This is a genomic window from Arthrobacter sp. ok362, assembly GCF_900102785.1.
Taxonomy (GTDB): domain Bacteria; phylum Actinomycetota; class Actinomycetes; order Actinomycetales; family Micrococcaceae; genus Arthrobacter.
Window position 1 is genome coordinate 35916 of the sequence record NZ_FNGC01000001.1, and the last position, 115343, is coordinate 151258.

Annotated in this window: 103 protein-coding genes and 1 tRNA gene (1 of these 104 only partly in view); 61 read left to right on the plus strand and 43 right to left on the minus strand. The window is 67.4% G+C overall.

Features of this window, described 5'->3' with window-relative positions; genetic code table 11:
• Positions 1–505: 505 nt before the first annotated feature.
• Entirely contained in the window at positions 506–1507 is a 1002-nt protein-coding gene (locus tag BLQ10_RS00155; protein WP_091556942.1) for a trypsin-like serine peptidase, read from the minus strand.
• A gap of 244 nt (positions 1508–1751) precedes the next feature.
• Here BLQ10_RS00155 and BLQ10_RS00160 point away from each other — a divergent pair, with 244 nt between their 5' ends.
• A complete protein-coding gene (locus BLQ10_RS00160) occupies positions 1752–3974 on the plus strand; it encodes an NADP-dependent isocitrate dehydrogenase (protein WP_091556944.1) in 2223 nt (740 codons plus the stop codon).
• 132 nt (positions 3975–4106) lie between these two features.
• Here the strand turns inward: BLQ10_RS00160 and BLQ10_RS00165 are convergent, their stop codons facing one another.
• From BLQ10_RS00165 to BLQ10_RS00220, 11 genes are all read right to left on the minus strand, one after another.
• Positions 4107–4691 carry an SRPBCC family protein gene (locus tag BLQ10_RS00165; protein WP_091557867.1) on the minus strand — a complete coding sequence of 195 codons (585 nt, stop codon included), beginning with the start codon at positions 4689–4691 and terminating at the stop codon, positions 4107–4109.
• 213 nt (positions 4692–4904) lie between these two features.
• Positions 4905–5444: a mucin-associated surface protein gene (locus BLQ10_RS00170; RefSeq protein ID WP_254785329.1), complete on the minus strand. Its 540-nt coding sequence runs from the start codon at positions 5442–5444 to the stop codon at positions 4905–4907.
• Positions 5441–6673: a serine/threonine-protein kinase gene (locus BLQ10_RS00175; RefSeq protein ID WP_175558438.1), complete on the minus strand. Its 1233-nt coding sequence runs from the start codon at positions 6671–6673 to the stop codon at positions 5441–5443. Before BLQ10_RS00175 ends, BLQ10_RS00170 begins: the two co-directional genes overlap by 4 nt.
• Before the next feature lie 583 nt (positions 6674–7256).
• Complete coding sequence (locus BLQ10_RS00185) at positions 7257–8612, minus strand: hypothetical protein (protein WP_091556949.1); 1356 nt, start codon at positions 8610–8612, stop codon at positions 7257–7259.
• Positions 8613–8751: 139 nt separating this feature from the next.
• Positions 8752–9822, minus strand: a complete 1071-nt coding sequence (locus BLQ10_RS00190) for a Gfo/Idh/MocA family protein (RefSeq protein ID WP_091556952.1) — start codon at positions 9820–9822, stop codon at positions 8752–8754.
• 207 nt (positions 9823–10029) lie between these two features.
• On the minus strand, positions 10030–10737 hold the full coding sequence (locus BLQ10_RS00195) for an ABC transporter ATP-binding protein (protein ID WP_091556955.1): 708 nt from the start codon (positions 10735–10737) through the stop codon (positions 10030–10032).
• Between the two features lie 2 nt (positions 10738–10739).
• Complete coding sequence (locus tag BLQ10_RS00200) at positions 10740–12152, minus strand: ABC transporter permease (RefSeq protein ID WP_091556958.1); 1413 nt, start codon at positions 12150–12152, stop codon at positions 10740–10742.
• A 248-nt stretch (positions 12153–12400) separates the two neighbouring features.
• A complete protein-coding gene (locus tag BLQ10_RS00205) occupies positions 12401–13504 on the minus strand; it encodes a substrate-binding domain-containing protein (protein WP_091556960.1) in 1104 nt (367 codons plus the stop codon).
• Between the two features lie 65 nt (positions 13505–13569).
• Positions 13570–14838, minus strand: a complete 1269-nt coding sequence (mmsB, locus tag BLQ10_RS00210) for a multiple monosaccharide ABC transporter permease (protein ID WP_091556962.1) — start codon at positions 14836–14838, stop codon at positions 13570–13572.
• 53 nt (positions 14839–14891) lie between these two features.
• The gene (gene mmsA / locus BLQ10_RS00215; RefSeq protein WP_091556965.1) at positions 14892–16448 is read right to left on the minus strand and encodes a multiple monosaccharide ABC transporter ATP-binding protein; all 1557 of its coding nucleotides are present in this window, start codon (positions 16446–16448) and stop codon (positions 14892–14894) included.
• A 130-nt stretch (positions 16449–16578) separates the two neighbouring features.
• On the minus strand, positions 16579–17769 hold the full coding sequence (locus tag BLQ10_RS00220; protein ID WP_091556966.1) for an ROK family transcriptional regulator: 1191 nt from the start codon (positions 17767–17769) through the stop codon (positions 16579–16581).
• Between the two features lie 245 nt (positions 17770–18014).
• Here BLQ10_RS00220 and BLQ10_RS00225 point away from each other — a divergent pair, with 245 nt between their 5' ends.
• Positions 18015–18830, plus strand: coding sequence for a nitrilase-related carbon-nitrogen hydrolase (locus tag BLQ10_RS00225; RefSeq protein WP_091556969.1), 816 nt, complete (start codon positions 18015–18017; stop codon positions 18828–18830).
• On the opposite strand, the gene BLQ10_RS00230 is transcribed toward BLQ10_RS00225, so the two are convergent.
• Positions 18809–20560 (minus strand): PucR family transcriptional regulator, encoded by a 1752-nt coding sequence (locus tag BLQ10_RS00230; protein WP_091557871.1) that lies wholly within the window; start codon positions 20558–20560, stop codon positions 18809–18811. The two genes, BLQ10_RS00225 and BLQ10_RS00230, sit on opposite strands and share 22 nt — an antisense overlap.
• A 183-nt stretch (positions 20561–20743) precedes the next feature.
• Between BLQ10_RS00230 and BLQ10_RS00235 the strand changes: the two genes are divergently transcribed.
• Both BLQ10_RS00235 and BLQ10_RS00240 read left to right on the plus strand, forming a co-directional pair.
• On the plus strand, positions 20744–22282 hold the full coding sequence (locus BLQ10_RS00235) for an amino acid permease (protein WP_175558421.1): 1539 nt from the start codon (positions 20744–20746) through the stop codon (positions 22280–22282).
• The gene (locus BLQ10_RS00240) at positions 22279–24003 is read left to right on the plus strand and encodes a flavin monoamine oxidase family protein (RefSeq protein ID WP_175558422.1); all 1725 of its coding nucleotides are present in this window, start codon (positions 22279–22281) and stop codon (positions 24001–24003) included. Before BLQ10_RS00235 ends, BLQ10_RS00240 begins: the two co-directional genes overlap by 4 nt.
• Positions 24004–24083: 80 nt before the next feature.
• Here BLQ10_RS00240 and BLQ10_RS00245 read toward each other — a convergent pair whose 3' ends face one another.
• From BLQ10_RS00245 to purU, 3 genes are all read right to left on the minus strand, one after another.
• Entirely contained in the window at positions 24084–24605 is a 522-nt protein-coding gene (locus BLQ10_RS00245) for a gamma carbonic anhydrase family protein (RefSeq protein ID WP_091556970.1), read from the minus strand.
• A gap of 110 nt (positions 24606–24715) precedes the next feature.
• The gene (locus tag BLQ10_RS00250) at positions 24716–25141 is read right to left on the minus strand and encodes a class I SAM-dependent methyltransferase (protein ID WP_091556973.1); all 426 of its coding nucleotides are present in this window, start codon (positions 25139–25141) and stop codon (positions 24716–24718) included.
• Between the two features lie 21 nt (positions 25142–25162).
• A complete protein-coding gene (purU, locus tag BLQ10_RS00255; RefSeq protein WP_091556975.1) occupies positions 25163–26023 on the minus strand; it encodes a formyltetrahydrofolate deformylase in 861 nt (286 codons plus the stop codon).
• A gap of 313 nt (positions 26024–26336) precedes the next feature.
• Here purU and glyA point away from each other — a divergent pair, with 313 nt between their 5' ends.
• From glyA to BLQ10_RS00310, 11 genes are all read left to right on the plus strand, one after another.
• The gene (gene glyA / locus BLQ10_RS00260; protein WP_091556977.1) at positions 26337–27635 is read left to right on the plus strand and encodes a serine hydroxymethyltransferase; all 1299 of its coding nucleotides are present in this window, start codon (positions 26337–26339) and stop codon (positions 27633–27635) included.
• A 3-nt stretch (positions 27636–27638) separates the two neighbouring features.
• Complete coding sequence (locus tag BLQ10_RS00265) at positions 27639–28562, plus strand: bifunctional methylenetetrahydrofolate dehydrogenase/methenyltetrahydrofolate cyclohydrolase (RefSeq protein WP_091556980.1); 924 nt, start codon at positions 27639–27641, stop codon at positions 28560–28562.
• 183 nt (positions 28563–28745) lie between these two features.
• A complete protein-coding gene (locus tag BLQ10_RS00270) occupies positions 28746–29693 on the plus strand; it encodes an ABC transporter ATP-binding protein (RefSeq protein ID WP_091556982.1) in 948 nt (315 codons plus the stop codon).
• Positions 29686–30561 (plus strand): ABC transporter permease, encoded by an 876-nt coding sequence (locus BLQ10_RS00275; RefSeq protein ID WP_254785330.1) that lies wholly within the window; start codon positions 29686–29688, stop codon positions 30559–30561. The genes BLQ10_RS00270 and BLQ10_RS00275 overlap by 8 nt, the downstream gene beginning before the upstream one ends.
• Positions 30558–31406, plus strand: coding sequence for an ABC transporter permease (locus tag BLQ10_RS00280; protein WP_091556984.1), 849 nt, complete (start codon positions 30558–30560; stop codon positions 31404–31406). Before BLQ10_RS00275 ends, BLQ10_RS00280 begins: the two co-directional genes overlap by 4 nt.
• Before the next feature lie 45 nt (positions 31407–31451).
• A complete protein-coding gene (locus BLQ10_RS00285; RefSeq protein ID WP_091556987.1) occupies positions 31452–31808 on the plus strand; it encodes a VOC family protein in 357 nt (118 codons plus the stop codon).
• A 117-nt stretch (positions 31809–31925) separates the two neighbouring features.
• On the plus strand, positions 31926–32495 hold the full coding sequence (locus BLQ10_RS00290) for a hypothetical protein (RefSeq protein WP_091556990.1): 570 nt from the start codon (positions 31926–31928) through the stop codon (positions 32493–32495).
• 10 nt (positions 32496–32505) lie between these two features.
• Positions 32506–33339 carry an exodeoxyribonuclease III gene (locus tag BLQ10_RS00295; RefSeq protein ID WP_091557881.1) on the plus strand — a complete coding sequence of 278 codons (834 nt, stop codon included), beginning with the start codon at positions 32506–32508 and terminating at the stop codon, positions 33337–33339.
• A gap of 21 nt (positions 33340–33360) precedes the next feature.
• A complete protein-coding gene (gene trpS, locus BLQ10_RS00300) occupies positions 33361–34404 on the plus strand; it encodes a tryptophan--tRNA ligase (RefSeq protein ID WP_091556993.1) in 1044 nt (347 codons plus the stop codon).
• A gap of 4 nt (positions 34405–34408) precedes the next feature.
• Positions 34409–35017, plus strand: a complete 609-nt coding sequence (locus BLQ10_RS00305; protein WP_091556996.1) for a 2'-5' RNA ligase family protein — start codon at positions 34409–34411, stop codon at positions 35015–35017.
• On the plus strand, positions 34965–36128 hold the full coding sequence (locus BLQ10_RS00310; protein WP_175558440.1) for a YihY/virulence factor BrkB family protein: 1164 nt from the start codon (positions 34965–34967) through the stop codon (positions 36126–36128). Before BLQ10_RS00305 ends, BLQ10_RS00310 begins: the two co-directional genes overlap by 53 nt.
• On the opposite strand, the gene BLQ10_RS00315 is transcribed toward BLQ10_RS00310, so the two are convergent.
• The 5 genes from BLQ10_RS00315 to sdhC all read right to left on the minus strand — a co-directional run bounded on the left by BLQ10_RS00315 (position 36091) and on the right by sdhC (position 40597).
• Complete coding sequence (locus BLQ10_RS00315; protein ID WP_091557001.1) at positions 36091–36855, minus strand: alpha/beta hydrolase family protein; 765 nt, start codon at positions 36853–36855, stop codon at positions 36091–36093. The genes BLQ10_RS00310 and BLQ10_RS00315 overlap by 38 nt on opposite strands.
• A 100-nt stretch (positions 36856–36955) precedes the next feature.
• Complete coding sequence (locus tag BLQ10_RS00320) at positions 36956–37738, minus strand: succinate dehydrogenase iron-sulfur subunit (protein ID WP_026537821.1); 783 nt, start codon at positions 37736–37738, stop codon at positions 36956–36958.
• A 1-nt stretch (position 37739) separates the two neighbouring features.
• Positions 37740–39539, minus strand: a complete 1800-nt coding sequence (sdhA, locus tag BLQ10_RS00325) for a succinate dehydrogenase flavoprotein subunit (protein WP_091557004.1) — start codon at positions 39537–39539, stop codon at positions 37740–37742.
• Between the two features lie 179 nt (positions 39540–39718).
• A complete protein-coding gene (locus tag BLQ10_RS00330) occupies positions 39719–40213 on the minus strand; it encodes a succinate dehydrogenase hydrophobic membrane anchor subunit (RefSeq protein WP_091557007.1) in 495 nt (164 codons plus the stop codon).
• A gap of 3 nt (positions 40214–40216) precedes the next feature.
• Positions 40217–40597, minus strand: coding sequence for a succinate dehydrogenase, cytochrome b556 subunit (gene sdhC / locus BLQ10_RS00335; protein WP_091557009.1), 381 nt, complete (start codon positions 40595–40597; stop codon positions 40217–40219).
• A gap of 279 nt (positions 40598–40876) precedes the next feature.
• On the opposite strand from sdhC, the gene BLQ10_RS00340 reads away from it, so the two are divergent.
• From BLQ10_RS00340 to BLQ10_RS00460, 25 genes are all read left to right on the plus strand, one after another.
• Positions 40877–42010: a mannose-1-phosphate guanylyltransferase gene (locus tag BLQ10_RS00340; RefSeq protein WP_091557011.1), complete on the plus strand. Its 1134-nt coding sequence runs from the start codon at positions 40877–40879 to the stop codon at positions 42008–42010.
• A 96-nt stretch (positions 42011–42106) separates the two neighbouring features.
• Entirely contained in the window at positions 42107–43306 is a 1200-nt protein-coding gene (locus BLQ10_RS00345; protein WP_091557013.1) for an amidohydrolase, read from the plus strand.
• Between the two features lie 282 nt (positions 43307–43588).
• Positions 43589–44053 (plus strand): MarR family winged helix-turn-helix transcriptional regulator, encoded by a 465-nt coding sequence (locus BLQ10_RS00350; RefSeq protein ID WP_091557016.1) that lies wholly within the window; start codon positions 43589–43591, stop codon positions 44051–44053.
• A 111-nt stretch (positions 44054–44164) separates the two neighbouring features.
• Positions 44165–44596 carry an organic hydroperoxide resistance protein gene (locus BLQ10_RS00355; protein WP_091557019.1) on the plus strand — a complete coding sequence of 144 codons (432 nt, stop codon included), beginning with the start codon at positions 44165–44167 and terminating at the stop codon, positions 44594–44596.
• Positions 44593–45624 carry an NADP-dependent oxidoreductase gene (locus tag BLQ10_RS00360; RefSeq protein ID WP_091557022.1) on the plus strand — a complete coding sequence of 344 codons (1032 nt, stop codon included), beginning with the start codon at positions 44593–44595 and terminating at the stop codon, positions 45622–45624. Before BLQ10_RS00355 ends, BLQ10_RS00360 begins: the two co-directional genes overlap by 4 nt.
• A 370-nt stretch (positions 45625–45994) precedes the next feature.
• Positions 45995–47101: a BMP family lipoprotein gene (locus tag BLQ10_RS00365; protein ID WP_091557025.1), complete on the plus strand. Its 1107-nt coding sequence runs from the start codon at positions 45995–45997 to the stop codon at positions 47099–47101.
• A gap of 165 nt (positions 47102–47266) precedes the next feature.
• Positions 47267–48919 carry an ABC transporter ATP-binding protein gene (locus tag BLQ10_RS00370; RefSeq protein WP_091557028.1) on the plus strand — a complete coding sequence of 551 codons (1653 nt, stop codon included), beginning with the start codon at positions 47267–47269 and terminating at the stop codon, positions 48917–48919.
• Positions 48912–50315, plus strand: a complete 1404-nt coding sequence (locus BLQ10_RS00375; protein ID WP_091557031.1) for an ABC transporter permease — start codon at positions 48912–48914, stop codon at positions 50313–50315. The genes BLQ10_RS00370 and BLQ10_RS00375 overlap by 8 nt, the downstream gene beginning before the upstream one ends.
• Positions 50312–51649 carry an ABC transporter permease gene (locus BLQ10_RS00380; protein ID WP_091557032.1) on the plus strand — a complete coding sequence of 446 codons (1338 nt, stop codon included), beginning with the start codon at positions 50312–50314 and terminating at the stop codon, positions 51647–51649. Before BLQ10_RS00375 ends, BLQ10_RS00380 begins: the two co-directional genes overlap by 4 nt.
• A 2-nt stretch (positions 51650–51651) precedes the next feature.
• Complete coding sequence (locus BLQ10_RS00385) at positions 51652–52056, plus strand: cytidine deaminase (RefSeq protein WP_091557035.1); 405 nt, start codon at positions 51652–51654, stop codon at positions 52054–52056.
• A complete protein-coding gene (locus tag BLQ10_RS00390) occupies positions 52053–53384 on the plus strand; it encodes a thymidine phosphorylase (protein WP_091557038.1) in 1332 nt (443 codons plus the stop codon). The genes BLQ10_RS00385 and BLQ10_RS00390 overlap by 4 nt, the downstream gene beginning before the upstream one ends.
• A 181-nt stretch (positions 53385–53565) precedes the next feature.
• Entirely contained in the window at positions 53566–54201 is a 636-nt protein-coding gene (locus BLQ10_RS00395; RefSeq protein WP_091557039.1) for a DedA family protein, read from the plus strand.
• Between the two features lie 144 nt (positions 54202–54345).
• Positions 54346–55080, plus strand: a complete 735-nt coding sequence (locus BLQ10_RS00400) for a DedA family protein (RefSeq protein WP_254785331.1) — start codon at positions 54346–54348, stop codon at positions 55078–55080.
• Positions 55081–55112: 32 nt separating this feature from the next.
• Positions 55113–56264: an adenosine deaminase gene (locus tag BLQ10_RS00405; protein ID WP_091557042.1), complete on the plus strand. Its 1152-nt coding sequence runs from the start codon at positions 55113–55115 to the stop codon at positions 56262–56264.
• A gap of 124 nt (positions 56265–56388) precedes the next feature.
• Positions 56389–56982 (plus strand): MazG nucleotide pyrophosphohydrolase domain-containing protein, encoded by a 594-nt coding sequence (locus BLQ10_RS00410; protein ID WP_091557044.1) that lies wholly within the window; start codon positions 56389–56391, stop codon positions 56980–56982.
• 176 nt (positions 56983–57158) lie between these two features.
• On the plus strand, positions 57159–58439 hold the full coding sequence (gene eno / locus BLQ10_RS00415; protein WP_018774732.1) for a phosphopyruvate hydratase: 1281 nt from the start codon (positions 57159–57161) through the stop codon (positions 58437–58439).
• Between the two features lie 85 nt (positions 58440–58524).
• On the plus strand, positions 58525–59241 hold the full coding sequence (locus BLQ10_RS00420) for an FtsB family cell division protein (protein ID WP_091557046.1): 717 nt from the start codon (positions 58525–58527) through the stop codon (positions 59239–59241).
• 81 nt (positions 59242–59322) lie between these two features.
• On the plus strand, positions 59323–60045 hold the full coding sequence (locus tag BLQ10_RS00425) for a DUF501 domain-containing protein (protein WP_254785354.1): 723 nt from the start codon (positions 59323–59325) through the stop codon (positions 60043–60045).
• Positions 60042–61019, plus strand: coding sequence for a Ppx/GppA phosphatase family protein (locus BLQ10_RS00430; RefSeq protein WP_091557049.1), 978 nt, complete (start codon positions 60042–60044; stop codon positions 61017–61019). The genes BLQ10_RS00425 and BLQ10_RS00430 overlap by 4 nt, the downstream gene beginning before the upstream one ends.
• Before the next feature lie 65 nt (positions 61020–61084).
• Positions 61085–62491 carry a S8 family serine peptidase gene (locus BLQ10_RS00435; protein ID WP_091557051.1) on the plus strand — a complete coding sequence of 469 codons (1407 nt, stop codon included), beginning with the start codon at positions 61085–61087 and terminating at the stop codon, positions 62489–62491.
• Positions 62492–62529: 38 nt separating this feature from the next.
• Positions 62530–64005: an NAD(P)/FAD-dependent oxidoreductase gene (locus BLQ10_RS00440; RefSeq protein WP_091557053.1), complete on the plus strand. Its 1476-nt coding sequence runs from the start codon at positions 62530–62532 to the stop codon at positions 64003–64005.
• Positions 64006–64155: 150 nt separating this feature from the next.
• The gene (locus BLQ10_RS00445; protein ID WP_091557056.1) at positions 64156–65100 is read left to right on the plus strand and encodes an N-acetyltransferase; all 945 of its coding nucleotides are present in this window, start codon (positions 64156–64158) and stop codon (positions 65098–65100) included.
• 32 nt (positions 65101–65132) lie between these two features.
• Positions 65133–65206, plus strand: a tRNA-Leu gene (locus tag BLQ10_RS00450).
• A 91-nt stretch (positions 65207–65297) separates the two neighbouring features.
• Positions 65298–66440, plus strand: coding sequence for a hypothetical protein (locus BLQ10_RS00455; RefSeq protein ID WP_091557058.1), 1143 nt, complete (start codon positions 65298–65300; stop codon positions 66438–66440).
• Positions 66441–66729: 289 nt separating this feature from the next.
• Complete coding sequence (locus BLQ10_RS00460; protein WP_091557060.1) at positions 66730–68079, plus strand: ABC transporter substrate-binding protein; 1350 nt, start codon at positions 66730–66732, stop codon at positions 68077–68079.
• Positions 68080–68435: 356 nt separating this feature from the next.
• Here BLQ10_RS00460 and BLQ10_RS00465 read toward each other — a convergent pair whose 3' ends face one another.
• The 4 genes from BLQ10_RS00465 to BLQ10_RS00480 are packed head-to-tail and all read right to left on the minus strand — an operon-like array spanning position 68436 to position 72540.
• A complete protein-coding gene (locus BLQ10_RS00465; protein ID WP_091557062.1) occupies positions 68436–69209 on the minus strand; it encodes an ABC transporter ATP-binding protein in 774 nt (257 codons plus the stop codon).
• Complete coding sequence (locus tag BLQ10_RS00470; protein WP_091557064.1) at positions 69206–70303, minus strand: ABC transporter ATP-binding protein; 1098 nt, start codon at positions 70301–70303, stop codon at positions 69206–69208. The genes BLQ10_RS00465 and BLQ10_RS00470 overlap by 4 nt, the downstream gene beginning before the upstream one ends.
• A complete protein-coding gene (locus BLQ10_RS00475) occupies positions 70300–71268 on the minus strand; it encodes a branched-chain amino acid ABC transporter permease (RefSeq protein ID WP_091557067.1) in 969 nt (322 codons plus the stop codon). Before BLQ10_RS00475 ends, BLQ10_RS00470 begins: the two co-directional genes overlap by 4 nt.
• A 9-nt stretch (positions 71269–71277) precedes the next feature.
• Positions 71278–72540, minus strand: coding sequence for a branched-chain amino acid ABC transporter permease (locus BLQ10_RS00480; RefSeq protein ID WP_254785332.1), 1263 nt, complete (start codon positions 72538–72540; stop codon positions 71278–71280).
• Positions 72541–73101: 561 nt separating this feature from the next.
• Between BLQ10_RS00480 and BLQ10_RS00485 the strand changes: the two genes are divergently transcribed.
• Both BLQ10_RS00485 and BLQ10_RS00490 read left to right on the plus strand, forming a co-directional pair.
• A complete protein-coding gene (locus BLQ10_RS00485; RefSeq protein ID WP_139164148.1) occupies positions 73102–74025 on the plus strand; it encodes a hypothetical protein in 924 nt (307 codons plus the stop codon).
• Positions 74026–74191: 166 nt separating this feature from the next.
• The gene (locus tag BLQ10_RS00490) at positions 74192–75124 is read left to right on the plus strand and encodes a Bax inhibitor-1/YccA family protein (RefSeq protein WP_091557073.1); all 933 of its coding nucleotides are present in this window, start codon (positions 74192–74194) and stop codon (positions 75122–75124) included.
• 122 nt (positions 75125–75246) lie between these two features.
• Here BLQ10_RS00490 and BLQ10_RS00495 read toward each other — a convergent pair whose 3' ends face one another.
• Both BLQ10_RS00495 and galK read right to left on the minus strand, forming a co-directional pair.
• On the minus strand, positions 75247–76485 hold the full coding sequence (locus BLQ10_RS00495; protein WP_091557076.1) for an acetyl-CoA C-acetyltransferase: 1239 nt from the start codon (positions 76483–76485) through the stop codon (positions 75247–75249).
• Between the two features lie 20 nt (positions 76486–76505).
• Entirely contained in the window at positions 76506–77666 is a 1161-nt protein-coding gene (gene galK, locus BLQ10_RS00500) for a galactokinase (protein ID WP_091557079.1), read from the minus strand.
• A gap of 76 nt (positions 77667–77742) precedes the next feature.
• Between galK and BLQ10_RS00505 the strand changes: the two genes are divergently transcribed.
• Genes BLQ10_RS00505 through BLQ10_RS00520 form a run of 4 tightly spaced genes read left to right on the plus strand, consistent with a single transcriptional unit; the run spans position 77743 to position 81971 of the window.
• Complete coding sequence (locus BLQ10_RS00505) at positions 77743–78708, plus strand: aldose 1-epimerase family protein (RefSeq protein ID WP_091557885.1); 966 nt, start codon at positions 77743–77745, stop codon at positions 78706–78708.
• Between the two features lie 57 nt (positions 78709–78765).
• A complete protein-coding gene (locus BLQ10_RS00510; protein WP_175558424.1) occupies positions 78766–80079 on the plus strand; it encodes an AI-2E family transporter in 1314 nt (437 codons plus the stop codon).
• Between the two features lie 21 nt (positions 80080–80100).
• Positions 80101–81339 (plus strand): threonine ammonia-lyase, encoded by a 1239-nt coding sequence (gene ilvA / locus BLQ10_RS00515; protein ID WP_091557080.1) that lies wholly within the window; start codon positions 80101–80103, stop codon positions 81337–81339.
• A gap of 5 nt (positions 81340–81344) precedes the next feature.
• Positions 81345–81971: a rhomboid family intramembrane serine protease gene (locus BLQ10_RS00520; RefSeq protein ID WP_091557083.1), complete on the plus strand. Its 627-nt coding sequence runs from the start codon at positions 81345–81347 to the stop codon at positions 81969–81971.
• 145 nt (positions 81972–82116) lie between these two features.
• Here the strand turns inward: BLQ10_RS00520 and greA are convergent, their stop codons facing one another.
• Positions 82117–82611 (minus strand): transcription elongation factor GreA, encoded by a 495-nt coding sequence (gene greA, locus BLQ10_RS00525; RefSeq protein WP_018774712.1) that lies wholly within the window; start codon positions 82609–82611, stop codon positions 82117–82119.
• A gap of 218 nt (positions 82612–82829) precedes the next feature.
• Positions 82830–83276 (minus strand): DUF4307 domain-containing protein, encoded by a 447-nt coding sequence (locus BLQ10_RS00530; RefSeq protein ID WP_091557085.1) that lies wholly within the window; start codon positions 83274–83276, stop codon positions 82830–82832.
• 124 nt (positions 83277–83400) lie between these two features.
• Between BLQ10_RS00530 and mca the strand changes: the two genes are divergently transcribed.
• The 4 genes from mca to BLQ10_RS00550 all read left to right on the plus strand — a co-directional run bounded on the left by mca (position 83401) and on the right by BLQ10_RS00550 (position 87616).
• On the plus strand, positions 83401–84306 hold the full coding sequence (gene mca / locus BLQ10_RS00535; RefSeq protein WP_091557087.1) for a mycothiol conjugate amidase Mca: 906 nt from the start codon (positions 83401–83403) through the stop codon (positions 84304–84306).
• A gap of 91 nt (positions 84307–84397) precedes the next feature.
• Positions 84398–84763, plus strand: a complete 366-nt coding sequence (locus BLQ10_RS00540; protein WP_091557089.1) for a hypothetical protein — start codon at positions 84398–84400, stop codon at positions 84761–84763.
• On the plus strand, positions 84741–86954 hold the full coding sequence (locus BLQ10_RS00545) for a thioredoxin domain-containing protein (RefSeq protein ID WP_091557092.1): 2214 nt from the start codon (positions 84741–84743) through the stop codon (positions 86952–86954). Before BLQ10_RS00540 ends, BLQ10_RS00545 begins: the two co-directional genes overlap by 23 nt.
• The gene (locus BLQ10_RS00550) at positions 86951–87616 is read left to right on the plus strand and encodes an HAD family hydrolase (RefSeq protein ID WP_091557094.1); all 666 of its coding nucleotides are present in this window, start codon (positions 86951–86953) and stop codon (positions 87614–87616) included. The genes BLQ10_RS00545 and BLQ10_RS00550 overlap by 4 nt, the downstream gene beginning before the upstream one ends.
• A 426-nt stretch (positions 87617–88042) precedes the next feature.
• Here BLQ10_RS00550 and BLQ10_RS00555 read toward each other — a convergent pair whose 3' ends face one another.
• Positions 88043–88759 carry a PAQR family membrane homeostasis protein TrhA gene (locus BLQ10_RS00555; RefSeq protein WP_175558425.1) on the minus strand — a complete coding sequence of 239 codons (717 nt, stop codon included), beginning with the start codon at positions 88757–88759 and terminating at the stop codon, positions 88043–88045.
• A 154-nt stretch (positions 88760–88913) separates the two neighbouring features.
• On the opposite strand from BLQ10_RS00555, the gene BLQ10_RS00560 reads away from it, so the two are divergent.
• Both BLQ10_RS00560 and BLQ10_RS00565 read left to right on the plus strand, forming a co-directional pair.
• Positions 88914–89675, plus strand: a complete 762-nt coding sequence (locus tag BLQ10_RS00560) for an isoprenyl transferase (RefSeq protein ID WP_090577127.1) — start codon at positions 88914–88916, stop codon at positions 89673–89675.
• 233 nt (positions 89676–89908) lie between these two features.
• Positions 89909–91348 (plus strand): PhoH family protein, encoded by a 1440-nt coding sequence (locus BLQ10_RS00565; RefSeq protein WP_091557097.1) that lies wholly within the window; start codon positions 89909–89911, stop codon positions 91346–91348.
• A gap of 432 nt (positions 91349–91780) precedes the next feature.
• Here BLQ10_RS00565 and BLQ10_RS00570 read toward each other — a convergent pair whose 3' ends face one another.
• Together BLQ10_RS00570 and BLQ10_RS00575 are read right to left on the minus strand one after the other, a co-directional pair.
• Complete coding sequence (locus BLQ10_RS00570) at positions 91781–92431, minus strand: GNAT family N-acetyltransferase (RefSeq protein WP_091557100.1); 651 nt, start codon at positions 92429–92431, stop codon at positions 91781–91783.
• Between the two features lie 47 nt (positions 92432–92478).
• The gene (locus tag BLQ10_RS00575; RefSeq protein WP_091557103.1) at positions 92479–93309 is read right to left on the minus strand and encodes a hypothetical protein; all 831 of its coding nucleotides are present in this window, start codon (positions 93307–93309) and stop codon (positions 92479–92481) included.
• 58 nt (positions 93310–93367) lie between these two features.
• Here BLQ10_RS00575 and BLQ10_RS00580 point away from each other — a divergent pair, with 58 nt between their 5' ends.
• Both BLQ10_RS00580 and BLQ10_RS00585 read left to right on the plus strand, forming a co-directional pair.
• The gene (locus BLQ10_RS00580) at positions 93368–93925 is read left to right on the plus strand and encodes a prepilin peptidase (RefSeq protein WP_091557106.1); all 558 of its coding nucleotides are present in this window, start codon (positions 93368–93370) and stop codon (positions 93923–93925) included.
• 11 nt (positions 93926–93936) lie between these two features.
• Complete coding sequence (locus BLQ10_RS00585; protein WP_091557107.1) at positions 93937–94407, plus strand: NUDIX hydrolase; 471 nt, start codon at positions 93937–93939, stop codon at positions 94405–94407.
• A gap of 105 nt (positions 94408–94512) precedes the next feature.
• Here the strand turns inward: BLQ10_RS00585 and BLQ10_RS00590 are convergent, their stop codons facing one another.
• Together BLQ10_RS00590 and BLQ10_RS00595 are read right to left on the minus strand one after the other, a co-directional pair.
• Positions 94513–96141: an MDR family MFS transporter gene (locus BLQ10_RS00590; protein WP_091557110.1), complete on the minus strand. Its 1629-nt coding sequence runs from the start codon at positions 96139–96141 to the stop codon at positions 94513–94515.
• Positions 96138–96845 carry a TetR/AcrR family transcriptional regulator gene (locus BLQ10_RS00595; protein WP_091557111.1) on the minus strand — a complete coding sequence of 236 codons (708 nt, stop codon included), beginning with the start codon at positions 96843–96845 and terminating at the stop codon, positions 96138–96140. Before BLQ10_RS00595 ends, BLQ10_RS00590 begins: the two co-directional genes overlap by 4 nt.
• 167 nt (positions 96846–97012) lie before the next feature.
• On the opposite strand from BLQ10_RS00595, the gene BLQ10_RS00600 reads away from it, so the two are divergent.
• Positions 97013–97681, plus strand: a complete 669-nt coding sequence (locus tag BLQ10_RS00600; RefSeq protein WP_091557114.1) for a vWA domain-containing protein — start codon at positions 97013–97015, stop codon at positions 97679–97681.
• A 92-nt stretch (positions 97682–97773) separates the two neighbouring features.
• On the opposite strand, the gene BLQ10_RS00605 is transcribed toward BLQ10_RS00600, so the two are convergent.
• The 3 genes from BLQ10_RS00605 to BLQ10_RS00615 all read right to left on the minus strand — a co-directional run bounded on the left by BLQ10_RS00605 (position 97774) and on the right by BLQ10_RS00615 (position 100677).
• Positions 97774–99210, minus strand: a complete 1437-nt coding sequence (locus BLQ10_RS00605; RefSeq protein WP_090576918.1) for a class II fumarate hydratase — start codon at positions 99208–99210, stop codon at positions 97774–97776.
• A gap of 96 nt (positions 99211–99306) precedes the next feature.
• Positions 99307–99921, minus strand: coding sequence for a carbonic anhydrase (locus tag BLQ10_RS00610; RefSeq protein ID WP_091557116.1), 615 nt, complete (start codon positions 99919–99921; stop codon positions 99307–99309).
• A 9-nt stretch (positions 99922–99930) separates the two neighbouring features.
• Complete coding sequence (locus tag BLQ10_RS00615; protein ID WP_175558426.1) at positions 99931–100677, minus strand: DUF4245 domain-containing protein; 747 nt, start codon at positions 100675–100677, stop codon at positions 99931–99933.
• 194 nt (positions 100678–100871) lie between these two features.
• Between BLQ10_RS00615 and glpX the strand changes: the two genes are divergently transcribed.
• The gene (glpX, locus tag BLQ10_RS00620) at positions 100872–101894 is read left to right on the plus strand and encodes a class II fructose-bisphosphatase (RefSeq protein ID WP_175558441.1); all 1023 of its coding nucleotides are present in this window, start codon (positions 100872–100874) and stop codon (positions 101892–101894) included.
• Positions 101895–102188: 294 nt separating this feature from the next.
• Positions 102189–102614 (plus strand): acyl-CoA thioesterase, encoded by a 426-nt coding sequence (locus BLQ10_RS00625; protein WP_091557123.1) that lies wholly within the window; start codon positions 102189–102191, stop codon positions 102612–102614.
• Between the two features lie 127 nt (positions 102615–102741).
• Here BLQ10_RS00625 and BLQ10_RS00630 read toward each other — a convergent pair whose 3' ends face one another.
• From BLQ10_RS00630 to BLQ10_RS00650, 5 genes are all read right to left on the minus strand, one after another.
• Entirely contained in the window at positions 102742–103713 is a 972-nt protein-coding gene (locus tag BLQ10_RS00630) for a lipid II:glycine glycyltransferase FemX (RefSeq protein WP_091557126.1), read from the minus strand.
• 4 nt (positions 103714–103717) lie between these two features.
• Complete coding sequence (manA, locus tag BLQ10_RS00635; RefSeq protein ID WP_091557128.1) at positions 103718–105007, minus strand: mannose-6-phosphate isomerase, class I; 1290 nt, start codon at positions 105005–105007, stop codon at positions 103718–103720.
• 140 nt (positions 105008–105147) lie between these two features.
• Positions 105148–106776, minus strand: a complete 1629-nt coding sequence (locus BLQ10_RS00640; RefSeq protein WP_091557131.1) for an LCP family protein — start codon at positions 106774–106776, stop codon at positions 105148–105150.
• 22 nt (positions 106777–106798) lie between these two features.
• Entirely contained in the window at positions 106799–107392 is a 594-nt protein-coding gene (purE, locus tag BLQ10_RS00645) for a 5-(carboxyamino)imidazole ribonucleotide mutase (protein ID WP_091557132.1), read from the minus strand.
• Positions 107389–108537, minus strand: a complete 1149-nt coding sequence (locus BLQ10_RS00650) for a 5-(carboxyamino)imidazole ribonucleotide synthase (RefSeq protein WP_254785355.1) — start codon at positions 108535–108537, stop codon at positions 107389–107391. Before BLQ10_RS00650 ends, purE begins: the two co-directional genes overlap by 4 nt.
• Positions 108538–108805: 268 nt before the next feature.
• Between BLQ10_RS00650 and BLQ10_RS00655 the strand changes: the two genes are divergently transcribed.
• Entirely contained in the window at positions 108806–109393 is a 588-nt protein-coding gene (locus tag BLQ10_RS00655; protein ID WP_091557135.1) for a GtrA family protein, read from the plus strand.
• A 17-nt stretch (positions 109394–109410) separates the two neighbouring features.
• Here the strand turns inward: BLQ10_RS00655 and BLQ10_RS00660 are convergent, their stop codons facing one another.
• The gene (locus BLQ10_RS00660) at positions 109411–110115 is read right to left on the minus strand and encodes a TIGR03089 family protein (RefSeq protein ID WP_091557137.1); all 705 of its coding nucleotides are present in this window, start codon (positions 110113–110115) and stop codon (positions 109411–109413) included.
• A gap of 358 nt (positions 110116–110473) precedes the next feature.
• Here BLQ10_RS00660 and BLQ10_RS00665 point away from each other — a divergent pair, with 358 nt between their 5' ends.
• The 3 genes in view from BLQ10_RS00665 to BLQ10_RS00675 are tightly spaced (each overlapping or abutting the next) and all read left to right on the plus strand, a layout consistent with a single transcriptional unit that may run on beyond the window.
• A complete protein-coding gene (locus tag BLQ10_RS00665) occupies positions 110474–111016 on the plus strand; it encodes a WhiB family transcriptional regulator (RefSeq protein ID WP_091557139.1) in 543 nt (180 codons plus the stop codon).
• Positions 111016–114438, plus strand: a complete 3423-nt coding sequence (locus tag BLQ10_RS00670) for a glycosyltransferase family 2 protein (protein WP_368086486.1) — start codon at positions 111016–111018, stop codon at positions 114436–114438. The genes BLQ10_RS00665 and BLQ10_RS00670 overlap by 1 nt, the downstream gene beginning before the upstream one ends.
• Positions 114431–115343: the 5' portion of a DUF5719 family protein gene (locus tag BLQ10_RS00675; protein ID WP_254785333.1), read on the plus strand. It continues 890 nt past the right edge of the window; the window shows 913 of its 1803 coding nt (coding positions 1–913); the start codon lies at positions 114431–114433; its stop codon lies beyond the right edge, outside the window. Before BLQ10_RS00670 ends, BLQ10_RS00675 begins: the two co-directional genes overlap by 8 nt.

A 115343-nucleotide genomic window follows, 5' to 3' on the forward strand; every position in this document is an offset into this window, starting at 1 on the left:
TCGGACCGGACCGGGGGACATGCTCATTCTTCACGCCAAGGCCCGGACATAGGGGGTATATGTCCGGGCCTTGACGCGGGGGGAGGGCATGTCCAACGGTGATCCGCCGTCCCCTTTTGATGCCAGCGCGGGGCCACCGCGTCCTCCCCACTGCTGAAGAGGGGCCGCAAGGATCCCCGCGCTGGGGTAAACAAGGCTGGGGTAAACAAGGCTGGGGTAAACAAGCCTGCGGTAAACAAGGCTGGGGTGAACAAGGGTTGGGAGGGTTGAGTAGTCGAGGTTTGAATAACAAGGTTTCGGTATCAATCCGGGGTGCCCGTGCTTGGGGTAACAAGGCTGGGCATCCAGGCCCCCGGGTCCCCGCCCAGGATCCAGGCCCCCGGGTCCCCGCCCAGGGTCCAGGCACCAAGGTCCCCGCCCCGGGTCCAGGCACCAAGGTCCCCGCACCCGGGTCCACGCGCCCGGGGTGTACGGGCCCCGCGTGAACGGGGCCCGTGCCCTCAGGCTAGGAGGCAGCCGCGGTGGTGTAGGCCTGCTGGATGACTGTGCCCCAATACGGGCCGTACATCTTGGTGGAGTTGCTGCCGTAGCCATAGCTGTTGATGGAGTTCTGGTAGCCGGAAGCGCTGGTGCCGATGAACCACGGACCGCCCGAGGAACCGCCGGTCATGTTGCAGGGGATCCCCTGGGTGTTGAACTGCGGGTTGTAGGGATCATTGGTGGCGGTGCCGGAGCAGCTCTTGAGGGATTCACCGTTGAAAGGCGACGCGGCGGGGTAGCCGAATGACTTGTAGCTCAGGCCGCGGGCGGCGTTGAACTGCAGCCCGGAGCCGCCTACGACGTCGCTCAGGTACTTGCCGTTAAGGGTGGACATTACGGCGAAGCCGGTGTCGTAGGTCATGTCGCCCGAGGAGCTCCACTGGGTGGGGGCGTAGAGGGCCTTGGCCGTCCACATGCCGTAGGGGGCCGCGCCGTTGAGGTACGCCGGGACGAACGTGAACTTGGTGGCGAAGGCGCCCGGGCCCTCATTCACGCAGTGTCCTGCCGTGGTGACAGTGCTCTTGTTGGCGGAGGAGACCGAGTTGCCGGAGCAGACGTAGTTGGTCCCGCCGAGGGTGAAGAAGACCTTGCCGATGTGCGGGACGGGGGTCTCGCTCGCATTGGTCTTGGTCTGAAGGGCCTGGGATTGCAGCGTCGGAGCGGCGGCCTCAACCTTGCTCGGGGCGGCACCCTCCAGCAGTGCCGCCGCGGGCTTCGCGGCCTTGCCATTGCGCTTCATGGCCTTGTTGGCCAGGACGTCGCCGGGAACCGCATTGCGCATGCGTTCCGTGGTCCAGTAGCCGGCCGTCCCCGTTTCGGTGACGGTGTGGCTTGCGACATCGGGGGCCGAAACCGGTGCCTTGGCCGGTGCGGGGGAGGCGGTGGCCGCCCCCGCGGCACTCAGGGCCAGCAGTGCGGCGGCCGACAGAGTCAGCAGGCTGGTGGCCAGAGTCTTGGGTGTTCTCATGGTGTCCTAACCGGTAAAAATGCGGGGCGGCCGCTGGTCGCGGCCGCTGGATGGAACGAAACTACGGCAATTTGACTAACCTGTAAAGTCGTTTGTCAATTCTTGTTATGCCGCGTTGTGGTGTCACGCATCCGTCCGCGCACGACGCCGGTAGGCACCAACGGGAGCACCTCGGGTAAGTTAGGGGTGTTGAGATAACACAAGATTCCGGAAATACCCAGACCTTCAGGGAGACGCCCGAGCAATGGCAAAGATTATCTATACCCACACCGACGAAGCGCCGATGCTGGCCACCTATTCGTTCTTGCCGATCATTGAGGCGTTTGCCTCGACGGCCGGTGTGGAAGTGGAGACCCGCGACATCTCGCTGGCCGGCCGCATCATCGCCGCGTTCGGCGACTACCTCACCGAAGACCAGCGCGTCAGCGACGCCCTGGCCGAGCTTGGCGCCCTTGCCAAGACGCCCGAAGCCAACATCATCAAGCTGCCCAACATCAGCGCCTCCGTGCCCCAGCTGAAGGCGGCAATCGCCGAACTCCAGGGCCACGGCTACGCGCTGCCGGACTACCCGGACAACCCCTCCTCGGACGAGGAGACGGATATCCGGTCCCGCTACGACAAGATCAAGGGCTCCGCCGTGAACCCGGTCCTGCGCGAAGGCAACTCGGACCGCCGTGCCCCGCTCTCGGTCAAGAACTACGCCCGCCAGAACCCGCACAGCATGGGCGCGTGGACTCCGGAGTCCAAGACCAACGTGGCCCACATGGAGGCCGATGACTTCCGCTCCAACGAGAAGTCTGTGGTGATCGATGCGGACACCAACATCAAGATCCAGCTCGTCAAGGATGACGGCACGGTCAAGGTCCTCAAGCGTGCCTTCCCGGTCCTGGCCGGCGAGGTCATCGACGGCACCGTGATGCGCGCCGCGGCCCTGGATGCGTTCCTCGCCGCCCAGGTCGCCCGGGCCAAGGAGGAGGGCGTGCTGTTCTCCGCCCACCTGAAGGCCACCATGATGAAGGTTTCGGACCCGATCATCTTCGGCCACGTCGTCAAGGCCTACTTCGCAGACCTCTTCGCCACCTACGGCGAGCAGATCGCCGCCGCCGGCCTGAGCCCCAACAACGGCCTGGCCTCCATCCTCAACGGCCTCGAGGACCTCCCCGAGGAGATCCGCGGCGACGTCCAGGCAGCCATCGAAAAGGGCCTCAACGACGGCCCCGAACTCGCCATGGTCGACTCCGACAAGGGCATCACCAACCTCCACGTGCCCTCCGACGTGATCGTCGACGCCTCAATGCCGGCCATGATCCGCAGCTCGGGCCACATGTGGGGCCGCGACGGCCAGGAAGCCGACACTCTCGCCGTCCTCCCGGACAGCAGTTACGCCGGCATCTACCAGGTTGTCGTCGACGACTGCCGCGCCCACGGCGCCTTCGATCCCACCACCATGGGCACCGTCCCGAACGTCGGCCTCATGGCCCAGGCCGCCGAGGAATACGGCAGCCACGACAAGACGTTTGAGATCCAGTCCGCCGGCACGGTCCAGATCGTCGACGACGCCGGCACCGTGCTGATCGAGCACCAGGTCGCCCCGGGCGACATCTGGCGCGCCTGCCAGACCAAGGACGTGCCGATCCGTGACTGGGTCAAGCTGGCCGTCACCCGTGCCCGCGCCTCCGCCACACCCGCCGTATTCTGGCTGGACAAGGGCCGCGCGCACGACGCCCGGATGATCGCCAAGGTGGAGGAATACCTCAAGGACCACGACACCGAGGGCCTGGAAATCGCCATCATGTCCCCGGAAAAGGCCACCGCCTTCACCGTGGAACGCCTCCGCAAGGGCGAGGACACCATCTCGGTGACCGGCAACGTGCTCCGCGACTACCTCACGGACCTCTTCCCGATCCTGGAACTGGGCACCAGCGCCAAGATGCTCTCCGTGGTACCGCTGATCAACGGTGGCGGCCTGTTCGAGACCGGCGCCGGTGGATCCGCCCCGAAGCACGTCCAGCAGCTGCTCAAGGAAAACCACCTGCGCTGGGACAGCCTGGGCGAATTCCTTGCGCTCGCCGTCAGCTTCGAGCACCTCGCCACCAGCACCGGCAACGCCCGCGCCCAGGTCCTGGCCGACACCCTGGACCGCGCCACCGGCACGTTCCTGCTCGAGGACAAGTCCCCGAAGCGCAAGGCCGGCGAGCTGGACAACCGCGGCAGCCACTTCTACCTGGCCAAGTTCTGGGCCCAGGAACTGGCCCGCCAGAACGACGACGCCGAGCTCGCCGCGGCTTTCGCCGCCGTTTCCGACGCGCTGAACTCCAACGAGGACACCATCACCGGCGAGCTCCTGGCCGTCCAGGGATCCCCGGTGGACATCGGCGGGTACTACCGGCCGGACGAGGCCAAGGCCTCAGCCGTCATGCGCCCCTCGGCGAAGTTCAGCGAAGTGCTTGCGACGCTGACCAAGTAGTTTCCGCCGCAGCGCGCAGGCAACGTACCGGCCTCGCCCGGTTGGTCGCCACGTAAAACGCCCCGTCTCCCTGAAGGGAGGCGGGGCGTTTTGCTGCCAGTCCGAAAGGGCAAACCAGGCAGATCAGTGTGGTCAGCTCTGCTGGTCCTGGCCGAAGGGCGGCTCGGGGGCAAGGTCGGGATCGGCGTCCACGTGCTGGAAGGCAGGCTCCGCGCCGTAGCCCACTTCTTCCTGGAGCGGCACGGCGGTGGTGGCGCCCGGCGCGACTGCGTCCACGCGTCCGCGCCATCCGCCCGTCTCGGCTCCGCGCTCTTCGATAAACTGCTTGAATTTCTTCAGGTCGGCAGCAACCTGACGGGAATCAAGGCCGATGGCCGCACCGATCTTTTCCGCAGCCGAGTCCGGCTCCCAGGTCAGCTCGACGTTCACCTTCGTTTCGGCCTCGCCGAGGGTTTCGAACCAGACGGTGCCAGCGTTCCGTGGTTCATCAAGGCTTTCCCACGACACGCGCTGGTCCGGTTCCTGCGTGGTGATCCGCGCGTCGTACTCACGCCGGACTCCACCGATGCTGGTCTTGAAATGGACAGTGGTGTCGTCCAGCTGACTAACGGAGTCCACGCCGCTCATGAAGTGCGGAAATTCCTCGAATTGCGTCCACTGGTTGTAGGCCTGGCTTAGCGGAACATTGACTTCGATGGATTCCTGAACAGTTGCCATGCAGGCGTCACTCCTTCGATTGGCGGACAGCAGTCCGCGATTCTTGTCGTTGACCGGCATAAAGCCGTTCCTCCACGCTAGCGGGCTTCCGCCGAAATAGTAAGCAGACTGACGATGACGGCGGAGGCTTCACGGTCGGTCTGCGGCCAAGTCGACGCGTGTCGCGGCCCCAAGTGTCGCGGAATCCAGTGCGGCAGCAGTTACGCGGGCGCCTCAGCCCTTGCCCTTCCCCTTGTCCTTCGACTTGCCCTTGCCGGCCGGCGCCGGTGCCGGTGCCGGTGCCCGCGCCGGTGCCGGCGCTGGGGCGACGGCGGCCGGGGCGGCACGGGCGGCAGCCGCCGCCTGCGCTGCCGCCTGAGCCGCAGCAGCCTGTTTAGCCGATGCTGTTGCGGCCGCCTTTCGCGCTGCCTCGGCCGCCGCCTGCTGCGCGACCAGGTCTGCCCGGACGGCGTCAATCGATGACTTGATGCTTTGGTGGCGTCTGAAGGACACCTCGCCGCTCGCAGCGAGGGCATCCAGGCGGGTCAGCAGCTCGTCAAGGTGTTTCAGGGAACCGGCGGGGTCGTTGGCGGCTGCAGCCTCGCTGACAGCCAGGACCTGAGTTTGCAGTTGCCTGGCCGCGTCGCGGCCCAGTTCAGGTGCAGGCCCGCAGCCGGCCAGCGCCCCGGCCGCCAGCAGTCCCGCGAGGAGAGCTGCGGGCATCCGGTACCTGGAACGGCCGCGGTCCTGCCTGGCGGTTCGCGAGTGGCTCATGGTTCCACGCCCTTCTGCAGATCCTTCAGATGATCGCCGAGTGGCCCCGTGACGGTGGGGTAAGGGACGACGTCGGGGGCCGCAGGGGCGGACAGGGTGACCGCGACCGTTGCCCCGACAACAAGGACTGCCAGCACGGCGAGCAGCAGGGCCACGCGGGTGCGGAGCCTGGCCCGGCGGAACCATGCGGCACCGCGGTTATGCGAGGGACGGTGGCGCGGCCGGGGCGGCAGAGCATCCGGGTCCAGCCAGCTCAGGGGTCGTGTTCTCGCCGCCGCCGGAGCTGCGGCGGCGGCGGGCCGGCGTGGGCGGGGCCGCCTTGCCGGCGGGGCTGGGAGTATCCGGGTGGTTTCCGCTTTGACGGGTCCCGGCAGGGACCCGGGGGAAACGAGGGCCATCCGGAAGGCTGCCTCAAGTTCGGCGGCCGACGGGCGGTCCAAGGGGTCGAGGACTGTCATGGCCTGGATAATGCGAGCCCACTCCTCGGGCACCGCGTCCGGAATGACGGGCGCTCGGTGCAGGCGGGCCACAGCAGATTCGACGGCACTGCCCGGATACTCCACTTCGCCCTTGAGGCATTCGAGCAGGACCAAGCCCAGAGAGTAGATGTCACTCGCCGGTCCGAGGTCGGCGCCGCGGGCCTGTTCCGGACTGAGATAGGCGGCGGTTCCCACCATGGTTCCCGTGGCTGTAAGCCGGGTCCCGTCGATGATTCGGGCGATGCCGAAGTCTGTGAGCTTGGGCCGAAACGGCTCTCCCGGCCGGACCGGCACCAGGAGGATGTTGGCGGGCTTGATGTCCCGATGGACGATGCCGAGGCTGTGGACGTAGGCGAGGGCGTCGGCGATCCCAGCGCCGACCACGGCCAACTCGTCCAGTGGCAGGGGGCTGTGGCGAATCCGGGTCCGCAGATCCTGGCCGTCCAAGAGCTCCATGGTCAGGAAGGGCCGGGGCTCGTCGGGAACCCGGGTGTCCATCCCGGCGTCGAACAGCGTCACCAGGCTTGGATGGTTCAGAGTTGCCAGCAATTCGATCTCTGCTTCCTGGCGGCGAAGCTCGTCAGGATCGGCCCATTGAGGTGCGAAGAGTTTCAGGGCAACGTCCCTGCCAAGGTTCAGATCCCTGGCAGTGTAGACCGACGCCATGCCGCCCCGGCCAATCACCTCCCCCAGCTCATAGCGGCCGCCCAAGGGCTCGGCCGTGACGCTGTTGGGCGAACTGTCCACGATGTCCCTATACCTTCCGTGTGCGCACCTGCGGCGCTCATAAAGAATGATACGGGGACGGGTATCCGCTTCCGTTCCATGCGGCCGACGCGCCGGTCCCGGCATTGAAGTGCATTGCCTGGCTGGTCGCTCATCCGCAGGCGCCCTTCCGCCGGAGCCGGAGCATGCCGTTGGGTCCCCCAGCGGACCCAACGACCTCGCTCCGGCGGTTACAGGACGTCGACGGGAGCGGTGGCACGCGTTACGGCGGGCGGGGTTTGCAGCCGGGACGGGGCTGCGGACCGGAGCGCTCCGGGTACGCGGGGGCGCGCCGTCCTTCTCGTGCCCGCCCTTCTCGCGCCCGCGACGACGTGGACGGGGAAGGCGTGGACGGTGGCGACGTGGACGGGGAAGGCGTGGACGGTGGCGACGTGGACGGGGAAGGCGTGGACGGTGGCCGCGTGGACGGGGTCAGGCTGGCGGGAATTGGGGTGCCGGAAACCCGGCGGTGGACGATCGAGTCCATGGGGGATTCTCCTGGGTGACTGCTAACGGGCGGCCAAGGCAGCCCGACGGGCCGTGCTCTGTGGAGGCAGAGACGGCCCGACTAGTCAGGAGAAGAACCGGGATCAGCGCAAACGGCTGCGTACTCGTGCTGGAGCGGACCGCCGATGGGGTCGGCCTCGATTGTTGGCAGGTAGAAGAGCAGGCTGGGCATCCACGCAGCCGTTCCGGCAGGCCCATTGGCGGAGTGGCCGCCGCCGGACCCGGTGCCGGGAGCAGGCGGGAGTGCCTCAGGCGCAGGCAGGCCCGTGCCGCCATGCCACGGGCTCGGACCCGGGTTGCCGGAGGGAACCGACGGGTCACCAGTCCCCGCAGGGGGTTCAGCCGGAGGGGCCGCGCTAGACCGGACAGGTGCCCCCGCACGGGGTTCAGACATCAGCCAGGGGGCATAGGCAACCGGGGCGACCGGGGGATTGTATGCCTCGACGGGACGGGCCGCATCGGAACCGGTGGGAGCAGGCGCCGGCGGTTCAGGCGATACTGCCTTAGCTGTGCCCGTGTTGGCGGTGCCCGCTTCTGCGGCACCCGCGGTGGGAGTGCCAGCCGACGACGATGCGCCGCCGACGGCTGCCGGCGTCCCCGCCGGTTTCCCCGCCGGGACGTCGCCCGGAACGGCGCCGCCTGGAGGTACGGCCGCAGGGTCACCGGGCAGCGGGCCGGCCGGACCGGGAACCGGAGCCGCGGGGTCTACAACCGGCGGAACAACGCCGGGAACCGGAGCCGCGGGGTCCACAACCGGCGGAACAACGCCGGGATCCGGTGCCGGTGGGGCCACGACCGGTGGGGCCACGACCGGTGGGTCCACGACCGGTGGGTCCACGACCGGTGGGTCCACGACCGGTGGGTCCACGACCGGTGGGGCAACGCCGGGGCCCGGGACGGCAGGATCCACACCGGGGACGCCGGGGTCCACCACGGGCGGGGTCACTGCCGGATCGGGGAGCGCCGGCTCGACTGCCGCCGGAATCGGGTCAGGCGCCGCGGGCCCCGTGGCGGGCGGCGGAGATTCCGGAACCGGGGCCGCGAGGTCCGGGTCCGTCTGCGCCGGCTCGTCAGCATCGGCGGGATCAACGTCCGCGACATCCGGCCTCGGGCCCGGAACGGCACCAGCGGACCAGGTGCCCGCCGGGGCCGGAGCGATGTCCACGGAGACCAGGGGGTCGACGGAGGGAACAGGGAGGTCGTCGGCGTCCGTGCAGCCGGCGGCCGCCGCTCTCTCGCCGGCGTCGTCGGCCGTCCCGGAGATCGTGCACGCGTCATCCGCCTGTGCGGCCGTGCCGGAGAGGGTCAGCCATGCGGCGCCGGCGACGGCGGCCAAGAGCACGTGGCGCAAGGGGCGGATGGGGCGCACGCGGCGCGGGGTGCGGCCCGCGCGGGAGGACGCTGCTGCTGGATCCATGTGCGCACCCCCGCTCCGCGAAGACTGGACGATTGCCTACAGGGTAAGTCGGCCCCAACGGGGAGTCCAGAGCGGAGCCGAAACTGTAGGCATACCGAGACCCTCGGAATGCGCCGGGTCCGGCGCCCGCGGGACGTGGTCAGTGGGCGTCGTTCGGGTAGGTCACCCCGAGTTGCGCGCGCACACCGTCGAAGAGCCGCATGGTGTTCAGAGAGTCCTCCAGCGGCATGACCGGGCTCTCGGTGAGTCCGTGCTGGATGCACCGCGTGACCTCGCGCAGTTCGTAGGTGTAGCCCCGCCCGACCACAGAGAACTCCTCGCTCCGGGGATCGTCGAAGCCGATCCTGACCAGCAGTTCCTTGGGGTTGTTGATGGAGCCGGACGTCTGGAGGAAGCCATTGCTGCCGGCGACGGTGGCTGTGCGCGGCCCGTGCGCCAGCAGCGACGACGTCAGCTGGGCCTGCGCGCCGTGGTGGTAGCCGAGCGTCAAGGCGTTTTGGGCGTCCACGCCGTCGTCATTGAGCCAGCCGGTGGCGCTGACAGTTTGCGGGAACCCCAGGGTGCCAAGCGCCCAGAGCAGCGGGTAGACCGTCAGGTCCAGCAAGGCGCCGCCGCCGTCCTTGGGCGCCCAGAGCCGGGAGGCGGGCGAATACGGCGCCGGGAAACCGAGATCGGCTCCCACCCATTTGACCGCGCCGATCTCGCCCGAGGCAGCGATCTCAAACGCCCGCTGCATGCTGGGCAGGAACCGGCTCCACACCGCCTCCATCAGAAACAGGCCGTTTGCCCGGGCCGCTGCAATCAGCTCGGCGGCTTCCCGGGCGTTGACTGTGAGGGCCTTCTCGCACAGCACATGCTTGCCGGCATTAAGGGCGGCAAGAGCGATCTCGTGGTGGTGGGCGTGTGGCGTGGCGACGTAGACGACGTCGACGCCGTCGTCGGCGAGCAGCCGGGCATAACCGCTCACGCCGTCCCGGTCACCGTAGGCACGGGCAAAACCGTAGTCGGCCGCGAACGCGTCGGCCGCCGCCTGGGTGCGGGAGCTGACGGCGTACAGTTCCGCATCCGCCAGAAGTTCAAGGTCGCGGGTGAGCGCCGCGGCGATCCCGCCGGTGGCGACGATTCCCCAGCGCAGCCTGGCGCCGGTGGCTGTGCGGGGATCCTGGTCGGGCTGGCTGAACAGCCACGGCTTCGCGATGAGGGCAGACATGGTGCCATCTTCTCACCCGCGGGCGGACGGCCCGCCGTGTTGACGGCCCCGGCACGCGGGAGGTTTGGCACCCACGAGGTTCGACGCCGGGGCTGCGGGCGGGCCCCCAAGGCTCGCCCGCAGCCCCAACGCCGCAGCCCCAACGCCGCAGCCCCAACGCCGGAGCCCCGACGCCGGCGGTTCGACGCCGGTTCCGCCGGCCGGACCTCAGCCGGTTACGGCCGCCGTCGCCCGGTTCCGGGCCGGTTCCTCGGTGAGCCGGCCCTGCTGGAGCCGGAAGCGCCGGTCCGTCTTGTTGGCCAGGGCGCGGTCGTGGGTGACCACGAGGATGGTGGTGTTGTGGTCCCGGCTGAGCGTGCTGAGCAGCTCGATGATGTGCTCGCCGGTCTGCTCGTCCAGGTTGCCGGTGGGTTCATCGGCCAGGATCAGCTTGGGTTCGTTCGCCAGCGCCCGGGCAATCGCCACCCGCTGCTGCTCGCCGCCGGAGAGCCGGTTGATGCGCCGCACGTGCTTGTCCGGATCGAGCTGGACCTGTTCGAGCAGCTGCCGGGCCCGCTCGGCCCGGGCGGCCTTGCGCATCCCGGCAAACTCCATCGGCAGCATCACGTTGTCCACGGCCGAGAGATTCGGGATCAGGTTGAACTGCTGGAACACGAATCCGATGTCCCGGCGCCGGTAGTTGGTCAGCTTCCCGTCCGGCATGCTGGCCAGGCTCACGCCGTTGACCACCACGTCGCCGCTGGTGGGCTTGTCCAGCGCACCGAGCAAGGAGAGCAGGGTGCTCTTGCCGCTGCCGCTCTTGCCCACGATCGAGGCCAGCGTGCCCTGTTCGAGCTCGAAGCTGACGTCGTTGACCGGCTTGATGCTCCGGTCGCCGGACTTGAACGTGCGGACCAGGTTCTTGACTTCGATCATGGCTATTCTCCTCGGAGGACTTCGATGGGACGGATGCGGGCGGTGAGCAGGGCCGGGACGAGGGCGCCGATGATGGCGACGCCGAAGACCGCGGCGATGCCCGCGGCGATGACGCCGGGGGAGGCGCTCGCCGTCACGGAGGTCAGCAGCTGGCTGGCCCCGCCGAAGGGTCCACCCTGGCCGCCGGGGAAGCCGCCGGGGCCGCCCCGCTGGCCGGCCGCCGCCGTCGTGCTGCTGGAGCTGATGAGGGCGCTGGCGATGCCGCCGCTGGCAAGGGAGGCGACGGCGGCGCCCACCACGCTGCCCAAGGCCACCAGCACGAGGGCCTCCAGCACAAACTGCAGGCCGATGGTGCGGTTAGGGGCGCCGATGGCCTTCAGCACGCCGATTTCGCGGCGGCGTTCGCGGACCAGCATGACCATGATCAGGAGGATGATCAGGCCGGCGGTGCCAAGGGCAGCGACGAAGGCGATGAAGGAAATATTCTTGACGCTGTCCAGCGAGCTGACGGCGGTCGCAAGATTCCGCTGGCCTTGGGTGACGTCGGCCTTGCCGGAGCCGAGCGCCGCCTGCAGCGCGGTCTTGGCGGCGTCGACGTTTTCCATGCTGTTGACCGTGACGATCATGGTGGAGAGTTCGTCCGGCAGTGCGGCAAGGGTCTGGGCGGTCGGAAGCGTCACGTAGAGGGCGTTGTTGCCGAAGGCGGTGCCCGCGTCGAACAGTCCCTGGACGGTGAAGGTCTTGTCCTGGATGGTGAACGTCGAGCCCACGCTGAGGCCGTTCTTCGTGGCCAGTGTGGTGCCCAGCAGGGCGCCGGTGGACGCGGCGGTGTAGTTGCCCAGGCCGGTACCCTGCGTCAACTGCAGGGCCTTGCCGGTGGAGTCCACCCCGGCGCCGATGCCCGTTGCGGTGATGGGCAGCGAGAACGCCGGGGCGGCCGCGGTTGTGCTTCCGGAGGTGCCAGAAGTGCCGGTACTAGCTTGGTTACGGTTGCCGAGCGTGCCGGCGTCGACGGCGGCCGTGAGGCTCGTGGTGACGGAGGTGGCCGACTGCCCGCCGGGGCCGCCTTGGCCTGTCCGTCCGGACGCCGCCTCGGCAGCAATTTGAGCGGCGTTGCGCAGGCGCAGTGCCTTGGTGCCGACCACGCTGCTGACGTTGGGGACGGCCGCCGCCGTGGCCGCCTGTGCCGAGGTCAGCGGCTCGCCGCCGCCTTCGAAACCCTGGCCGCCGGCCGGGTTCACGGTCAGGACCGTGCCCACCGAGGCGTTCAGCTCGGCCACCTTGCCGGTGACGGCCTGGTTGGCCACGAGCATGGCCAGGGCAAGTCCGATGGCTACGGCCAGCACGGCCACCACAGCGGCGGTCCTGACCTTGTTTCGGAAGGCGTTGCCTACACTCCGGGCAAGAACGCTCACGGTACTCCTAATTTTTCTTGGGGGTCTCTTGCCGGACCCGATGTCCGGCGCTGATCCCACAGTGGTACGGGCCGCTGTGCGAACCTCCCGGCGAAGCTATGTCTGCGCTGTGAAGCGGAGTGCCGCAGGCAGCGCCACCGCCAGGGTGAGAGCCAGCGTCACAGCCAACGCAAAAGCCCCGGCCCTCCCTTGCGGGGGAGCCGGGGCTCTGTTGCCTGGCGCGCGACAGTCGCGTGCCTAGACGGGTACTACTGCTTGGTGATCGGTCCGAGTACCGGATCGTTGACGTAGGCCGTGTGTACGTTGTCCTTGGTCACGATGACCGGCTTCAGCAGGTACGCGGGAACAACCTTGACTCCGTTGTTGTAGGACTTGTCGTCGTTGATCTCCGGCTTCTTGCCTGCCTGGACGTCGTTGACCATGGTGATCGAGTGGTCAACGAGCGCATTGGTGTCTTTGTTGATGGTGGAGTACTGCTCGCCCGCCATGATGGACTTGACCGACTCAACCTCGGAGTCCTGGCCCGTGACAACCGGGATCGGCTTGCCGGCGGCCTTGACAGAGGTGATGATCGCGCGGGCCAGGGTGTCGTTCGGGGACAGCACGCCGTCAAGCGCGGCGCTGCCGTAAGTTCCTGCGAGCAGGGTGTCCATGCGCTTCTGGGCGTTCTCTGCCTTCCAGCCCTGGGTAACGGCCTGTTCGAAGCTCTTCTGGCCCGAGAGGACCTTCAGAGTGCCGTCGTCGATCTTCGGCTTCAGGACGCTCATGGCGCCGTCGAAGAAGACCTTCGCGTTGGCGTCGTCAGGGGAACCTGCGAAGAGCTCGATGTTGTACGGGCCTGCCGGCTTCTTGCCCTTCATTCCGTCCAGCAGCGCCTGGCCCTGGAGTTCACCGACCTTGAAGTTGTCGTAGGCCACGTAGTAGTCCACGTTCTCGGTGTTCAGGAGCAGGCGGTCATACGCGATGATCGTGGCGCCGGCATCCTTGGCCTGCTTGAGCTGGGTGCCCAGCTGCGCACCGTCGATGGCACCGACGATGATGAGCTTGTCGCCCTTGGTGATCATGGCACTAATCTGGTTCTGCTGATCCGAAACGCCGCCATTGGCGAACTGCACATCCGGCTTGTAGCCGGCCTTGGTGAGGCCGTCGTTGAACAGCTTTTCCGCCAGGACCCAGTTTTCCGAGGTCTTCTGGGGCAGCGCGACACCGATCGAGGAGCCCTTCGGGAAGGCCTCGCCTCCGGAGCTCGAACCGCCGGTAGTCCCGGTGTCGGAACGGCCGCAGGCCGTCAGCGCCAGTGCCGCAATAGCAGCGATCGCTGCTGCCTTTCCTGCTTTACCAATCATTCGCATTGCTTGGTTCACTTTCTTTTGATGGTGTGCGGAGAAATCGGGGAAACGTGGACCAGGGGAGCCGCTCAGGCTCCCTTGGAGATGACGTCTGTGGTTTGGGTGGTCTCGTCGGCCTTGATCTCGTTGCTGCGGCTGAAGTTCTTCATCAGCATCCCGACGACGGACCTCTTGCCCTGGGTCTTGTTGTAGACGTCGAACGCGACTGCGATCAGGAGCACCAGGCCCTTGATGATCTGGGTGAGGTCGGCGCCGACACCGAGGAGCTGCAGGCCGTTGTTCAGCACGGCCATGACCAGGCCACCGATGATCGAGCCGATCACGGTGCCCACGCCACCGGTGACCGCGGCGCCGCCGATGAAGACGGCCGCGATGGCGTCCAGTTCCCAGCCGACGCCGTCGAACGGGCCTGAGGCGGTGGAGCGGCCGACGAAGATCATGCCGGCGAGGCCGGCCAGCAAGGACATGTTCATCATGACCAGGAAGTTGACCTTCTTGGACTGGACACCGGAGAGCTCGGCGGCGTGCCGGTTGCCACCGACGGCGTAGATGTGGCGGCCGATAACGGTCTTCGAGGAGATGAAGCCGTACACGAGGACCAGGACGGCCAGGATCAGGCCCGGCACGGGGAAGGAGGTGCCCGGCCGGCCGGTGGCGAAGAGGTAGGTGGCGTAGAGGATGGCGCCGCAGACCAGGACCAGTTTGAGGACCATGACCCAGGCTTCGGAAACCTCGGCGCCGAGGGCCTTGGCGTTGCGGCGGGAGCGGATCTCGCTGAAGATCACGAACGCGACGCCGAGCAGGCCAATCAGCATGGTGGGGTTGTTGTAGCCGGTATTCGGTCCAAACTCAGGCAGGTAGCCGGAGCCGATGTACTGGAAATCCGTGGGGACCGGGATGGTGTTCGACTTGCCGACCAACTGGTTGGCGCCGCGGAAGATCAGCATGCCGGCCAGCGTCACGATGAACGCCGGAATGCCGACGTAGGCCACCCAGAATCCCTGCCAGGCCCCGATCAGGACGCCCAGCCCCAGCCCCATCAGGACGCCGATGTACCAGGGCAGTCCCCAGTCGCGGATGAAGAGGGACACGCAGACGCCCACGAAGGCGGCGACGGAACCGACCGAGAGGTCGATGTGCCCGGCGATGATGACCAGCACCATGCCGATGGCGAGGATCAGGATGTAGGAGTTGCCGTTGAAGAGGTTGATGACGTTGCCCGACGTGAGCGTGCGGCCCTCCGTAAAAATCTCGAAGAACACGATCAGCGCAACCAGGGCGAAGATCATGCCGAATTGGCGGGTATTGCCGCCAAAGAGCTTCTTGAGCGCGTTCATTGTTTCAGTCCTTGTGTCCGGGGTGTTCGGATTGTTCTGGTTGGTCCCATGGGTCAGGCGGATTTGCGGGCGGACGTCATGAGTTTCATGAGGCTTTCCTGGCTGGCTTGGTCTTTGTCCAGGACGCCGGTGATGGCGCCTTCGAAGATCGTGTAGATGCGGTCCGAGAGGCCCAGCAGCTCGGGCAGCTCCGAGGAAATCACGATCACTGCCTTGCCCTCGTTGGCCAGCTTCTGGATGATGCCGTAGATCTCGAACTTGGCCCCGACGTCGATCCCGCGGGTGGGTTCGTCCAGGATCAGCACGTCCGGGTCGGTGAACATCCACTTCGCCAGCACGACCTTCTGCTGGTTGCCGCCGGAGAGCTTCGCGACACCTTCCTCCACGGAGGGCGTCTTGGTCCGCAGCGACTTCCGGTATTCCTCCGCGACGGCGTATTCCTTGTTCGTGTCCACCACGAAGTTCTTGCTGATCTTGCGCAGGTTCGCCGAGACCGTGGTGGCCTTGATGTCATCGAGCAGGTTCAGGCCCAGGGACTTGCGGTCCTCCGTGACGTAGCCCAGCCCGGCGTCGATCGCCTGGCGGACGCTTTTGAGCTGCAGTTCCTTGCCGTCTTTGTAGACGTGGCCCGAGATGAAGCGGCCATAGGAGCGGCCGAACACGGACCGGGCCAGCTCGGTGCGTCCGGCCCCCATCAGGCCCGCGAACCCGACGATCTCGCCCCGGCGGACGAAGAAGCTGGAGTTCTTGCAGACCAGGCGGTCCTGGATCTGCGGGTGCCCGACGTTCCAGTTCTTCACCTCGAAGAGGACCTCGCCGATCTTCGGCTCGTGGTCCGGGAACCGGGATTCCAGCGTCCGGCCCACCATGCCCTTGATGATGCGGTCCTCGTCGACGCCGTCGGCCAAGACGTTCAGGGTCTCGATCGACTTGCCGTCGCGGATGATCGTGATCTCATCCGCGATCTGTTCGATCTCGTTGAGCTTGTGCGAAATGATGATCGAGGTGATGCCGCGGCCCTTCAGGCCCAGCATGAGGTCCAGCAGGTGCTGGGAATCGGACTCGTTCAGCGCCGCCGTGGGCTCGTCCAGGATCAGGAGCTTCACCGACTTGTTCAGGGCCTTGGCGATCTCGACGAGCTGCTGCTTGCCGACGCCGATCTCCTTGATCGGGGTGTCCGGGTCCTCGCGCAGCCCCACCCGGGCCAACAGCTCGGTGGACCGCAGCCGGGCCTCGGCCCAGTCGATCACGCCGCGCTTGGTGGGCTCGTTCCCGAGGAAGATGTTCTCCATGATCGACAGTTCGGGGATGAGCGCGAGTTCCTGGTGGATGATCACAATCCCGGCGTGCTCGCTGGCCCGGATGTCCTTGAATTCCTGGACCTCGTTCTGATACACGATGTCGCCGGTGTAGGTGCCGAAGGGGTACACCCCCGAGAGCACCTTCATCAGGGTCGATTTCCCGGCGCCGTTCTCACCGCAGATGGCGTGGATCTCGCCGGCCTTCACCCGCAGGCTCACATCGGCCAAAGCTTTAACGCCTGGGAATTCCTTGGTGATGGAGCGCATCTCGAGGATTAGCGGATCACTGTGCGTGTTGAGGGACGTCATCTGCCCTTACGCCTCCAATGCATGACTTCGTTGTCCGCCGCTGCAAACCGCAGGGCCGTCTGATGCAAAAGTAAACTGGATCACGCCCTTGTCGTCAAGTCTTTAACGCAACGGGCGGATAACGAAATGGTTAGTTACGCCGGATTCCGGCGTGCTGGAAGACCAAAGCGGTGGCCCCGAGGGCCTCTGCCCGGTCGCCCAGGGACGACATCGTGAGAGTGGTTGTCTCGCCGATGACCGGCACCGCGTGGCGGATCAGGCCGCGCCGAATCGGGTCCAGGAGCAGTTGGCCGAGCCCCGCCAGCGGACCGCCGACCACGATCACTTCGGGGTTGATCAGGTTCGCCACGTTGCCCAAGGCGCGTCCGACGGCGAGGCCGGCGTCGTCCACGACGCGGAGCGTGGCGGGGTCCCGTTCGAGGGCCTTGCGCACGATGTCCCCGGGCGTGAGCGGCCGGTCCTCGCCGCGGCTCAGGAGCTCGATCATGGTGGTGGTGGAGGCGATGGTTTCCAGGCAGCCCCGGTTCCCGCAGCGGCAGATCAGCCCGTGCTCGTGGATTGTGGCGTGGCCGATTTCGCCGGTGATGCCGACGTTGCCGTAGTAGGGAATGCCGTTGAGGATCAATCCCGCACCGATGCCCGAGCCGATCTTGAGAAACATCAGGTTGCTGATGCCGCTGTGCGGCCCCCACGTGACCTCGGAGAGGGCGCCCAGGTTGGCGTCATTGTCCACGAATACAGGCAGTTCCAGCGCTTCTTCGAGGCGTCTAAGGATATTGATGCCCACCCATTCGGGCAGGATCGCGCCCTGCGCCACGGTGCCGGTGCGGCGGTCGATGGGGCCGGGAATTCCGACGCCGGCACCCACCAGGGCGCTGCGCTCCACACCGCTGTCCGCGAGCAGCCGGTCCAGCACGCCGACGGCGGCCTGGATGCCCTCCTCGGCGTGGTGGCCCAGCGGCAGCAGGACCGACTCTTCGGCGATCACGTGGTAGCTGAGCGAGGCCAGCACGACGCGCAGGTGGCGCCGGCCGAAGTCGATCCCGACGGCGACGGCTCCGTTGCTGTTGAGCCGGACGTTGAGGGCGCGCCGCCCGGAGCTGGTGATCGGCTCGGTGGAAGCAAGTCCGGCGTCCTGCATGATCTTGACGATGTTGGAGACGGTGGCCGTTGAGAGGCCTGTCTGGCGGGCCAGTTCCGCCTGTGTGGAAGGGCCGGCGAGGAGGCATTCGATGATCCGCTGCTGGTTCAGGTGCCGGAGGGCGGACTGCGATCCGGGGTTCTTGGTTCGGCTCCTCGTTGAGCGCGTTGGTGAGGGCATGCTATGAAGCGTGACGCATTCACGGCTTGTAGTCAAGAAGTTAACGCAACGGTAACGGCCGCGTGGGTTCCCGGGGACGCGAAGGGCCGGCGGCCCTCCCTGTCTCTACCGGCGGGACGTTCCGCCCTGTTCGTCGGCCATGCAGGCGGAAATGCACCAAATGCGGTTTCCCGGGCCGCGGCTACTCTGGGATCAGAGAGTCCGCAGTGTTCCTGCGGAGGTACCCGGAGAGTCGTGAGGTGGTAATGGTGCTGCTGGCCCTGATGCAGGCGAACGCCGCCGTGCTGGATGTGAAGACGAACTGCGCCGCGGTGGAGGAGGCGGCGCGCGAGGCGTCCGCCGCGGGTGCCCAGCTGTTGCTGACGCCGGAACTCTTCCCGGTGGGCTACGCGCCGCTTCGGCTGCGGTCAGCCTTCGATCCGGGCACGCTGCCTGCGCTCCGGGAGGCCCTGGCCGGCATCGCCCGGCGTCACAATATCGCCCTGGTCTACAGCCTCCCTGCTGTAACGCCGGCGGGGGAGTGGCACATTTCCGCAACCCTTATTGACGCGTCCGGCGACGAACTGCTCAGCTACGACAAGGTGCACCTGTTCGGCCCCGACGAGCGCGCAGCGTTTGCACCGGCCGCGGCAGCCCCCGGGATCGTGGAGTTCCACGGGCTCAAGACGGCCCTGGCGATTTGCTACGACATCGAGTTTCCCGAGTCAGCGCGGGCCGCCGCCGTGCGCGGTGCCGAACTGCTATTGGTGCCGACCGCACTCGCTGGCGGATTCGAGGCCGTGCCGCAGGTGCTGGTCCGGGCCAGGGCGCTGGAGAACCAGTTGGCGGTGGCGTACGCCAACCACACCGGCGGAGAGGAAGGCTACGACTTCCGCGGCGGCAGCATCGTCGCGGGCCCGGACGGCACGGTCCTGGCCGCGGCCGGCCACGGGACGGAACTGCTTTTCGCCGAGCTGGGAGGAGCTGTGCACGCCGTCGCGGACAGGGCACATGATGCGGACGACGCCGTCGCCTACCTGCGTGACCGCCGCCCGGACGTTTACCGGTCCTGGGGCATCTGACCCGCGGGAGGGCCTGTATCGGGCGGAGCTGCAGCGACGGCGGCCGCGGCGTCGGGCAACTCAGACCCGCCCTGGTCCTGATGGGCGATGTATTGCAGGGCGATCCACAACTCCGCGCGGGCCTGGGCCTGATTGAGATCCATGCCCAGCACTTCGGCGATGACGCCGATCTGCCGGCGAACGCTGTTCCGATGCAGCCCCGTGGTCTTCGCCGTGGCGTCCCAGCTGCCGTTCTCACCAAGCCAGGCCAGCAGGATGCCCAGCAGTGCATCGCGGCGCTCCGGCTCGAGCGCGAGAATGGGTGCCAGCAGGCGGTCCGCCAGCATGGAGCCGGCCTCGGAGCCCAGCAGCCCCGTCACGGACCAGGTGACCTCGTCCGCCCGGACGCTCCGGCGGCTGGTCAGCACCCGGTTGCGCAGCGAGGAAGCGAGTTGGTAGGCAACCGCCAGGCCCGCGAATTCGGTGTCGCTGCCGATCACGAGGCGCCAGCCGAGCCGCTCCACCTCGGCGAGCAGCGCGTCGTCGACCTTGAGCCGGGTGATGGCGGCAAAGCCGTAGTCGGTGTGCTCCACCAATTTGGTGTCGAACAGCCTGCGCCATTCCAGCAACTCCCGCACCGGGCCCTCGCCCGTGTGGCGCGATGCGCCCGCGGCCCGTTCGCTGCCCATCGCCGAGTCCACCCGGACGCCCTGCACGACCCGCAGCTGCCCGGACCGGGTGGAGGAAATGGCTTGGGCCAGCAGGTCCTTCAGCCCGTTGACCTGCCGCGCCGTTCCCGAGGCCACGTTTTCCGGATGCAACAGCAGCGCCGTGGCAAGCTGGCTGGGGGCCAGGGAACCGCTCGTGCGCTGCCGGACCAGCAGTTCCAGCAGCCCGACGGCGGTGGAGACCACGCTGTTCTGGGCCGGGGTCAGCGGGGCGTCCGTACCCAGGACGAGCGCGCCGAGGTTAGCGTCCCGGGTGCTGCGCAGCGGATAACCGACGACCAGCGATGAGCCTGCGGCATCGAATGAATCCATCTCCACCCGGGGGCCGCTGCCAGCGAGCAGCCGGGACAGCAGCGGCTGCAGTGCGGCGGAATCAACTCCTGGCACGGTGCCGGCAGCGGTGCCTGCGGCGGCGCCAGCGGCGTGCGGGCCGGGGGAGCTGCCCGAGCCCCGGGCTCGCACCCGCCCGTCGGCCCCGACCAGCACGGCCCAGACCGGAACGCGCTGCACCAGGGCCGCGAGGAGCTCGTGCTCGGGGCGTGCCGACAAGACCGCCCGCATGAGCTGCCGGTTGGTATCGGCCAGTTGGCGGAAGGTCTTTGCGTTGTCCGATTCAAGGAGCCGGGAGAACTCGAGGCCCAGCGCGGCGAACGGAATGGACCCCGGAATGGACACCAAGGTGAGGTTGTGCCGCCGGCAGGCCCGGACCACGGTCTCCGGCACGGCCTCGAAGTAGGGTTCCAGGCCAAAGCCGAGGGCGCCGACGCGGGCCTCGACCAGGCGCCGCATGTAGGCGTCCACCGTCTCCTCGCTGCCGCCGTCGCCCACGAACGGAAGGCCGGCAGTGAGCAGGAACTCGCCATCGAGCAGGTAGGGGGTCGGGTCCTCCAGCTCGCTGGGCTCGACCCAGCGCAAGCGCTCGTCCCCGTTGCCGCCGTCGTGGAGGACGCCGAGCTCCGGCAGCTGGCGCAAGAACTGCGACAGCGTGACGAAACCCAAGCGCTCGGAGTCCTCAGCAGCCACGGCCGCGGCCCCCGTCCAGCCCGGGCGGCCGAAGGTCCGGACGCCGGGCTGGACGACGGGCCAGTGGTGCATAAAGTCTCATGCCTGAAGAATACAGGTCATTTTGCACAGCCGTGAGAGGTGGCTCACATGCCTAGGGTGGTCAGGGGAAACCGACCACTACTGAAGATAAGGACGTCAACGATGACTGTGCCAACTCTGATCGGGGAACGCCCGCCGGCCGCCGCCGGCCGTCCAGGGCTTGCCGCCCAGCTCCTGCGCCGCAAGCCGATCGGGCAACTGGTCAGCGAGGCCGAAACCGGGCACGGCGGCACGCGGCTGGTCCGCAGCTTCGGCGTGCTCCAGCTGACCATGATCAGCGTCGGCGCCACGCTCGGGACCGGCATCCTGGTGATCCTGGGCGAATCGGTGCCGCTCGCCGGCCCGGCCATCTGGATCTCCTTTGCCATTGCCGGACTCGCAGCCCTGCTCTCTGCCGTGTCCTATGCGGAGATGGCCGGACTGGTTCCGGCCGCCGGTTCCAGCTACTCCTACACCTACGCCACCATGGGCGAGGGCATGGCCTGGATCTGCGGCTGGTGCCTGGTGCTTGAATACGCCGTCTCCGTGGCCGCCGTCGCGGTCGGCGCGGGCCAGTACGTCAACGAGGCCCTGGCGGTCTTCAACCTGGCCCTCCCGGACGCCATGTCGCAGCCGCCGGGAGCCGGCGGCGTGCTGAATGTGCCCGCAGTCGTCATTGTGGTCCTGGCCATGGTGCTGCTGGTCCGCGGTGCCAAAGAGAGCGCCTGGATCAACACAGCGATCGTCCTGGTCAAGGTCGGCATCCTGCTGTTCTTCTGTGCCGTGGCCTTCACCGCCTTCAACGGCGGACACTTCGAACCCCTCATGCCGATGGGCGCCGCCGGCGTCTCCGCCGCGGCCTCCCGGGTGTTCTTCTCCTACATCGGCTTCGACGCCGCCTCCACCGCCGGGGAGGAAGCCAAGAACCCCAAACGCGACCTCCCGCGGGCCATCCTGCTCTCCATGCTGATCGTCACCAGCATCTACGTGCTCGTGGCCGTCGCCGCCATTGGCGCCCGCCCCTGGGGCTGGTTCGACGGCACCGAAGCGGCCCTCGTGAAAATCCTCGAGGAAATCACCGGCCAGCCGTGGGTTGGCGTGGTGTTCGCGGTCGGTGCCGTGCTCGCCATCGCCAGCATCGTGCTGACCGTCCTCTACGGGCAGACCCGGATCCTGCTCTCGATGTCGCGCGACGGCCTGGTTCCCAAGGTCTTCGGCCGGGTCTCGGCCCGCACGGGCACACCGGTTGCCGGAACCCTGATCGTGGGCACCGCCGTCGCACTGACCGCCGGCCTGGTGCCGCTGGGCGCCCTCGCGGACGCCACGAGCATCGGCACACTGTTCGCGTTCGCCCTGGTCAACGTGGCAGTCATCTACCTGCGGCGGACCCGGCCCGAGCTCACGCGAAGCTTCCGCGTCCCGTTCTTTCCGCTGACACCGGTTCTCGGCGCCCTCATGTGCGCCTACCTCATGGCCAACCTCGGCGCCGAGACCTGGGCGGTCTTCGGCGTCTGGATGCTCGTCGGCCTGGCCGCCTACTTCGGCTACGGCCGCAAGAACTCCAGGGTGGCCGCCCTGAGCCATGAGGAATACCGCGGACTATCAGGCCGCCAACCCGCCAACACCACCGCCACCCAGGAACTGAAGGCAGAGATCTCATGACCACCGCCACCGAACTGCCGGCCCCCGAACCGGCTGCCACCACGGCTTCCATCCCGGCCGGCCCCCGTCCGGCCGAGGCGCCCATCACCATGCTGAATCCGGATTTCCCGTTCAGCTACGACCACTACCTCGCCCACCCCGACGGCCTGGGCTCGGTGCCGCCCGAACTGTACGGGACAGAGGTCGCCGTCGTCGGTGCCGGCCTGTCCGGGCTGGTCACCGCCTATGAACTTATGAAGCTGGGCCTGCGGCCGGTGGTCTATGAGGCCGACAGGATCGGCGGCCGGCTGAGGACCGCCAGCTTCCCGTCCGCCCCGGGCATCGTGGCGGACCTCGGCGGCATGCGGTTCCCGGTCTCCGGCAAGGCGTTCTACCACTATGTGGACCTGCTCGGACTGGAGACCCAGGAGTTCCCCAATCCGCTGGCGCCGGCAACTTCCAGCACGGTGATCGAGCTCGCCGGCCAGAAGTACTACGCCGAGACCGCCGCGGACCTGCCCGCTTTCTTCCTCGAGGTGGCGGACGCGTGGAAGGCGGCCGTGAACGACGGCGCCCGGTTCGCCGAGATGCAGGACGCGATCCGGGCCCGGGACACCAGCCGGATCAAGGAACTGTGGAACGCGCTGCTCCCGGAGCTGGACGAGCAGACCTTCTACGGCTTCATAGCCGGCAGCGACTCCTTCAAGGAGGCCGGCTTCGCCCACCGCGAGGCCTTCGGACAGGTGGGCTTCGGCACGGGCGGCTGGGACACCGACTTCCCCAACTCCATCCTCGAAATCCTCCGGGTCGTCTACACCGACGCCGATGACCAGCACCGGCTCATCTCCGGCGGCGCGCAGCGGCTCCCCGAGGCGCTGTGGGAGCACACGCCGTCGGGCATGGCCCACTGGCCGGACGGCACCTCCCTGGCATCCCTGCATGCCGGTGCCCCGCGGGGCGCAGTGGAGCGCATCGCCCGCGACGGCAGCGGCGACTTCCGGATCCGCGAACGCTGGGGACGCGAATCCGCGTACCCGGCGGTGGTGACCACATGCCAGTCGTGGCTGCTCTCGACGCGGATCCACACCGACGAAAGCCTGTTCCCCGCCGAGCTGTGGACGGCGATCGAACGCTCGCACTACATGCAGTCCTCCAAGACCTTCGTCATGGTGGACCGGCCGTTCTGGAAAGACATCGACCCGGAGACGGGCCGCGAGGTCCTGTCCATGACGCTGACGGACCGGCTAAACCGGGCCACATACCTGCTGGACAACGGCCCGGACCAGCCCGCCGTGATCCTGCTGTCCTACACGTGGAACGACGACGCGCTGAAGTGGCTGTCGCTCGACGCGGACGAGCGGGCGGAGCTCATGCTGCACTCGCTGGAGCAGATCTACCCCGGGGTCGATATCGCCAGCCACATCGTGGGCCAGCCGATCACGGTCTCGTGGGAGGCCGACCCCAACTTCATGGGCGCGTTTAAGGCCAACCTGCCGGGGCACTACCGCTACCAGCAGCGGCTCTTCACCCATTTCAAGCAGGACGCGCTCCCGGCCGAACAGCGCGGAATCTTCGTCGCCGGCGACGACGTCTCGTTCACCGCCGGCTGGGCCGAAGGCGCCGTCACCACCGGCCTGAACGCGGTCTGGGGTGTGGTCAACCACCTCGGCGGCCGGACCCCGGAGGGGAACCCGGGACCGGGCGAACTGCTGGCCGAGCTGGGCCCGATCCCGCTGGACTGAGCCGCCAGCCTGGACAGCTGGACGGGAAAAGCTGGACTGGGTGGGAGGATCGGCCCGTTTGGACCACTCAGTCCGCTATTTCACGCCCCGTGAAGTTCGCGGTGCGCGCGTGCCAGTTCCTGGTAGTGGGCGGCGTTGTGCTGGACGCCCGCGAACTCTTCGTCGCTGAGCTCGCGCCGGACTTTGGCCGGAACTCCGGCGACGAGCGAGCGGGGCGGGATGACGGTGCCCTCCAGCACCACGGCACCGGCGGCGATGAGGGATCCGGCGCCGATCACGGCCCCGTTGAGGATGGTGGCGCTCATGCCGATCAGGCAGTCGTCCTCGACGGTGCAGCCGTGGACCACGGCGCTGTGGCCGACGCTGACCCGCGCGCCGACGGTGCAGGGGAAGCCGGGGTCGGCGTGCAGCACCACGTTGTCCTGCAGATTGCTGCCGGCGCCGACGATGATGGCGGCCGTGTCGGCGCGGACGGAAACGCCGTAGAAGGCGCTCGAGTTCTCGGCCAGGGTGGCGTTGCCGATCACGGACGCCGTGGGCGCGATGAAGGCGGAGTCATGGACGGCCGGAGTGGTGCCGGCGAATGCGTAGAGGGGAGCCATGCCACCAGCCTAGGACACCTCCCCGCCCCGTTGCGCTATCAGTTGTGGTCCCTCTGGGCGCCTGTGAGCCACCACAACTGCAAGCTCAACGAGAAAGAGCGGGAAAAGGTTCAGGCGGGGGAGCGGAGGACCGTGAAGCCCTCGCCGCGATAGCCGCCCTCGCTTCGCGGGTCGGGGACGGGGAGCACGACGGCGATTGGCGCGCCGGGTTCGGCCACCCGCCCAAGTTCGCGGACGACGTCGTCCCACTCCTCGGGGGGCAGGCCCGACAGTGCGTCCACCGCCCACACCGAAGAAAACGCGGCGTCGGCGAACGGCAGCGATACCGGGCCCGCCACAGAAGCCTCCAGCCCGTGCGCCCGGGCGATGTGGATGTTCTCCTCGGACCGGTCGACGCCGGTGAAATGGATGCCGAACTGCACAAAGTGCAGCCCGTCCGCGCCCGGGCCGCAATCCAGCCCCAGCACTGCGTGCCGACCCTCGTTCTTCAGCAGCGCCACGAACGATTCGAGCCGGTCCCTGCGGGTGGAGTCCATAGCTCTAGTTAAGAACCGGATTCAGTTAAAGACAACCGTCCGGTTGCCGTCGAGCAGGACGCGGTGCTCGGCATGCCACTGCACGGCCTGGGCGAGGGTGCGGCCCTCCACGTCGCGGCCCATCTGGACGAACTGCTCGGCGGTGCGCCGGTGGTCCACCCGGATGACTTCCTGCTCGATGATCGGTCCCTCATCCAGGGCTGCCGTGACGTAATGCGCCGTGGCGCCGATGAGCTTCACGCCGCGGGCATGCGCCTGGTGATAGGGCTTGGCACCCTTGAAGGAGGGCAGGAACGAGTGGTGGATGTTGATGGCCTTGCCCGTGAGTTCGGTGCATAGCTCGTCAGAGATGATCTGCATATACCGGGCAAGGACGGTGAGCTCGACGTCGTGCTCCTTCATTAGGAGCCGGAGGGCGTCCTCGGCTTGGACCTTGGTGTCCGGGGTGACGGGGATGTGGTGGAACGGGATGCCGTAGAACTGCGCCAAACCCTCAAGGTCGCGGTGGTTGGACACGATGGCCGGAATCTCGATTGGCAGGGTGCCGGAGCGCTGGAGGAACAGCAGATCATTCAGGCAGTGGGCCGAGGTGCTGGCCATCAGCAGGGTGCGGACCTTCCGGCCGGCGGGGTTGAGGCTCCACTGCATCCCGAAGGCCTGCGCCACGGGCTCGAGCGCCGCCTGCAGCTCCGCCTGGGCCGCCACCGTCGTCGCCTCCACCCGCATGAAGAAGGTGCCCGTGCCCTGGCTGCCGTACTGCTGGGAGTCTGTAATATTGCAGCCCGCCACCAGCAGGGCTCCGGCGACGGCGTGCACGATGCCGGGCCGGTCAGGGCAGGACAGGGTCAGGATGTAGGAGGCAGTCAGGTTCTCGTCAGTCACGAAGACCAGCCTACCTGCGCTTCAAGGGCAGTTTTGAAAGGGTTTTGGTAGTGTTAACCCGTCGCAACTGGCGTTGGATGGCTAACCATCAGGGAGCGGCACTCACGAAGACCACGGATCGTACGCCTGGGCCGAGGGTCATGTCTTACCGGTCGGGAGCATCACCGCTGCCGTATCGTTGCTGGCGCCCGCGCGGGGTGTCATCCGCCGCTGTCGCGGCCCGCTGTCCAGGGGCCCGTAATCAAAGGGCGGTGCAACGGGCCAGCCGGTAGCCTGACCAATAGCCGTACCCGTTGCCTACCAGGAGTTCCTCGTGACTACTACCACCGCCACCTCAGCCGCCGTGAGCAACCAGCCGCTGGCCGAACTCGATCCGGAAATCGCCGCCGTACTCGCCCAGGAACTTGGCCGCCAGCGCGGCACCCTGGAAATGATCGCTTCCGAGAACTTCGCCCCGCGCGCCGTGATGGAAGCGCAGGGCTCCGTCCTGACCAACAAGTACGCCGAGGGCTACCCGGGACGCCGCTACTACGGCGGCTGTGAGTACGTCGACGTCGCCGAGCAGCTCGCGATCGACCGCGTCAAGGAACTCTTCGGCGCCGAATACGCCAACGTGCAGCCGCACTCCGGCGCGCAGGCCAACGCCGCCGCGCTCGCCGCCATGATCACCCCGGGCGACAAGATCCTGGGCCTCTCCCTGGCCCACGGCGGACACCTCACCCACGGCATGAAGCTGAACTTCTCCGGCAAGCTCTACAACGTGGCTGCCTACCAGGTCGAGGAAGATAACTTCCGGATCGACATGGACAAGCTGCGCGAGCAGGCCATCGCCGAAAAGCCCCAGGTGATCATCGCCGGCTGGTCTGCCTACCCGCGGCACCTCGATTTCGCTGCCTTCCGCTCGATCGCCGACGAGGTCGGCGCCCTGCTCTGGACCGACATGGCGCACTTCGCCGGCCTCGTCGCCGCCGGACTGCACCCGAGCCCGGTCCCGTACTCCGACGTCGTCACCTCCACGGTGCACAAGACGCTGTCCGGCCCGCGCTCGGGCGTGATCCTGGCCAAGCAGGAATGGGCCAAGAAACTCAATTCCGCGGTGTTCCCTGGCCAGCAGGGCGGCCCGCTCATGCACGTGATCGCCGCGAAGGCCGTGGCCTTCAAGATCGCCGGCACGGAAGAATTCAAGGAGCGCCAAGAGCGCGTGCTCGAAGGTGCCAAGATTATCGCCGAGCGCCTCGGCCAGGCCGACGTCGCCGACGCCGGCGTATCGGTCCTGACCGGCGGCACCGACGTGCACCTGGTCCTGGTGGACCTGCGCGACTGCGAGCTCAACGGGCAGGAAGCCGAGGACCGCCTCGCGGAAATCGACATCACGGTCAACCGCAACGCCGTCCCGTTCGACCCGCGTCCGCCGATGGTCACCTCCGGCCTGCGCATCGGCACCCCGGCCCTGGCCACCCGCGGCTTCGGCGCCGAGGAGTTCACCGAGGTCGCGGACATCATCGCCACGGCACTGAAATCCGGAGCTGCCACGGAGATCGAGACCCTGCAGGCCCGCGTGGACAAGCTCGCCGCCGACTTCCCGCTGTACCCGCAGCACGAGCAGTGGTAGGCCATGACTTCTGCTAAGACTGCAAGCACAGCACAGATCCTTGACGGCACGGCTACCGCCGCTGCCATCAAGGCCGAGCTGACCGGGCGCGTGGCCGCACTCAAGGCCAAGGGCATCACTCCCGGACTGGGCACCATCCTGGTGGGCTCCGATCCCGGCAGCACCTGGTATGTCGGCGGCAAGCACAAGGACTGCGCCCAGGTGGGCATCACGTCCATCCGCCGCGACCTGCCGGAAGAGACCACGCAGGACGAACTCCTGGCCGTGGTCCGCGAGCTCAACGAGAACCCGGAGTGCACCGGCTACATCGTCCAGCTGCCGCTTCCCAAGCACATCGACCAGGACGTCATCCTGGAGGCCATGGATCCCGAGAAGGACGCCGACGGCCTGCACCCGATGAACCTGGGCCGGCTCGTGGCCAACGTCAGCGGACCCATGAAGTCCCCGCTGCCCTGCACGCCCAAGGGCTGCGTGGAGCTGCTGACCCGGCACGGGATAGACCTCAACGGCAAGCGCGTCCTCGTGGTGGGCCGCGGCGTTACCATCGGCCGCCCGGTGGGGCTGCTGCTGACCCGCAAGGACGTCAATGCCACGGTCATCCTGGCCCACACCGGAACGGTGGACCTGCCGGCAGAACTGCGGCAGGCCGACGTCGTGATCGCCGCCGCAGGGCAGCCGCACATGATCAAGGCCGGGGACCTCAAGCCCGGCGCGATCGTGCTCGACGTCGGCGTCAGCCGGGTAGACGACGGCAACGGCAAGGCCGTGGTCACCGGAGACGTTGACCCCGCTGCGGCCGACGTCGCCGCATGGCTCTCGCCGAACCCCGGGGGAGTGGGACCCATGACCCGCGCCATGCTCCTCGCCAACGTGGTGGAAACCGCAGAACGCCAATTGGCGGCGAAAACCAACTCGGGGCTCGCCTAAGGCTTCCGCGGTGGTTGGGCCGGGCCCCGGCGGGCCCAACCGCCGCAGGATTCCGCACGTATCACCGCCGGCGGGCATAACGGAACGGATACGTCAGGAGTTTTTACGAAAAGACTCTTTCATAGTTTGCGGGGATCCACTACCGTAGTGCGGGTGTCCGAACTTGCCTCTAAAGAATCACCCGTGAGCAGCCCCTCTGACGCCGCTCTCCAGTACGTCATCACCGCCGAAAACCTCACCAAACGCTACGGCGACGTCACCGCCGTCGACGGTATCTCCTTCCGTGTCCCCGCCGGGGAAGCCTTCGGCTTGCTGGGCCCCAACGGCGCCGGCAAGTCCACCACGATGAAGATGATCGGCGGGGTCTCGCAGCGCACCTCCGGCAGCCTGAGCATCATGGGCCTGGACCCCGAACAGCACGGGCCGGAAGTCCGCGCCCACCTGGGCGTAGTGCCGCAGCAGGACAACCTGGACGAGGAACTGAAAGTCCGGGACAACCTGCTGGTGTACGGCCGCTACTTCGGCCTGCCCATGAGCTACCTCAAACCCAAGGCCGACGAGCTGCTCGAATTCGCCCAGCTTACGGACAAGGCCAAGTCCAAAGTGGACGCCCTGTCCGGGGGCATGAAGCGCCGCCTGACAATCGCCCGCTCGCTCATCAACGAGCCGCGGATCCTGCTGCTGGACGAACCGACCACGGGTCTGGACCCGCAGGCGCGGCACATCCTCTGGGACCGGCTGTTCCGGCTCAAGGAACAGGGCGTCACCCTGATCCTCACGACGCACTACATGGACGAGGCCGAGCAGCTGTGCGACCGCCTGATCGTAGTGGACAAGGGCAAGATCATGGCCGAAGGATCTCCGGCCAGCCTGATCCGCGAATACTCCACCCGGGAGGTCCTTGAACTGCGCTTCGGCTCGGAGCGCAATGCGAGCGTCGGCGCGGAGCTCGACGGCATCGGCGAACGCCTCGAGACCCTGCCGGACCGGGTGCTCATCTACGCCCACGACGGCGAGGCCGCCCTGGAGCAGGTCACCGCCCGGGGCCTGCGGCCCGTCACCTCGCTGGTCCGCCGCTCCTCGCTCGAAGACGTCTTCCTGCGCCTGACCGGCAGGAGCCTAGTTGACTAAGAAAGCAGAGTTGGCAATACAGGCGGCCACGACGGCGGCGGCGCCGGTCCTGCGCGCGCACTCGCCGGAAGTCTCGGCCGCCCGCGCCCGCCGCTGGGGCGCCTTCTTCTACGCCGAGCAGGTTCTCCGCGTCATGAAGGGCTACGGCTGGACCATCGTCATGTATGGCGTGGGCCAGCCGGTGGCCTACCTGTTCGCGATGGGCGTTGGCCTGGCCACGCTGGTGCAGGCCAACGGCGCCGGCGTATTCGGCGGGGTCAGCTACCTGACGTTCATCGCGCCGGCCCTGCTGATCTCGTCGGCCGTCATGACGGCCGCCAACGAGTTCACGTTTCCTGTGATGGACGGCTTCAAATGGCGGCGCGTCTACTACGGCCCGCACGCCTCGCCGCTGACCCCGGAGCAGATCGCCGGCGGCCAGATCATCGCCGTCACCGTCCGCTTCCTGCTGCAGTCGGCCATCTACTGCGCCGTGGTTGCGCTGTTTGGCGCCTCACCCGGCGCCTGGGGCTGGGTTTCGATCCTCATCGCCACGCTCGCCGGCCTGTCCTTTGGCCTGCCGCTCATGGCCTACGCGGCCACCATCAAGGAAGACCGGGGCCAGTTCGCCATGGTCATGCGGTTCATCGTCATGCCGCTGTTCCTGTTCTCCGGCACGTTCTTCCCGCTGGACACGCTTCCCCTCGGCGTCCGCTGGATCGGCTGGATCTCACCGATCTGGCACGGAACGGAACTTGGCCGCGTGGTCAGCTACGGCTATGAGGAAGAGCCGTGGCTCACCATCGTCCACCTCGTCTTCCTGCTGGGCCTGGCGGCTGTCGGCTGGGTCCTGACCAAACGCCAGTTCGCCAAAAGGATGGCCTCATGAGCGTCCTGACCGGAAATTTCAACGCAGGGGACCACAGCGTCACGGAAGCCGCACGCCGCCGGCGCTTCGGGCCCATCTACTCCCGGAACGTCCGCGCCGTCGTCGCCCGCGGGCTCATGGCCACCAAGAGCAGCAACTGGATGGTCATGGTCTCCGGGTTCTTCGAACCCGTGCTGTACCTGATCTCCATGGGCGTGGGACTGGGCGCCATTGTCGGTTCCGTCCAGGGTCCGGGCGGGCAGGAGATCAGCTACGCCGCATACATCGCGCCCGCACTGCTGGCCGTGTCCGCCATGAACGGCGCCGTGTATGACTCCACCTGGAATGTCTTCTTCAAGATGAACTTCGCCAAGCTGTACCAGGGCATGCTCTACACCTCGCTGGGGCCGCTGGATGTCGCCATGGGCGAAATCTTCCTGGCCCTGCTGCGCGGGGCCATGTACGCCACCGGCTTCACAGCCGTGATGGGCCTGATGGGCCTCATCACCACTCCGTGGGCCATCCTGATGATCCCGGCCTCGGTGCTGATCGCCTTTGGCTTCGCGAGCTTCGGCATGGGGATCACGAGCTTCATGAAGACGTTCCAGCAGATGGACTGGATCAACTTCGTGATGCTGCCGATGTTCCTCTTCAGCGCCACGTTCTACCCGCTCAGCGTCTACCCGCAGTCCATCCAGTGGTTCATCCAGGCCATGCCTCTCTGGCACGGTGTGGAACTGCTGCGCCAGATCAGCGTGGGTGTGTTCACCCCGGCCACCGCCGTGCACATCGGCTACTACCTCGTCATGATTGCCCTCGGCGTCCTGCTCACAACGAGCCGCCTGCGCAAGCTGTTCCTCAAATAAGGGCCGCGGCCGACCACCGCCCATTCCCCAAGTTAAGGAGATCCCATGATCGGCAAATGGCACGCACTCGTGATCGACTGCGAGCATCCGGACACCCTTGCAGGCTTCTACCAGGAGCTGCTGGGCATGATCCGGGTACAGGAAGACGCGGATTGGATCTCGATCGGTGACGCCGCCGACCGGCCCGCCGTCGCCTTCCAGCGCGTCGAACGGCTGGTCCGCCCGCAGTGGCCCGACGCCGAGCATCCGCAGCAGATGCACGTGGATGTCATGGTTGGGGACCTCGACGCCGGCGAGGCCGAGGTCCTCCGGCTCGGCGCCACGCGCCAAAGGGGCGGCGGAAAATCCTTCCGCGTCTACACGGACCCCAGCGGGCACCCGTTCTGCTTGGTCTTGTCCTAGGGGCCCGTCCTTTCGGCGGGGCCGGCGGGCGCAGACCGCCCGCAGGCCGGCCCCGCTGCCCGTTCGCCCGGGGTGGAAGCGCAGCCGTGGGCCGGTCCCGTTTGCGATAATGGGCTCATGCAATCTCTGGGTAGCTCCTCGTCCACGTCCAACGACAGCTCGGCCAGGGGCCGGTTCTCCATGTTCCGCATCAGCGGACCGGGGCTGCTGGTCTTCATCATCGCGTTCGTGGTGGCCGTGATCTTCGCGGCCAACCAGAACGACGTCGTGGGCTGGATCGTGGCGATCATCGCCGGCTTCTGGCTGGCGCTGGCCTCCTTCGTGGTGTTCAGCATCCAGAAGGCCGCGAAGAAGGCCGGGGCCAGGCTGAACGAGGCCCAGAACGCCTTCAACGCCGCGGCCGGGCGGCCGCCGGCGGCAGGCAGCGCTGACCAGGGCGGCACCCGCGTAGTCAGCGAACGCCGCGAATCGGACGGCGTCCGTGACATGAAGCTCGACCACTCCTTCAAGATCGTCCAGGTCCAGATCCGCGTCATCGAGCAGGAGCGCGCGAAGGGCGAGGCCGCGGACCGCGACACGATCAGCCGTGCCCTGGAGACCATCGAGATCACCGCCACCAACGCGCGGGACATGATCAAATCCTCGGGCGGCGACGACGCACCCGTTAGCGGAACCATCATCGACTAGAGTGGATCGCGTGAGCTCGGCATTGAAGAAGGACCACCTTCGCATCGCGTCAGTCAACGTCAACGGCCTGCGTGCCGCCTACAAGAAGGGCATGGCGGAGTGGCTTGAGCCGCGCGAGGTAGACATTTTGTGCCTCCAGGAGGTCCGTGCGCCCGATGCGGTCGTTGCGGAACTGCTCGGTGAGGGTTGGTACATCCTCCACGCCGAGGCTGAGGCCAAGGGACGCGCCGGCGTTGCCATCGCCTCTCGCGAAGAGCCCGTCGCAACCCGGGTGGGCATCGGCGATGACTTCTTCGCCACCACCGGACGCTGGGTCGAGGCGGACTACACCGTGCGCGATGCAGCCGGGGAAGCTTCACGACTGACCGTTGCGAGCGCCTACGTGCACTCGGGCGAGGCCGGCACTCCCAAACAGGACGATAAGTTCCGTTTCCTCGACGTCATGGTCAAGCGCCTGCCCGAACTCACCAAACACAGTGACCACGCGCTGGTGGTGGGCGACCTCAACGTCGGCCACACGGAGCTGGACATCAGGAACTGGAAGGGCAACGTGAAACGTGCCGGCTTCCTGCCGGAGGAGAGGGCCTATTTTGACCGCTTCTTCGGCGAAGAAATCGGCTGGAAGGATGTTCACAGGGGCCTGGCGGGTAACGTCGACGGCCCCTACACTTGGTGGTCGCAGCGGGGCCAGGCCTTCGACAACGACACCGGCTGGCGCATCGATTACCACATGGCCACGCCCGCTCTCGCTGCTGCCGCAGTGTCAGCCGTTGTTGACCGGGCAGCGTCCTGGGACACACGCTTCTCCGACCACGCCCCGCTGGTAGTGGACTACCGGCTCTAGAGTCCGAAGGTTTTTATCAACATGACTAGCTCAACCGTTGCTGCCGCTCAGAAGCGCATTCTCTCCGGCGCCAAGCCCACCGCGGATTCCCTGCACCTGGGCAACTACATCGGTGCCGTGCGCAACTGGGTGGACATGCAGTCCGAATACGACGCCGTGTTCTTCATCCCGGACCTCCACGCCATTACTGTCGACTTTGAGCCGTCCGAGTTGGCAAACCGGACCCGTGTGGTGGCGGCTCAGTACATTGCGGCCGGGATCGATCCCGACAAGTCCATCTTCTTCGTGCAGTCACATGTTCCCGAACACGCACAGCTGGCCTGGGCACTGAACTGCATCACGGGATTCGGCGAGGCATCCCGCATGACGCAATTCAAGGACAAGACCCAGAGGTCTGGCGCGGAAGCCGCGACCCTGGGCCTCTTCGCCTATCCGACCCTCATGGCAGCCGACATCCTGCTGTACCAGACCGACCTGGTGCCGGTGGGAGAGGACCAGCGCCAGCACCTTGAGTTGACCCGCAACCTGGCGCAGCGCTTCAACACGCGCTTCGGGGAGACATTCACGGTGCCGGAGGCGACCATCCTCAAGGCCAGCGCCAAGATTTACGACCTCCAAAACCCTGCGGTCAAGATGTCCAAGACGGGCGAGTCACCCAACGGATCCATCCAGCTGCTCGAAGACCCCAAGCTCGCGGCCAAACGCATCAAGTCCGCCGTGACCGATGCCGGAACGGAGATCCGCTTTGATCCTGAAGGCAAGCCCGGCGTCTCCAACCTGCTGACCATCTATTCGACGCTGACCGGTAAGCCCGTGGCTGAGCTGGAAGCCGAGTACCAGGGCAAAATGTACGGACACCTTAAGACGGATCTGGCCGAGGTGATGGTCGAATTCCTCACGCCGCTGCGGAACCGCACCAACGAGCTGATGGCCGATCCCGCGGAGCTGGACCGGCTCCTGGCCCAAGGCGCGGAGCGTGCCCGCGAGATTGCCTCAGTCACGCTTGCCCGGGTCTACGAGCGGATGGGCTTCCTGCCGTCCCTCAGCTTGGCCGGAGTCCGCTAGGTCAATGTCCTCCGTCAGCAAAGTCACCGCGAAAGCCGCCACGTCGAACGGACAGCGCAGCGAAGGCATCAGCATCGGTGTGATCCTGAGGTTCCCGGCGGACATCGCTGAGGAGCTCCAGCGCTGGCGGGCATCCTTCGGGGACCCGATGGCCGCCGTCGTCCCGGCCCACATCACGCTGGTCACCACCACCATGACGCAGGACTGGGACGCGACCCAACGCCATGTACGGGACGTGGCGAGCAGGCAGGAGCCTTTCACGGTGACCATCGCGGGGACCGGGTCTTTCCGGCCGGTGTCTCCGGTGGTCTTCCTGAACGTCGAGGACGGCTTCGGAGACTGCGTGAACCTGCACCGCCAGTTGCAGTCCGGCCCGCTGGAGCGGGAACTGCCGTTCGGCTACCATCCGCACGTTACTGTCGCCCACGACGTCGCCCCGGAAAGCCTCGACGAGGCCGAAACGGTCCTCAAGGACTACAGGGCCACGTTCCCTGTGGCTAGCATGGGACTTTACGAGCACGACGACAACGGCATCTGGCAGCTACGGGAAGAGCTTGACTTTGGGACCAAACCTGACCACAGAGGCCCGGACGGCACCGCAGACGCCCGATAAGCCGCCGCTTCCCACCGATCTGGCCGGGCTGAAACTGGAAGTCATCCGCAAGAGGGTCGAGTGGGGAAGGATTCGACGCTCCGGGGGCGGATGGATCGGGTCGCTGATGGCCATGGTGGCGTGGCTGCTGGCCCGCGTCAACACGCTGTTACCGGCGCGCGCGTACGCGCACTACCTCCGCCAGCACGGCCCGCTGTTGAGTGCCGGCATCGGGTTCAGGATGTTCTTCTCCATCACGGGCCTGTTGGCCACCGGATTCTCCATCGCCGGCATCGTCCTCAGCGGGCATCCGGCCCTGCTGGACCAGATCATCAAGAGTGTGGCCGCCGCCGCGCCGGGCCTCTTGAAGGTGAACGGCAACCCGGGGCTGGTTGATCCCCAGGAACTGCTGAACCCCACCAGCCTGGGCTGGGCAGCCGGGATCGCCGCTGTGGTGACGGTGTTCACGTCCCTGGGCTGGATCAGCGGCATCCGCGACGGAGTGCGGGGCATGATGCAGGTCGGCCCATTGCTGATGAATCCGATCCTGCAGATCCTCAAGGACGTCGGCACACTGCTCCTGATGGGAGTGGCCCTGGTGATCAGCTCCGCAGCCTCACTGATATTCGGTACGGCCGCGGGATGGGTGACCGAGCAGCTAGGCCTTGATCCGTTGGTAGCAGGGCCCCTGACGACCTCCATCACGATCCTCGTGCCGCTGCTGCTCGGTTGGGGTACCGCCCTGATCATGTACCGGGTGGCCGCCGGGCTGAAACCGGCCCGGCGCTCACTGCTGGAAGGGACCAGTCTCGCCGCGGTGGGCGCAACCGTTCTGCAGATCTTCAGCACCCAGCTGCTGGCCAGTGCCGGCAAGAACCCCATTCTGGCGCCTTTCGCCATCATCATCGGCCTGCTGATCTGGTTCAACCTGGTCAGCCAGGTCTATGTGATCTGCGCCGCGTGGGTGGCGATCCGGGAGAAGGACCTTGAGACCGAGCCCGCCACCGCGACCACCGGCTGGGGTGCCCGTCAGGTCCAGCCGGGCAAGACGCCGGTAGAGCCCCGGGCCCGCCGGAGGTCGCTGTCCACCGCGTTCAGGCGTCGAGGTACTGGTCGGCCCACGCCGAAATAATCTTCGCCGCACGGGCCGCCTGGCCCTTGCCCGTCAGGAGGTGGTCGCTGCCCTCCAGCGAGACGAAGCTGCGCGGGTGGCGTGCGGTCTGGAAGATGGTGCTGGCGTTTTCGATCCCCACCGTGTTGTCGGTGGGGGAGTGCAGCACCATGAGCGGCTTGTGCAGCTGATGGATGCAGTCCGTGAGGTCGGCGTTTTCGAGGTCCTCGACGAAGTGCCGGCGGATCTGAACCCGCTTGCCGCCAAGGTCCACCTCGGCGCTTCCGTCGCTCAGGATCCGGTCCAGCGCCGCGTCAAAGACGTGGGCCACGTGTTTTGGGGAGAAGGGTGCCCCCACCGTGGCCACGGCCTTGAGCTCCGGGATCTGCCGTGCGGCGGACAGGACGGCCGCGCCGCCGAACGAGTGGCCCACGAGCAAGGACACGCGCCGCTCCGAGTCCCGCATGAATTCGGCGGCCTTGACGGTGTCGGCCACCTTGTGGCTGAAGGATCCCTCCGACCACATTCCCGCGGACTCGCCGAGCCCCAGGTTGTCGAACCGGAGCATCCCCACGCCGTTGTCCGCTAGGGCCTTGCACATCCGCGAGGCCGAGGGGCTGTCCTTGCCCAGGGTGAAGCCGTGCGAAAACACGCCCCAGCCCTTCACCGGCCCCTCCGGGACGTCGATGATGCCGGAGAGCAGTTCGCCGGTGGAACCCTGGAAAGAGACTTTTTCTGAGCGGGACACGGTGTCCCCTTTCGTGTGAGGGGGAAAACGACGACGGCGCCCCCACCCAAAAGGTGAGAGGCGCCGTCGTCGTTTTTCTCTTGGTTCTGCCGAGCTGTTGTTAGACCTTGCGGGACAAAATGGCCTGCTTGACCTCGGCGATTGCCTGCGTGACCTGGATGCCGCGGGGGCATGCTTCGGTGCAGTTGAAGGTGGTGCGGCAGCGCCACACGCCTTCCTTGTCGTTGAGGATCTCCAGGCGCATGTCACCGGCGTCATCGCGGGAATCGAAGATGAAGCGGTGCGCGTTGACGATCGCGGCCGGGCCGAAGTACTGGCCGTCGGTCCAGAACACCGGGCAGGACGAGGTGCACGCGGCGCACAGGATGCACTTGGTGGTGTCGTCGAACCGTTCGCGGTCCTCGGCGGACTGCAGGCGTTCCTTGGTGGGTTCGTGGCCGCGGTTGATCAGGAAGGGCATGACTTCACGGAAGGACTGGAAGAACGGCTCCATGTCCACGATCAGGTCCTTCTCCACCGGCAGGCCCTTGATCGGCTCGACCGTGATGGGCTTGGACGTGTCCAGGTCCTTCAGCAGGGTCTTGCAGGCGAGGCGGTTGCGCCCGTTGATGCGCATGGCATCGGAGCCGCAGACGCCGTGGGCGCAGGAGCGGCGGAAGGAGACGCTGCCGTCCATCTCCCACTTGATCTTGTGCAGGGCGTCCAGGACACGGTCGGTGCCGTACATGGTGACCTTGAAGTCGTCCCACGTGGCGTCCTCGGAGACCTCCGGGTTGTAGCGGCGCACGCGCAGCGTGACGTCGAAGGACGGGATCTCCCCGCCGCCGCCGACGCCGGCGGGCAGTTCGATCTTGGATGCTGGCTCAGCGAGTTCAGCGCTCATCTTAGTACTTCCTCACCATCGGCTCGTAGCGCGTAAAGACCACCGGCTTGGTGCCAAGCCGGATGCCCGCAACTGCTTCTGCGGAACCGTCCGCCGGAGCATGCTCATCCTTGTACGCCATGGAGTGCTTCATGAATTTTTCGTCGTCGCGCTCGGGGAAGTCCTCGCGGAAGTGGCCGCCGCGGGATTCCTCACGGTGCAGGGCCGCCACGGTCATGACCTTGGCGAGCTCCAGCAGGAAGCCCAGCTCCACGGCCTCGAGCAGGTCCAGGTTGAAGCGCTTGCCCTTGTCCTGGACGCTGATGCGCTGGTACCGCTCCTCGAAGGAGGCAATGTCCTTCAGGACCTGGTTCAGCGTGTCGGCGGTGCGGAACACCTGCATGTTGGCGTCCATGGTGTCCTGCAGTTCCTTGCGGATCGCAGCGACCTTCTCGGTGCCGTCAGCGGTGCGGACGTGGTCCAGCAGGTTCAACGTGTAGGCCTCCGGGTCAGCGGGGAGCTCCACGAAGTCGGCGGTCTTGGCGTATTCGGCCGCGGCGATGCCGGCACGCTTGCCGAACACGTTGATGTCCAGCAGCGAGTTGGTGCCCAGGCGGTTGGAACCGTGGACGGAGACGCAGGCGACCTCGCCGGCGGCGTAGAGGCCCGGGACCACCGTGTCGTTGTCCTGGAGGACCTCGGCGGTGATGTTGGTGGGGATGCCGCCCATGGCGTAGTGCGCCGTCGGGAACACCGGGACCGGCTCCGTGTACGGCTCGACACCCAGGTAGGTGCGGGCGAACTCGGTGATGTCCGGCAGCTTGGCGTCGATGTGCGCAGGCTCAAGGTGCGTCAGGTCCAGGAGGACGTAGTCCTTGTTCGGGCCGCAGCCGCGTCCCTCACGGACTTCGTTGGCCATGGAGCGGGCCACGATGTCGCGCGGGGCGAGGTCCTTGATGGTGGGTGCGTAGCGCTCCATGAAGCGTTCGCCCTCGGAGTTGCGCAGGATCGCGCCTTCGCCGCGGGCAGCCTCGGAGAGCAGGATGCCCAGGCCGGCCAGGCCTGTCGGGTGGAACTGGAAGAACTCCATGTCCTCCAGCGGGATGCCCCGGCGGAACGCGATGCCCATGCCGTCACCGGTGAGGGTGTGGGCGTTGGAGGTGGTCTTGAAGACCTTGCCGGCGCCGCCGGAGGCGAACACCACGGACTTGGCCTGGAAGACGTGCAGCTCGCCGGAGGCGAGGTCATAGGACACGACGCCGGCGACGCGCTTCTGCTTGTACGGCGTGCCGTCCTCGCGGACAGCATCCTCTTCGACGGTCAGCAGGTCCAGGACGTAGTACTCGTTGTAGAACTCAACGTTGTGCTTGACGCAGTTCTGGTACAGGGTCTGCAGGATCATGTGGCCGGTGCGGTCGGCGGCGTAGCAGGCGCGGCGGACCGGTGCCTTGCCGTGGTCGCGGGTGTGCCCACCGAAACGGCGCTGGTCAATGCGGCCCTCGGGCGTGCGGTTGAACGGCAGGCCCATCTTTTCCAGGTCCAGGACGGCGTCGATCGCTTCCTTCGCCATGACCTCGGCGGCGTCCTGGTCAACCAGGTAGTCGCCACCCTTGATGGTGTCGAAGGTGTGCCACTCCCAGTTGTCTTCCTCGACGTTGGCCAGGGCCGCACACATGCCGCCCTGCGCCGCGCCGGTGTGGGACCGGGTGGGGTAGAGCTTGGTCAGTACTGCTGTTCGGGCGCGCTGACCTGATTCGATCGCCGCGCGCATCCCGGCGCCACCGGCACCGACGATCACGACGTCGTACTTATGGACCTGCATACCAGACGCTCTTTCTCTCAAAATTCGCTATAACCCACCGGCAGGCCGCGCCTGCCGGTGAATTCTCATGCAATCTTCGCCTGCGCTCGGCAGGCAAGATCAGTTGCCGTGACGGACCGCAAGTTCTTGCCCGAACGGGCAGGGGTCCGCGGCGGTTCCGCCGTTACGGCCTTTGCCGTTTATGGCGCCGGGCAGAAGCCGCCGGGAAGCTGGACGCCGTTGGCCACGGGGCACGGATTGAACGTGAAGATGACCAGAGTGCCCAGGACGATGATGACCGTGGTGGCTGCGTAAAGCACGATCTTCAGCCACAGGCGCGTGGCGTCCTTTTCCGCGTAGTCATTGATGATCGTGCGGACGCCGTTTGTGCCGTGCAGCATGGCGAGCCACAGCATGGCCAGGTCCCAGAACTGCCAGAACGGGTCGGCCCATTTGCCGGCCACAAAGCCGAAGTCGATCGCGTGGATGCCTTCGCCGACCAGCAGGTTGACGGTCAGGTGGCCGAAGATCAGCACCACCAGCACGACGCCGGAGAGACGCATGAAAAGCCAGGCGAGCATCTCGAAGTTGCCCTTGGAACCGCCGCTGCGGCGGTACTTGGGCGCGATCCTGCCACTACTGGGCTTTCCGCTACTGGGGTTTCCACTACGCGGGGGCTGAATGGTTGCAGTCATGGCTTAGTGACCTCCAAGGGCGAGGGACAGGTGGCGGATGGAGAAGCCGACCATGACGACGACCCAGAGACCCAGGACGGTCCAGAGCATCTGGCGCTGGTACTTGGCACCCTTCTTCCAGAAGTCGACGGCGATGATCCGCAGGCCGTTGAAGGCGTGGAACACGATCGCCGCGACGAGGCCCGTTTCACCCAGGGCCATGAGGGGGTTCTTGTAAGTACCAATCACTGCGGTGTAGGCCTCGGGGGACACACGCACCAATGAGGTGTCCAGCACGTGGACCAACAAGAAGAAGAAAATCACTACACCGGTAATGCGGTGTCCAACCCAGGACCACATGCCTTCACGGCCGCGGTACAAGGTGCCAGCTGGTTTTGTCGGCACTGAATAAACCTCCCTGCAACACAGCGGCGCTGGCATGGGATCCACGCGGGGGGAACGCCTGCTGCGAGAGCACTCGTAAGCTCAAGCCTAAATCTAGGCTTCGCTCACAGCTTATTCAATTTAGGAACCCCTTGTTGACAGGCCCCGGCGCGGTTTTGCGCCGGTTTTGAGACAAACGCCACATTTGTGTGTTACTGCGGCCGTGGCCGCAGGGGCTGGAAGGGCGCGATCCCGGCCCAATCGGGGCTGATTCGGCCGCCGTCGGCTAAAGTAGCCGTGATGACTACAGACAAAGTGACAAGCCAGGATTCACCGCTGGACCGATTTATTGCGGTCATTCCGGCGGGAGGGGTGGGGACCCGTCTCTGGCCCCTGTCACGGGCAGCAGCCCCGAAATTCCTTCACGACCTCACCGGTTCGGGCAGCACCTTGCTGCGCGCGACCTATGACCGCCTCCAGCCCGTCGCCGGCACGCACGTGCTGGTGGTGACCGGCGCCGCCCACAAGGCAGCAGTCTGCCGCCAACTGCCTGAGGTCCTGGACTCCAACCTTGTCCTGGAAAGCGAACCCAAGGACTCCGGTGCAGCGATCGGCCTCGCCGCGGCCATCCTCCACGAGCGGGACCCGGACACCATCATGGGCTCGTTCGCTGCGGACCAGGTCATCAGCCCGGACGACCTCTTCCAGGACGCCGTCCGTGAGGCCGTCTACACCGCAGCCGCGGGGAAGATCGTCACCATCGGCATTAAACCGACCCATCCCTCCACCGGATTCGGCTACATCCGCTCCGGCGCGAACCTCAACATCCCCGACGCGCCCAGCGCGCAGTCCGTGGTGGAGTTCGTGGAGAAGCCCAGCGAGGAAGTGGCCCAGCAGTACGTCGACAGCGGGGAATATGTCTGGAACGCCGGCATGTTCGTGGCGCCGGTCTCGCTGATGCTCAAGCACCTCGAGGCCAACCAGCCCGAGCTCTTCGCCGGACTCCAGGAAATCGCCAAGGCCTGGGACACCCCGGAGCGCGACGCCGTCACTGCCCGGGTGTGGCCCATGCTGCCCAAGATCGCCATTGACTACGCCGTCGCCGAACCGGCCGCCGCCGCGGGCGACGTCGCCGTGGTGCCCGGAACGTTCCTCTGGGACGACGTCGGGGACTTCGCCTCCGTGGGCCGCCTCAACAGCGCCAAGGAAGTCGACGAGGTCACGGTACTGGGCGAGGGCGCACGCGTTTTCACCGAGAACGCCAGTGGCGTGGTGGTCTCCGATACCAAGCGGGTGATCGCTTTGATCGGCATCAAGGATGTCGTGATCGTTGACACCCCGGACGCCCTGCTGGTCACCACCAAGGAACACTCGCAGCGGGTCAAGCAGGCCGTGGATGCCATCAAGGCCAAGGGCGACACCGACGTCCTGTAGGCGGATTGGAGCGAATCAGGCATGTGCAATGTTCAGCAATCCGTAACGCGCCGTACCCGATGCCGCTATTTATTGTCCGCTCGCTAGAGTTATTCCGTGCGCAACTACTCGACTGAAGCTGAGCCCACGACTCTCGTGGGGCCGTGGCTGGAGCCCCTCCTGCCGGAGCTGATCGCGTTCCGCCGCGACCTCCATGCGCACCCGGAACTTTCGTTCAAGGAGTACCGCACCACCGACAAACTGGCCAAGCGGCTCGAGGAAGCCGGGCTCAAACCCCGCCGCCTCGAGGGCACGGGCCTGACGGTCGACGTCGGACAGGGTCCCATTGCGACCGCCCTGCGCGGGGACATCGACGCCCTGCCGATCATCGAGGAAACGGGCCTTGAGTTCGCCTCGAAGAACCACGGCGTGACCCACGCCTGCGGCCACGACGTGCACACCACCACCATGCTCGGCATTGCGCTGGTCCTGCAGCGGATGCATGAGCAGTCCCCGCTGCGGGGGACGGTCCGGATCATCTTCCAGCCGGCCGAGGAAACCATGCCCGGCGGCGCCAACGCGTGCATCGAGCAGGGGGTCCTGGAAGGCGTGCCGCGCATATTGGCGCTGCATTGCGATCCCCGGATCGAGATCGGCAAGGTCGGCACCCGGATCGGGGCCATCACCTCGGCCTCGGACACCATCAAGATTGAACTCTCCGGCCGCGGAGGCCATACCTCGCGCCCCCACCTGACCGAGGAGCTGATCTTCGCCCTGGCGCAGATCGCGGTCAATGTTCCCGCCGTGCTCTCGCGCCGCGTCGATGTCCGCAGCGGCGTGTCCGTGGTCTGGGGCCAGATCTCCGCAGGCTCGGCCCCGAACGCCATCCCCGGAAGCGGCTACATGGCCGGCACCATGCGGTGCCTGGACCGCGAGGCCTGGCACGACGCCGGCGAGCTGCTCGACGACATCATCCGGCAGATCGCCGAGCCCTACGGCGTCGACGTCCACCTGGAACACACCCGCGGTGTTCCGCCGGTGGTCAACTCCGAACACGAGACCGCGCTGATCGAGGCGGCGGCCCGCGCCGAAATCGGCGAGGGCGCCGTGGTCCTGACCCCGCAGTCCATGGGCGGGGAAGACTTCGCCTGGTTCCTGGCCGACACCCCCGGCGCCATGATGCGCCTCGGCACCAAGACCCCCGGCGGTGAAGAGTACGACCTCCACCGCGGCGACTACATCGTTGACGAGCGGGCGCTCGGCTTCGGCATCCAGGTGCTCACGGCCGCGGCCCTGCGCACCATCCGCGATCTGTAAATCCCGCAGTTACCCGCGACTCTTACCTCCGCCCGGGCCCCTACACCGGGCCGTCGCCGCCGCGCGCCCGCCCCGCTGCACCGGGCCAGGACCGCCGCGCGGAGTTTCCCCACCTATGCCGGCACTACGTCGGGACACGCCGTCGGTGCAGGCCGACACGCCGTCGGCACCCGTCAAACGTGGGGAAACTCGGCGCCCGCGGCTGGGACGGCGCCGCGCTGGCATAATTGAGTTGTGCACAACTGAATTGCCCGCAATCGAATTGTGCAGTACGGTGGAGTCATGACCACGCCAGAAGAGGCCCGCACCGCCGGCCCGGAAGCGCTCCGCCTGAACCGGCAGGTGTGCTTCGCGATGTACTCGGCCTCGCGCGCCGCGACGGCCGCCTACCGGCCCATGCTGGAGGAGCTCGGCCTGACCTACCCGCAGTACCTCGCCATGCTGGTGCTCTGGGAAGCGGAGCCGCGCAGCGTCCGTGAACTGGGGGAGGAGCTCGGACTCGACTCCGGCACGCTGTCGCCGCTGCTCAAGCGGCTCGAAGCACTAGGCCTCGTCCAACGCCGCCGGTCCGCCGAGGACGAGCGCCGCGTGGAGGTCTTCCTCACCGACGCCGGCGCCGCCCTGAGAGCCAGGGCCAGCGGTATCCCGCAGCGCCTGGCGGACGCCGCCGGCCTCACGGCCGCGGAACTGGACCAGCTCCGCGACACCCTGGGGCGGCTGGCCAACGCGCTCCACGCCTCCCACTGAGACCTCCCCGCAGAAACCTCCCCACAACGGCTTTCCCCCGCATGGCTTTCCCGCTGAGCCTGCCCCGCGTTTTTCAACCAAAAATTTTCCCGCCGACAGAACGGAAACCCCATGAAGACCCTCTACACAGCCGAGGCCCTGGCCTCCGGCGAAGGCCGCGACGGCACCGCCGTCAGCAAGGACGGCAAGCTCAGCGTCACCCTCGCCAGCCCGGTGGAACTCGGCGGCGACGGGGCAGGAACCAACCCCGAGCAGCTCTTCGCCGCCGGCTACGCCGCGTGCTTCCACTCGGCCCTCCGTCTGGTCGGCCGCCAGCAAAAAGCTGACCTGACGGATTCCGCCGTCGCCGCGAGGATCCACCTCGGCGCCCTCGACGGCGGCACCGGCTATGGCATCGCCGCCGAACTCGAGATCGCCCTTCCCGCCGTGGACCGCGAAACCGCTGAGGCCCTCGTGGCCAAGGCCCACGAGGTTTGCCCCTACTCCAACGCCACCCGAGGCAACATCACTGTCGACATCACGATCCTGGAGGTCGCCGCATGAGCACCAACACCGAAACTCCCACCCTGCCCGCCACCAGCCGAGAGATCCAGCTGGCATCCCGTCCGCACGGCCGCCCCGTGCCGGAGAACTTCCGCCTCGCCGAGTCGCCGTTGCCCGAACTGCAGGACGGCCAGGTCCTGGTCCGCAACCTCTACATCTCGGTGGACCCCTACATGCGCGGGCGCATGAATGACGTCAAGTCCTACTCCGCGCCGTTTGCGCTCGATGCCGCGATGGATGGTGGCGCCGTTGGCGAAGTCATCGCGTCCCGGGCCGACGGGCGCGCTGTCGGCGATACCGTCGTGCACAGCCTCGGCTGGCGGGAATACGCCGTCGTCGATGCCGCGGCCACCACCCCGGCGCGCACGGACCTGGCCCCAGCCTCGGCGTTCCTCGGCGCCCTCGGCATGACCGGCCTGACCGCCTACGCCGGCCTGCTCAAGGTCGCCGAGCTCAAACCCGGCGAGGTCGTCTTCGTCTCGGGCGCCGCCGGCGCTGTCGGCTCGCTCGTGGGCCAGATCGCCAAGGCCATGGGCGCGTCCCGCGTGATCGGCAGCGCGGGCTCGCCGGAGAAGGTGGCGCGGCTCCTCGACCTCGGCTTCGACGCCGCGTTCAACTACCACGACGGCCCTCTGGCCAAACAGCTAGCCGCAGCCGCGGGTGAGCGCGGGATTGACGTCTACTTCGACAACGTCGGCGGCGAGCATCTCGAGGCCGCGTTGTCCGCGCTCACCGTCGGTGGCCGGGTGGCCATGTGCGGCGCCATTTCGCAGTACAACGCAACCGAGCCAACGCCGGCGCCGCGGAACCTCATGCAGGCGATCGGCAAGCAGTTGACGCTCAAGGGCTTCCTTGTCGGCGGCTACTGGCAGCACATGGCCGAGTTTGTCGAGGCCATGTCCGGCTGGCTCGCCGACGGGACGGTCAGCTATGACGAGACTGTGGTGGACGGCCTGGAGAACGCCCCGCAGGCCTTCATGGACCTGCTCGACGGCGCCAACACCGGCAAGATGCTCGTCCGGCTGTAGCCCGACGAGCGCGCCCCACCAGATACACACACGCCTCCGGCGCTGTTTTCCCGCTACGACGCCTCCGGCGCTGTTTTCCCGCTACGACGCCTCCGGCGCCAGTTCCTGCGGGGACCGGCGCCGGAGGCGTTTGTGCGCCTTCGCTGGCAGGATGGCCCGGCTACCCCTAGGTAACAAGTTCTCAACAATCTGGGTAATTGCTGTGAAGTCTGCTACGTGCACGTGGCGCAGGCCACTAAAGTAGCTTCCATCAGTGCGCCTCGGCGCAGTGCTGCGAATCCATCAGTGACAACAGAGATCAGCGGAACACCGCAGACAGACACTCATTGAACTTCCGTCGTAGCGCCTAATCTTTCTTCCTGGAGGAAAATTGAAGAACTCTCTGCGTGCCACCCTCAAGCGCGGATCAGTGGCCGGGGTCGCCACCGCGGGCGCGGCTGCACTCCTGCTGACTGGCTGCGGGGCTGCCCCGGAGGCCAGCACCGCCACCAACACCGCCAGCAACTACAAGGGCTGCATCGTGTCCGACTCGGGTGGGTTCGATGACCAGTCGTTCAACCAGTCCTCCTACGAGGGCCTGAAGAAGGTCACGTCGGAGCTGGGCCTGAAGATGAACCAGGCCGAGTCCAAGACGAACAATGACTTCGAGCCGAACCTGCGCGCCATGGTCTCCGCCGGCTGCAACCTGACCGTCACGGTCGGCTTCCTTCTCGGTGACGCCACCAAGTCCCAGGCCACCGCGAACCCGGACAAGCACTTCGCCATCATCGACTTCGGCTACGACACCCCGGTCAGCAACGTCAAGCCGATCATCTACGACACGGCCCAGGCCGCGTTCCTCGCCGGCTACCTGGCAGCAGGCACCACCAAGACCGGAACGGTCGCCACCTTCGGCGGCATCAAGATCCCCACGGTCACCATCTTCATGGACGGCTACGCCGACGGCGTGAAGTACTACAACGAGCAGAAGGGCAAGAACGTCAAGGTCCTTGGCTGGGACAAGGCCAAGCAGGACGGCTCCTTCACCGGCGACTTCGAAAAGCAGGACAAGGGCAAGCAGTTCACCCAGAACTTCCTGGACCAGGGCGCCGACATCGTGATGCCCGTCGCCGGCCCGGTCGGCAAGGGTGCAGGCGCGGCCCTCCAGGAAGCCAAGGCAGCCGGCAAGGACGTCAAGCTCATCTGGGTTGACTCCGACGGCTTCCTCACGGCACCGGATTACAAAGACATTATGCTCTCCTCCGTCATGAAGCAGATGGGCCAGGCCGTCGAGACGGTCGTCAAGCAGGACAAGGACGGCCAGTTCACCAACAAGCCGTACGTTGGCACCCTCGCGAACGACGGCGTCCAGCTGGCCCCGTTCCACGACATGGACTCCCAGGTTCCGGCCGAACTCAAGTCCGAGCTGGACCAGATCAAGAAGGACATCGCCAGCGGCAAGCTGAAGGTTGAATCCGCAGCCAGCCCGAAGGCCTAACACCCTCCGCTAAGCGCCACGGCCCGTCCGGTCATCACCGCACGGGCCGTGGCGCTTTTCGTTGCGGCCCACTGCGGCCCAGACCGCAGACCACTAAGCTGGTGCTGCAGCCCCCACTACACGTCCGGATCAAGCCTTCCGGACACCTCGAGATTGGTCAGAGTTTTGAAACTTGAACTCAAGGGCATTACTAAACGCTTCGGCTCCCTGGTAGCCAACGATCACATCGATGTGGTCGTTGAGCCCGGGCAGATTCACTGTCTGCTCGGTGAGAACGGCGCTGGTAAGTCCACGCTGATGAATGTCCTCTACGGACTGTACGAGCCCACAGAGGGCGAAATCCTGGTCGACGACAAACCGGTCACCTTCCGCGGCCCCGGAGACGCCATGGCCGCCGGTATCGGCATGGTGCACCAGCACTTCATGCTGGTCCCCGTCTTTACCGTCGCGGAGAACGTCGCGCTGGGAGCGGAAACCACCAAAACAGGCGGATTCCTGGACCTTGATGACACCCGCCGGAAGATCCGGGAGATCTCCGACCGGTACGGCTTCGACGTCGACCCTGACGCACTCATCGAAGACCTCCCCGTGGGCGTGCAGCAGCGGGTGGAAATCATCAAGGCACTGGTCCGCGACGCCAAAGTGCTCATCCTCGACGAGCCCACGGCCGTGCTGACCCCGCAGGACACCGACGAACTGCTGGACATCATGCGCCAGCTCAAGAGCCACGGCACCTCCATCGTGTTCATTTCCCACAAGCTCCGCGAGGTTAAAGCCGTCTCGGACACCATCACCGTCATCCGGCGCGGCAAGGTGGTGGGCTCGGCCGACCCCGGCGCCTCGACCACCGAGCTGGCGTCCATGATGGTCGGCCGGGCCGTGAGCCTGACCCTGGACAAAGCTCCGGCCACGCCCCAGGAAACCACCTTCGAGGTCAAGGACCTGACGGTTATCGCGCCCAGCGGCCAGCACGTGGTGGACGGCATCAGCTTCGGGATCGCCCGCGGCGAGATCCTCGCCATCGCCGGCGTCCAGGGCAACGGCCAGACGGAACTTACCGAGGCGATCCTTGGCCTGCACGAGAGGGCCCACGGCTCGATCGTCCTCGACGGCGAAGAACTCCTGGGCCGCAGCGTCAAGGACGTCCTCAACGCCGGAGTCGGATTCGTCCCGGAAGACCGTTCCCTCGACGGTCTGATCGGCACGTTCTCCATCGCCGAGAACCTGATCCTGGACCGCTACGACCAGGCGCCGTTCGCCAAGGGCATCAGCATGAGCCCGGCCAAGGTCCTGGAGAACGCCAAGACCCGGATCGACGAATTCGACGTCCGCACCCCGTCCGGCTCGCTCGCCGCCGGCACCCTGTCCGGCGGTAACCAGCAGAAGGTCGTCATGGCGCGGGAACTGTCCCGCCCGCTGCGGCTCTTCATCGCCTCCCAGCCCACCCGCGGCGTGGACGTGGGTTCCATCGAGTTCCTGCACAAGCGGATTGTCGCGGAGCGGGACCACGGCACGCCCGTCATGATCGTCTCCACGGAACTGGACGAGGTCATTGAACTCGCCGACCGGATTGCGGTCCTCTACAAGGGCAGGCTCGTCGGGATCGTCCCGGCCGGAACCGGGCGCGACGTCCTGGGCCTGATGATGGCCGGGGTTTCCCCGGACGAAGCCCAGGCCGACGCCGCGGGCAAGCACCCGCAATCCCTCTCCGAAGACCCCGCCGGCATCCCGGCCGGCACCCCCGCAACGAATCAGGCGCCCGCCGCCCCGGCCGCGCAGGAGCCCAGCTCCGGCGCCGTAGGAGACGACCATGAGTGAAAACACCGAGCCGCGAACCGCGGCCGCACCGGACCCGGACCGCATTCCGGGAACTCAATCCGAGGAATCGGATATTGAGACGCCCGACGAGGGCGACACCGCCTTTGTCACCTCGCTGGACACCGCGGGCGGTACCCACCAGCCCTCGGCCGTTCCAGTCTCGACCCAGAGCGGATCCCTTCCCGGCGCCCCGGAAGAGGAGACGCTGCTGCGCAAGATCTTCACCGGCAACGGCATGGTGACCATACTGGCGGTCTTGCTCGCACTGATCCTCGGCGGCCTGCTCATCGCCGCGACGGACAAGGTGGTCGGGACCACGGCCGGTTATCTTTTTGCCCGGCCCAGTGATTTCCTCACCGCCGTCTGGTCCGCCGCCACCAGCTCCTATGTCGCACTCTTCCAGGGCGCGGTCTTCAACCCACACGGCACCGGAGTGGCCGGACAGTTCGCGCCCCTCATGGAGACGCTGACCATCGCGACACCGCTGATTACGGCGGGTCTCGGCGTTGCGCTGGCCTTCCGCGCGGGCCTGTTCAACATCGGTGCGCAGGGCCAGATCATCATGGCCGGCATCCTCGCCGCCTGGGTCGGCTTCGCGCTGCACCTGCCGATCGGCCTGCACCTGCTGCTGGTCCTGGTGGCAGGCGTCGCCGGCGGCGCCATCTGGGGCGGTATCGTCGGCGTGCTCAAAGCCCGGACGGGCGCCCACGAGGTCATCGTGACCATCATGTTCAACTACATCGCCCTCTACTTCCTGCGCTACCTCCTGGACACGCAGTTGTTCCAGCGTCCGGGGGAGACCACACCGATTTCCCCGATCCTGGACCCCAACGCCGTGTACCCGCTGCTCTTCGGCAGCCAGTACCGGCTGCACGTGGGCTTCCTGCTGGCCATCGCGGCTACCGTGTTCGTCTCGTGGCTGCTGAACCGCTCCACGCTCGGGTTCGAGTTCCGTGCCGTCGGGGCCAACCCCAAGGCGGCCCTGACCGCCGGCATCAACGTCTCCCGGGCCACCATCCTGGTGATGACCATTGCCGGTGGTCTGGCCGGCCTGGCCGGCGTCGCGCAGGTGGCAGGCACCGAAAAGGTCCTGACCGATGGCGTCGCGGCAACCTACGGCTTTGACGCCATCACCGTGGCACTGTTGGGGCGCTCCTCGCCGTGGGGCACCTTTGCCGCCGGCCTGCTGTTCGGAGCCTTCCGTGCAGGCGCCGTCCAGATGCAGATCCAGACCGGAACTCCGATCGACATCGTGCTCGTGGTCCAGTCGCTCATTGTGCTGTTCATCGCGGCGCCGCCCCTGGTCCGGGCGATCTTTGGACTTAACCCAAGCAAGAAGAAGGCCTCGACCGCCGGCAAAACCAAGCAGGCCGCAACCACCGGAGGTGCCGCATGAGCACAACAGCAACCTCGCCCGTCCCGGGACAGGGAAAATCAGGACAGGCAACACCGGAGTCGGGCAAGGGCCGCAGGCCGGCGGAGTCCGCCAAGCCCGTAACCTGGAAGCTGCCGGTGACGCTGTCGGTGCTGGCCGTCGTCGCCTTCATCTTCTTTGGCCTGCTGGGCCCGCAAGGAACCGCTAAGTTCGGGGTTTCCTCCGGCGGTGACTTCTTCCAGCTGCCGGCGATCGAAGTACCCGCGTTCCTGTCAGGGATTGTGCTCTCCTTGATCCTGCTGGGCCTCGCTGGCTACGCCTTGGTCCTGAAGGCGAAGAAGAACGTCCGGCCCCCGGGCTGGCTGCCGGCCGTGTTCACGGTCGTGTTCGTGGTCGCCTTCCTGATTTGGGTGGTGGGCGGTGCCCGGACCCCCAGCATTTCGCTGGCCGGCCTCATCGCCGGGTCCGTCACGCTCGCCGTGCCGATCGTCTTCGGCTCCCTGTCAGGTGTGCTGTGCGAACGCGCCGGCGTCGTGAATATCGCCATTGAAGGCCAGCTCCTGGGCGGTGCCTTCACGGCCGCGCTCGTCGCGAGCCTGACCCACAGCCCCTACGCGGGCCTCATCGCGGCAGCAGTGGCGGGCGCCCTGGTCTCGATGGTGCTGGCGCTGTTCGCCATCAAGTACGTGGTCAACCAGATCATCGTCGGCGTCGTGCTTAACGTCCTGGTCTCCGGCCTCACCGGCTTCCTGTTCACCACCGTCATGCAGGCGGACGCGGACAAGTACAACTCGCCCGACCGGCTGCCCATCATCGACATCCCGGTCCTGTCCGGCATCCCGGTGATCGGACCCATCCTGTTCAAGCAGTCCGTGGTGGGCTACCTGATGTATGTGGCCGTCATTGTGATCTGGATCGCGCTGTTCAAGACGAAGTGGGGCCTGCGCGTCCGCGCCGTGGGCGAGCACCCGCAGGCCGCTGACACCCTGGGCATCAAGGTCAACGCGACCCGCTTTTGGAACGTCACCCTCGGTGGCGCCGTGGCCGGGATCGGCGGGTCGTTCTTCACCCTCGTGGCGATCGACAGCTTCACCAAGGAAATCTCCGGAGGCCGCGGCTTCATCGCCCTCGCCGCCATGATCCTGGGCCGCTGGAATCCGATCGGGGCGTTCTTCGCCGCGCTGTTGTTCGGCTTTGCCGACAACCTGCAAAGCATCGTGACGATCATCGGCACCCCCGTGCCGAGCCAGTTCATGGCCATGCTGCCGTACGTCGTGACCGTGTTTGCGGTGGCCGGGCTCGTCGGCCGCTCCCGGCCCCCGGCCGCCGACGGCATACCGTACGTCAAGGGCTGAGAATGGACAGCATCGACATCGACTGGGCAGCGCTCGAAGCCGCGGCAGTGTCCGCCATGAAGAACGCCTACGCGCCGTATTCGAAGTTTCCGGTGGGGGCAGCTGCCCTCACCGGAGACGGGCGGATCGTCAGCGGCTGCAACGTCGAAAACGCCAGCTACGGGCTGACCCTGTGCGCCGAGTGCGCCCTGGTGGGCAACCTGCAGATGACCGGCGGGGGACAGCTCCGCGCCTTCTACTGCGTCGACGCCGGCGGGAACGTCCTCATGCCGTGTGGGCGCTGCCGCCAGCTGCTCTACGAATTCCGGGCTCCGGATATGGAGCTCATGACCACGCAGGGAATCAAGACCATGGACCAGGTCCTTCCCGATGCCTTTGGCCCCCAACACCTGGAGGAACCCCGGTGACACCAGCGACACAGACCACTTCCAACACCGAAGCGTTCGACGCCGTCGACATCATCCGCATCAAGCGGGACAAGGGCGTACTCAGCCCGGCCCAGATCGACTGGACGATCGACGCGTACACCCGCGGCGCCATCGCCGACGAACAGATGGCCGCACTGAACATGGCCATCCTGCTCAACGGCATGGACCGGGCAGAGATCTCCCGCTGGACGGCGGCCATGATCGCCTCCGGCGAGCGGATGGACTTCTCCAGCCTGCGGCGGCCCGACGGCGGCGTAAAGGCGACGTCGGACAAGCACTCCACGGGCGGCGTCGGGGACAAGATCACCCTGCCGCTGGCGCCCCTGGTGGCGGTCTTCGGCGTGGCCGTGCCGCAGCTCTCGGGCCGCGGCCTCGGCCACACCGGCGGCACCCTGGACAAGCTCGAGGCCATCCCGGGCTGGCGTGCGGCCCTGAGCAATGAGGAAATGATGGCCCAGCTCCAGGACGTCGGCGCGGTCATTTGCGCGGCCGGCGCGGGACTGGCCCCGGCGGACAAGAAGCTCTACGCGCTCCGCGACGTCACCGGAACCGTGGAGGCCATCCCGCTGATCGCCTCCTCGATCATGAGCAAGAAGATCGCCGAAGGCACCGGCTCGCTGGTGCTCGACGTCAAGGTGGGCAGCGGCGCGTTCATGAAGGACGAGGCCCGCGCCCGCGAACTGGCCGAGACCATGGTGGCCCTGGGCAAGGACGCCGGCGTTAACACGGTGGCCCTGCTCACCAACATGAACACGCCCCTGGGCCTCACCGCGGGCAACGCGATCGAGGTCGAGGAATCCGTGGAGGTCCTTGCCGGCGGAGGCCCGGACGACGTCGTCGAACTCACCGTCCGGCTCGCGGAGGAAATGCTGGCGTGCGCGGGCGTGCGCGACGCCGATCCCCGGGCCGCACTGCGGGACGGCCGGGCCATGGACGTCTGGAACCGGATGATCCGGGCCCAGGGCGGGGACCCGCGCGCCAAGCTCCCGGTCGCCAAGGAATCCGAGGTCATCTACGCCCCGGCCGACGGCGTCCTGGTGGAGCTCGACGCGATGGCCGTCGGCGTCGCGGCCTGGCGGCTCGGCGCCGGACGCGCCCGCAAGGAGGACCAGGTCCAGGCCGGGGCCGGGGTGCGGATGCACGCCAAGCCCGGCGCCACGGTCAGGGCGGGCGAACCGCTCATGACCCTCCTGACGGACACCCCGGAGAAGTTCGAGCGCGCCAAGGAAGCGCTCGAACACGCCGCCATGATCGCACCCGAGGGCTCACGGCCCGCCCAGAAGCTCATCATCGACCGCATCGCCTAGGCCCGTTGCCCTATCACCTATGGTCCCCAAACCCCCTGGTTTAGCCATCATAAGTGATAGGGCAAGCGGAGGCGGCGGCCGGCGGTACACTGACTCCACAGCAGTACCCTTCCAAGCGCAGGCCCGGCCCCGGCCGAGCCTGCGCTTGGATTTATCTGGCCCCGCCGCGCGTTAGGAAGCTGTGCAGGCAATCAACGACTTCATCCTCGCCGCCGCAGGGCAACCCTGGGTCCTCGTCCTGGTTTTCGCCTGCTGCGTGATCGACGGTTTCTTTCCACCGATCCCGAGCGAGTCTGTGGTGGTGGGCCTGGCCGCAGTCGCCGCCACCGCGGGTGTTCCCAATCCGGTCCTCCTGATCGCCACCGCGGCCGCCGGGGCTTGGGTGGGCGACAACTTCGCCTACCTGATCGGCCGCAGGACCGGAACCCGGCGCTGGGGGTGGATGCGCGGTCCCCGCATGCAGGCGGCCTTCCGTTGGGCCGGACGGGAACTGCGGAAACGGCCTGCCTCACTGATCCTCGTGGCACGCTTCGTCCCGATCGGACGGGTGGCCGTCAACCTGACCGCCGGCGCCACGCACTACCCACGGCCCAGATTCATGGGCCTGACGGTACTTTCGGCGCTGCTGTGGGCCGGCTACTCCGTGGGGATCGGCCTGTTCGTTGGGCCGTGGTTTGAGAAGAACCACGTGCTGGGCGCGGCCATAGCGATCGCCTGCGCCATTGTTCTGGGCGTCATCCTGGACCGCGTGATCAGCAAGGTGCGCGGCCGCACTCCGGAGGAACCGACGCATTCCGTTCCGCCTGCCGAGTCCTAGGCGGATTGGCCCAGCCCGTGGGACACTTAGGAGCGATTTGGGTCACGTATGCTGGCCGCACTCCGTCCAACGTTCCGCCCACTGTCATCGCATGTACGTTACGGCTTAGTTGTCCGTCCCCAGTCATCAAGGAGCACCGTCCGCATGGAGTTCATTAACGAGGCTGTGCTCCATGCCGCTGGCCAGTGGTGGATCTACCCCCTTTTGCTGGTCTTCTTCTTCGTGGACGGTTTCGCAATGGTGGTCCCCAGCGAGACCCTCATCGTTGCCCTTGCGGCGTACTCCCTGCACAGCGGCCAGCCCAACCTGTGGATCCTTGGCCTCACGGCGCTCGTTGGAGCCATGGCCGGCGACAACATGGCGTACATGCTCGGCCGCAAGATTGGCCTCGAGCGGTTCCGTTGGATGCGCAGACCGAAGGTCCAAAAGGTCTTCGGGTGGGCAAACTATGAACTCGAGAAGCGCGGCGCCGTCTTGATCTTCACCGCCCGGTACATCCCGTGGGGCCGTGTCGCCGTCAACTACGTGGCGGGCACGACGGCGTTCCCGCACCGGAGATTCTTCTTCCTGGACGCCTTCGCATGCTTCACCTGGGTGGGCTACTCGATCGGCATCGGAGTCCTGGCCAGTTCCTTCCCGTGGCTGCACCATAACCCCCTGCTCAGCGCGGGGATCGCGGTGGTGTTCGCGATCGTGCTCGGTGTCCTCATCGACCACCTCCTGCGCTGGTGGCACAAGCGCCTTGGCCGCAACGACGCGCGGCCGGTCCCGGCCGACGCCGAATACGTCCCGGAACCCGCATCCGGGGAAAGTGCTGCCGGGATGCACGGCACGATGCTGGCCGGTCCGCCCACGGAGGCCGGAGTATCCAGAAAGTAGCTTCCGGCGCCCAGCGACCCTAAGGTTGGAACGTGACTGAGACTATTCCTGACGCTGCCCCTGACCTCGACTTCGACCTGAAGGTCCTTCCCAAGGTTTCCCTGCACGACCACCTGGACGGCGGACTCCGCCCGGCCACCATCATCGAACTCGCCGAGGCTGTCGGCCACACACTGCCCTCCACGGACGCCGTCGCGCTGGGGGAGTGGTTCCGTGAATCCGCCGATTCGGGCTCCCTGGTCCGTTACCTCGAGACCTTCGACCACACCATCGCCGTGATGCAGACCAAGGAAGGCCTGTTCCGCGTCGCGAAGGAATTCGTCGAAGATCTGGCCGATGACGGCGTGGTGTACGGCGAAGTGCGCTGGGCACCCGAACAGCACCTGCAGAAGGGCCTGAGCCTGGACGACGTGGTCGAGGCCGTGCAGGCAGGCCTCGAAGCCGGTGTGGACGCCGTGGCCGAGACCGGCCGCGACATCCAGGTGGGCCAGCTCATCACCGCCATGCGCCACGCCGACCGCGGCCAGGAGATCGCCGAACTGGCTGTCCGCCACCGCAACAACGGCGCCGTCGGCTTCGACATCGCCGGCGCCGAGGACGGCTTCCTGCCGTCCCGTTTCACGGACGCCTTTACCTACCTGGCCCAGCACAACTTCCCGGCCACCGTCCACGCCGGCGAAGCCGCCGGCCTGGAAAGCATCCAGTCGGCGCTTGTCGACGGCCGGGCCCTGCGCCTGGGCCACGGCGTGCGGATCGCCGAGGACGTCACGATCGAATTTGAAGAGGACGAAGACGCCCAGGGCGACGAAGTCAACGACACCATCGGCATGGTGACCCTGGGCGAGCTCGCCAGCTGGGTCCGCGACCGCGGCATCGCCCTGGAGATCTGCCCCTCCTCAAACCTCCAGACCGGCGCCATCGCCGGCTTCGGTGAGGGCATCGAAAGCCACCCGCTGGACATGCTCTACCAGCTCGGCTTCAACGTCACCATCAACACCGACAACCGGCTCATGAGCGGCGTCACGCTGACCGACGAGTTCGAACTCCTGGTTGAGACGTTCGACTACGACCTAGATGACCTGCTGGAGCTGACGCTCAACGCAGCCGAGGCGGCCTTCCTCCCGCTTGAGGAGAAGGAAGCCCTGGTGGAATACATCAACGAGGCCTACGCCGACCTTGGCTAACGAGGACACTCCACCCGTCCAGGGGCTGGCTTGTGGGCCCACAGCAGCCGTGGTCCCCGGCCGAGCTTGCGAGGTCGGGGCGCTGCTGGGGACGATCGCGGCCCTGCGCGAGCACTGCCCCTGGATGGGTGCCCTCACCCACGAATCCCTCGTGGAGTACCTCCTTGAGGAGGCCTACGAGGTCGCGGAGACCATCGAGACGGCCGGCGGCGACGCCGAACTGAAGTCCGAGCTGGGCGACGTCCTCCTCCAGGTGGTCCTGCACGCCCGGCTCGCCGAGGAACGCGGCGCCTTTGACCTCGACGACGTCGCCCGCGGACTGAGGGCCAAGATGATCCGGCGCAACCCGCACGTGTTCCGGCCCGACGGCTCGCTGCAGGATTCCTTCCCGGCAACGGTGGAGGAGATCGTCCTGAAATGGGATGCCGTCAAGAAGGCCGAGAAACCCGGACGCGGCCACGTCTTCGACGGCGTTCCCGCCGCGCTGCCGGCCCTTGCCCGGGCCCAAAAGCTCTTGGACCGGGCCGAACGCGCGCACCTGGCGACGGCTGCGAGCGACACCGCCGTCGGGATCCCGGCCACCGAGGAGGAACTCGGCGACCTGCTGTTCGGGATCGTGACGGGTGCCCGGGCCGGCGGGCTCGACGCCGAGCGCGCCCTCCGCGGAGCCCTCCGCCGCTTCCAGGACGGCAACGGTCGCCTGCCATCGGCGCAATAGCGCAGGCACCATAGCGTCAGCATCATGACGTCCGGGGTTTGGATAGGTTTCCGTAACCTCCGCCACTCTCGACTACGCTAGTAGCGACGACGACGTCGGCTTTTCGCACTTGTTGTACAGCCAGAGTCCAAGCAGTCAGATTCCCTGCAGATCGCTTCACCCAAAGGAGCAAATCCATGGCGCTTATCGATGCCATCCACGCCCGCGAGATCCTCGATTCCCGTGGCAACCCGACCGTAGAAGTTGAAGTCCTGCTCTCGGACGGCCAGATCGGCCGCGCAGCAGTTCCCTCCGGCGCTTCCACCGGCGAGCACGAGGCCGTTGAACTCCGCGACGGCGACAAGGGCCGCTACCTCGGCAAGGGCGTCCAGAAGGCGGTCGACGCGGTCATCGACCAGATCGCCCCGGCCCTGACCGGGTTCGACGCGACCGACCAGCGCAGCATCGACCAGGCCATGATCGACCTGGACGGCACCCCCAACAAGGGCAAGCTCGGCGCCAACGCCATCCTGGGTGTCTCCCTGGCTGTAGCCAACGCTGCCGCCGCCTCCGCAGACCTGCCGCTGTACAAGTACCTCGGCGGCCCCAACGCGCACGTCCTGCCCGTGCCGCTGATGAACATCCTCAACGGCGGCTCGCACGCCGACTCCGATGTGGACATCCAGGAATTCATGATTGTCCCGATCGGCGCCGAGACCTTCTCGGAGGGCCTGCGCTGGGGTGTCGAGGTCTACCACAACCTCAAGTCCGTCCTGCAGGCCAAGGGCCTGTCCACCGGCCTGGGCGACGAGGGCGGCTTCGCGCCGAACCTGCCGTCCAACCGGGCCGCCCTGGACCTGATCCAGGAAGCCATCAAGAACGCCGGCTACACCCCGGGCAAGGACATCGCCCTGGCCCTGGACGTCGCCTCCTCCGAGTTCTTCAAGGACGGCGCCTACCAGTTCGAGGGCAAGGCACTTTCCGCCACCGAGATGAGCGCCTACTACGCCGAGCTCGTGGCCGACTACCCGCTGGTTTCCATCGAGGACCCGCTGGACGAGAACGACTGGGAAGGCTGGAAGACCCTCACCGACACCATCGGCGACAAGGTCCAGCTCGTGGGCGATGACCTCTTCGTCACCAACCCGGCCATCCTGCAGCGCGGCATCGACACCAAGACCGCGAACTCGCTGCTGGTCAAGGTCAACCAGATCGGCTCCCTGACCGAGACCCTGGACGCCGTATCACTGGCCCAGCGTGCCGGCTACACCACCATCACCTCGCACCGCTCCGGCGAAACCGAGGACACCACCATTGCCGACATCTCCGTTGCCACCAACGCGGGACAGATCAAGACCGGTGCCCCGGCACGCTCCGAGCGCGTTGCCAAGTACAACCAACTGCTGCGCATCGAAGAGGAACTCGACGACGCCGCACGGTACGCCGGACGCAGCGCCTTCCCGCGTTTCAAGGGCTAGTTAGCCGCGAAAACCGGTAACCGGTGGCTATGGTTGAAAGACCATGGCCACCGGTTCTGTTTTGGCCCGCTTTTGAAGGAGTGACATGGCTACCCGACGCCCCAATGTTCCCAGGGCTACCCCTGCGGCCGCCAAGCCCGTGGCCCCGGGCTTGGCGGCAGCAGACGACGGCGGCGAAGTCATCCAGGCGGACTTTGGCGGCTCCCGCAGCGGCGCGCCGACGCCGGCAGCGCCCTCCAGCGCTGCGCCTGCCTCTCCACGTGCGGCAGCACCCGCAGCGGCCAAGCCGGCCGCCCACGGTTCCGCAGCGGCATCCGCCGCAAAACCCGCAACCCGGCCGGCAGTCGGGAAGGCTGGCGGCAAGGCCGTGAGCCGGACCGCGGCGGCGGGTGCAGACGAATCCCTCGACCCAGTGCCCGCCAAGGCGTTCTCGGGCCGGCTGCTTGCCCTCGGCGTCGTCATGATTGCCATCACCATCCTGCTGGCCCCCACGGTGAAGATCTTCCTCGACAAACGCGCCGAAATCGCGGCGCTGCAGGCCGACATCGCGGCCCAGCAGACCAAGCAGGAAGACCTCAAACGCCAGGTGTCGCGGTGGCAGGATCCCAACTTCGTGAAGCAGCAGGCCCGCGACCGCATTAACATGGTTATGCCCGGAGAGACGGGCTACTGGGTATTCGGCAGCGATCTTCCTGCCGCGCGGTCCAGTGGCACGGCGGGTGCAGCATCAGCACAAGACCCGGCCAACCTGCCGTGGGTGGACTCCCTCTGGGAGTCCATCAGGCGATCGGCAACAGACTAGAAGCGGCGCCCGCCGCCGGGATTGTCCCGCGGACAATCCGGAACAGGGCAGGAAGGTGCCACTCCCGTGGACCAGAACCGAGTGGACCAGAACCGAGCGGACGAGAACGACGCGGCCCCGACGTCGTCGGCACGGCACAGGGCAAGCGCCCCGGAGGCCTCCCGCCTGCCGTCCTCGGACGACCTCGAGGTCCTGAGCCGTCAGCTGGGCCGACCCGTGCGGGACGTCGTCGAAATCCCGGCCCGCTGTGTCTGCGGAAACCCGCTCGTGGCCGCCACCTCGCCGCGGCTCAGCAACGGTACGCCGTTTCCCACCACGTTCTACCTCACGCACCCGGTGATCACCTCGGCGGTATCGCGGCTGGAGGCCGCCGGGCTGATGAACGAAATGAACGACCGGCTCGCCGCCGACGCCGGCCTCGCGGGCCGGTACCGCGCCGCCCACGAGGCATATCTGGCCTCCCGTGCCGAGATCGGCGCGCGCTGCGGCATCGGTTCGGTTCCGGAAATCGACGGCGTCTCGGCCGGCGGAATGCCGACGCGCGTCAAATGCCTGCACGTCCTCGTGGGGCACTCGCTGGCCGCCGGCCCGGCCGTGAACCCGCTCGGTGACGAGTCGATCGCGGCCATCGCCGAATGGTGGACCGTGGACCGCTGCTACTGCGACGGCGCCTGGGACACCGGCGGCGAGGCGCCGTCCCGCGACCTCAGCCGTCATGGACCCCAAGGCCTGCCGGAGATCGTGGGCCGGCCCGCGCCGGTCAGAAAGTCCCGCGGCACCGCCGGCACAGGGGAGTCCAAGTGACCCGGGTCGCGGCCATAGACTGCGGCACCAACTCGATCCGCCTGCTCATCGCAGATGTGAACGCAGATGTGAACACAGACGCAGGCGGCGCAACAGGGCAGCCCACACCGCGGCTGATCGACATCGTGCGCGAAATGCGCGTGGTCCGGCTGGGCCAGGGCGTGGACTCCACGGGTGAACTGGCCCCGGAAGCGCTCGAGCGCACCTTCGCCGCGACCCGGGACTACGCTGCCCTCATCCGTGGGCACGGCGTCGCCAAAGTGCGCTTCGTAGCGACCTCCGCCACCCGCGACGCCCGCAACCGGCAGGTCTTTGTCGACGGCATCCGCGCCATCCTTGGCGTCGAGCCCGAGGTGATCACCGGCGACGAGGAAGCCGCACTGTCCTTCGCCGGCGCCAGCAGTGTCCTGCCCTCCCGCGGGGAGGACCCCGTGCTGGTGATAGACCTCGGCGGCGGAAGCACGGAGTTCGTGCTGGGCAACGCCGACGGCGTCATCGCCGCCCGCTCGGTCGACGTCGGCTGCGTCCGGATGACCGAACGGCACCTGCGCAGCGATCCGCCCACCCCGGAGCAGATCGCAGCGGCAGAGGCCGACGTCGACGCCGCCATCGGCGAGGCGGCACAAACCGTTCCGCTGGAACGCGCCACCGCCGTCGTCGGCGTGGCGGGTTCCGTCACCACCATCACGGCGCATGCGCTGCGCCTGCCGGAGTATTCGCCGGCCGCGATCCACGGCACCGAACTGGACCTGGACGCGGTCCGGAAGGCATGCACCGAGCTGCTCGAAATGACCCGGGAGGAGCGGGCCGCGCTGCCGTACATGCACCCCGGCCGGGTGGACGTGATCGGCGCCGGCGGTCTCGTTTGGCGGCGGGTCCTGCAACGCCTGGCCGATGTCACGGGCGGGCGCATCACCACGGCAGTGGCCAGTGAACACGATATTCTTGACGGAATTGCCCTCAGCATCCGATGACCCCGCCCCAGCAGTTGTGCCCCCGGGCGCGCCGTGCCGCTGGTGCATCCGCCGATAGGACCTGAATGACCAGAGCAACAGCCCGGCGCCGCCGGACCGCCTCCGCGTTGATGGCCTTGGCCCTTGCCGGCGGAGCGTCTACGGCGGCGCTGACCCTGGCAGCGCCCGCCTACGCCGACTCCTGGCGGGACAAGGAATACTGGCTCGCCGAATCCGGCATCACCAAAGCCTGGGACGTTTCCAAGGGAGCCGGCGTCAAAGTCGCCGTCATTGACAGCGGAGTGGACGGCAAACATCCGGACCTGGCTGGCGTGCTCGCCGGCGGCGCCGACATCTCCGGTGCCGGCAGCGGCAACGGCCAGGCGAGCATCGGTGCCAAACCCGAACACGGCACCCTGGTGGCCACCATGCTCGCCGGGCGCGGGCATCAGGCGCCCGAAGCGAGCGCCAGCGCCAAACCGAGCGCCAGCGCCACACCTGGTGCCGCAGTTGGCCCTGACGGGATCGTCGGCGTCGCCCCGGAAGCCCAGCTGCTGTCCGTCTCCACCTGGCTGGGCTCCGCCAACCCGGGCGGCAAGAGTGACCAGGCCCAGATCCCGGAGGCAGTGCGCTGGGCCGTCGACAACGGCGCCCGCGTCATCAACATCTCCCTCGGCAGCACGTCGCCGGAATGGCCGCAGAGCTGGGACGCGGCATTCCTCTACGCCGAACAGAAGGACGTCGTGATCGTCGCCGCCGCGGGCAACCGCGTGGGCGGAAACGTCCAGGTGGGCGCGCCGGCCACGATTCCCGGTGTCCTGACGGTCGCAGGCTTGGACCGCACGGGCGCGGCCAGCATCGACTCCTCCTCACAGGGCATCAGCATCGGCGTCGCCGCTCCCGCCGAGGACCTGGTCGGCGGCATGCCCGCCGGCGGCTATGCCGAGTGGGCGGGCACCTCCGGGGCCACGCCAATCGTGTCCGGCGTCGCTGCCTTGATCCGCTCCAAATGGCCCGAGATGTCCGCGAGCCAGGTCATCAACCGGATCGTCAGCACGGCCAAGGACGCCGGGGCGCGAGGGAAGGACCCGCTCTACGGCTTCGGCGTGCTGAACGCCGAGGCCGCCCTCAAGGCCGATGTCCCGGAAACCAAGGTCAACCCGCTCGGGTCGATTTCGGACTGGATCCGGGTCCACCGGCGCGGAAACCCCGCCGCGACTGCACCTGCTGCGGCGCCCGCGCCCTCCAGCGCTGTGCCCACCCTGCCCGAAGCGACCGTGCCGGTCGCGGAGAAGCCGTCCCAGCTGGACAGCGCCCTGCCGGCCGCAGTGGTCCTGGGCTTCGGTTGCCTGCTCGTGGGAATCGTTGTGGCCGCTGCCGTCCAGTTGCGGGCCGCCATGCGAACGCCGCCAAAGGACGGCGGACCGGACAGCGCCGAGGACAGCGCCGAACCCGGGGCCGTAAATCCGGTGGACTCCAGCAACCCGTCATAGTTAGTGAAGCTTTTCACAAACTACGGTATTCTTGACGCATGGCATCCTCCCTTCAGCTCCAGGACCGTCCCCGGGTACTCGTCGTCGGCGGCGGGTACGTCGGCCTGTATGTAGCCCTCAAACTTCAGAAAAAGATCGCGAATGCAGGTGGCATCGTCACCCTCGTGGATCCGCTGCCCTACATGACCTACCAGCCCTTCCTGCCGGAAGTTGCCGGCGGCAACATCGAGGCGCGCCACGCAGTCGTCTCGCACCGCCAGCACCTGAAGCAGACGGAGCTCATCCAGGGCCGCGTCACCTCAATCGACCACGCCAACCGCACGGCAGTGGTCGCACCCTCCGACGGTGGCGACACCTTCGAGATTCCCTACTTCGACGTCGTCCTGGCCGCTGGCGCCATCACCCGCACGTTCCCGATCAAGGGCCTCGCGGAAAAGGGCATCGGCCTAAAGACCATCGAGGAGGCCGTCGCCCTGCGCAACAAGGTTCTCGAGCGCATCGAGACCGGCTCGCTCATGACGGACCCCGTTGAGCGCGCCCGCGCCCTGACGTTCGTCGTCGTCGGCGGCGGCTTCGCCGGCATCGAGTGCATCACCGAAATGGAAGATCTCGCCCGCGCCGCGGTCAAGAACAACCCGCGCGTCAAGCAGGAGGAAGTCCGCTTCGTCCTGGTCGAGGCAATGGGCCGCATCATGCCCGAGGTCACGGCGCCGCAGGCCGAATGGGTCGTCGAACACCTCCGCAGCCGCGGCATCGAGGTGCTGCTGAACACCTCCCTCGACAACGCCGAGGGTTCCCTCAAGCTCATCAACCTCCCGGACAAGAGCCCGGCCCAGGAATTCGAGACTGACACCCTGGTCTGGACTGCCGGCGTGCAGGCCAACCCGATGGTCCGCTCCACCGACTTCCCGCTCGAGCCGCGCGGCCGCGTCCGCGTCCTGGCCGACCTGCGCATCGCCGGCGACGAGGGCATCATCGACAACGCCTGGGCTGCCGGCGACGTCGCTGCCGTCCCCGACCTCACAGGCAGCGGCCTGCCGGACGGCACCTGCGTGCCGAACGCCCAGCACGCGCTGCGCCAGTCCAAGCGCCTGGCCAAGAACCTGTGGGCCTCCCGCTGGGACAAGCCGCTCAAGGACTACAAGCACAAGAACTTGGGCGCCGTCGCTGGCTTCGGCGAATGGAAGGGTGTGGCGAACATCAACCTGGTTGGCCGCATCGGCCTCAAGGGCCCGCTGGCCTGGCTGGCGCACCGTGGCTACCACGGAATGGCCATCCCCACCGTGGAGCGCAAGATCCGCGTGATCTCCGGCTGGCTGTGGGCCTTCTTCCTGGGCCGCGACACCACGCAGCTGATGGATCTGGACAACCCGCGCGGCGCCTTCGTGGCCGCAGCGACGCCGGCCCCGAAGCCGGCCGCTGCCCCGGACGCCGCCAAGGCCGGAGCCAAGCCTGACGCCAAGGCAGGCACCACGGCAGCATCGAATGAATCGGTCCCGGCAGACGCCAAATAGCTGCTGGCCGTAACGGCTTCCAGTACTCTGGCGGTTGCCCTACGACGGCGGCTGTTCCCCTCCGGGGGAGCAGCCGCCGTTTTCGTTGCAGGCAGCCGCAGGGGCGTCGGGAACGGCCAGGCGCGCACAACCCGCGCCTAGACTGGCTCCATGACAGCTGAAAAGGACCTGCACACCCTCCTGGCCACCATGCGGCCCGAACTGCGCGACGGCGAGTATGTCTACGCCCTGTGGCCGCACGGCAAACCCCTGGCCGGGGCAATAGCCGCCGCCGTCCGCGAGGCGGAGGGGCTGACCGTCGTGCTGCCGCGGGACGAGGCGGACAGTTTGGGGCTCCCCTACGACTTCGTCGCAGCGTGGATCACGCTCCAGGTGCACTCTTCGCTCGAGGCGATCGGCCTGACGGCAGCCGTCGCCGCCGCCCTGACCGAGGCGAAGATCAGCTGCAACGTCCTGGCCGGCTTCCACCATGACCACCTGCTGGTCCCCGCGGCCGACGCCGACCGTGCGCTGGAGATTCTGCACGAACTCGTCGCAGACCATGGGGAGCACAAGCCGGCACCTGAACTCGTGCTGCGCAGCGAGGAACCGGCGGACCGTCCGGCAATCCTCGACCTCACAGCGGCCGCGTTTGCCATCTCGCCCGTCACCGGGCATCACGTCGACGGCGAACCCGAAGAGGTGAAGCTGCTGGCCCGGCTGTTCGAGTGCCAGGAATACCTCCCCGAGTTCAGCGTCGTTGCGGAGCTCAACGGCGAAATCGTGGGGCATGTGATCAGCACCCGCGGCTGGGTGGGCGAGCTGGAGCTGCTGGGGCTCGGGCCGATCGGGGTGGTGCCGCGGCTGCAGCGTCACGGCATCGGCACCGCGCTCATGAACGAGACAGTGGCGCGCGCCAACGCCGCGGGGGAGCGGGGGATTGCGCTGCTGGGCAGCCCCGACTACTACTCCCGCTTCGGTTTTGTACCGTCCACGTCGCTCGGGGTGGCACCGCCGGAGGCCGGCTGGGGCGCGCACTTCCAGCTGCTCCCGCTCGCCGTCTGGCCCGGTGGCGTTGGCGGCACCTTCCGCTACGCCGGCCCTTTTTCGGGCTGATCCGGCCGGCGACGGGATACCATTGACCGGGCGCCCCAGTAGCCCAATTGGCAGAGGCAGCGGACTTAAAATCCGCGTGTTGTGGGTTCGAGTCCCACCTGGGGCACTTGCGGGATAGAAGGTGTGTCTTCCGACTTGGCGCCTCGGATTCCCTTACGCCGCCGCCGGCGCGGACGATGGTGAGGGTATGAGCGTCGATGAGTGAGCCGGAAGGGGACCAGTTTTCACTGCCGACGCAGCCTGCGGAGCCGAAGCGGATCCCGCTGTGGAAGCTTGAAGAAATGGCCGGCAACCCGGCCCCGCCCGAGGGCTGGCGCGGCAACGCCGCCCCGCTGCTTCCCGGCTGGGACGCCAGCCAGGTCCGCACCTCTGCCGCCGTCCGGGACGCCCGCGCCCCGTGGCCGATCCGCCTCTTCCGGGCCCTCGGGAGGATGCTGCGTTTACTGTTCAAGGCCGTCGCCGTCCTGGCCGCAGGCGCGCTCCTGTGCGGTTTCCTGTTGTACTTTCACGGTGACCTGAAACCGTCGGCGTTCCTGGGCGGCCCCGCGACAACCCCCGCCGCCGATGTGCCCGGCCCCCTGCTTTACCACACCGTCCCGGACCCCACCAAGCCCAGGAAACCTGCGGCGGCTCCTCCGAAGCCCCGTGCCTCTACGGATCACCCCACGCCGGGCCGCGAAGAGTCCTCTGCCCCGCTGGGGCATCCCGCGCCGGTGCCGGCCAAGTCCGGCTCCCACGCTTTCACGGTCACCGGCAAGGACAAACGGCCGGCCGCCTATGACCCGTGCCGGCCCATCCACTACGTCACCCGCGCCGCGAACCAGCCCGCCGCCGGACCGCAGCTGATCAAGGAGGCCATCGCCGCGGTCTCGCGCGCGACCGGGCTGGTGTTCATCAACGACGGGGCCACCACCGAGGCACCGTCGGCGCAGCACAAGTCCTACCAGCCGGCCCGGTACGGGGACCGGTGGGCGCCGGTGCTCATCGCCTGGGAGACCACCGCCGAGGAGCCCCGCTTCACCAACTACGCCGTCGGAACCAACGTCATGGGTCTGGGCGGCAGCGAAGCGGTCAGCCGTGAAGGATCCTCGGTCACCTACGTCAGCGGCCAGCTGGAACTGAACGGACCCGCCATGCAGTCCTTGATCTTCCGGGAAGGGATGGCACCGGCCCGCGGGGTCATTGAACACGAACTCGGCCATGTCGTGGGCCTGGGCCACGTCCAGGACCCGACCCAGCTGATGAACCCGACCGGCGTCCCCGGTGTGGCCACCTACCAGGCGGGGGACCTCAACGGCCTGGCCATTCTCGGCCAGGGGGCCTGCCAGCCCGGGATCTGAGCGGGGGAGCGGGGCAGGGCCTGCCGTACACATACCCTGCATCTGGGCGATTCCTACGACGCCGTGAACCTGATCGCACTGGCTGCCGAGGCCGCCAAGAGCACCAGGGGCACCGACATCGCAGCGGCCGCTGAAAACCTCCAGATTTCCTCTATGCAACGAGTGTTATAAGGATGTGACCGTAGTCACTTATTTTCACGTCGAAATTGCACTAGCTTGAAGTGGAATCAGGAACACCTGATCTTTCGCGTCAAAGGCCGTTCGCACCTTTAGATCGAGGAGCTTGTACATGACTTCACTCCCCCAGGTTGCGCCCCGTATCGCTAAGCTCACAGTGCTTAGCCTCGGCGTCGCCCTTCTGGCTACGGCTTGTGGTGGTTCACCCGCCCCAAGTTCGACGGGATCCAGCTCAGCCGCGGCCGCCGGGATCGCGTGCCCGGCACCCAGCGCCACCGGCGCCGGTACCAGCGCTGCCGGTGGCACGGGCTCCGTGCCCGCTTCGGCCACCACCACCCCCACGCCCCTGAAGATCGGCTCGCTCCTGCCGACGACGGGTTCGCTGGCCTTCCTCGGCCCGCCCGAAATTGCCGGTGTTAACCTCGGCATCAAGGAGGTCAACGATGCCAACGGCGTCCTGGGCAAGCCTGTCGAGGTCATCCACCGCGACTCCGGCGACACCAAGACCGACATCGCCACCCAGTCCACCACGGCACTGCTCGGACAGGGCGTCAGCGCAATCGTCGGCGCCGCCTCCTCGGGTGTTTCCAAGACCGTGATCAACCAGATCACCGGTGCCGGCGTCGTCCAGTTCTCCCCGGCCAACACCTCACCGGACTTCACCTCGTGGGATGACAAGGGCCTCTACTGGCGCACCGCCCCCTCTGACGTGCTCCAGGGCAAGGTCCTCGGCAACTACATGGCCACCTGCGGCGCCCAGACGGTCGGCATGATCGTCCTGAACGACGCCTACGGAACCGGCCTTGCAAAGAACGTCCAGTCCGCTTTCGAGGCAGCCGGCGGCAAGGTTGTTGCCCAGGAGCTCTTCAATGAGGGCGATTCCCAGTTCAGCAGCCAGGTTGACAAGGTTCTCGCCGCCAAGCCGGACGCCATTGCCCTGATCACTTTCGACCAGGCCAAGAGCATCGTCCCGCTGATGACGGGCAAGGGCGTCAAGGCGAACCAGATCTTCATGGTGGACGGCAACATGTCCGACTACAGCAAGGACTTCCAGGCCGGTACCCTCAAGGGCGCCCAGGGCACCATCCCGGGCACCTTCGCCAAGGAGGACTTCAAGAAGAAGCTCCTGGCGATTGACCCGGCGCTGAAGGACTACAGCTACGCGGGCGAGTCCTACGACGCCGTGAACCTGATCGCACTGGCCGCAGAGGAAGCCAAGAGCACCAAGGGCACCGACATCGCAGCGCACCTGAAGGACGTCTCTGAAGGCGGCGAGAAGTGCAACACCTTCCCGTCCTGCGTCACCCTGCTCCGCAACGGTAAGGACATCGACTACGACGGCCAGTCCGGCCCCGTCACGTTCTCCGACGCCGGCGACCCGACGGAAGCCTACATCGGCATCTACGAGTACCAGGATGACAACACGTACAAGCCCGTCAAGGAAGAATTCGGCAAGCTGTAAGCCGGTTCCCCTCGACAAACACGAGACCCCCGTCCAGTCCGGACGGGGGTCTCTTGCGTGCAGGGGAGCGGGGCAGAGCGTCAGGGTTGGCTCCAGACGTCACGCACAGCAGGCTTTTGGCGAGCCAAGGAGCGTCGACGGCGGGAACCCGCCTCTGCCCGCTGTGTGCCCGCCCAAGACTCTGCGCCGCGGGACGCCGTGGTCGTCGTGTCGGACGAGCGCAGACGCCGCCCAAGCGGCCGCGGAGGCGCCCGGAGCCTTCCCGGGAGGCGAGCCCGGACCCCACATAGGCCGGGCACGCAAAAGGGCCGCCACCGGCTGGTGACGGCCCTTCTGCGGGGATACTGCCTGAGGCGCTAGTCGACAGTGTCTGCGAGCGTCCCCAAGTAGAGCTGGATGACCTTGGGATCGTTCATGAGTTCCCGGCCGGTACCGGTGTACGCGTCCTTGCCCTGGTCCAGCACGTAGCCGCGGTCGCAGATCTGCAGGCAGCGGCGCGCGTTTTGCTCCACCATGATGACGGAGACGCCGGCCCGGTTGATCTCGTGGACCCGGAGGAAGGTCTCATCCTGTTTGACGGGGGAGAGGCCTGCTGAGGGCTCATCGAGCAGCAGCACAGCCGGGTCCATCATGAGGGCCCGTCCCATGGCGACCATCTGGCGTTCGCCGCCGGAGAGCGAGCCGGCCCGCTGGGCGCGCCGTTTGCCGAGCTCCGGGAACAGTTCGGTGACGAAGTCGAACCGTTGAGCGAAGTCCTTGGGCCGCTGGAACATGCCCATCTGCAGGTTTTCCTCGATGGTCAGGGCGGCAAACACGTTGTTGTTCTGCGGAACGAAGCCGACGCCCTTGCTGACCAGCTTGTTGGCCTTGAGCCCGGTGATGTCCTGCCCGCGGACCACTACCGAGCCGGAGTGGACCTTGACCAGGCCGAACATGGCCTTCAGCAACGTGGACTTGCCGGCTCCGTTGGGGCCGATGATGCCGATCAGCTCACCCTTGCGGGCTTCGATGCTGCAGCCGTTGAGGATATTGACGCCGGGGATGTAGCCGGCCACCAGATCGGTGACCTTCACGACCGAGTCACCATCGAAGGCGGGCTGGGCGGCCGGTGCCGCGCTGGTGGCGCTCATTCTGTGTCCTTCTCTGTGCGGTTCGGCTCTTCGGCGCGGTTCGGCTCTCCGGCGCTGCGGCGGCCGCGGGTCGTCCCGTTCGTCTCCGGTTCCTCCGCCTCGGTGGCGAGGACGTCGGCGGAGATGATGCCGGCGTTTTCAGTGCCGACGATCGATTCCTCGTCGGCGACCAGTTCGGCGGCCAGTTCCTTGATGCCCTCGGCGTCGCCGAGATCCACGTCGTGGTGGGCGCCGAGGTAGGCGTCGATCACGGCGGGGTTCTTCATGACTTCGGCCGGGGGCCCCTCGGCCACGATCTTGCCCTCTGCCATCACGACCACCCAGTCGGCGATGTGGCGGACCATGTTCATGTCGTGCTCGACGAACAAAACGGTCATGCCCTCGGCCTTGAGGTTCTTGATGTGGTCCAGCAGCGACTGCGTCAGCGCCGGGTTGACGCCGGCCATGGGCTCGTCGAGCATGACCAGCTTGGGCCGCACCATGAGGGAGCGGGCCATTTCCAGCAGCTTCCGCTGCCCGCCGGACAGCGACGCCGCGTAGTCGTCCCTCTTGGCGTCCAGTTTGAACTTCTCCAGCAGCACGTTGGCTTCCTGGGTGATCCTTTTTTCCTGACCGCCCCAGATGCCCTTGAACAAGGCCTTGGACAGCCGTTCGCCGGACTGGCTGGAGGCGCCGAGGCGCATGTTCTCCAGGACGGTGAGCTTGCCCATGACCTTGGTGAGCTGGAACGTGCGCACCATCCCCATCCGGGCGACCTTGTACGAGGAGACGCCGGCGATGTTGTTGCCCTCGAACTGCCATGTACCCGAGTTCGGGGTGTCGAAGCCCGTCAGCAGGTTGAACAAGGTGGTCTTGCCGGCGCCGTTGGGGCCAATCAGCGCAGTGATCTTGTGCCGCGGGATCTCGAGGTACTGGACGTCGACGGCGTTGATGCCGCCGAAACTGCGGGTGACGTTTTCCGCCACCACGATCGGATCACGCTTCTTGCAGCCGGGCGCGATCTCGCCGACGGCGATCGGACGGGTGTCCGTCATGTAGTCGATTTCTTCCGACGTGCGGGGTTCCTCGCGCGACTCTTCGCTTGGATTGCTCATGCGAATGCCAGCTCCTTCTTATTGCCGAGAACGCCCTGGGGCCTGAAGATCATCAGCAGCATGAGCGCCACGCCGACCAGGATGTAACGCAGCTGCCCGGCCTGGACCGTGTTCAGCCACGTGATGGTGCCGGACTCGATCAGGCCGTAGAGGATGCCCTGGGTGAGCGAGAGCACCACCCAGAAGATCATGGCGCCGACCACCGGGCCGAGCACGGTGCCGAGGCCGCCGAGCAGCAGGCAGGTGTAGAGGAAGAAGGTCAGTTCCGTGCCGTAGTTGGCCGGCTGCACCGCGCCGCGGGGAATCGTGAAGATCATGCCTGCCAGGGCACCGAGCGCGCCGCCGATGATCAGGGACTGCATCTTGTAGGCGTACACGTTCTTGCCGAGCGAGCGGACGGCGTTCTCGTCCTCGCGGATGCCCTTGAGGACCCGGCCCCAGGGGCTTCGCATCAGCAGCCACACTAGGGTGCAGAAGAGGGCCACGACTGCCCAGGCGACCACCCGGATGAAGAAGTCGCGGTTGTTCATGCCAATGTAGGTCCCCGGCGGGAAGGGGTTCATGGCGTAGAAATCGCCCTCGAAGGCGGCCAAGCCGTTGGCCGAGCCGGTGATAGCGGTCAGCTGGTTGGTCGTGACGATGTAGCGCACGATTTCGGCCGCCGCGATGGTCACGATGGCCAGGTAGTCCGCCCGCAGCCGCAGCGTCGGGATGCCCAGCAATAGAGCGAAGATGGCGGAACAGATGACGGCGATGAGCAGCCCGATAAAAAACGGCACATGGAACGTCAAGGTGGAGATGGCGAAGCCGTAGGCCCCCACCGCCATGAAGCCTGCCTGGCCGAAGTTGAGCAGGCCGGTGTAGCCGAAGTGAACCGCGAGGCCGAGGGTGGCCAGGGCGTAGGCAGCCGTCGTCGGGCTGAAGAGTTCGCCGGCGGCGCTGGAGAAAATGAATCCGAAATCCATGGCGGTCTCCTAACCCACGCGCTCGCGGCGGCCCAGAATGCCCTGAGGCCGGAACAAGAGGACAACAATCATGATGAACAACGCTCCCACGTATTTGAGGTCGGCTGCGAGGCCGAACACGGTGGTCAGCTCAACGAAGATGCCGACGATGATGGAACCGACCAGGGCGCCCCAGACCGTGCCGAGGCCGCCCAGGGTGACGGCGGCGAAGATGAGCAGCAGGATCTGGGAGCCCATGTCGAAGGTGACGCCGGGCCGGTAGTAGGCCCAGAGGATGCCGCCGAGGGCGGCGAGCATGCCGCCGACCACCCAGACGATCCGGATGACGGAGTCGACGTCGATGCCGGAGGCCGCGGCCAGCGCCGGGTTGTCGGCCACCGCGCGGGTGGCCTTGCCGAGGCGGGTCTTGAGCAGGACGACGCCGAGGGCGGCAATCACGGCGGCGCTGATGATGAGGGACCAGAGGTTGTTGGGGGAGATCGAGACCGGGCCGATCAGGATTTCCGCGCTCTGGGCAAACGGCAACTGCTGGGTGGCGCCACCGAAGTAGAACTGGATGATGTACCGCACAGCGAGGGCGAGGCCGATGCTGACAATCATCATCGGAACAAGCCCGGTTCCCCGGCGCCGCAAGGGCTTCCACAGGCCCGCGTCCTGGACGTAGCCGAACAAGCCGCCGCCGACGATCGCCAGGATGATGGCAAGCCAGAACGGCAGGTTCATCTGGTTGAAGGCGAATACCAGCACCGCGCCAATCGTGACCATTTCACCGTGGGCGAAGTTCGTCAGGCCGGTGGTGCCGAAGATCAGTGAGAGGCCGACGGCCGCGAGGGCGAGCAGCAGGCCGAAGCTCAGGCCGGCCACCAACCGGTTGAGCAGGTTCTGCCCGAAGTTCTGCTCCGCCACGACGATGCCCTTGCCAAAGGCGAAGATCACCGAGAGGTTTGAGGTCTGGCTGAACGTCACCTTGCGGGGGTTTTCCTGGCCCTCGGCCAGCTTGATGCCCTTTGGAAGCGTGGACTCGTCGAGTTTGACCTCGTACGTACCCTGGGTGGGGACGCCTATGATCCAGGCGCCGTTGGCTCCCGATTTCGTGGTTCCCGTGAAACCGCCACCCGTGGCGGTAATGGTTACCCCGGGGATCGGTGAGCGGTCGTCACCGCGCAGGAATCCGCTGATGCTGTTCGTGAACTGGGTCGCCGACGGAGATGGTGTCGGTGAGGGGGTCGCGGCGCTGGACGCCGGGGCAACTATGAGCAGTAGCGCAGCCATGGTGGCAAATACTGCCCCCACAGCCTTCAGTAGTCTGCCGCGCCGTCTCTGCGACAGGCCGCTCGTTGTGCTTCTCAAATTGAAAACCTCCACATGGGGGTGCTGTGGGTTGCGCCTTTGCAACCGTTGCGAACGGTCAGGGGACGAACGCCTCGGAAAACGATCGCTTGTTGTGATGTCCGTCACCCTGTGTGGCCTATGCTACAGCCCGGGCGAGGCAAAGAATGCCGCTGCGAGCAGGCAGAACGTCGCGATCGGGTAACAACCGTGTAGTCGCGGCGGCACCTCACTGTAGCCCCGCTAAAGAAAACTTTTGTTGATTCCGAGTATGCCTAAACAGTGGCGGGCCCGGCCCCCGATTCGTCCGCCCAACCCGGTGCCGGTGCCGCCTGCCGGGCACGTCCGCTCCGGGGTGTGGAACCAGCAAATCCAAGCTTTTTCCAAGTCCTCCCGCGTTATGGTGCGAAGAGCGCCTGAACCGAAGTCCTGAACCGAAGTCCAGCACCGATGGCCGGAACTGTCGGCCGGGACGCGGGGCGGCGTCGATGGCAGGGGCCGATCTTGGAGGGCCGACTGATGAACCGGGTGGTCAAGCTGTGCCTCGCGGGTTCGCTTGTGCTGGCGATCCTGGGCATCCCGGCGCTGGGCCTCGGCCCCGAGACCGCCGGGGCGCAGGCCTGCGTTCCCTCGACAAAGGCGCTCACCGACCCCTATCCGGGGATCATGGCGGCGGCCTCCAGCTTTGAAGCGGGCACCTTGGACGGATTCGGCGTCTCCACGGCCGGGACGGGGAACGCCTCTGTGTCCACCGGGCCGTCGCACTCCGGTGGCTGTGCCGCCCGCCTGCACACCACCGCTGGGCCCGGCTCCATCGCCAGGCTGACCGTGGGCCTGAGCCCCGGGAACACCGAGGCGTATGCGGACGGATGGTTCAATATCGCCGCTGAGGGAATGGCAGGGAACAACGTTCCCTACTTCCGATTCTTTTCCGGCCGCGTCCGCGTCCTGGATGTTTTCCGGCAGAACCTCTCCCATGAGCTGGTGCTCCGCACCTCGTCACCGGCAGGTTTCGCCTACACCACGTTGCGGCGGGATGTCCCCACCGATTCCTGGCACCGGCTGGTCATGCACGTGGTCCCCAACGGCCCCAGGACCAACGTCCAAATCTGGTGGGACGGGCGTTCCGTCTACGCGGGCACCGTCAGCATTTCCGCGACGATGCTCGACACGGTCCAGCTCGGCTCCGAACACGATCAGCAAATGGCCGACATCTACATCGACGACGTCATAGTCAACAGCGGCACGGGAACGCCGGCGCCGGTTCCCGGCCCCCTGCCGGAGCCGAAGGGGGATCCGTCCAAGCGGCTCGACGATTTCCGTGGTGACGGACCAGCCGCCCTGCTGGCAGCCGGCACCGGCGCGAGGCGCACCGGCCGTCCCTGGCACCCCGGACGGCCGGCGCCCACGCGGGGATCCTGGGCCTGAAGATCCCGCTGGCTAAGGTCACGGTTCGGTTGCGGCCCCTCCCCGGGGGAACTATCCCTCCCCGTCGGCCGTGGGAATTGGTAGCGTGACAATATAGAAACCTTTTCGTATGCGTCCGCATCGCACCGGAACATCACCCACCCCCTTATTTTGGAGGACACCCGCAATGGCACCTGGCGGAAACCCGATCTTCAGCGGAAAGAATTTCCGCGAAGCCACCCAGGCACCGCCTGCCCCGCAGGCCCCGTACGGCCAGAACCCGTACGGCCAGAACCCGTACGGCCAGAACCCCTACGGCCAGAACGCCTACAGCCAGGCTCCGGGCCAGGGCGGGTGGAATTCGGCGCAGCAGGGCATGACCCAGGAACAGCTCCAGGACCTGTACAACCGCCCGGCGGCCGGTCCGGCTGACATCGGCCGGATGACGTACGACGACGTCATCGTCAAGACTGCCGGGTGCCTCGGCATCCTGGTGGTCGGTGCCGCAGTGGCGCTCGCCGTCCCCCAGGGCACGGGATCCATGCTGATGATCCTCGGGGCCCTCGGCGGCTTCGCCCTCGCGATGGTCAACACCTTCAAGAAGCAGCCGTCACCCGGACTGATCCTTGCCTACGCCCTGCTCGAAGGGTTCTTCCTCGGCGGACTGACCCGGATCCTTGACAACCTCTACCCGGGGGTCGGCATCCAGGCCGTCGTCGGGACGCTTTCCGTCTTCGCCGTGACGCTGGTGCTGTTCAAGAGCGGCAAGGTCCGGGCGACGCCCAAGCTCGTGCGGTTCTTCATGATCGCCCTGATCGGCTATGCGGTGTTTGCACTCGTCAACGTCGTCATGATGTGGACCGGAGCCGTTAACTCGCCGTTCGGCCTGAGCACCAGCGTGGAGATCTTCGGTATCCCGCTCGGCGTCTTCATCGGCTTCCTGGCGATCGGCCTGGCCGCCTTCTCCCTGATCATGGACTTCACGTCTATCGAGGCGGCCATCAGCGCCGGGGCCCCGCAGCGCTTCTCCTGGACCGCTGCCTTCGGCCTCACGGTCACGCTGGTCTGGCTCTACGTCGAGATCATCCGACTGCTGGCCATCCTCCGCGGCGACGAGTAACCGGCGTCGTCCCTGAACACCCTTCCTAACGAGGAGCCCCGCCCAACGGCGGGGTTCCTCGTGTTTGTGGCAAACGGTGGCCTGCTGCCGCACGTCAACTGCAATGCGTCAGCTGCAACCCGTCAGCTGAGCCGCTCCAGCACAACCGCCATGCCCTGGCCGCCGCCGACGCACAGCGTCGCCAGGCCGAGGGAGGCGTCGCGGACGCGGAGCCCGTTGAGCAGCGTGGTGGTCATGCGGGCGCCGGTCATCCCGAAGGGGTGGCCGAGGGCGATGGCGCCTCCGTGGACGTTGAGCTTCTCCGGATCGATGGCGAGCTCCCGGGCGCTGGCCACCACCTGGACCGCGAACGCCTCGTTGAGCTCCACGAGGTCGATGTCGCGGATGGTCAGCCCGGCGATTGTCAGCGCCCGCCCGGTTGCTTCCACCGGGCCCATGCCCATCAGCTCCGGGGACAGGGCGCTGACGCCGGTGGAGACGATCCGGGCAAGCGGCTCCAGTCCCAGCTCGCGGGCCCGCGCGCCACTCATGACCACGACGGCGGCGGCCCCGTCATTGAGCGGGCACGCGTTCCCGGCCGTCACAGTGCCGCCGCTGCGGAAGACGGGCTGCAGGGCACCGACGGCCTCCGCTGTGACGCCGGGCCGCGGCGAATCGTCGCGGTCGACCACCGTACCGTCGGCGCGGGTGTACGGCGTGATTTCGCGGGCGTAGAACCCGGAGGCGATGGCCGCCTCGGCCCGGTTCTGGCTGAGCACCGCCCAATCGTCCTGCTCCGCGCGGGTGATGCCGTAGCTTGTGGCGACGTTCTCCGCCGTCTGGCCCATGGCCATGTACACGTCCGGCATCCGGCCGCCCAGGCGCGGGTCGGTCCACGGCGTGTTCGAGGCCGCGCGGGCCTCGGTGCGTTTCCGGGCCGCCTCAAAGCGCGGGTTGTGCGTGCTCGCGTCGGTCTCGCCCGCGCCTGCCCAGTCCCGGTAGCGGGACACCGCCTCCACGCCGGCGGCAACGAACGCCTGGCCTTCGCCGGCTTTGACGGCGTGGAAGGCCATCCGGAGCGTCTGCAGGCTGGAGGCACAAAAACGGTTGATGGTGGCGGCCGGAACGTTGTCCAGCCCGGCCAGGATGCTGACCACGCGGGCCATATTGGAGCCGGCCTCGCCGCTCGGCTCGGCGCACCCCAGATAGATGTCGTCCAGGCCGCGTCCCGGCCCGGCGGCGGCATCGAACGCCGGAAGCCCGGCGAGGGCCGCCGTGACCATGGCGGCGGCGAGATCGTCCGGCCGCACGTCTTTCAGGGACCCCTTGAAGGCCCGCCCGATGGGGCTCCGGGCGGTGGAAACGATGACAGCTTCTGGCATGCGCCCAGACTACGCCCCGCCTAGGCCAGGCGCATGGCCCCTCCCGCGGGACTGACGCTGAAGATCTCCGGCGCGGCATACCCGGCCCGGGCGAAGGCCTGCTCGACGGCGGCGCGCACTTGCTGTGCCGATCCTGCCGGGGTCAGGGCGATCGCGGAGCCGCCGAAGCCGCCGCCGGTCATGCGGGCCCCGATCGCGCCGGCGGAGCGCGCCGTGTCCACGGCAAGGTCCAGCTCGGCGCAGGAGATCTCGAAGTCATCGCGCATCGAGGCATGGGACGCGTCCAGCAGGGGGCCAATGGCGGCCGGGCCCAGGGTGTCCAGCAGCTCCACCGTCTGCAGGACGCGGCGGTTCTCGGTGACGACATGCCGGAGGCGGCGGAACGTCTCCTGGTCCAGGAGCCCGCTGGCCTCCTCGAGGTCCTCGAACCCGATGTCGCGCAGCGCCGGTACGCCGAGGACCTCGGCGGCGAGTTCGCACGATTCCCGCCGGGCCGCGTAGCCGCCGTTGGCGTGGGAATGGGAAACCCGGGTGTCGATGACCAGCAGCACCAGCCCCGCGGCGTCGGCGTCGAACGGCACCAGCCGGACACTCTGGTCCCGGCAGTCGAGGAAGACCGCGTGGCCGGCCGTGGCCCGGAGCGAGGCGGACTGGTCCATGATGCCGGTGGGCGCGCCGACGAAGTCGTTCTCCGCCCGCTGGGTGGCCAGGACCATGTCCTGAGCGGAGAGGCCGGCGGCCAGGAGCTCATTCAGGGCCGAAATCACGGCGCACTCGATGGCGTGGGAGGACGACAGGCCGGCGCCGCGGGGGACATCGGAGTCCAGGAGCAGGTCGATGCCGGGAACCGGGAGGCCCTGCTGCTGGAGGGCCCAGATGACCCCGAGCGGGTACTTCGTCCAGCCCCTGGCGGTGGCGCGGGCCAGCGAGCCGGTGTCCGCGGTGGTCAGCCCCTGGTTCCCGAACGTGGAGAGCATCCGCACGGTGGAATCCGGCCGGACCCTGACGGCCACCCGGGCCGCCCGGTCGATGGCGAACGGCAGGACGAAGCCCTCGTTGTAATCGGTGTGCTCGCCAATGAGGTTGACGCGTCCCGGTGCCCGCCACACGCCCTCGGGCCGGGCGCCGAAGACCGCCTCAAACCGGGTGGCGAGCCCGCTGCTGTCCAGGGAAGGATTCATGGCCTGGCGCCTGCGCTGCTGGAAGTCATGGAACCAAGGTATACGGGTTGCCGGGCGGGTCTGTACGGTGGTCACCATGGATCTCTCAGCGACGCCTTCGGCCTCACGCCCCGATGAAACCATGCGGCGATACGCCACCGGACGGCAGTACGAGCTCCGGCGCGGCGATGCCCTGGCCGTCGTCACCGAACTCGCCGCCGGCCTGCGGCTTTACAGCCGCGGAGGCACTGCCCTGACGGAGAGTTACGGCGATGCCGACATTCCGCCGGGCGCCGCCGGAATCACCCTGGCGCCGTGGGCCAACCGGGTAGAGGACGGTGTCTGGTACCTCAACGGCAAAAAGCTGCAGCTCGACATTACCGAGGTCTCCCGCAACAACGCCAGCCACGGGTTGCTGCGGAACTCCTCCTACGAACTCGTGGACGAGGACGAGTTCTCCGTGACCCTGGAGACGGCGGTCTTCCCGCAGCACGGTTACCCGTTCCTGCTCCGGCACCGGGTCCGCTACGAACTGGCGGAGGACCTGGGGCTGGTGGTGCGCCAAACCCTCATCAACGACTCCCAGGACCCCGCGCCCTTCGTGCTTGGCGCGCACCCGTACCTGCGGCTGGGCGACGTGCCCAGCGAGGACCTCACCGTGAGCGTGGACGCCCGGACCCGGTTGGTCGCCGATGACCGGCTCATCCCGCGCAACACCGAGCCGGTCAGCGGCGACTTCGATCTGCGCGGCGGGCGGCCGGTGGGGACCCTGGACCTCGATTCGGCCTATACGGACCTGGACTTCGACGGCGGCGTTGCCCGGCACACGCTGCGGTCACCGGACGGGCGGACTGTCAGCCTATGGCAGGACGCGGGCTGCGGTTACGTCCATGTCTTCGTGACGACCGAGTTTCCGGGCCGGTCGAAGGCGGTCGCGATCGAACCGATGACCGGGCCGGCCAACGCGTTCAACAGTGGTGAGGGCCTGCGCTGGCTCGCGCCGGGGGAGCAGTTCTCCATGACCTGGGGCATCTCGGCCTCGCTGACGGCCACCGCAGGCTGACCCCGCTGCCCTCGTTGCTGGTTTCCTATTAACCGGCTGCTGCGGAATTATGGGGCTATGACGCCAGCTGAGGACGCCGCACCCGCCACAAGCCCTTCCCCTTCCGCGGCCAGGACGGGGGTACGTACCGGGGCCCGGTCACGGACCGACCGCGAGATCGACCAGGACATTCCCTATGGCGTGCGGATCGCGGCCGCCTGGGCGTGGCGCGCCGGGCTGATCCTGCTCGTGCTCGGGGGCCTGATCTGGCTGCTCAGCCATGTCAGCTTCCTCATCATCCCGGTCATGGTGGCCGCGCTCCTGTCAGGTCTCCTCAGCCCCGCAGTGCGCTGGATGGCCAAACGCAGCGTGCCCAAGGGGCTCGCCGTCGCCATCACGGTGCTCGGTTTCATCGGCCTAATCGTCGGTGCCCTGACCTTGGTCGGGCGCCAGCTTATGCAGGGCTTCGGCGAGCTGTGGTCCGAGGCGCTCACGGGCGTGCAGCAGGTCCAGACCTGGCTGTCGGAGGGCCCGCTCCACCTGACCGCCGCACAGATCGACAAGTATATTGAGGACGCCACCGCCGCGCTGCAGAACAACAGCAGCAGCATCCTCAGCGGGGCCCTGACGTTCGGGAGCACTGCCGGGCACTTCGCCGCCGGGCTGGTCCTGGCGCTGTTCGTGCTGATTTTCTTCCTGCTCGAAGGCGACAGGATCTGGGCCTTCCTCGTCAGCCTCATGCCCCGGAAGGCGCGCCGCGCCACGGACGGTGCGGGCCGCCGCGGCTGGACTTCCATGGTCAGTTACGCGCGCATCCAAATGTTCGTCGCGTTCGTTGACGCCGTGGGAATCGGCGTCGGCGCCGCCATCATTGGCGTGCCGCTCGCGCTGCCGCTGGGCGTGCTGGTCTTCCTTGGTTCCTTCATCCCGGTGGTCGGCGCGCTGGTCACCGGTGCCATCGCCGTGTTGCTGGCGCTGGTAGCCAACGGGCCCGTCAACGCGCTCATCATGCTGGCGATCGTGCTCGGCGTCCAGCAGCTCGAAAGCCACATCCTGCAGCCGCTCGTCATGGGCAAGGCCGTGTCCCTCCACCCCGTGGCCGTGATCCTGTCCGTCGCGGCGGGCTCTTACCTCGCCGGGATCCCCGGCGCACTGTTCTCCGTCCCGATCCTGGCCGTAGCAAATTCGTCGATTCGCTACATTGCGGGCAGAACGTGGGAACATGATGAAGTGCTGGCAACCGCGGGACCAGAGGGCAGCCCTGCCCCCGAATCCGGCGCAGATACCACCTTCACAGACGTCCACCTGCCGGGCCGAACCCCCGGCCGTGAGGGCGCCGCACCCAACAGCGGTGCTCCGGGCAGCGATGCCGGACGGGGCACCGACGCCTGATCCGAAGAAGGAGAACAGTTCGTGAATACCCTTGAGAGCCTGCCCGTCACGCTGGACGCTGTCCTGGAGGCGCAGAAGCTGCTCGACGGGATTATTACGCGGACGCCTGTGGAATCATCGCGGGCCCTTGGCGCCACGGTGGGCGGCGAGGTGTTCCTCAAATGCGAAAACCTCCAGCGCGCCGGCTCCTTCAAGGTCCGCGGGGCCTATGTGCGGATGGCCAAGCTCTCCGACGCCGAAAAGAAGCGCGGCGTCGTGGCGGCCTCCGCCGGAAACCACGCCCAGGGCGTGGCTGTCGCAGCCAAGAGCCTCGGCATCAAGGCCCGGATCTACATGCCGCTCGGCGTCGCTCTGCCCAAGCTCGCCGCCACCCGCAGCCACGGCGCCGAGGTGGTGCTGCACGGCCACAACGTGGACGAGGCGCTGGCCGAAGCCAAGCGCTACGCCGATGAAAGCGGCGCCGTGTTTGTCCACCCCTTCGACGACGTCGACGTCGTCGCCGGCCAGGGGACGGTGGGGCTGGAAATCCTCGAACAGGTCCCCGACGTCGACACCATCCTCATGGGCGTCGGCGGCGGCGGACTCCTCGCCGGCGTCGCCGTCGCCGTGAAGGCCCGCGCCAAGGAACTCGGCCGGGAGATCCGCATCATCGGCGTCCAGGCCGAGAACGCTGCCGCCTACCCTCCCTCGCTGGCCGCGGACGCCCTCGTCCCGCTCAAGAAGGTCTCCACCATGGCGGACGGCATCGCCGTGGGCCGGCCGGGCCAGCTGCCGTTCAGCATCATCCGCGAGCTCGTTGACGACGTCGTCACCGTCAGCGAAGACGCCCTGGCCCGGGCGCTGATCTTCCTGCTGGAGCGCGCCAAGATGGTGGTGGAACCTGCCGGGGCCGTCGGCGTCGCGGCGCTCATGGAAGGCAAGATCGAAAACCCAGGAACCGTTGCGGTGGTTCTCTCGGGCGGCAACATCGACCCCATGCTGATGCTCAAGGTCATCCAGCGCGGCCTCTCCGCCGCCGGCCGGTACATGACCGTGCGGATGATGCTGGACGACCGTCCGGGCTCGCTGGCCACAATCGCCCGCATCATCGCCGAAAACGACGCCAACGTCACGGGCCTGGACCACACCCGGGTGGGCGGGTCCATCAGCATGGGCGACGTCTCCATCACCGTCAACCTGGAAACCAAGGGCCACGAGCACTGCGGCCAGGTCCTCGCGGCGCTGCGCGCCGAGGGTTTCCAGCCGATCGTGGTCCACTAGGGGCCATGGTGACGGACGCGTTTGGGGGCGGGGAGCCGCGGGAGGGGGAGAGCACCGCGGTGCGGGCCCGCCGGGGACTGCTGGTGGTCGGCTCCTTCGTGGTGCTGCTCTACCTGATCGAGATCCTCAACACGGCCCTGTTCCACTCCCTGAACCGCACTTTCGGGCTGCGGCCGCGCAGCCTGGACGGGATCCTGGACATCCTGACGTTTCCACTGCTGCACTCCAGCCTGGCCCACCTGATGTCCAACACGCTCCCGCTGATTATCTTCGGCTTCCTCGTGTTCTTATCCGGGCGGCGGGTGTTCATCACGGCCCTGGCCGCCAGCTGGCTGGCGTCCGGGCTCGTAGTCTGGCTCATCGGCGGCGCCAGCGTCACGGTCGGCGCCTCCGGGCTGGTGTTCGGGCTCTTCGCGTTCCTCCTGGTCCGCGGCTTCATCAACCGGAACTGGTGGCAGATCGTGCTGTCCGTGGTGCTGTTCATGGCCTACGGCGGCATCCTGTTCGGCGTCCTGCCCACGGTGGCCAGTTTCATCTCATGGCAGGCCCACCTGGGCGGGGCGATCGGCGGCGTCGCAGCGGCGCTGCTGCTGAGCAGCAGGCGCCCGGGGGCGCTGCCCGCGGGGCGCTGAGAGCCCGGCCAGACCGCCCCCGGGCCTATCTGCCAAACTGACCCGCCACACAGCGGAAAACACGACGCCGGCCCCCCCGCGAAGGGGAGGCCGGCGTCGCTGTCTCGTGAAAGTGTTCCGTCCCGGAACAGAACGTATTGCTGTGTCAGCCGGCGTACGGCTTGGCGGAAATGATTTCCACCGTGATGTCCTTGCCGTTCGGGGCGGTGTAGCTGAGCTTGTCGCCCTCCTTGTGGCCGACGATGGCCGCGCCGAGGGGGGACTTCTCGCTGAAGACATCCAGGTCCGAGTCGCCGGCGATCTCGCGGGAGCCGAGGAGGAATGTTTCCTCGTCGCCTGCAATCTTGGCAACGACGATCATGCCGGGCTCGACGATGCCGTCGTCGGCCGGTGCCTCGCCGACGTGGGCGTCGCGCAGAAGGGCCGTGAGCTGGCGGATGCGGGCCTCGATCTTGCCCTGTTCCTCCTTGGCGGCGTGGTAGCCGCCGTTCTCCTTGAGGTCGCCCTCCTGGCGCGCAGCTTCGATCTTCTGGACGATTTCTGCCCGGCCGGGGCCGGAAAGGTTGTCCAGCTCTGCCTTCAGGCGGTCAAAAGCTTCCTGGGTAAGCCAAGCCGCAGTTGCGCTGTTGGTGGTAGACACGGACTTCTCCTTTGGGTGGTCATACAAGCAAAGACCCCGCCACGGTGGCCACTTTTATGACGCAGTAACCAGCTCAGCGGGGGTAAGGTATTGATCCATTGTAGTCAATGCTGTGGATAAACCAAAGAGCACTGCGGCGTGCATCACACCGTGTTACAGGCGGCTTCGGTCGGCTGCAGTCTGAGTGCAGCCCGACGCGTGCCGCGACTATTGTCCGATTATTGTCCGGCGTTGGGAATCCAGCAGCTGTCCACGACGGCGGAGACCGCTTGGGATTCCGTGTGCAATTGGATGCGGTGGGCGGTGGTGCGGCCGCCGTCCGTGCCGGCGTCGGCCGCGTTCGGCCCGATGTCCACGACCTTCCAGCCCACAATCGCGAACTTGGAGTCCATGGCCTTCACGGCGCATTTCGCATCCGCAGCGGGGTCCTTGGTGACCTGGAAGTCGATTTCCGTCAACGTGGCGTCGGGGGTGCTGTAGCCGACATCCTTGAAGCTGACACTGTTGGTGGCTGCCGACGTCGAGACCCAGGCCAGGAAGGCAATGCCCACCGCGAGGGCGGCGATCAGGATGTTGCGTCTGACCTTGCGGGTCAGCGCGCGCTTTTGGCCGCCGTAGCGATTGGCTAGGCTGGTAGGCGCGGCAGGCTGATCCTCGGAAGTCACCAGTCCAGTTTAGTGTGGATCGGACGGGGATGTTTCCACGGCGGCTGACCGTACTGATCAAGTCGCCCCCCAGCAGAGCCGCACCCCAACAGAGCAGAACAGCAGAAAGAGGAGCCGTCCCACGATGACAGCATCCCCCAGCCCGTCAGCACCGCTTCGCCTGCTGGCGGTCCATGCTCATCCCGACGACGAATCCAGCAAGGGTGCCGCCACAATGGCGATGTATGCCGCGTCCGGTGTGGACGTCCTGGTGGCCACGTGCACCGACGGCTCCCGCGGCGACATCCAGAATCCCGCAATGGAGGGACAGCCGCACCCTAAACGCGACATGGCCGGGGCGCGCCGGCTCGAGATGGATGCTGCGGCGAAGGTCCTCGGAATCCGGCAGCGCTGGCTCGGATTCGTCGATTCCGGACTGCCGGAGGGCGACCCCTTGCCGGCCCTGCCGCCCGGGTGCTTCGCCCTGCAGCCGCTGGAGAAGGCGGCCGCGCCGCTGGTCCGGCTGGTGCGGGACTTCAAGCCCCACGTGATCCTCAGCTACGACGAGAACGGCGGCTACCCGCACCCGGACCACATCATGGCGCACCGGGTTGCCGTCGAGGCCTTCGCAGCCGCGGGCGATCCCGCCCGGTACCAGGGCATCGGGGAACCCTGGGAGCCCAGCAAGCTCTACTACGACCGCGCGTTCAGCCCGGACCGCTTCCGCGCCCTCCACACTGCGCTGGAGGCGGCCGGCCTGCAGTCCCCGTATGCCGAGCGCCTGGCCGCCTGGCTGGAAGCGGATGCTGAGGGGCACACCCCGCCGCCGCCGACGCACCCCACCACCACCCAGATCGAATGCGGGGACTTCTTTGAAGCCCGCGACGACGCGCTCCGCTCCCACCGCACCCAGGTGGACCCGGAAGGATTTTTCTTCGCGGTCTCCGCGGCCATGCAGCGCAGGACCTGGCCGTGGGAGGACTACTCCCTGATCGAGTCCCGGATCCCGGTGGAAACGCCCGAAAAGGACCTGTTTGCCGGGCTAAGATAGACGGGAGAGGGCTCTTCTATCCGGTGTAGAAAAGACACCGTAGAAAAGACGCCGTAGAAAAAGACACCAGTTTCCACAGAAGGTTTTTACCGTGCACTCCTTGCTCATCGCCCTGGCAACAACCCCGGCGCCGACCCCCACGCCGTCGCTGCGCCCGGGCCTGTCCGAGGACCAGGTCAGCCCGGGTCTGCTGGGCTTCCTGCTGACCGCCTTCATCGTGGTGCTGACCGCGCTGCTGATCGTGGACATGGTGCGGCGTATCCGCCGGGTCCGCTACCGCGCCCAGGTGGAGGCCGAGCGTGCGGCCGCCGAGGAAGCATCCGAGGAAGCAGGGGCCCCGGGCGGCGTTTTCCCCGCTGACGGCGCTGCCTTCCGCGCTGACGGCACGGCATTGCCCGCCGACAGGGGGCTTTCCCGGCCGGAAGCCAACGGCGATGCGGGACCCGGAAACCGCTGACGGCGGTTCCCTCAACCCGCTCTCCGGGGCCTCTAATGCCCTGGCGGCGGAACCCTCTGCGTACCTGCGCCAGCACGCCGGGAACCCCGTGCACTGGCAGCCGTTCGGTGACGCGGCCTTCGCTGCTGCGACCGCCCTGGACGTGCCGGTGTTCCTTTCCATCGGCTATGCGGCCTGCCACTGGTGCCACGTCATGGCCCATGAGTCCTTCGAGGACCAGGACACCGCCGACTACCTGAACGCCCACTTTGTCTCCATCAAGGTGGACCGCGAAGAGCGCCCCGACGTCGACGCCGTCTACATGGCCGCCACGCAGGCGATCAGCGGCGAGGGCGGCTGGCCGATGTCCGTCTTCCTGCTGCCCGACGGCCGGGCCTTCCATGCCGGCACCTACTTCCCGCCCCGGCCCATGCCGGGCCGTCCGTCCTTCCGGCAGGTCCTTGAAGCCGTGAGCGAGGCCTGGACGGAACGCCGCGGCGCCGTCGAGGCCAACGCAGCCACCCTGGCGCGCGGCATCGCCGCGTCCCAGCCAGCCGCCGCCCTGCGCCTCGACGGGCCGCCCGAGCCCCTGGACGCCTCGCTCCTTGGCGAAGCCGTTGCCGCCCTGTCCAGCTCCGAGGACGAGGCTCACGGCGGCTTCGGTGGCGCGCCGAAGTTCCCGCCCGCGGCCGTGCTCGAATTCCTGATCCGGCACGCCGCCGTCCCGGCCGCGGCCGCCGACACCGCCGGCTCTGACACCGCCGCCGCGGCCCGTGACATGGCCGCGCGGACCCTCGCGGCAATGTCCCGCTCGGCGTTGTTCGACCAGCTCGACGGCGGCTTCGCCCGCTATTCGGTGACCCGTGACTGGTCCGTTCCGCATTTCGAGAAAATGCTCTACGACAACGCCCAGCTGCTGCGCGTCTACGCCCACTGGGTCCGGCTGGGCGGCACGCCCGAGTATCCGGCGGCCGAGGCCGCAGGGATCGCCGGGCACACCGCCGACTGGCTCCTGGCCCGCCTCGGGCTGGCGCCTGATCCTGCAACACGCCCTGCGACCGGCCCGGACACAGGCGTTGTGGCACTGGCGTCGTCGCTGGACGCCGATACGGTCGTCGACGGCGTGCACGCCGAAGGGGCCAGCTACCTGTGGACTCCCGAGGAGCTCGAGTCACTCCTGGGCCCGGGCGACGGCGCCGCCGTGGCGGTCCTCATGAACGTCCGAACGCCAGGCAGCGTGGGCGCCGACGGTTCGCCGCTGCATCCGGGCCGGGAGATAACCGGCGGGGACGCTGCGCTGTGGCAGCGGGTGCGCCCGCTGCTGGCGCAGGCGCGCAACGGACGGCCCCAGCCCGGCCGGGATGACAAGGTGGTGGCCGGCTGGAACGGGCTGGCCGTCGCGGCCCTCGCCGACGCCGGTGCCGTCCTGGCGCGTCCTGAGCTCGTGGCTGCCGCGGAACGGATCGCGGCCTACCTTGAGCGCGTGCACTGGCGGCCGGCAGATGGCCCCGGCCGGCTCATGCGCGTCTCCCACGACGGAGTGGTGCGCGGAATTGGCGGCTTGCTGGAGGACTATGCCTTTTGCGCCGAGGGGATGTTCGCGCTCCACGGGATCACCGGGCACACCCGCTGGTACGAGCTCGCCGAGGCCATTCTGGACGCCGCCTGCGGGCGGTTCGCAGCCGACGGCAGCCTGAGGGACACGGCGGGGGAATCGGTGCAGGTCACGGCCGCCCAGGGCGGCCGGGACGGTCTGGAACTGTTCGACAGTGCCACCCCCAGCGGCGCCGCCGCGCTGGCCGGTGCCCTGGTGACCCACTCGGGCCTGTCCGGCTCTTCCGAACACCGCGCGCTGGCGGCCAACATCCTCGCCCTGCTGGTGCCCCCGCTCGCGGTCCGGGCCCCCCGAGCGGCTGGCTGGCTGCTCGCGACCGCCCAGGCCGCCCTCGCCGGTCCGATCGAGGCCGCCGTCGCCGGGCCGGACACGCCGGAACGGGCCGCCCTGCACCGTGAGCTGCTGCTTTCGGCCAGCCCCGGGCTGGTGGTCGCGGTCCAGGACGATGCCGCCGCCCGGCCAGTGCCGCTGCTGCGGGGCCGCGGCGCGGGCCCGGACGGCGCCCCGCAGGTGTTCCTGTGCCGCGGCATGGTCTGTGACCTTCCCACGGGTTCCGTCGAAGGGATACGGGAGCGGCTGGCTAGGATGGCCTCATGACTGGTCAGGGCGGCTTTGAGCTGGTGGTGTTCGATTGCGACGGTGTGCTGGTTGATTCCGAGGTGATCTCCATTCGGGTGGACCAGCGCGTGCTGGCAGATCTCGGCTGGGAACTGGAACTCGATGAAATCGTGGAACGGTTCGTCGGAAAGTCCGAGGCGCACTTTGTCGCCGCCGTCGAACAACAGCTCGGTGTTCGGCTCGCCGACGGCTGGGACCGGGACTACGGGCGCTGGTACCAGGAGGCGTTTGACCGCGACCTCGAAGCGGTCGACGGCATCGAGGAGGCCCTGGGCCGGCTGTCCCTGCCCCACTGTGTCGCCTCCAGCGGCAGCCACGAAAAGATGCACCGGACCCTGGGCAAGACCGGGCTGTTGCCCCGCTTCCAGGGCCGCATCTACAGCGCTACGGAGGTCGCTAACGGCAAACCGGCGCCTGACCTGTTCCTCCACGCCGCCGCAAGCCTCAACACCGCGCCCGGGCGGTGCGCCGTGGTCGAGGACAGCGCCTACGGCGTCCGGGCCGCCCGGGCGGCCGGAATGCATGTCTTCGCGTATGCCGGGGATGTCACCCCGGCCGCGCGCCTGGCCGGTCCCGGGACCACTGTCTTTTCAGACATGCGCCGGCTCCCCGAGCTCATCGCGGCAGGGCGGCCCGTTTAAGCCGAGGGCTCCGACGTCGGAAATTCCCCACCTTGGAAGTCGGCGCCCGGCGTGTCGGGAAGAACCGCCGGTGAGGCCCGACGTCGCTGTCTCAAAGGTGGGAAGAATGGGCGGGGCGAAACGGCCGGAGAAAACACAGCCCGCTTGGGCCCGGGCCCTCAACGCCTGAATTTCCCCACCTTTGACGTCGGCGCGCGGCGTGTCGGGCCGAACCGCCGGTGAGGCCCGGCGTCGCTGTCCCAAAGGTGGGGAGAATCTGCGCGGGCTGCCTGGCAGGCAGTCCGGGCCGGGGGAGTAGCGGTGGTCGGGGGCCTTGCGGCTTCGGTGAGCGTCGGCCCTTTGCCCGGCTGAGCCCAGGGCCGCCGCAGGCAGGCAGCCGGTTCGGGCCGGGGGAGCCGCGGTGAGCCTGGGCTTTGCCCGAAGCGGTCAGCTCAGGACCGCGATGGCAATGGCGATGTAGTGCGCGGCGAAGGCAAAGACCGTCAGGGCATGGAACAGTTCGTGGAAGCCGAAGTGCTTGTAACTGATGTTCGGCTTCTTCAGCGCATAGAAGACGGCCCCGGTGATGTACAGGACGCCGCCCACGCAGATCAGCACCGCCGAGGCAACATTGGCGGCGAAGAAGTCCGGAAGGTAGAACAGCGACCCGCAGCCCAGGGCGATGTAGATCGGCACGTAGAGCCACCGCGGGGCGTCGGTCCACAGCAGACGGAACAGCACGCCGAGGATGGCCCCGGACCAGATGACCCACAGCAGCACTTCGGCCTGCTGCCGGTCCAGCAGGGCCCAGGCGAGCGGCGTGTAGCTTCCGGCGATCACCAGCATGATGTTCGTGTGGTCCAGCCGCTTCAAGACGATCTTGACGCGCGGTGACCAGTTCCCGCGGTGATAGACGGCGCTGACGCCGAACAGCAGGACCCCGGTGACGGCATAGACGGCGCAGGCGACCTTCAGGTCCGGCGGGGCCAGGATCACCAGCACCAGCCCCGCGGCCAGCGCCAGCGGGGCGGTCACGGTGTGGATCCAGCCTCGCCATTTGGGCTTGATCATCAGCAGTTCGGCAAGCCTCACCGCGGCGTCGTCCACCGGGGTTCCCCGCTTCGCCGGAGGCTCCGGCCGGGGCTCAAGACTGTTGCTCTCCATCCCGCAATAATAACCTACACCCTAGTAAGTTACCGATGAGTAACAAGCGTCCTGGTGCTGTTCGGTGGCGGACCTGCAGCCGGCAAGGCCCTCCGGCAGGTAGCCTAGGATGTGCACTGAACAAGTACCTCAAGGAAGCCAGGTGAACCTCCGGATGGAAATGCCCGGGCTCCTCTACGGCTTTTACGAGCGCAAGCTGCAGCGCTCCCTCGACCCGGAACGGATCCCCCGGCACGTCGGCGTCATGGTTGACGGGAACCGGCGCTGGGCCCGCCAGTTCAACGCCCCCACAAGCCAGGGACACCAGGCCGGTGCGGACAAGATCCACGAATTCCTCGGCTGGTGCCAGGAGCTGGGCATCAAGGTGGTCACCTTGTACATGCTTTCCACGGACAACATGAACCGCTCGGGCGAGGAACTCGACCTCCTGATGGGTATCATCGCCAACACCCTGGACCGGCTGGATGAGGACGCCAACATCTCGGTGCACGCCATGGGCGCCCCCGAACTGCTGCCGGACTACCTCGCCGAGCGGCTGAACAACCTTACGGCCCGCACGCCCGCGCACGAAAGGCTGCACGTCAATGTCGCCGTCGGCTACGGCGGACGGCGGGAGATTGTCGACGCCGTACGGGAACTCCTGCACGACGCCGTCGCCCGGGGGGCGGACATCGGAAAACTGGCCGATGACCTCACCGTGGATGACATCTCGCGGTTCCTCTACACCCGGGGCCAGCCGGACCCGGACCTGGTGATCCGGACCTCCGGGGAGCAGCGGTTGTCCGGGTTCCTCATGTGGCAAAGCGCGTACAGTGAGTTCTACTTCTGCGAGGCCTTGTGGCCGGCGTTCCGCAAGGTCGACTTCCTGCGCGCCCTGCGCGATTACGCCGGCAGGCAGCGCCGCTTCGGCGCCTGAGCCGTTCACAAGGATTTCACGCGACGGCAACAAGAATCGCCGAGCAAATAGACAGACAAACCCGCCCCCGGAGACTTACCTTTATCCCATCGGCAGCAATTCGCCGGCCGATCGGGGAGGCCAGTACATGGAGCGGATTTTCGCACCGGGTGTATGGGAGGCCGCGTCCGGCCTCCAGGCCGAGCCGCCTCACCAATAACAAATCCGGGCATAGCCCCGGGGCTGGAGTCGATGTGGCTAATTCTGAGCAACTGCCCGACGTCATTTCCGACCAGGGACAGAAAGCTACCTCTCGCGCCAAGCGAGCCACCTCAAAGACCGGTGCAGCGGATTCCGCCGCGGCCGGTCTTGCTGTTTCCGGGGAAGGAACAGGGAACCGGGGCACGGCCCGCAGTTTCGTGATCGATACCTCCGTGCTGCTCTCCGATCCGCGGGCCCTCCTGCGCTTCGCCGAGCACGAGGTCATCCTGCCGATCGTCGTCATCACCGAGCTCGAAGGAAAGCGCCACGACCCTGAACTGGGTTACTTCGCGCGCAAGGCCCTCCGGCTTCTCGATGACCTGCGGCTCCAGTACGGCGGCCTGGACCGTCCCATCCCGCTTGGCCCGGACGGCGGCACGCTCATGGTGGAGCTGAACCACATCTCCGCCGATGTGCTGCCCGCCGGCTTCCGCGGGGTGGACAACGACAGCCGCATCCTCGCGGTGGCCAAGAACCTCTCCAACGCGGGCCGCGACGTGACGGTGGTGTCCAAGGACCTGCCGATGCGCGTCAAAGCCTCCGCCATGGGGCTGCTGGCCGACGAATACCGCAATGAACTCGTCAAGGACTCCGGCTGGACCGGCGTCGCGGAGCTCGACGCGGGCGAGGACGAGGTTGCCACCCTGTACGGGCACGAGCCGGTCTTTATCCCGGCCGCGGCCGAGATGCCGACCAACACCGGGCTGGTCCTGCTTTCCAGCCGCGGCTCGGCCCTCGGACGGGTGGGGCCGGACAAGCAGGTCCGGCTCGTGAAGGGCGACCGCGACGTCTTCGGACTCCACGGCCGCTCAGCAGAGCAGCGGCTGGCCATCGACCTCCTGATGGACCCGTCGGTCGGCATCGTGTCCCTCGGCGGCCGCGCCGGCACGGGCAAGTCCGCACTGGCCCTGTGTGCCGGGCTCGAAGCCGTCCTGGAGCGCCGGGAGCACCGCAAGGTGATCGTCTTCCGGCCCCTGTACGCGGTGGGCGGGCAGGAACTGGGCTACCTGCCCGGATCCGAAGCGGAAAAGATGAACCCCTGGGCGCAGGCCGTCTTTGACACCCTGGGCGCGCTGGTCAGCCAGGAGGTCGTGGAGGAAGTGATGGACCGGGGCATGCTTGAGGTCATGCCGCTGACCCACATCCGCGGACGCTCGCTGCACGACGCGTTCGTGATCGTCGACGAGGCGCAGTCCCTGGAGAAGAATGTGCTCCTGACAGTGATGAGCCGGATCGGGCAGAACTCGAAGATCGTCCTGACCCACGACGTCGCCCAGCGCGACAACCTCCGGGTCGGACGGCACGACGGCGTGGCCGCCGTCGTCGAGACGCTCAAGGGACACCCGCTGTTCGGCCACGTCACCCTCACCCGTTCGGAGCGCTCGCCGATCGCGGCCCTGGTGACGGAGCTGCTGGAGGGGGCGGAAATCTAGGCGACGCTCGACTCTGCGAGGGGTCGCGGTTGGGTTTGCGGACCGCGGCCTTTCGCCGTCGCTGGGTTCTCGAAACGCGGCCTTTCGCCGTCGCTTAGCGCAGAGGTCCCTGCCCAAGGCTCGCAAGCTCGCCTCGGGGCCCGCGGGACGCTGCTTACGACGCATGGTACCCGCTGCGGTCGCTGGGCGACCTCCGGGGTCCGATGCGCCGCGATGCGCTCCTTCGCGAAAGACCGCGTCCCGGTTGGCGAGCGTCCCACCTTGCGAAAGACCGTGTCCCGGCTGGCGAGCACCTCAACTTCGCGGGGCTGTGGTGTCCCGCTAAGGAGCGCATCGCCGACCAAAGCGAAGCGGAGGTCGCCCAGCGACCGCAGCGCAGCGACGGGAGGTGTCTAAGCGACGGCGGGACGCCGTGGGCCCGCTTGGGGGTCGCTACGGGTGGATGCCCAGGTATTTTGCGGTGGCTTCGTGGCCCTTTACTTGGAGGTTCCAGTCGGGGCGTTTGAAGGTTGCGGGGGTGAGGCGGACCTTTTGGACTTCCTGCGTCTTGCCGCCCCAGGAGGCTCGGGTGACGCCGTTCAGGTCGTAGCCGAGGGAACGGGAGACGCCGAGGGACTGCTGGTTCCAGGCGGCCGCTTCGGATTCTGCGACTTCCGCGCCGAGGAAGTCGAAGGCGTAGAGGGCGACGGCGGCCCGCATCTCCTTGCCAAGGCCGCGGCCCTGGACGCTCTGGCGGAGCCAGGAGCCCGTGGTGACCGTTTTCAGGGTGGCGAAGTCCTTGGCCGCGACATCCTGGCAGCCGATGAATGCGCCCTCGTGCCAGATGCCCAGCAGGAGGGTCCAGTCCTGCTGTGTCATGCCGCCGCGGCACCGCCAGTACCACTGAGCCATGTTGATCCCGAGTTCGTGGGGCGGGGCTTCGGCCCAGGGCCTGCTGAAGGGGTTCCGGCCCGCCTCATGGATGCCGCTGGAGGCGGCGTCGACCGCGGCCGGAATGTCCTCGTCCCGGATGGGCCGCAGCTCAAGGCGCGGCGTGGTCAGGGTCAGCCCGAAAGGCGGCCAGTAGGAGGCGGGGTCGGTCATCCGGGAAGCCTAACGGTGCCGGACGGCGGACGCCAGTCACAGACCGGCTATTCTGCGGGAACGTCCCAGCTGATGTGGCGCCGGACGTCTGTGAGGTTCATCGATTCGGCGAGGAACAGGTCATCGAGCATGTATTCGTCGACGCCCAGGATCCTCAGCCAGTGGCCGTAGCCGTTCTGCTCATTGCCAGCCCCGGGTGCGTCCAGCCAGCGGCTGACAACGCAGACGCCCGTGCCGGCGTCAATCCTCAGCAGCGTGCGTCCGGGCCGGCAGAGCGGGGCTCCGGGGTCGGCGGGACGGTACGAGAGGTTCGGGCTGACCGTGGTTTCCAGGGCCGGCCGGCCCTCATGGTCAACTTCCGTGATGGGGCCAAGCTCCACGGCGTTGGAGTTGGGGAACTCCAGCGGGACCGGGGCATTCCCGGCGAGCTCCACCGGGTCAAGGACGGCGGCGAACCGGCCGTTTCCAAACGACGGCTCGCCGTAGGCTGCCTCCGGGCGACGGCGCACCAGCCCGTCGTCGTCGTACACCGGGGTGACCAGATGCGGCGGCAGGAGCCAGGTCTTCCTCGTGGAACTGATATACAAGTCGCCGCGCGAATCATTGATGCCGGTGGTGCTGCCGATCACGAGTCCGCCGACCGTCTCCAGCCGCAACGCCCCGGGCCTGCGCAGCCAGCCTCTGACGAGGTCGTCGGGGGAGGCGGCGGCCGTCGGGGAACCCGCGGAAACCGTGAGCGGCCGGTCCAGGTACTCAAACCTCAGCGACTGCCACTTCCAGGGCGAGGACCGGCACAGGTTCCGGAAGGCCGCGGCCTGGTCCGCCGGACCGCGTGGCGCGACCGGCCCACGCCGGTTCGTGCTGTCCCATGCGGCCATATCCACAGTTTACGCGCGGGGACCGCCGGGCCGGACGAATATCCAGTAGCATCCGAGAGTGATCGAACGACTCGGCACCCTGGGCGCCGCCAACCCGCTGGCCTTCTGGCTTGCCCTGGCCGCGTGCGCCTATTTCTTCGTGATGGCGGTCCGGCTCACGGTCATCGACGTCCGGCACCACCTGCTTCCGGACAGGATCGTGTTTCCTTCGTATGCAATCGCCGGAGTCCTCCTGCTGGGCGCGGCCGCCAGCCAGCTCCTCCCCGGCGGCCAGGGCGCTGCCGGCACGGCGGTCGCCGGGGTGTTCGGCGTGCCGGGGCTGCGTGTCCTCGCCGGTGGGGCGGCCCTGTGGCTCTTCTACTTCCTCCTGCATGCGGTGTATCCGCCGGGTATGGGATTCGGCGACGTGAAGCTCGCGGGCGTCCTGGGGATGTACCTGGGATTCCTGGGCTGGGGGCACGTCATGGCCGGGACCTTTGCCGCGTTTGTCCTCGGCGGGCTGTGGAGCCTCGGATTGCTCGCCGCGCGGCGCGGCAATCTGCAGTCGGCCATTCCCTTCGGGCCGTTCATGCTGGCCGGCACGGCGGCCGCCATGCTCCTGATTCCGGCCGGTTAGGCTGACACGGCATGGCCACACCGGATTTCATCCTGAAACTGCGCGAGAAGATCGGCCACGAGACCCTCTGGCTGCCCGGCGTCACGGGAGTGGTGTTCGACGACGCAGGCCAGGTCCTGCTCGGCCAGCGCGCCGATAACCGGCAATGGGGCCTGGTCACCGGGATCCTGGAACCGGGCGAGGACCCCGCCCCGGGCCTGTTGCGGGAGATCCTCGAAGAGACCGGTGTGGTGGCCGCGGCGCAACGGCTGGTTTCGGTGGATGCCGTGGGTCCGATCCGCTATCCCAATGGCGACGTGTGCCATTTCCTGACCCTGGTGTTCCGCTGCCGTTTCGTCTCAGGAGAGGCCAGAGTCAACGACGACGAATCCCTCGCCGTCGGATGGTTCCGCCCGGAGGACGTCCCGGAGCTCATGCCCGGGCATCTGGAGATGATCCGGCGGGCCACTGACCCCGCCGGCGACGTCCACTACCTGCGCTGATCCCGCCCCGGCCTGCCGGCGCTGACCGGCCCGGCACGCAGCAGGGGCGCCGCAACCCCCAAAGATTGCGGCGCCCTGGCCGTCAGTGGCAGGCACTGGCGGCGCCTAAGTCCCGCGGGCCGGGTCCGCTGCTGCCCGTTCCGCCTCGAGCCGCTCGGCTTCCTCGCCGCCGACTGCTTCTCCGCGGGCCACCATGCCGGCGGTGTCCGAGAGCGGGATCTGCTTGAGGGTCAGAGCCAGGATCAGGGCGATGCCCAGGAACGGCAGCAAGTACCAGAAGACGGGGGCGAGCGAGTCCGCGTAGGCGTTGACGATCGCGTCCTTGAGCTGTGCCGGGAGCTGGCTGAGCATTTGCGGGTCCATCGTCCGGGTGGACTGCGACGCCTGCTCGGCGGACGCCCCCGCGCCGGTGAAGGCGTTCGTCAGTGACTCGGAGAGCCGGGTGGTGAAGATGGAGCCGAATACCGCGACGCCGAGGGACGCGCCGACCTCACGGAAGTAGTTGTTGGTGCTGGTCGCCGTGCCGATCTGGTCTGCCGGCACGGAGTTCTGCACCACCAGGACGATCACCTGCATGATCGAGCCCAGGCCGGCGCCGAAGATGAACAGCTGCACGCAGATGACCCAGATGGGGGTGGCGGCCGTGAGCGTGGTCAGCCACAGCATTGCCGCGATGGTCAGGGTGGCCCCGAGCACCGGGAACAGCTTGTACTTGCCGGTCTTGGAGATGCGGATGCCGGAGAAGATGGCCATGCCCATGAGCCCTACCATCATCGGCAGCATCAGCAGGCCGGATTCCGCGGCCGAGGTCCCGGAGGACATCTGCAGGAAGATCGGGACGAAGGCGATTGCCGCGAACATTCCCAGGCCCAGGGTGAAGCCGATGGCGGTGGAGTTCACGAAGATGCGGTTCTTGAACAGGCTTAGCGGAATGATGGGGTCCTCGGCCCGGCGCTCCACCAGGACGAAGGCGGTGGCGGCGAGCACCAGGCCGGCGCCGAAGGACCACGTCAGCGGCGAATCCCAGCCCTCGTGTTTCTTGCCGCCGAAGTCGGTGAAGAAGATCAGGCACGTGGTGGCGGCGGAGAGCAGCAGCACGCCCAGGATGTCGATCCGCTTCTCGGCCTTCTTGTTCGGCAGCGTCAGGGTGAACCAGGCAATGGTGAACGCGGCGATGCCGATCGGGATGTTGATGTAGAAGGCCCATTCCCAGGTCAGGTGGTCCACGAAGAAACCGCCCAGCAGGGGTCCGGCGACGGCGGAGAGGCCGAAGATGGCACCCAGCGGGCCCATGTACTTTCCGCGCTCCTTCGCCGGAACAATGTCGGCGATGATGGCCTGGGACAGGATCATCAGACCGCCGCCGCCCAGGCCCTGGATGGCGCGGAAGATCACGAAGCCCCAGAAGTCAGTGGCGAGGGCGCAGCCGACGGAGGCGAGGGTGAAGAGCCCGATGGCGATGAGAAACAGGTTCCGTCGCCCCAGGATGTCGCCGAACTTTCCGTAGATCGGCATGACGATGGTGGTGGCCAGCAGGTAGGCGGTGGTGATCCAGGCCTGGTGCTCCACGCCGCCGAGTTTGCCGACGATTGTGGGCATGGCGGTGGACACGATGGTCTGGTCAAGGCTGGAGAGCAGCATGCCCGCGATGAGGGCGGAGAAGATGATCCAGATGCGTTTCTGGGTCAGCAGCAGCGGCTCGGCTGCTGGCTTGGTGCTGACGGCGGCGCTCATTGCGCTCCTTCGGAAGGGTTGGACTTGGACTGGACGGTGTCGGAGTGGACGGTGTCGAAGTGGGACATGGTGAACGGCAAGGAGAAGAGCGTGCGGGCGGCGGTTATGTTGTCCAGCAACATGTCCTTGTACGGGCGGGTATTGCCTTCGGAGAAGTAGTCGGCGCTGGTTTTCCTGGCGACGTTTCCTAGGAGGACAACGGCCATGCGGACCACGGGGTGGTCGGCAGCGACGCCTTCCCTGGCCGCGAGCAGCCGGGCGAACTCGGCCTCGCGTTCCTCAGTGGCGCCGATGATCCGGAGCATCAGCTGGGGTTCCTTCTTGATTACCCCGATCAGCTGGCGGGTTTCTTCCTCGGAGCCGCTCATCCGTTCGGACAGATCGAGGGACAGCCGCACGAGGTCGGACAGGAGTGAGGCCGATATTTCGCCGGGGGGCGAGTCCGCGCCGCCTGCCATGAACCGGGCCACCACCTCTTCCGGAAAGTCGTCGTCGACGTGGCCGAGGATCGCGTCTTCTTTGGCCGGGAAGTAGTTGAAGAAGGTCCGGCGGGAGATGCCCGCCCGCTCGCAGACTTCCTCCACGGTGTAGCCGCTGAGGCCCCGTTCGGCGGTCAGGGAACGCGCGACGGCGGTGATGGTCGCCCGCGTTGCGGCCCGCTTGCGCTCGCGGAGGCCGCCGGCATTAATTGCACTGTTTCCCATGGAGTGTATTTTTGCACTTAATAACAAATAGTGCAAAAGATACCGCGGCGCTGTTGCGGTCAATATTGTCGCTGCCCGGCCGTAGCCTGCTTCTGTCCAGCTTTTCTGCTGGCAACAGGTGGCCCACGACGAGGCACAAGCCCCGTCCGGGCCGGAAATGGGGAAGCATGACAGATTCAGCCCTGACACACGTGTACGTCCTCCTGGACCGTTCCGGCTCGATGAGCGCCATCGCCGATGACACCGTGGGCGGGTTCGCGGCGTTCGTCCGCGAACAGCAGGCAGTGGCGGGCCGGTGCCGGCTGTCGCTGGCGCAGTTCGATGACACCTACGAGCGCGTTTACGCTTCGGTGGACATCCAGGACGTGCCGGCCCTGGACCTGCAGCCGCGGGGCAGCACCGCCCTCCACGACGCCATGGTGCGGCTGATCGGGGAGGCAGGTGCGGAACTCGCGGCCCTTCCGGAGGACCAGCGCCCCGGCACCGTGCTTGTGGCTGTGCTGACGGACGGGCACGAGAACTCCTCGCGCGAGGCCACGGGTGATTTGGTCAAGGCCCTGGTCCAGCGGCAGCAGAGCCAGTGGGGCTGGCAATTCACGTATTTGGGCGCCAACCAGGACGCCGTGCTGACGGCGGGCAGCCTGGGCATCCGGGCCGAAGACGCCCTGACCTATGCCGCCGGGAACGTCGATGCTGCCTTTTCGGTCCAGTCCGCCAAGACGCGGCGCTTGCGGGAGGCGCGGATCGGCGGTGCCAGCATGGCGGACGCCGCCGCGGCGGCGGCCTACACGGCGGAGGAGCGGGAGGCTGCCGGCGGGGAACCGCCCCGGGTCTAGGGTGCAGACATGCCGCCGGCCGGCACCCTTCCAGGAAAGGTGCCGGCCGGCGGCGGATGTTCTTTGGGGGACGGCGTCGCCGCCCGCAGTCGCTAGGCCTTGTGCGGCGGACGCGTCATGGACATGACGTCCAGGGCGGTGTCCAGCTGCTCCTCGGTCAATTCGCCGCGCTCGAGGAAGCCCATGGAGACGACGGTTTCGCGGATGGTCAGGCCCTCGGCCACGGCCTTCTTGGCGATCTTGGCGGCGTTCTCGTAGCCGATGAACTTGTTCAGCGGGGTCACGATCGACGGCGAGGCCTCGGCGAGGAATCGGGCGCGCTCCACGTTGGCGGTGATGCCGTCGATCATCTTGTCGGCCATGACGCGGCTGGTGTTGGCCAGCAGGCGCACGGATTCAAGGAGGTTGGCGGCCATGACCGGGATGCCGACGTTGAGTTCGAAGGCGCCGTTGGTGCCGGACCACGCGATCGCGGTGTCGTTGCCGATCACCTGGGCGCAGACCATGATGGAGGCTTCGCAGATGACCGGGTTGACCTTGCCGGGCATGATCGAGGAGCCCGGCTGCAGGTCCGGGATCGCGATTTCGCCGAGGCCGGTGTTGGGGCCGGAGCCCATCCAGCGAAGGTCGTTGTTGATCTTCATGAAGGAGATCGCAATATTGCGCAGCTGGCTCGACGCCTCGATGAGGCCGTCCCGGTTCGCCTGGGCCTCGAAGTGGTCGCGGGCCTCCGTCAGGGGCAGCCCGGTGTCGGCCGCCAGCAGTTCGATCACGCGCTCCGGGAAGCCGGCCGGCGTGTTGATGCCGGTGCCCACGGCGGTTCCGCCCAGCGGGACCTCTGCGACGCGGGGGAGGGAGGCGTTGATGCGCTCAATGCCGTAGCGGACCTGGGCGGCGTATCCGCCGAACTCCTGGCCCAGGGTGACGGGGGTGGCGTCCATGAGGTGCGTGCGGCCGGACTTCACGACGTCCTTGAATTCTGCCGCCTTGCGCTCCAGCGACTCTGCCAGGTAGCCAAGGGCCGGGATCAGGTCATTGATCAGCGCGGACGTGGCGGCGACGTGCACGGAGGTCGGGAAGACGTCGTTGGAGGACTGTGAGGCGTTGACGTGGTCGTTTGGGTGGACAACTTTGTCGCTCCCGGCCGACTTCAGAGCCCGCGAGGCGAGCTCGGCGATGACCTCGTTGGTGTTCATGTTCGAGGACGTGCCGGAACCGGTCTGGAAGACGTCAATCGGGAAGTCGCCATCGTACTTGCCGGCCGCAACCTGGTCGGCGGCGTCGGCGATCGCCTGGGCGAGCTCGCCATCGAGCACCCCCAGTTCGGCGTTCGCCTGGGCGGCAGCCTTCTTCACCCGTGCCAGGGCTTCGATGTGGGCGCGCTCGAGGGTCTTGCCGGAGATCGGGAAGTTCTCGACTGCCCGCTGCGTCTGTGCGCGGTACAGGGCGTTCACGGGAACGCGGACTTCGCCCATCGTGTCGTGTTCAATGCGGAACTCTTCGGTGTTCAACTCATCTGTGGAAGTCATGGGCCTAGCTTATTGGGAGTGGGGGTCCCATCGAAAACCGTGAACGGCCGCCGCCGTGGCTGCCGCGGCGGGGAACCCAGGGGTGGAGAGTTGAGCCTAGAGCTCGCCGATTCCGGACACGAGGTCGGCCTTGCCGTCGGCCAGGCTGTACGCGAGGCCGATCACGGCGGCGCGCCCGCCTTCCACGGCGTCCGAAATCACACGGGAGCTGTCCACGAGGCGCTGCGAGGTCTGCTTGACGTTCTCGACCACCATGTCGTTGATTTCGTTCTGATTGTTACGGAGGGAGGTCAGCACGGACGGGGTGATGCGTTCGACCAGGCTGCGCATGAAACCGACCGGCATCTGGCCGGTCTCCACAGCAGTCTTGGTCGCCGTGACCGCGCCGCAACGGTCGTGCCCCAAAACCACGATCAGCGGCACGCCGAGGACGCTGACGCTGTATTCCAGGGAGCCGAGCACGGCGTCGTCAATGACCTGTCCCGCGGTCCGGACAACGAACGCGTCGCCCAAGCCGAGGTCGAAGATGATCTCGGCGGCGAGGCGGGAGTCGGAGCAGCCGAAGATCACGGCGAAGGGGTGCTGGTTCTCGACAAGCGATGAGCGCCGCGATGCATCCTGGTTGGGGTGCGAGGACGCGCCGGAGACAAAACGCTGGTTGCCTTCGCGGAGACGCCGCCAGGCAAGTGCAGGGGTGAGATAAGTGGCCACCCCCCGACTTTACTTCGTCGCTGCAGCCGTTGGAGAAACTGTTGCGCCCGGTGTGGTCGTCGGCGCGCTGGACCGTGCCCCGGCGGGAGGGTTGGCTTCAAGCGATTTCACCACTGCGGCGGCCAGGGTGGAGAACTCCTCCAGCGTCGCGGATCCGGACAGGATCACGGTGGTGCCGCGTTCGGCCAGCACCATGGATTTCTCGCCCTTGCCGCTGTCCCGCAGTTCCCAGTCCCGGCCGCCAGCGTTCCGGGTGCCGGTCACGGGCGCGTTCTTGGTCTGCTGCAGGAGCCAGGTGGGGTTGGCCTTGCGGGTCTGCACGAGGGCGATGAAGGATTCCTTCGGCGTCAGGTAGCCGACTTCCCAGGCAGGAACGCCGCTGCCGGCGCCGGACTCCCAGCGGGCGTAGTTGGCGCGAAATGTGTCGCCGGTATCGGCCGCCACGGGTGTGAATCCCGCCACACCCGCCGCGTTCTGCGCGGTGGCGCTGACGTTGATGTTGGGCCGGTACCCGTCGGTCTTGGGAGCGGGGTTCATGAGGACGATCGGCAGGAACGCGGCGATGCTCACCACCAGGGCGATGATCATGCCCATGACAGAGGCATTGGCGCGCTTGGCCGCAGCGGCGGCGATGACGGGCTTCACCGGTGGCTGTCCGGAAGGGTCCGGGCCTGCCGCGGGGGAGCTGCCAGCCGGAGAGCCGGGGGCGGCGGGGGAGGTGTCCTGCAATTCACTCACCCCTCTATAGTCGCGCATGTCCGGGCCGATCTCACATTCGCGCCGCAGAGGCCGCCCCGAGGTGAAGTGCGTCACGCACTGGTCATCCCATGACCTTGCGCGCCTGCCCCGACTATGATCAGTATCAGACTAATCACCGCGACGGATCGATCCTGGCCGTACGGGTTCAACGACCGCCACTCGAAGATGAGGTTCACGTGACACCAGCGCCCATGTCCCAGAAGTACTCCACGCTTTCCCCCTCGCTCGCCGTCGGGATCGACGAGCCTGACCGCAACCTCGCGCTTGAACTTGTCCGCGTGACCGAGGCAGCGGCCATCGCCGGTGGTCACTGGGTGGGCTTCGGCGACAAGAACAAGGCCGACGGCGCCGCCGTGGACGCTATGCGCTCCTTCCTGCAGACGGTGCACTTCAACGGCGTCGTGGTCATCGGTGAGGGCGAGAAGGACGAAGCCCCGATGCTGTTCAACGGCGAGCACGTCGGTGACGGTACCGGCCCCGAGTGCGACGTCGCCGTCGACCCCATCGACGGAACCCGCCTGACCGCCCTCGGCATCAACAATGCCTTGGCCGTCCTGGCCGTGGCCGAACGCGGCTCGATGTTCGACCCCTCCGCCGTGTTCTACATGGAAAAGCTCGTCACCGGCCCGGAAGCGGCCGACATGGTGGACTTGCGCCTGCCGGTCAAGCAGAACCTGCACCTGATCGCCAAGGCCAAGGGCGTCAAGGTCAACCAGCTCAACGTCATGATCCTGGACCGCGACCGGCACCGCCCCCTCGTGGAGGAAATCCGGGAAGCCGGCGCCCGCACGAAGTTCATCATGGACGGCGACGTCGCGGGCGCCATCGCCGCTGCGCGTGCCGGCACCGGCGTCGACGCCCTCATGGGCATCGGCGGAACCCCGGAAGGCATCGTCGCGGCCTGCGCCATCAAGTCCCTCGGCGGGGTCATCCAGGGCCGCCTGTGGCCCACGAGCGACGACGAGAAGCAGAAGGCGATCGACGCCGGCCACGATCTCGAGCGCGTGCTCTCGACCAACGACCTCGTCTCCAGCGACAACTGCTACTTCGCGGCCACCGGCATCACCGACGGCGACCTCCTCAGGGGCGTCCGCTACTCCAAGGACAAGGTCCTCACCCAGTCCATCGTGATGCGCTCGAAGTCCGGCACGATCCGCTTTGTCGACGGCGAGCACCAGGCCAGCAAGTGGGAAGGCTACGCCCGCAAGAGCTAGCACCTGCGCGCAGCACTGAACACCGCGAATCCCGGGCCGCCTCCGCGACCCGGGATTCGTCGTCTTAATTCCAGTCTTAATTCCAGTCTTAATTCCCAAGTACAGTGCCGCAGCGCCCGCTGCGGCGGCAGGGTTCCTATAGGGGTCCACTGTGGCGAGGTGTCTTGTTGAGAAGATGCGGTCCTCATGGACGGCGGCGTGACCGCTTGATGGCTCACCACCTCGGTAATGGCAGGCGGATCGGCTCGCTTGCGGGTTCGCCGAGCAATATTATGGCAAGCGAAGGGGCGCTGAATGGCTAAGGTACCGATCGTTTACAAGAGCACGCACCGGGTCAAGTTCTCCGAGCTCGACCCCAACAACCACGTGAGCACGGGGAAGTACGCGACCTATTACGCAGATCACCGGATGGAGGGCCTGCGGGACTATGTCGGTTGGGACCTGGAGACCCTGGGCACATTGCCGTTCATGGTCTGGGTCCGGAGGATGGAGATCGACTTTCTGCGTCCTGCTCGGGGCGATCAGGAGATCACCATTACGTCGTTCGTGCGCGAGTTCCGCGGGCCCGATGCGCTTATCGAGTGCGCCATGGTCGATTCCGGCGGAAATAACGTGTCGCGCTGCGTCATGACCGTTGCCTACGTCGACAAGGAAACGAGTCGCGCGACGGACTGGCCGGCCGACGTCATGGCGCTGTTCTTCGAAAAAGAAGCCTCATGAGCGCATTTGGCTGACTGGAGTCCGACCGTCCGCCAGATCCGATTCACTTCGCCCGCTCCAACCAGAAACACCCAGATCAGCCGCTTGCAGTGATACGTGATGCACTCGCCGACTTTAGCAACACGCCCTAGCGGTCTGCGAGGGCCCGGGACCGGGCGCGCAGCTTCTTCGCCAGCTGGGCGCCCTTGCGGGCCAGCTGGTAGCTGCCGTAGCGCACCTTCCGGACCGGCAGGTCCCACGTTCCGGGATACGCGATCCCGCGGCCGCCGAACGACTTCTTGAACGCGGTGAACCCGGCCCACTTGTGGTCTGGCTGGTCAGCGGGCGCCACGCCCCAGAGGTCCACGTGCTTGAGGCCCTTCGCCTGGGCGTCCGCTATCAGAGTGACGAGCAGGGGAATGCCCGCGCTGAGCTTGCGGTGGGTGTCGTCAAGGGCGGCATGGGCGTAGGTCCGGGTGTCGGCCGAATCGTAGGCCAGGGCTGCGGCGATGGGGTGACCGTCGAGCTCCGCGATGAACAGCGTCGCGGCGCCGGCCGGCATCAGCGAGCGGGCCACCTGGCTCAGGTATTCGTCGCTTTGGGGCTTGAAGCCGTTGCGGGCGGCCGTCATGTGCAAGAACTCCAGGAGGACGGCGATCTCTGCCGGATCCTGGCTGGACCGGAATGTCACGCCCTTTTTGTGGATGTTGCGGAACAGGTTCCGGTTCGCCGGCTTCATGTCCGCCAGGACGTCCTTGAAATCCCGGTCGAGGTCCACAATCCAGCTGAGCTCGGGCTGTTGGCTGACCGGAGCCGGCTGCAGGCCGCGGCTGCGGAGTACGGCGTCGGCCTCGGCGGCAGTGAACCCTGCAGTGACCGGCTCAACCCGGACAAACACGGCCCCGCTGGCCCCGGCGAGGTCCGTCAGGGCGGCCAGTGCGGCGTCGAACGCCGCCAGCGACTCGGCCACCGGACCGTAAGGGGCGTACAGCAGTTTGCCGGCCGGATTGGATTCCTCGACCGCAAGGAAGCGCCACCCGGGGCCGGATTGTTCGTGGACGGTGCGTCCCAGAGCGCGCTGGAACTGTGCCCACTGGGGGCTTTGCAGGAAATAATCCATGGTGTCAGGCTTCCAATGCGGTGGTGACGGCAAATGCCAGGGCGGGGCCGGTGGCGCCGGAGACGGCGTGGACGTTGACCGGGGCCTCGGCGGCGGGCAGGAAGGCGCTGGCGCCCCGTTCCAGCCGCAGCTCACCCTTCGGGGAGTCGAGTCGGACGGAGCCGCCGGTGACAATGACGACGGCGGCACCGGACTGCGCCAGCGGGACGGGCTCCGCCCCGGGCGCCAGTTCAATCCGTTGCAGCTGGAATTCCCGGAACGGTGGACGGAAGAGCTCCTGGCCCAGCATGGTGGTCTCGGCGAGGAGCCTGGGTACTGCGACGGCCTCGAACGCGACCGTTTTGAGCAGTTCCGGCACGTCCACGAACTTCGGCGTGAGCCCGCCGCGGAGCACGTTGTCCGAGGACGCCATGACCTCGATCCCGAGGCCGCGCAGGTAGGCATGGACGTTTCCGGCAGGCAGGTAGACGGCCTCACCCGGCGCGAGCGAGATCCGGTTCAGCAGCAGCGAAATCAGGACGCCCGGGTCTCCGGGGTAGTCATGGTTGAGGTTCGCCACCGTGGTCAGCTCCGCGACGTGCGATCCCATGGGTGCACCGGAGACGAGGGCCGCCACGATCATGGCCGTCGCGTGCGAGACGTCCTCCCCGCCGGCGATCAGCCGCTCAAAGGCGGAGCGGAGGGCCGCGGGCTCGTCCGGCTGCGCCAGGTCTTCGAGCAGCAGCGGAACAAGCGGCGGCAGCTCCAGCCCGGCGAGGTCGAAACACGCCGCCAAGTGCAGGAAGGCTGCCCGCGATTCCGCCGCCGGCCGGAAACCGCAGAGCGCCTCGAACGGGGTCAGCGCGAAGATCATTTCCGGTTTGTGGAAGGCGTCCTTGTAGTTGCGTTCCGGGGCGGCGGGGTCGACGCCGGCGGCTTCCTCCCGCGCGAAGCCCTCCCGGGCCTGGTCGAGCGTCGGGTGCACCTGCAGGGACAGCGGCGTCTCGGCCGCAAGGACTTTGAGCAGGAACGGCAGGCGCGGACCGAATGCGGCCACGCTCGCGCTGCCCAGGCAATGTTCCGGATCCTCGGCGATCAGGGTGTCCAGCGCGAGCCGTCCGCCGTCGTGCGTTTCGGGCGCGTGCCGTCCGGCACCCCCGGCCGCCGGAGTCAGCGCAACAGAGGGGGAGTCCGGGTGGGCGCCGATCCAGAGCTCCGCTTCGGGACCACCGGAAGCCGGCCTGCCGAGCAGCTCGGCGATGGCCGTCGGTGAGCCCCAGGCATAGGGCCGGAGGACGTTCTCAAGTTCGTACATGGCCTGGTCCCTGTCTCGCAATGAAATGTCTCGTCAAATGAAATGTCTCGTCAATGAATTGTGGTCATACTGCTGCGTTCACTCGGATTCGGGCACCCGACCCGCGGGCAGCGGGTCGGTGGACGCCGTGCGGCCGGGTGTTAGAGCGGCGCGCACTTGCCGTTGGTGGCGACGAGGTCGCGGATGGACTGTTCGTCGCCATTGCGCTTGAACTGGTTGAGCATCTCTTCGGTGATCGGCTGCCCGTCCGGCGTGGTGGTCACCGGGGTGAAGTCCGACGGCGACGGCGAGGGCGAGGGCTGGGTGGCCGGCGCGGGACCGGCGGCGGCGAGCGGCCCGGCAGCCATTCCGGGCTGCAGGACGGTGTCGTCTGCGGCGCCGGCGGACGGGCCGGCCAGCAGTTTGGCCACCCGTTGGTGGATGATGTTGAAGTCCGGCGACGTGGAGAAAGCCGCGTCGAAGTCGGGCGGACCGATGGTCAGGCGGCTGACGTCCTGGCCCTTGGCCTTCACGGCCAGGTCCACGAAGCTGCCGAGCTGGCCGGAGGAGATGTTCGATTCGACCACTTTGGTGCCGGCCTTGGCGATGTCCTCAAATTTGGCCAGCAGGGTTGCCGGATCGAGCTGCTTGAGCATCGCCTGCTGAACGCACTGCTGGCGCGAGATGCGGGCGTAGTCGTCCACGAATTCCCGGGACCGGCCGTACCAGAGGGCGTGGAAGCCGTCCAGCTTCTGGTCGCCCGCCGGAATCCAGCCGTCCGGCATGCCGTGGATGCCGTGGGCCTCATCTACCATCGGCCCGCTGATGGGGACCCAGCCGCCAGCCTTGATCCGGATGCCGCCCATGGCGTCGATCAGCTTGGAAAAGCCGTCCATGTCCACGAGCACGTAGGCCTGGACCTTGATGCCAAGCGTTCCGGACACCGCTTCGAGAGTGGCCTGAGCTCCCGGGTCGGCCACGCCGGGGTAGAGGTCCTTATGCTCGTTGGTGACCTCGGTGTTGATCGCGTTAATCAGGCATTCGTCGCCGCAGTTGTACCCCTCCGGATACACCTGGCGCATCGGCGATTCGGCGCTGAACTGGGCGTTCTGGAGGTTGCGGGGCACGGAGATGATCGCCGTGCTGCCGGTCTTGGCGTCGACGCTGATCACCGAGAGGCTGTCCGGCCGGCGGCCCGTGCGGTCCGCCCCGGCGTCGCCGCCCATCATCAGGAAGTTGTACCGGCCGTCCGAGGGCTCGAGGGTGGGGCCGGAACCGGAGAAGATGCTGCCGATGGCGTCGCGGCTGACGTTGAGCAGGTAGGCCGCGTAGCCCAGGGACCCGCTGCTGAGGATCATGGCCAGCACCAGCGCCAGCACCACCGCGGGGCGGATCCTGGGGGCGAGCAGCCCGGGCCGGATCAGCCGCAAGGTGTTCAGGAACAGGGCAGCCCAGCCGATGGCCAGCACCGCGAGGCCAAGCACCAGCAAGAGTGAGGGCACCGGGCCGGCGAGGATGTTGATCAGCGTGGAGCGGGACACGAGCAGGAGCAGCACGGCCAGCAGGGCCAGCGCCCAGACCGTGAAGGTCACTCGCAGCGCCGCCCGACCAAGCCGGCGCTTGCCCGCGACGACCTGGGCGCTGCCGGGGACCAGCAGCGTCATGAGGATCAGGACGAACGCCCGCTTGGTCAGCACCGGGGCCGGGGCTCCGGAGGGGTGCCGGACCGGGTCGCTCAGTACCCGCCCGGACTGCTCAGGGCGGTGCGTGGGGGCGTAGCTGTTGCTCATGCCGGGATTCCTAATGGCTACCTTAATGGCTGCTACGCGGGGCGACGTTGCCGTCGGCGAACACTTCGCTGACCTTGTGCCGCAGGCTCGCGCCCTTCCGGGTTGCGACGTCGTTCAGTTCCTGGGCGAAGTCCAGGAGGTCCGACCGGAGCTGGGCGGCGAGTTCGTCCGTGCCCGAGGCCAGCATGCGCACGGCCAGGAGGCCGGCGTTGCGCGCCCCGCCGATCGAGACGGTGGCGACCGGAACACCGGCCGGCATCTGCACGATGGACAACAGGGAATCCATGCCGTCCAGGGTCTTCAGGGGTACGGGGACGCCGATCACGGGCAGCGGGGTGACCGAGGCGAGCATGCCGGGAAGATGCGCTGCACCGCCGGCGCCGGCGATGATGAGGCGAAGGCCGCGCTCGTGGGCCGTCTGGCCGTAGCGGATCATCTCGGTGGGCATCCGGTGGGCCGAGACGACGTCGGCCTCGAACGGGATCCCGAACTCTGCGAGGGCTTCGGCGGCAGCTTCCATGACCGGCCAGTCCGAATCCGAGCCCATGACGAGGCCTACGATCGGGGTGTCCGCGCGGGTGAGAGGCGTTCCTGCGTTGCGGGGTGCGGTGCTCATGCGGTCTCCTCGGAGGTTGCCGGCATTGTGCCGGCGTGGGCCCGGCCGTTCCGGATGATGTCTGCCACGATAGTGGCCCGCTGCCGCACGGAGTCGACGTCGGCCGCTGAGGTCCCGACCAGGTTGACGTGGCCGATCTTCCGGCCGGGCCGGACGGCCTTGCCGTAGCAGTGCACCTTCGCGGCCGGCTCGCTCGCGAGGGCCGCGGGGTAGGCGGAATAGAGGTCCTGGTTGGCGCCGCCGAGGAAGTTCTTCATCACCACGACGGGCCCCAGCAGGTCCGTGGCGCCCAGCGGCAGGTTCAGGATGGCCCGCAGGTGCTGCTCGAACTGGCTCGTCACCGAGCCGTCCTGGGTCCAGTGCCCGGTGTTGTGCGGGCGCATGGCGAGCTCGTTGATCAGGAAGCCCGCGCCCACGCCCGGTGTCTCGAAGAGTTCGACGGCCATGACACCGGTCACGCCGAGCTCGCTGGCGATCCGGACCGCGGCGTTTTCCGCGGCGGCGGCAACGTCGAGGGGGATGTTCAGGGCGGGGGCAATCACTTCATCGCACACCCCGTCGACCTGGATGGTGTGCACCACCGGCCAGGCCCGTGTTTCACCGTCCGGCGTCCTTGCGACCATGGCCGAGAGCTCGCGGCTGAATTCCACCTTGGCTTCGGCTAGCAGGGGGGACATTGCCTCGAACCAGTCGGCGGAGCCGGCCGCGTCCTCGGCCGAGGACACGATGCGCACGCCCTTGCCGTCGTAACCGCCGCGGGGCATCTTCAAAACCACTGGCCAGCCGGTCTGATCGCCGAAGGCGGCGAGGTCCGCGACATTGGCGACGGCGGCCCACGTGGGGTTGGGCAGCTCGAGCCGGTCGATCGCGGCGCGCATCACGAGCTTGTCCTGGGCGTTGACCAGGGCATCCGGGCCGGGATGGACGTTCACGCCGGCGCCGATCAAGGACCGCAAGTGCGCCGTGGGGACGTGTTCGTGGTCGAAGGTCAGAACATCCAGGCCGCGGGAAAACTCGAGCAGATGCTCCAGGTCCTTGTAGTCGCCGACCGGGGCGTTAACCACGGCAGAGACTGCAGAGACGTCCTCGCCTTCGGCGAGAACACGGAGCTCAAAGCCCAGGGCGGTCGCGGCGGGGGCCATCATTCGGGCAAGCTGGCCGCCGCCAACAACACCGATTACAGGAAAAGTCACAAGTCCCAGCCTACCGAAAACCTCACCGGAACCCGGCTTTTGGGGATTGGCAAGCGTGGGAATGCTGCTGATGGGAGAGTTCCGTGCCCGCTCCGGCGCCGTCCGGGGTCGGGTGCGCAGGGAGCCGTCTGAACGGCCGTTGAGGGCGGACTCCCGGGAAACGGCGCTAAAATGGACGTTTGGCCCAATGGCCGACAGTTCCAGAAGGCCACGGAGGGTCATGATTACAACACTTAACGAGCGCATGCGCGGGCTGGCCTCGCTGTTCTGGCGCGAAGTGGCCAAGTTCGGCGCCGTTGGCGGCATCGCATTCGTCATTGACAACGGGCTGACGTTTTACCTGATGCATGGTCCCATGACCGACAGCGAGGCCAAGGCCCGCTTCTTCGGGGCCAGCGTGGCCACTGTGTTCTCGTGGATTGCAAACCGTTTTTGGACGTTCCGGCACCGCCGGCAGGCCAACGTGCTGCGCGAGTTCGTGATGTTCCTCATCATCAACGGGATCGGCATCGGCATCTCCACCGGCCTCACCGCCATCGCGAAGTACGGCATGGGTGTCACCGACAAGAACATGCTCTTCCTGGCCGGGGTGGTCGGCATCCTTGTTGCGACCGTGGTCCGGTTCTTTGCCTACCGCTTCCTCGTGTTCAACCAGGAACTCGACGAAGAGCCGGAGTTCTCGCACGACCACGAGATCATCGAACTGCATTCGCACGCGCCGCATGACCAGCAGCCCGGTGCCGGCGTTTCCAGGACGGCCGTCCGGGAGGCCGTCAAGGATCCGGAGCTGCCCGCCCCGCCTGCCTGAAGATCAGCGCCTGAGGATCAGTTCCCGCTGATGCGCTCGGCGGCCCGCAGCTTGCCGGTCACCTCGACCTCGGGGTGCACCAGGACCACGGAACCGTCGGCCTTCCAGGTTCCCAGTGACTGCGCAAGCACCGCTTCGAGGCCCTCCGCCGCAGGAACGAGCAAGCGCAGGCCGGTGTCGCGGGCCGCGGCGAAATCGTCCAGGAGCGCGCCGTGCGCATGGACAGTGCCGTCAGAGGTGCGGACCGCGAGGCGTTCTGCTTCCGGGTCCACGTGGGGCATGAAGATGTCCCCGTGGGAGCGGACCTCGGCGGCGTAGTCGAGGACGCCGGTCGGCAGTTCGCCCGTCCACCGCATGGCCAGCGCCGGCAAGGACACAGCCAGGACGGCGTCGAATCCGCCCGCGGCAGCGCCCGGTCCCGGGTCCGCGGTGGCCAGCAGTTCCGCCTCCGCTTCGTCGAAGACGACTTCCATGCCGAGCTGCCAGGCCGCCAGGGCGAGGATCACTGACTTCCAGTGCGCGGGCAGGTCCAGGCGAAGCCGCATGCCGGGTTCGGCGTCGAGTTCGTCCTGCAACAGATTGGATGTCTTCGCCACCCAGTTGTCCAGCACGCGGCCAGAGAGTTCCACCCGCTCCGAATCGGGGCCGTACCAGGTCAGCCGGGGCGCTGTGGACTGGCCGGACCGCAGCGCTGTCATCAGTTCGATTGCCGGAATGCTCATGTCTTCATCTTGTCACGGCCCCTCCGGCGCCAGGCGCCGTGACGTCGGTCACGCCGGCGGTTGCCGCGTCCGGCGGCCTTCGCGTGGGGGTGGGAAAAATTTCCCGAAAACTCAATGAAAACCCCCAGAAGTGCTCAGTACCCTGATTATTCCGCGGGATCCTGCGGAAGGGGCGAAAAAAATCCGGGCGTGGCGTGCCTGCACTTTGTGTATCAAGTTGATTATTATCTCCGCCGTGGCTTGACTCCCGGATACTTACACGCGTGTAATTAGTTATCTAAAGCCACTGCACATAAACCGGCACTCAACCGAGTGCCAAGGGGGTCTTGCAGTGGCCGCAAATCAGGAGGGGGACGCCATGGGGCTAGCAGAGCGTATCCATGAAGATGCCGTAGTTGCCGGCCAGGCCACGGCGAATTACCGGTCACGCGGCGTGCCGAGTGACTGGTACGTAGATCCGGCCGATCCGGACGCGGCTGAGCGCTATAACGAACACACCCAGGATTCCCTGCAGGACGCCGCCACGGCCTTCCTCGCAGCGCACGACGAACTCCTTGCCGGCCCGGATCATGACACCGATCCCCTCGACCCGCCGATGGAGCTCCATTCGCCCGGATCCGGTTCCCCCGCACAGCCCGTCTGGATCGGACTGCCGTCCCGGCAGGAATTCGACGACGAGGGCGAGCTCGGCTGGCAGACCGATGCCCTGTGCGCCCAGACGGATCCCGAAGCCTTCTTCCCTGAAAAGGGCGGCTCCACCCGCGACGCCAAGAAAGTCTGCGGCGCCTGCAACGTGCGTTCACAGTGCCTCGAATACGCCTTGTCTAACGACGAGCGCTTCGGGATCTGGGGAGGCCTCTCCGAGCGCGAGCGGCGCCGGCTTAGGAAGCGAGCAGTCTAATTCTTCAAGAAGTACGAGTCACCGCCGTCGTGGTCTCCCACGACGGCGGTGATTTTCTCCCCAGGACCCTTGCGGCGCTGGCGGCCCAGACACGGCCTGCCGACGCCGTGATCGGTGTCGACACCGGCTCCCGCGACCACTCCGCCGCCCTCCTCGAACAGGAATTGGGCAAGGCCAATGTCACCGTCTGCGACCAGCCCAGGTCCGGCATGGGAGGCGCCGTCATAGCCGGGCTCAAGGCCCTCTCGCCGAGGCCTGAGGACGGCGCCCGCGCGCCGGGCACCGAGTGGGTCTGGCTGCTGCACGACGACGCCGCACCGGCACCCGAGGCCCTCGCCGAACTCCTCCATGCGGTCGAGCGCGCGCCGTCGGTCACGGTGGCAGGCTGCAAGCAGCTGGACTGGCATGCCGAGCGGCGGCTGATCGACGTCGGCCTCTCCACGAGCCGCTGGGCCGAGCGGCTGACGCTGATCGATGCCGACGAGCTCGACCAGGGCCAGTACGACGGCCGCAGCGATACCTTTGCCGTCAATTCCGCCGGCATGCTGGTCCGCCGCGACATCTGGGAGGAACTCCGGGGCTTTGATCCGGCGCTGCCCGGAAGCGGCGACGACGTCGACTTCTGCTGGCGCAACCGCCTCGCCGGGCACCGCGTGGTGGTGGTCCCCAGTGCGAGGATGTTCCATGTCTCGCACCGCCCCCAGGCCCTGGGCAACGCGGTTGCCGCACGCAAGGCACAGGTCCATCTGCGGCTCAAGCACGCGGCCGGCTGGAAAGTCCCGCTGCACGCCGTCGGCGCGCTCCTGGGGAGCCTTTTCAAACTTGTCCTGAGCATTGCTGTCAAGGACCCTGGGCACGGGTTCTCCCAACTGCTGGCAACCTGTGCCGCGCTGGGCCGCCCGGCCGCGGTGATCCGCGGACGGCGCAACGCCGCGCGCACCCGCCGGATCCGGCGCTCCGTCATGAAAGGGCTGCAGACGCCGCGCCGTGAGGTCTGGGCGCACCGGCGCTCCCTGATCGAGGCGCTGGGCGCCGACGACTTCGGCGACGGATCCACGGGCACCGATCCCCTGGCAGAGCAGCCTACCGGCGACGCCGACGACTTCGCCGCCATCGCCACCCCGGACCGCGGTTGGGTGGGCAACGGTGCCGTCCTGGCCGTACTCCTGACCCTGGCGGTCTCCCTGACGGGACTGCTCGGCCTGTTCCGGGCCCCGGCAGTTTCCGGCGGCGCGCTGATCCCTGTTTCACTGCACCTCGCCGAAATCTGGAACCATGCCTCCACCTGGTGGATTAGTCTCGGCGCGGGCCTTCCGGGCCACGGCGACCCCTTCGGCTACCTCCTGTGGGTGCTGGGAGTGCTCGGTGCCGGCGACGCCAACGCCGCCGTTGGCTGGTTGTTGATCCTTGCCATGCCGCTGTCCGCGCTGGGCGCGTGGTTCGCTGCCGGTGCCCTGACTGGGCGCAGGAGGCTGCGCCTGGCGGCCGCACTGGTCTGGGCCGGCGCACCGGCGCTCCAGGTTTCCCTCAACCAGGGCCGGCTGGGCGCCTTGATTGCGCACGTCATGATCCCGGTGCTCGTCCTGGCGCTGCTCCGGGCGACCGGCACGGCGGCAGGCCGCGGCGTTCATGCCGTCCCGGCGCCGGGCCAAGGCCGGCTCGCCCCCGTGCCCGCCGCCCGCCCCGGCATCAACGGGACGCCCTCCTGGACGGCTGCTGCCTCGGCGGGCCTCGCCATGGCCGTGGTCACCGCCGCGGCGCCGTCGCTGCTGGTGCCCTCCATGGCCGTCGTTGCCCTGTGCGGCGTGCTTATGGGCCGCCGCGGCCGCACGGTGTGGTGGACGCTCTTGCCCAGCCTGGCACTGTTCCTGCCGTTCGCGTTCTCGGTCCTGGACCGGCCGCGGGCGCTCCTTGCCGACCCGGGCCTGCCGCTCGGTTTCGACGCCGCCCCGCTGTGGCAGCAGGCTCTGGGCCAGCCGCTGAGCTTCGACGCCGGCGCCGGACTCACCGGACTCAGCGCCTTCGGCGGGTCCGCCGCGGGCGCTGCCGGCCTTGGCGGACTGCCGTGGGCACTGCTGCTGGCCTTGCTGTTCGGGCTGCCGGTGCTGCTGCTGGCCCTCGCCGCGCTGTTCATGCCGCGCCGGCTGGTGCGGGCGGGACGCACCTGGACGGCACGCTGCCTGTGGGCCGTCGCAGTCCTGATGCTGGCCGGCGGCTGGCTCGCCGGGCATGTCGCCTCCGGCGCCAGCGCAGATGTCCTGGTCACGCCGTTCCCCGGGCCCGCCGTTTCGGCGGCCGCCTTCGCCCTCCTGGGGGCCGCCCTTATCGCAGCAGAAGGACTCCTGGACGCTGCCGACCGGACGGCCGGGACCGGGCTGGCGCGGAAAGTCCTGATCCGCGGCACGGCCGCGGCAGCGCTGGCCCTTCTGCTGGCCGCGCCCCTGGCCGGGTTCACCCTGTGGAGCGCGCAAAACCTGCTGCAGCCTACGTCGCAGACACCAACACTGTCACCGGCACCGGCACCGGCAGCCGCCGGAGACCCCGCCGGTCTCGGAACCCCGAGGCTCGTCCAGCCTGCCCAGGCCCGCACCCTGCCGGCCACGGCGGTTGACCGCGGCGAGGGCTCGGAACAGTCCAAGACGCTCCTGATTGCCAGCAACGAGGACGGAAGCTTCGACGCAACACTTATGCGCGGCGCCGGCACCACTTTGGACGCCCTGTCCACGATCGCCGCGGCCCGCGGCATCATGGGGGAGCCGGGCCAGGAGACGGTCCGCGACGACGACGCCGTGGCTGGATCGCTCCGGAACGTCGTGGCCGCCATCGTGGCCGGGGAAGGCGTGGACCCGCGGCGAGACCTGGAGCGGCTCGGCGTCGGCTTTGTCGTGCTTCGGGTTGGCGATTCAGCCTCCGAGTTGACGGCCAGCCGCATGGACGCCGTCCCCGGGCTTGTCGCCGTCGGCCAGACGGGTACGGGCTGGCTCTGGCGAGTCAGCCCGCTTGACCGGCCCGGTATCAAGGCCTCCGACGTCGCTCACCGGGTCCGCGTGGTGGACGGCACCGGAGCAACCGTCGGCCTGCTTTCCGCGGAGGAAGTCTCGGCCGCCGGCACTGTCCCGGCCGGCCCCGAGGGCCGCCTCGTGGTTCTTGCCGACCGGGCCGATCCGGGCTGGAGCGCCTGGCTCGACGGCCGCCGCCTGACCTCAACGACGTCCGGATGGGCCCAGGCATTCACCCTGCCCGCCCAGGGCGGCCAGTTGAGCATCCGATACGAAGCGCCCTGGGCCGTCCTGATCGAAACCGCCCAGGCCGTGATGATCGGGCTGACCGTCCTCCTGGCCTTGCCCATGCCTGCCCGCCGGTCCAACACCGGCCTGTCCAGGGACGAAGCCTCCCTGCGTAAGGAACATCAGCATGTCTAAGGGCGAATACGACAACGAAAACAAGAGCGAAAACAAGAATGCCTCCGGTTTGGTCCCGGAAACCTCGGCGGGCGCATCTTCCATGACCGAAGCCCCGGCCGCTGGCGTTTCCGACGCCGGTGCGGCTGCCAAAGATGCGTCCGGCGCCGGTGCGACGCCGAGGAAGAGGGGCGTGCCGCGGGCCGGTGTGATCGGCGGTATCCTCACCGCGGTCGCCCTCGTTGCCGCGTGCGGAGGCCTCGTATCGGCGGCGTCGCTGACACCCCAAAGCCCCGCCAGCCGGCATCTCGAGGCCCCCGTGGCCTCGGTACCGGCCGGCAGCAGTGTCGGAGTCTGCCCGGGCCCGGCCCGGCTGCTCGAGGGCACCCCCGTGGGCACCGACCCCCAGTTCAGTCCGGAATCCGCCACCGCGAAGACCGCCGTCAGCGCCGCTGTGCTCGGTTCGAGCGCGGGCGTCATTCCCGGCAGCCGGCTGGCCCCGCTCAAGGGTGCACCCCTCGCCGAAATCGCCAAGGGCGCCGCGGCTGCGCCCACCGCCTCCGCGGCTGCTGCCACCGCCTCCGCGGCTGCGGCCACCGCCTCTGCGGCTGCACCCCGCACGCCCGTGCTGATCGCCGGCGTCGTGCCCCAGCGGGAGGTGGACAACATCAGCGTCCTCAGCGCCGATGCCCAGGACAACCGCCAGGCGGCTGCCGGCGCCGTCCTGAGCTACACCGCCGAGGACGGAGACCTTCAAGGTTCCGCGACCGCCGCCTGCCAGCAACCCGGCAACGATCTCTGGCTGGTCGGCGCCAACACGGCCCTCGGCCGGTCGGCAGTCCTGAACCTCACCAATGCCTCCAGCACGCCCGCGACGGTGAGCCTGGATCTCCTTGGCTCCGAAGGCTTGATCCAGGCGCCCGGAA

Bases quoted from the DNA above. Each gene is read 5' to 3' on its own strand.
- BLQ10_RS00155 (WP_091556942.1), bottom strand. From the start codon at position 1,507: ATGAGAACACCCAAGACTCTGGCCACCAGCCTGCTGACTCTGTCGGCC.
- BLQ10_RS00160 (WP_091556944.1), top strand. From the start codon at position 1,752: ATGGCAAAGATTATCTATACCCACACCGACGAAGCGCCGATGCTGGCC.
- BLQ10_RS00165 (WP_091557867.1), bottom strand. From the start codon at position 4,691: ATGGCAACTGTTCAGGAATCCATCGAAGTCAATGTTCCGCTAAGCCAG.
- BLQ10_RS00170 (WP_254785329.1), bottom strand. From the start codon at position 5,444: ATGAGCCACTCGCGAACCGCCAGGCAGGACCGCGGCCGTTCCAGGTAC.
- BLQ10_RS00185 (WP_091556949.1), bottom strand. From the start codon at position 8,612: ATGGATCCAGCAGCAGCGTCCTCCCGCGCGGGCCGCACCCCGCGCCGC.
- BLQ10_RS00190 (WP_091556952.1), bottom strand. From the start codon at position 9,822: ATGTCTGCCCTCATCGCGAAGCCGTGGCTGTTCAGCCAGCCCGACCAG.
- BLQ10_RS00195 (WP_091556955.1), bottom strand. From the start codon at position 10,737: ATGATCGAAGTCAAGAACCTGGTCCGCACGTTCAAGTCCGGCGACCGG.
- BLQ10_RS00205 (WP_091556960.1), bottom strand. From the start codon at position 13,504: ATGCGAATGATTGGTAAAGCAGGAAAGGCAGCAGCGATCGCTGCTATT.
- mmsB (WP_091556962.1), bottom strand. From the start codon at position 14,838: ATGAACGCGCTCAAGAAGCTCTTTGGCGGCAATACCCGCCAATTCGGC.
- mmsA (WP_091556965.1), bottom strand. From the start codon at position 16,448: ATGACGTCCCTCAACACGCACAGTGATCCGCTAATCCTCGAGATGCGC.
- BLQ10_RS00220 (WP_091556966.1), bottom strand. From the start codon at position 17,769: ATGCCCTCACCAACGCGCTCAACGAGGAGCCGAACCAAGAACCCCGGA.
- BLQ10_RS00225 (WP_091556969.1), top strand. From the start codon at position 18,015: ATGGTGCTGCTGGCCCTGATGCAGGCGAACGCCGCCGTGCTGGATGTG.
- BLQ10_RS00235 (WP_175558421.1), top strand. From the start codon at position 20,744: ATGACTGTGCCAACTCTGATCGGGGAACGCCCGCCGGCCGCCGCCGGC.
- BLQ10_RS00240 (WP_175558422.1), top strand. From the start codon at position 22,279: ATGACCACCGCCACCGAACTGCCGGCCCCCGAACCGGCTGCCACCACG.
- BLQ10_RS00245 (WP_091556970.1), bottom strand. From the start codon at position 24,605: ATGGCTCCCCTCTACGCATTCGCCGGCACCACTCCGGCCGTCCATGAC.
- BLQ10_RS00250 (WP_091556973.1), bottom strand. From the start codon at position 25,141: ATGGACTCCACCCGCAGGGACCGGCTCGAATCGTTCGTGGCGCTGCTG.
- BLQ10_RS00265 (WP_091556980.1), top strand. From the start codon at position 27,639: ATGACTTCTGCTAAGACTGCAAGCACAGCACAGATCCTTGACGGCACG.
- BLQ10_RS00280 (WP_091556984.1), top strand. From the start codon at position 30,558: ATGAGCGTCCTGACCGGAAATTTCAACGCAGGGGACCACAGCGTCACG.
- BLQ10_RS00285 (WP_091556987.1), top strand. From the start codon at position 31,452: ATGATCGGCAAATGGCACGCACTCGTGATCGACTGCGAGCATCCGGAC.
- BLQ10_RS00290 (WP_091556990.1), top strand. From the start codon at position 31,926: ATGCAATCTCTGGGTAGCTCCTCGTCCACGTCCAACGACAGCTCGGCC.
- trpS (WP_091556993.1), top strand. From the start codon at position 33,361: ATGACTAGCTCAACCGTTGCTGCCGCTCAGAAGCGCATTCTCTCCGGC.
- BLQ10_RS00305 (WP_091556996.1), top strand. From the start codon at position 34,409: ATGTCCTCCGTCAGCAAAGTCACCGCGAAAGCCGCCACGTCGAACGGA.
- BLQ10_RS00320 (WP_026537821.1), bottom strand. From the start codon at position 37,738: ATGAGCGCTGAACTCGCTGAGCCAGCATCCAAGATCGAACTGCCCGCC.
- sdhA (WP_091557004.1), bottom strand. From the start codon at position 39,539: ATGCAGGTCCATAAGTACGACGTCGTGATCGTCGGTGCCGGTGGCGCC.
- BLQ10_RS00330 (WP_091557007.1), bottom strand. From the start codon at position 40,213: ATGACTGCAACCATTCAGCCCCCGCGTAGTGGAAACCCCAGTAGCGGA.
- BLQ10_RS00340 (WP_091557011.1), top strand. From the start codon at position 40,877: ATGACTACAGACAAAGTGACAAGCCAGGATTCACCGCTGGACCGATTT.
- BLQ10_RS00350 (WP_091557016.1), top strand. From the start codon at position 43,589: ATGACCACGCCAGAAGAGGCCCGCACCGCCGGCCCGGAAGCGCTCCGC.
- BLQ10_RS00355 (WP_091557019.1), top strand. From the start codon at position 44,165: ATGAAGACCCTCTACACAGCCGAGGCCCTGGCCTCCGGCGAAGGCCGC.
- BLQ10_RS00360 (WP_091557022.1), top strand. From the start codon at position 44,593: ATGAGCACCAACACCGAAACTCCCACCCTGCCCGCCACCAGCCGAGAG.
- BLQ10_RS00375 (WP_091557031.1), top strand. From the start codon at position 48,912: ATGAGTGAAAACACCGAGCCGCGAACCGCGGCCGCACCGGACCCGGAC.
- BLQ10_RS00380 (WP_091557032.1), top strand. From the start codon at position 50,312: ATGAGCACAACAGCAACCTCGCCCGTCCCGGGACAGGGAAAATCAGGA.
- BLQ10_RS00385 (WP_091557035.1), top strand. From the start codon at position 51,652: ATGGACAGCATCGACATCGACTGGGCAGCGCTCGAAGCCGCGGCAGTG.
- BLQ10_RS00400 (WP_254785331.1), top strand. From the start codon at position 54,346: ATGGAGTTCATTAACGAGGCTGTGCTCCATGCCGCTGGCCAGTGGTGG.
- BLQ10_RS00410 (WP_091557044.1), top strand. From the start codon at position 56,389: ATGGGTGCCCTCACCCACGAATCCCTCGTGGAGTACCTCCTTGAGGAG.
- eno (WP_018774732.1), top strand. From the start codon at position 57,159: ATGGCGCTTATCGATGCCATCCACGCCCGCGAGATCCTCGATTCCCGT.
- BLQ10_RS00420 (WP_091557046.1), top strand. From the start codon at position 58,525: ATGGCTACCCGACGCCCCAATGTTCCCAGGGCTACCCCTGCGGCCGCC.
- BLQ10_RS00435 (WP_091557051.1), top strand. From the start codon at position 61,085: ATGACCAGAGCAACAGCCCGGCGCCGCCGGACCGCCTCCGCGTTGATG.
- BLQ10_RS00440 (WP_091557053.1), top strand. From the start codon at position 62,530: ATGGCATCCTCCCTTCAGCTCCAGGACCGTCCCCGGGTACTCGTCGTC.
- BLQ10_RS00445 (WP_091557056.1), top strand. From the start codon at position 64,156: ATGACAGCTGAAAAGGACCTGCACACCCTCCTGGCCACCATGCGGCCC.
- BLQ10_RS00455 (WP_091557058.1), top strand. From the start codon at position 65,298: ATGAGTGAGCCGGAAGGGGACCAGTTTTCACTGCCGACGCAGCCTGCG.
- BLQ10_RS00460 (WP_091557060.1), top strand. From the start codon at position 66,730: ATGACTTCACTCCCCCAGGTTGCGCCCCGTATCGCTAAGCTCACAGTG.
- BLQ10_RS00465 (WP_091557062.1), bottom strand. From the start codon at position 69,209: ATGAGCGCCACCAGCGCGGCACCGGCCGCCCAGCCCGCCTTCGATGGT.
- BLQ10_RS00470 (WP_091557064.1), bottom strand. From the start codon at position 70,303: ATGAGCAATCCAAGCGAAGAGTCGCGCGAGGAACCCCGCACGTCGGAA.
- BLQ10_RS00475 (WP_091557067.1), bottom strand. From the start codon at position 71,268: ATGGATTTCGGATTCATTTTCTCCAGCGCCGCCGGCGAACTCTTCAGC.
- BLQ10_RS00480 (WP_254785332.1), bottom strand. From the start codon at position 72,540: ATGGCTGCGCTACTGCTCATAGTTGCCCCGGCGTCCAGCGCCGCGACC.
- BLQ10_RS00490 (WP_091557073.1), top strand. From the start codon at position 74,192: ATGGCACCTGGCGGAAACCCGATCTTCAGCGGAAAGAATTTCCGCGAA.
- BLQ10_RS00495 (WP_091557076.1), bottom strand. From the start codon at position 76,485: ATGCCAGAAGCTGTCATCGTTTCCACCGCCCGGAGCCCCATCGGGCGG.
- galK (WP_091557079.1), bottom strand. From the start codon at position 77,666: ATGAATCCTTCCCTGGACAGCAGCGGGCTCGCCACCCGGTTTGAGGCG.
- BLQ10_RS00505 (WP_091557885.1), top strand. From the start codon at position 77,743: ATGGATCTCTCAGCGACGCCTTCGGCCTCACGCCCCGATGAAACCATG.
- BLQ10_RS00510 (WP_175558424.1), top strand. From the start codon at position 78,766: ATGACGCCAGCTGAGGACGCCGCACCCGCCACAAGCCCTTCCCCTTCC.
- BLQ10_RS00520 (WP_091557083.1), top strand. From the start codon at position 81,345: ATGGTGACGGACGCGTTTGGGGGCGGGGAGCCGCGGGAGGGGGAGAGC.
- mca (WP_091557087.1), top strand. From the start codon at position 83,401: ATGACAGCATCCCCCAGCCCGTCAGCACCGCTTCGCCTGCTGGCGGTC.
- BLQ10_RS00545 (WP_091557092.1), top strand. From the start codon at position 84,741: ATGCGGGACCCGGAAACCGCTGACGGCGGTTCCCTCAACCCGCTCTCC.
- BLQ10_RS00550 (WP_091557094.1), top strand. From the start codon at position 86,951: ATGACTGGTCAGGGCGGCTTTGAGCTGGTGGTGTTCGATTGCGACGGT.
- BLQ10_RS00555 (WP_175558425.1), bottom strand. From the start codon at position 88,759: ATGGAGAGCAACAGTCTTGAGCCCCGGCCGGAGCCTCCGGCGAAGCGG.
- BLQ10_RS00560 (WP_090577127.1), top strand. From the start codon at position 88,914: ATGGAAATGCCCGGGCTCCTCTACGGCTTTTACGAGCGCAAGCTGCAG.
- BLQ10_RS00570 (WP_091557100.1), bottom strand. From the start codon at position 92,431: ATGACCGACCCCGCCTCCTACTGGCCGCCTTTCGGGCTGACCCTGACC.
- BLQ10_RS00575 (WP_091557103.1), bottom strand. From the start codon at position 93,309: ATGGCCGCATGGGACAGCACGAACCGGCGTGGGCCGGTCGCGCCACGC.
- BLQ10_RS00585 (WP_091557107.1), top strand. From the start codon at position 93,937: ATGGCCACACCGGATTTCATCCTGAAACTGCGCGAGAAGATCGGCCAC.
- BLQ10_RS00590 (WP_091557110.1), bottom strand. From the start codon at position 96,141: ATGAGCGCCGCCGTCAGCACCAAGCCAGCAGCCGAGCCGCTGCTGCTG.
- BLQ10_RS00595 (WP_091557111.1), bottom strand. From the start codon at position 96,845: ATGGGAAACAGTGCAATTAATGCCGGCGGCCTCCGCGAGCGCAAGCGG.
- BLQ10_RS00600 (WP_091557114.1), top strand. From the start codon at position 97,013: ATGACAGATTCAGCCCTGACACACGTGTACGTCCTCCTGGACCGTTCC.
- BLQ10_RS00605 (WP_090576918.1), bottom strand. From the start codon at position 99,210: ATGACTTCCACAGATGAGTTGAACACCGAAGAGTTCCGCATTGAACAC.
- BLQ10_RS00615 (WP_175558426.1), bottom strand. From the start codon at position 100,677: ATGCGCGACTATAGAGGGGTGAGTGAATTGCAGGACACCTCCCCCGCC.
- glpX (WP_175558441.1), top strand. From the start codon at position 100,872: ATGTCCCAGAAGTACTCCACGCTTTCCCCCTCGCTCGCCGTCGGGATC.
- BLQ10_RS00625 (WP_091557123.1), top strand. From the start codon at position 102,189: ATGGCTAAGGTACCGATCGTTTACAAGAGCACGCACCGGGTCAAGTTC.
- BLQ10_RS00630 (WP_091557126.1), bottom strand. From the start codon at position 103,713: ATGGATTATTTCCTGCAAAGCCCCCAGTGGGCACAGTTCCAGCGCGCT.
- manA (WP_091557128.1), bottom strand. From the start codon at position 105,007: ATGTACGAACTTGAGAACGTCCTCCGGCCCTATGCCTGGGGCTCACCG.
- BLQ10_RS00640 (WP_091557131.1), bottom strand. From the start codon at position 106,776: ATGAGCAACAGCTACGCCCCCACGCACCGCCCTGAGCAGTCCGGGCGG.
- purE (WP_091557132.1), bottom strand. From the start codon at position 107,392: ATGAGCACCGCACCCCGCAACGCAGGAACGCCTCTCACCCGCGCGGAC.
- BLQ10_RS00650 (WP_254785355.1), bottom strand. From the start codon at position 108,537: ATGATGGCCCCCGCCGCGACCGCCCTGGGCTTTGAGCTCCGTGTTCTC.
- BLQ10_RS00655 (WP_091557135.1), top strand. From the start codon at position 108,806: ATGATTACAACACTTAACGAGCGCATGCGCGGGCTGGCCTCGCTGTTC.
- BLQ10_RS00660 (WP_091557137.1), bottom strand. From the start codon at position 110,115: ATGAGCATTCCGGCAATCGAACTGATGACAGCGCTGCGGTCCGGCCAG.
- BLQ10_RS00665 (WP_091557139.1), top strand. From the start codon at position 110,474: ATGGGGCTAGCAGAGCGTATCCATGAAGATGCCGTAGTTGCCGGCCAG.